This window comes from Gluconacetobacter azotocaptans (assembly GCF_014174355.1).
Classification (GTDB): Bacteria; Pseudomonadota; Alphaproteobacteria; order Acetobacterales; family Acetobacteraceae; genus Gluconacetobacter; species Gluconacetobacter azotocaptans.
On the sequence record NZ_JABEQF010000001.1, the window covers coordinates 168260 to 282166 of the forward strand.

Here is a 113907-nt window from a genome sequence, read left to right on the forward strand (position 1 = left end):
CCGCGCGGCCGGACGACGTGCCCGCCATCCTGGCCCGTTTCGCCGCGCGTGGCATCGCGGCGTCGGCCATCGGCGCCTGCCAGGACGGGACGCGCGTGGACGTGATCCGCGACGGGGCGCGCGAAACGGTCTGGGACCTGGCGCGGGCGCCGCTGATGGGATGCGCGCCATGACGCGGCGGATCGGCATCGTGGCGCATTCCACCAATCCGCGCGGCGGCGTCGTGCATGCCCTGCACCTGGCCGAGGCCCTGTGCGCGGCGGGCGACGACGCCGTCCTGATCGCGCCGGACGTCGCGGGGCGCGGGTTCTTTCGCCGGCCGGCCTGCCCGGTGATGTGCATCCCCGCGCGGCCCGAGGCCGATGTCGCGTCGATGGTCGAACGGCGGATCGTCGAAATCCGCGATGCCGTGCGGGGGATGCGGCTGGATATCGTCCACGCGCAGGATCCGATCGGCGCGAACGCGCTGGCCGATCTGGTCGCCGAAGGGGCGCTGCCCGGCTTCGTCCGGACGGTGCATCATCTGGACCGGTTCGACGATGCGCGCCTGGCGCGGCGGCAGGATCGGGGCGTCCAGGCGGCGACGCAACTGTTGTGTGTCAGCGACATGTGGCGGGCCGTGCTGCGCGACCAGTATGGACGTGACGCCCAGTGCGTCGGCAACGGCGTCGATGTGCGGCAGTACTGGCCGCAGGCCGACGCGCGTGACGACAGTATCCGTCAGGCCCTGGGGCTGAAGGACGATGCCGTCATCGTCCTGGCCGTGGGCGGGGTGGAGGCACGCAAGAACACCATCGCTCTTTTCGAAGCCTGCCTGGCGTTGCGGGGGGAATGTCCGCGCCTGCATCTGGTGATCGCCGGCGGGGCGACATTGCTGGATCACGGGGCCTATCGCGCTGCCTTCGACGCCCGGGTACGCGCCGCCGGCGCCGACAACTGGGTCACGCGGGCCGGGGTGATGGCGGATGAAGCCATGCCGGCGCTGTACCGCGCGGCGCATGTCCTGGCCTACCCGTCGGTGTCCGAAGGGTTCGGGCTGTGCCCGCTGGAAGCCCTGGCCTGCGGCGTTCCCGTCGTGCTGCCGCGTCAGGCGCCATTCAGCGAACATCTGGGGGCCGACGATGCCGTGTGGTGCGACCCCGGTGACGCCGCCAGCCTGTACCGGGCGATGGGCTGCGCGCTGCGGGACGAAACGCGGCGATCCTTCCGCGTGCGGGGGCCGAAGGCTGCCGGCCGTTTCACCTGGGCGGCGGTCGCCGCCGCCCATCGTCCCGCCTATGACCGCCTGTCCGGAAAGGCCGCCCTCCATGCCTGAAATGCTGTTTCACGTCCGCTGGCCGGACGGCACGGAAAGCCGGTGCTATTCGCCGTCGCTGGTCGTCGCCGATCATCTGGCCTGCGGGCAATCCTATCGCGTGCCGGATTTCCTGGCCCGCAGCCGCGCGGCCCTGACCGAGGCCAGTGCGCGGGTGCAGGCCCGGTACGGTTTCCCCTGCGGCCGCGCACTGGCGCAACGCGACGAGATCGAGCGCCGATGCGCCGCTTTCGCCGATACGCCCGACGCGCAGGTTCATGTCGTGGGCTTCGATCAACACTCATCCTGATATCAGGAGACGCTATCATGACAGAGACGAAATGCCCCGTAGTGATCGTGGGCGGGGGACAGGCGGGCCTGTCGCTGAGCTGGTATCTCTGCCGCCTGGATGTGGCCCATGTGGTGCTGGAGGCCCGCACCGCCTGCCATGCCTGGGAGGACGAACGTTGGGACAGTTTTTCGCTGGTGACGCCCAACTGGCAATGCGACCTGCCGGGCCATCCCTACCGGGGTGACGATCCGCACGGCTTCATGGTCAAGCAGCAGATCGTGGAGTACGTGCAGGGATTCGTGAAATCCTTCGATCCGCCCCTGCGGTGCGGTGTGCGCGTGACCGGCGTCAGCCGTGCGGACGGCGGCTATCGGGTCGAGACGACCGACGGCGTCTATGTGGCCGCGCATGTCGTGATCGCGACCGGCGCCTATAGCGAGGCGGTCATTCCCGGATATGCCAGCGCCATCGATCCGGCGATCGCGCAGATCCATTCCCAGTCCTATCGCAATCCGCACGCCCTGCCCGAGGGCGCGGTGCTGGTCGTCGGCAGCGGGCAGTCGGGCGCGCAGATCGTCGAGGATCTGCATCTGGCGGGACGCAAGGTGCATCTGTGCGTCGGTAACGCTCCGCGCGTCTCGCGCTTCTATCGCGGCCGCGATGTGGTCGACTGGCTTGCCGACATGAAATTCTACGACCTCACTGTCGACCAGCATCCACTGCGCGACGGCGCGCGGGACAAGACGAACCATTACGTCACCGGCCGCAATGGCGGCCACGATCTGGATCTGCGCCAGTTCGCTCTGGAAGGCGTCGCCCTGCATGGCAGCCTGAAGAACATTCGCGACGACATCGCATGTTTTGGAAACGACCTGGCTGCAAACCTGGACGATGCCGATCGGACCAATGCGAACATCAAGGCGTCGATCGACGCCTATATCGCCCGCGAGGACCTCACGGCGCCGACGGAGGCGCCTTATGTGCCGGTCTGGACACCGGACGGGACGGATGCATCGCTGGACCTGAAGGCGGCGGGCATCACCAGCATCATCTGGTGCATCGGCTTTCGGCCGGACTATCGCTGGATCGACGTGCCGGTGTTCAACGGGCGGGGACAGCCGGTCTGGTACCGGGGCGAGACCGAGCAGCCGGGCCTGGCCTTTCTGGGCCTGCCCTGGCAACACACCTGGGGATCGGCGCGGTTTTCCGGCATTTCCCGCGATGCCGCCTATCTGGCGGGCAGGATCGTCGGGCGTGCGGTGCCGGTCGCCGGCGCGTAACGCCCCATGCTTCCCTGGACGACCCACCGCGATATGATGGCGGCGTATCACGCCGATCCTGACGGGTTCTGGCTGTCGGCGGCGCGCCGCGTCTCCTGGGTGCGTCCTCCCGAAGGGGCCGCCACGCGGCGTGCCGACGGATGGCATGACTGGTTCGCCGGCGGGTGGCTGAACAGTTGCTACAACGCTGTCGATCGTCATGTTGATGCCGGCCACGGGGACCGTGACGCCCTGATCTGGCATGGCGAGGCGGCCGGGGCCAGCGAAACCCTGACCTATGCGGCGCTGTGCGCGCGGGTCGCGGGGTTTGCCGGGGGCCTGCGTGACCTGGGCGTCAGGACGGGGGACCGTGTCCTGATTTCCATGCCCAGCCTGCCGGAAACCGTGATCGCCATGCTGGCCTGCGCCCGTCTGGGTGCCATCCATGTCGTCGTCTTCGGGGGCTATGCCGCGCGGGAACTGGCGACGCGAATCGACGACACCACGCCGGTGGTCGTGATTTCGGCCACCTGCGGGTTCCAGGGCCGGACGATGGTCCCCCATATGCCGTTGCTGGAACAGGCCCTGGCGCTGGCCCTCCATCGCCCGTCGGCCTGCGTGGTGGTGCAGCGGCCGGCCTGTCCGGTCAGGCTGCGACCCGGACGCGACTACGATTTCCATGCGCTGGAACGTCACGCCCCGGCCGACCCGGTCGCCGTGCGGGCCGAAGACCCGCTTTATATCCTGCATACGTCGGGCACGACCGGCGCGCCCAAGGGGGTGGTGCGCGACAATGGCGGCCATGCTGTGGCTCTGGCCCTGTCGATGGAGCTGATCTACGGCATGGCGCCGGGGCAGGTCTTCTTCACCACGTCCGACCTGGGATGGGTGGTCGGGCATTCCTACGCGGTCTATGGGCCGCTGCTTGCCGGCTGCACCAGCCTGTTCGCCGAAGGGCCGCTGGATGCGCGGGCGATCCTGCCGCTGTGCGCCCGGCATCGGGTCCGGATTTTGTTCACCACGCCGACCAGCCTGCGGCTGATGCGCCGGCAGGCGGGCGATGGCCCGCTGTCCGGCGGCCCGGATCTGGCGGCGGTGTTCGTGGCGGGGGAACGGTCGGACCCGGAGCTGCTGGCCTGGGCGGAGCGGGGCCTCGGCCGGCCGGTCCTGGATCATTGGTGGCAGACCGAGACGGGATGGAGCATCGTGGGGCCCACTCTGGGCCTGCGGGAGGCGGACCTGACCGCGCGGCCGGGGCCGGGTTTCGACCTTCAGGTGCGCGAAGGGGAATTGATGCTGCGCCTGCCCCTGCCGCCGGGGTGCCTGTCGGGGGTCTGGCGCGGTGTGGATTTTCCGGACCGTTATCTGGACGCGACGGGGCACTATTACCGGACCTTCGATGTCGGCGCGCTGGGGGCGGACGGCACGGTCCGGCTGACGGCGCGGCTGGACGACGTCATCAAGGTCGCCGGCCGGCGGATCGCCAGCGGCCAGCTGGAAGACGTGATCGCGGCCCATCCGATGGTGGGCGAATGCGCGGTGGTGGGGGTGCCCAGCGGGCTGCGGGGTGAGATTCCCGTGGCCTATGTCGTGCCCTCCGCATCGGGCGTTACGCCGGGTCTGGGGGCGGATCTGGTGGATCTGGTAAGGCGGCAGATCGGCCCGTTCACCGGCCTGCGGGACGTCGTCTTTGTGGGCAGCCTGCCACGTACGCGCTCGGGCAAGATCGTGCGCCGGGCGTTGCGCGACAGGCCATCGCGAGAGGCCGCAGCCGAGTCCATCCCCACCGCATAGGAGGAAGACGCATGTCCGAAACCCGTCCCCCCGTGCCGCCGTTCACGGCCGAAACCGCCACCCGCAAGGTGCGGGGCGCCGAAGATGGCTGGAACAGCTGCGACCCGCATCGCGTCTCGCTGGTCTACACGCCCGACAGTTTCTGGCGGAACCGGTCGGAATTCATCCAGGGCCGGCCGGCGATCATCGCCTTCCTGACCCACAAATGGCAGGCCGAGCGGGAGTATCGGCTGATCAAGGAATTGTGGGCCTTTACGGGTGACAGGCTGGCCGTCCGCTTTGCCTACGAATGGCACGATGCGGCCGGAAACTGGTTCCGGTCCTATGGCAATGAAAATTGGGAATTCGATGCGCACGGGCTGATGCGCCGGCGCTTCGCCAGCATCAACGACCTGCCGATCCGCGAGGATGAACGCAAATTCTTCTGGGACCGCGCGGGGCCGCGCCCGGCCGATCATCCGGGCCTGTCGGACCTGGGCTTGTAGGAAGCCGGCAAGGGCCGGGGCCCTTGCCGGGAGCGCGTCATTCGTCGCCGGGGATCAGCCCGCGATGGCGCAGCATCGGAGTGATGTCGGGGTCTTTTCCATAGAAGGCCCGGAACATGGGTCCATAATCCTGCGTATGACCGCGCGACAGGATCATGTCGCGGAATTTCTGCCCGTTTTCGCGGGTCAGGCCACCGTGGGCGCGGAACCAGGCGAAGGCCGCGTCGTCCAGCATTTCGGTCCACAGATAGGCATAATATCCGGCCGCGTAGCCGTTGGCCCAGATATGCAGGAAATAGCTGGACCGATACCGCGTGGGCACGTCCTTGGTATCGAGGCCCATCCGGTCCATCGACGCGGCCTCGAACCGGTCGACGTCCTGCTGCGGCGCGGCGGGCTTGATTGTGTGCCAGTCCATGTCCAGCTTGGCGGCGGTGATGATTTCGCCCAGCGCATAGCCCTGGTTGAAGCGCGCGGCCTTCTTGATCTTGTCCACCAACGCCTGGGGCATCGGCGCGCCGGTCTGGTAATGTTTGGCGTAATGCGCGAAGACGATCGGGTCCAGCGCCCAATGTTCGTTGAACTGCGAGGGAAATTCGACGAAGTCGCGCGCGACCGCGGTGCCGGACAGCGTGGGGTAGGTCTGGTCGGCGAACATGCCGTGCAGCGCGTGGCCGAATTCGTGGAACATCGTGGTGACGTCCTCGAAACTGATCAGCGCGGGCTGACCGGCCGCCGGCTTGGTGAAATTGGCGACGTTATAGACGACCGGCTTCGTGCCCAGCAGGTGCGACTGCCCGACGAAGTTCGACATCCATGCGCCGCCATTCTTGTTGTCGCGCTTGAAATAGTCGAAATAGACCAACGCCAGCGGGGACCCGTCCTTGTCCGAGACCTCGAATACCCGGACGTCGGGATTGTAGACCGGGATATCCTTCCGTTCCTTGAACGAAATGCCGTAAAGCTGGTTGGCGGCGAAGAATACGCCATCCCGCAGGACGGTATCCAGCTCGAAATACGGCTTCACCTGATCCTGGTCGAGGTCGTAGCGCGCCTTGCGCACCTGTTCGGCATAAAGCTGCCAGTCCCAGGGTTCGGGCTGGAAATCCTTGCCGTCCTTTCTGATGGCGGACTGGATGTCCGCGACCTCGCGCTTCTGTTCGGCCAGGGTCGCGGGGACCAACTGGGCGATGAAATGCTGCACGGCGTCGGGTGTCCTGGCCATCTGGTCGTACAGCACATAGGACGCATAGTCGGGATAGCCCAGCAGCGCCGCCTTCTGCGCGCGCAACTGCGCCAGTTCCGCGATGGTGGCGCGGGTATCGCCGGCGTCGCCCCGTTCGGCGCGCAGCCAGCTGTTGGTGAACAAGGCCTTGCGGGTGTCGCGGTTTTCCAGGGTCTGCAACGCCGGCTGCTGCGTCGTATTCTGCAGCGGCAGGACCCATTTGCCGGTCAGCCCGCGACCCTGCGCGGCCGACGCCGCGGCGTCGATGGCGGCCGGGTCCAGCCCCGCCAGCGCCGCCTTGTCCGACACCACCAGCGCGCCGGCCTTGGTCGCGGTCAGCAGTTTCTGCTGGAAGAGGGTCTCCAGCGTCGACAGGCGCGTGTTCAGGTGCCGCAGCGTCACCTTGTCCGCATCGGACAACTGCGCGCCGGCATGGACGAACTGCTGGTGATAGACCTCCAGCAACTGGGCCTGTTCCCCGTCCAGCTTCAGGGTCGCGCGGGCGGCATAGAGGGACTGCACGCGCGCGAACAGTCTGGGGTCGAGGTAGATCGCATCCTGATGCTGCGCCAGCAGGGGGGCGACGGCCGCCTGCACCTTGTCCAGCGTCGGGTTGGTGTTGGCCTGGTAGACGCCGGCGAAGGTCTCCGACACGCGGTCGAGCACCCGCCCGGACCGTTCCATCGCCGCGATCGTGTTGTCGAAGGTCGGCGCGGCGGGATTGCGGGCGATGGCCTGGATTTCGGCGCGCTGCGCCTTCATGCCCAGCAGGAAGGCGGGCTGGTAGTCGCCGTCATGGATCAGGTCGAACCGGGGCGCTTGAAACGGCAGCGTGCTGGCGGCCTGGAAGGGGTTGGCGGCGGCCCGGGCCGGCGCGGGCGCTGCGGACCAGCCGGCCAGGCAGGTGACGATGGCGGCAGTACGAAGCCAGGCGGCGCGGTTCATTCACTTATCCTTCTGCGGTGTCCCGTCCGGAGGCGCCTCCGGACGGTGCAGCATGGCCGAAGGAGGAACAAAAAACCACCCGACCCGGAACGATCGGAAAGCGCCGGGTGGCTGCTGTTTAGCGATTTTTGTCAGGTAATACGCATTAACACCATTGAATGGTGTTTTATATTGACCGGCGCCGATCGGGTCGTATGATCCTGTTCATGCTGCGGGTTTTCGGGATATCGAAGGGCGGTTCGATGACGCGGCCGGCCATATCTTCGGGATGACGGAGGAATCGGGGTTTTGAGCCATATCCAGCCCTGCCAGGACCATGCCGTTCGGGGAGGCGTCGCCTCGGCCGGCTGTGCGCGTGTCGTGCCGTCGGGCGATGGACCGGCCGGCATGAGGATGTGGGACAGGGCCTGCGGCGTCGCGGTGCTGGCCGGCGCGGCTTGGCTGGCCCATGCCGCCTGGGCCGGCGGAATCACGCTCCGCGATTTGTCCGATGCCGCGGGCTGTCTGTTCGCGTTCTAGGGCGGCAGGCGGTCCGGATTTATTCAATCGGCGTTATCAGTGGCTGTGCGGCTGGTATAGGGTCTTGATTGACAGGAATCAGGGCAGGACAGGACCGGCATGGTTGCGCTATCGAAGCGGAATGCAGCCCCGCGGAACGTCGCGGCGGCGACCGTCGGCAACGCGCTCGAATTCTACGATTTCACGGTCTATGCGGCCTATGCGACGACGATCGCGCGGGTGTTCTTTCCGGTCGGCAATTCCTTTGTGGGGCTGCTGCTGTCGGTGGCGACTTTCGGCCTGGGGTTCCTGGCGCGGCCGCTGGGGGCCGTGATCATCGGCATCCATTCCGATCGGCGGGGCCGCAAGGCGGCGATGAGCATGACCATCTGGATGATGGCGCTGGGCAGCCTAATGATCGCCGTCCTGCCCGGCTATGACCGGATCGGGGTCCTGGCACCGCTGCTGCTGGTCGTCGCCCGCCTGGTGCAGGGGTTTTCGACGGGCGGCGAGATGGGACCGGCAACGGCCTTTCTGGTGGAAAGCGCCACCGCGCGCCGCATCGCCCTGGCCGGCAGCTGGCAGATCGCCAGCCAGCAGGGCGGCACATTCCTGTCGGGGCTGGTGGGGCTGATGCTGGGCCTGTCGATGTCGCCGGCGGCGGTCGAATCCTGGGGGTGGCGCGTGCCCTTCCTGCTGGGGGTGCTGATCGCGCCGGTCGGCTACTGGATCCGGCATTCGGTTGACGAGACACTGGAACATTCGGTTGCCCTCGATAGCGCAGGGGCGGTGGCGCGCCGGCTGCTGCACGACATGCCCGGGCGCGTCGGGGCGGCGATACTGATCGTCGCCGGGGCGACCGTCGCGCAATATTTCTTCCTCTACGGCACGACCTACGCCATCCGCACCCTGCATTTCCCGGCGGATTTCGCGCGCACGATGAACCTGGTCCTGGGGGGCGTCGGGCTGGCGTTCGCGCTGGCCGGCGGCTGGCTGGCCGATCGCCACGGTGCGCGCGCCGTCGTGGTCGCGGCGCGGCTGGCGATGGCGGCGGCGCTCTATCCCGGTTTCATGGTGGTGATGCATGATCCGCGGCCGGGCGTGTTCCTGGCGGTCCTGGCGATGCTGATGGTGGCGCACGGAATCGCCAGCGGCGCGGCCATCGTCCTTCTGACCGGGCTGTTTCCCATGGAGGTCCGTACGCTCGGGACCGGCCTGTCCTACGCGTTGGGGGTCACGATTTTCGGCGGCACGGCGCAGCTTGTCTTCACCGCGCTGATCGGCCTGACGGGCAGCCCGATGTCCTGGCTTTTCTATATCGTCGCCGTGTCCGTGGTGTCGGTGGCGCCGCTGCTGTCGGGACGGATGGCGCGGATTTTCGACAGTCGGGGCGATGACGTCGCGGCCGCGCGGATGACGGGCTGAACGGTTTCGCGTGTGAACGGCAGGCCGGCCCGCACGTTCAGCTTCCGCGGGCCGGGGGGCATGTATGCGGGTTTGGCGGATGTCCCTTCGGGCCGTGCGCGCCGGCCCGGCCGCGCTCTGAGGGAAGCTGACCGATGCCGCATGACACCCCCCTGATTTCGACGATCGTGGCGGGGCTGGTTCTGGCGTTCGTGTTCGGTGCCCTCGCCAACCGGCTGCGCATGCCGCCGCTTGTCGGCTATCTCGTCGCGGGGATTCTGGTGGGGCCGCACACGCCCGGTTTCGTCGCCGACCAGTCCCTGGCGCCCGAACTGGCCGAACTCGGCGTAATCCTGCTGATGTTCGGTGTCGGGCTTCATTTCTCGCTCAAGGAACTTCTGGCGGTGCGTTTCATCGCCATTCCGGGGGCGATGGCGCAGATCGGGGTCGCCACGGTGCTGGGCTGGGCGCTGGGGGTCGCCATGGGGTGGTCGTCGGCCGGGGGGCTGGTCTTCGGCCTGGCCGTTTCGGTCGCGTCCACCGTCGTGTTGCTCAAAGCGCTGCAGGAGCGCCGTCTGGTGGAGACGGAACGCGGCAGGATCGCCGTCGGCTGGCTGATCGTCGAGGACCTGGTGACGGTCCTGGCGCTGGTGCTGATCCCCGCCCTTGCGAGCACGACGGGACATGGCGGCGTCGCGCGCGATCCGCTCGTGGGGCTCATGGGGCGCGTTCTGGGCTTCGACCCCGGGCTGGCCGGTGTTCTGGCTGTGACGGCGCTGAAGCTGGGGGCCTTCCTGGCGGTGATGCTGCTGATCGGCCGCCGGGGCATCCCCTGGGTGCTGCATCACATTGCCCATACCGGCTCGCGTGAGCTGTTTCGCCTGGGTGTGCTGGCCATAGCCCTTGGCGTGGCGTACGGGGCGGCGAAGCTGTTCGGGGCCTCGCTGGCGCTGGGCGCCTTTTTCGCCGGGACCATCCTGTCGGAAAGCGAACTCAGCCAGCGCGCGGCGCAGGAAAGCCTGCCGCTGCGCGATGCGTTCGCCGTGCTGTTCTTCGTATCGGTGGGCATGCTGTTCGACCCACGGGCGCTGGTCGAAAACCCGCTGCCCCTGCTGGGAACGCTCGCCATCATTCTGGTCGGAAAATCGATCACCGCGTTCCTGATCGTCATCCTCTTCCGGCGCGGTGCGGCCATCGCACTCACCATTTCGGCCAGTCTGGCGCAGATCGGCGAGTTTTCCTTCATCCTCGCCGATATGGGCGTGACGCTGCATCTACTGCCCGAGCAGGGACGCAGCCTGCTGCTGGCGGGGGCCATCATTTCGATCGTCCTGAATCCGATGATCTTCGCCCTGTGCGAACGGGTCATCAGGCCCGCTCTCGAGGCCCGGGTCATCCGGGCCGCGATCGCCTCGGTCGTTCCCCTCGTCCCCGCGCTTCTTCATGCCGAGACGCCGGCGCCGCCCGAGCCGGCCGGCGAGGGCGCCTATCCGGAGGGCGAGGCCGCGCCGACCGAACTGACGGATCATGTGGTGGTGGTGGGGTACGGACGGGTGGGCGGGATCGTGGTCGCAGCACTTCACGAATCGCGGGTGCCGTTCCTGGTGATCGAGGATGCCGACCAGAGCATCGCGCTGCTCCAGAGCCGGGGGATCGAGGTCATCGTCGGCAATGCCGCGTCGCCCGATGTGCTGGCCCTGGCCAATCTTCCGGCGGCCCGCAGCATCGTCGTCGCCATTCCGGGGGCGTTCGAAGCCGGACAGGTGGTCGAACAGGCCCGGGCGCTCAATCCGGCGATCCTTATTATCGGACGCGCCCATTCCGATGCGGAAACCGAACATCTGAGCCGGCTGGGCGCCGACACCGTCATCATGGGAGAACGTGAGATCGCCCGGGGAATGATCGACCGTCTCCGCCGCTCGGCTCCGGCGATCCTGCCGGCGGATGTCGCCTCCCCGCCGTCCCTTGCGGACGGGTGAGGGGCCTCAGGCGTTAAAGGACGCAAATTCGGGGTCGGTCGCGAAGACGCTGTCGTAATACTCGCGATGTTTCAGGTGCGGGGCGGCGTCCTCGTCGACGATGGCCAGGCTGTCCGGATGGAAGTGCAGGGCGGTCGCGCTGATCATCGGGGTGACCGGGCCTTCGACCGCCTGCGCCAGGATGCCGGCCTTGGCCGCCCCCGTGGCCACCAGCACGACCCGCCGGGCTTCCAGGATGGTGCCGACGCCCATGGTCAGCGCCCGCCGGGGAACGGCGTCGATGTCGCGGTCGAACAGCACGGCGTTCTGCCGCCGTGTGCCGGGGGCGAGCGTGATGTCGCGGGTGCGCGAGGTGAAGGACGACAGCGGTTCGTTGAAGCCGATATGCCCGGTCTCGCCGATGCCGACCAGTTGCAGGTCGATACCGCCCGCCCGGCGGATGGCGTCCTCGTACCGCGCGGCCTCGGCCGCCAGATCGGCGGCCGATCCGTCCGGCAGCATCGTGTTTTCGAGGGGGATAGCGATGCGCGAAAACAGATGGTCGTTCATGTAGGCGCGGTACGAATGGGCGCTGCCGGGCGGCAGGCCGATATATTCGTCGAGATTGAACGTGCGGCAACGCGAGAAATCGAGGGCTTCCGCGTGGCCGATTTCGACCAGCGCGTCGTAGACCCGCTCCATCGTGCGGCCGGTGGCCAGCCCCAGCACGCAGTCCGGCCGGGCCTTGAGCAGATCGGCGACCAGGCGGGCCGTCAGGGCCGCGACGGCCCGATCGTCGTTCCGTACCACCAGTTTCATGCGCGTCTGCCCCCGACCATTTCGCTGTGCCGAACAGATATAGGTCTTTCCATGGACTGGACGCACCACCTGCGGCAGATGAACCTGACCGCAACCGCGACGGAGGAGAACCGACCATGACCGATCTTCAGGGGCGGCTTGTCCTGCCGGACCGGGTGATGGCCGGCACCCTGTCGTTCGACGGGGTGATCCGCTCGATCGACGAAGGGGACGGGGCGTCCGGGCGTTACATCCTGCCCGGCTTTATCGACGTCCATGTGCATGGTGGCGACGGCGCCGATACGATGGATGGCGTGGCGGCGATCCGCCGCCTGTCGCGCTTTCATATGGCGCACGGCACCACCACGATCCTGCCCACTACCATCACGCGCCCCTGGCCGGACGTCATGGACGCGCTGCGGGCGGTGGCGGAGGTGCGGCGGGAAGGGTTCGCCGACGGGGACGGCCCGGCCATTCACGGCGCCCACCTGGAAGGGCCGTTCGTCAGCCCGCATCGCCTGGGCGCGCAGCCGCCCTTCGCCATCGCGCCGGACCCCGCGCATGTGCGCGCGGCGCTGGAGGTCGGGATCGTGCGGGTGGTGACCCTGGCGCCCGAACTGGACCATGCCGACACGGCCATCGAATCGTTCGCCGCGGCGGGTGTGCGCGTCAGCATCGGCCACACCACCGCCGGCTTCGAGCAGACCGAACAGGCGATCTGCCGGATTTGCGCGGCCGGCGGGACGGCTGGCGCGACCCATCTGTTCAACGCCATGGGCGGGATCGAGGGGCGCCGGCCTGGCCCGGCGGCGGCGCTGTTCTGCAGCGACGCAGGCTATGCCGAACTGATCTTCGACACGCATCACGTCCATCCCGGCAGTTTCCGTCTGGCGCACCGGGTGATGGGGGAACGCCTGCTGTTCGTCACCGACGCGATGCGCGGCGCCGGGCTGGGCGACGGGCCCAGCCAGTTGGGCGGGCAGGACGTGATGATCCGCGACGGGGTCGCGCGCCTGCCCGACGGCGTGCTGGCCGGCAGCGTGCTGACCCTGGACGTCGCCCTGCGCAACGCCGTGCGGGCCGGTACGCCTGTCACCGACGCGGCGGCGCTGGTCAGCGGAAATGCCGCCCGCTATCTGGGCCTGGACGATCGCGGGGCCCTGCGGCCCGGCCTGCGGGCCGATTTCGTGGTGATGAACGAGGCGTTCGAAATCGAGGAAGTCTGGGTGGAGGGCGTGCGCCGGCGGTAGTGCGTCGGCGGTAATGCGTTGGGGGGCGCGTTATTGCGGCACCAGCGGGGCCGTGGCCTGCCGCGTGGCGCGGTCCTTCAGGACATGCAGCCCGAACAGCAGGATATAGAGATAGGCCGGGATCATGATCCCGGCGAAGACGGCCTGGAAATCGTGGGCCTGCTTCAGGGCCACGAAGATCTGCGGCAGGACGGCCCCGCCCGAGAACGCCATGACCAGATAGGCCGACGCCCGCCCCGTGGCGTTGCCCATGTCCCGGATGGAAATCGGAAACAGGGTGGGCATGATCATGGCGTTGGCCAGCCCCAGCAACGCCACGCAGGCTACGGACGCATAGCCGGCGCTGAGGAACGCGCAGACCGTCAGCAGGATGCCGGTCGCCGCCGACACGACCAGGCAGCGTTCCTGCGACAGCAGGCGGGGCACGCACAGCAGACCACCGACATAGCCCAGCATCATGGCCGCCAGCGTCAGCGAGGTGAAGAATTTGGTGGTATCCAGCGGCAGGCCGAATCCCCGGCCATAGGTGCCGATGGCGTCGCCCGCCATGACCTCGACCCCCACATACAGGAACATGCCCAGCACGCCCAACAGCAGGCGCCCGCGCGGCGCGGCAGGGGTGGGGGCGGCGCGGGCAGGCGCTTCCAGCGCGATGTCCGGCAGGGACGAGCGCCGCACCCAGGCCGCCGCCAGCAGCAGGATCAGCGCCATGCCCAGATAGGGCAGGTAGACGGCATGGGTGAAGCCGTCCAGGATCCGGTCGCGCGCGACGGGGTCGGTCGTGGCGCGGATCCGGTTCGCGACGCCGCCGATATCGCGCATGACCAGCAGGGCCAGGGCGATGGGCGCAACGATGCCGGCGAACTTGTTGCACACGCCCATGATCGCGATGCGCTGGGCCGCGCTTTCGATCGGGCCGAGGATGCTGACATACGGATTGACCGTGATCTGCAGCAGCGACAACCCCGCGCCCAGCACCACCAGGCCGCCCAGCGCGCCGGGGTACCAGCGCAGGCTGATGAACTGGCCGAACAGGACTGCGCCCGCCGACATGACCACCAGGGCCAGCGCCAGTCCCTTCTTCAGCCCCGTCCGCGCGGTGATGAACGAGGCCGGGACCGGGAACAGGAAATAGGACAGGTAGAACACCAGCGGGATCAGGAAGGCGCTGACGTCGCTGATGTCGAACGCGACCTGCACGAACGAGATCAGCGGCCCGTTCAGCCAGGTGACGAAACCGATCATGAAGAACAGGCCGCCCAGCATGACGATGGGCAGCCAGCCGTAAGGGCCGGCGGGGCTTTGGAAACGGGCGGGCATCGGGGGTCGGTCTTTCGGTTCTGCGTGCGCTGCCAGGGAGTGTGCCTCTCCTGCGGGGAAAAGTCTCTCCACTTCTGGAACAGGCCCGGCTGCGCGGGGCCGGACCGTTTGTGCTTCCGAACAATCCCTATAAAGACAGGGGAGGTAAGGAGAGCCCGATGACAGGAAACGACGTTCGCACGCACTGCCCGAAGCAGGCGACGATGCGGGGCCGCAACCATGCGCGGCCGGGCCGTGCCCTGTGGGGCGCGGGCGTCGCATTGGTGGCCCTGCTCTCGGTCGCCGGGGTGGCCCGGGCGGCGTCGGCCCTGATGCCGTACCCCGCATCCGCCCGGTTCGACGTCGGCAGCCTGTCCATTCCGGGGGGCGTGTCGGTGGTCTGGGAGGGCACGCGGACGCCGATGCTGGAACGGGCGGTCGGGCGGTTCAGGGCGCGCCTGGCAGCACTTGGCGGCATTCCGGCGCCGGCCGCCGACGCGCCGGGGGCGGCGACGACGCCACTGCATATCCATGTCGGTGCCGACCCGGCCTACCTGAGCGTCACGGCGCGCGAGGGATACCGGCTGACGGTCGACGCGCACGGCATCGACCTTGCGGCCGACGGGCCGGCCGGCGTGCTGCACGGGCTTGCCACCCTGCTGCAACTGGCGCAGGCCGGCCCGCAGTCCCCCGCGATCGCCTATGTGCGGATCGACGATGCGCCGCGCTTCGCCTGGCGGGGCGTCATGATCGACGTCGCGCGTCATTTCATGACGATCGAGACCCTGAAACGCCAGATCGACGCCATGGAAATGGTGAAGCTGGATGTGCTGCACCTGCATCTGAGCGACGGGCAGGGATTCCGTGTCGAAAGCCGCGTCTTTCCCCGGCTGGCGACGGTGGCCTCCCACGGCCAGTTCTACACGCAGGGGCAGATCCGCGACCTGGTCGCCTATGCGGCGGACCGGGGGATCCGCATCGTGCCGGAATTCGATACGCCGGGCCATGCGTTCGCGCTGCTGCTGGCCTATCCCGACCTGGCGTCGCAGACGCCGGTTCCCGGCGATCGCCATCAGATCAATGTGGCGGCGATCAACCCGACGCTGGAGGACAGCTATCGTTTCCTGCGACGGCTGTATGGCGAAATGGGGCATCTGTTCCCCGATCGCTATTTCCACGCCGGCGGCGACGAGGTCTCGCCCACGCAATGGACGAAGAACGCCGAGATCGCCGCATTCATGCGGCAGCACGGCTTCGCCACGCCGCAGCAATTGCAGGCGGCATTTACCGCGCGGATCCAGAAGATCCTTCAAGATCAAGGAAAGATCATGATGGGATGGGACGAAATCACCGAGGCGTCGATCCCCGACAATGTCGTCATCGAGGCCTGGCGCGGGTCGAAATTCATCGCGTCCGCCACGCGGGCGGGGCATCCGGTGGTGGTGTCGGCGGGCTATTACCTCGACCTGCTGCAACCCGCGTCGGAACATTATCTGGTCGATCCGCTGGACCCGCACGCCAACGGGCTGACGCCCGACCTGGCGGAAAAGCTGCGCCCGAAGCTGGGCGCCATGGTGGACGCCCTGAAGCTGGACCCGTCGGCGACGATGAGCCCGGCCCAGGACAGGCTGGTGATGGGCGGCGAGGCCCCGCTCTGGGCCGAGGTGGTAACCGACGAGATGCTGGATGCCCGGCTTTGGCCCCGGTCCGCCGCCATTGCCGAGCGGTTCTGGTCGCCGGCGTCGGTGCGTGACGTGCCCGACATGTATCGCCGGCTGGCGGTGGTGCAGGACGAATTGTGCGTGACGGGGCTGCAGGCCCAGGCCAATCGCTATCGCATGGCGGCGCGACTGTCGCCCGGCGATGCGGGGCCGGTGCTGACCCTGGCCGATGCGACCAGCCCGATCCGGCATTACGGCCATAATCATTCGGCCGCGCACGGACAGAAGGGGCCGATCGTACAGCAGATGAACACGCTCGGCGACATCGCTGCGCCCGACAGCGCCGGGGCCGAGCGGTTCAGCGACCTGGCGCGCCGTTACGTGGCGGGCGACCATTCGGTTCGTCCGGTGCTGGAAGCCATGCTGACCCGCTGGCGCGATAATGACGCGGCGTTCCAGGCGGTGTCGGCGGGGCGTCCGATCCTGGAAGATGCCCGCCCGGCCTCGCAGGAGCTGAAGGCCCTGGCGCAGGCCGGGCTGGACGCCCTGGCGGGACGGAAAGGGAAGGACTGGCGGGCCGCGACGGGCGCCCTGCTGGCCCGCCAGGATCAGGCGGTGGCGGCGTCGGCCAACATGGTCGTCAGCCATACGGTGGCCCAGCCGCCGGCGGATCTGTTGCAGGACATCACGCCGGGCGTGCGGACCCTGGCGGGGCTGGACTGAGGCCACGCGACGGCGGCATCGCGTCGCCGTCGCCCAGCGGGCGTTGCAGCAGGACGATATCCAGCCAGCGTCCATGCTTGTAGCCGACGGCGTGCAACGTGCCGGCGTTGCGAAAGCCGTGGCGTTCGTGCAGCCGGACGGACGGCAGGTTGTCGCTGTCGCCCACCACCGCCACCATCTGGCGGAAGCCGCGCGCCGTGCAGGCCGCCAGCAGGGCAGCCAGCAACGCTCCGCCGATGCCGCGCCCGGTCATGTCGGGATGCAGGTAGATCGAATCCTCGACCGTGTCGCGATAGGCGGCGCGCACATGGTATGGCCCCGCGTAAGCATATCCGGCGACGATGCCCGCCTGCTCGGCCACCAGGTAGGGGTAGCCCGCCGACACCAGCGTGTGGTGCCGCCGTGTCATGTCGTCCAGCGCGGGCGCCTCGGTCTCGAACGAGGCGGTGCCGTGCTGGACGTGCCAGCCATAGATCGCGGTGATGGCGGGCAGGTCCGTGATCGTCGCCGGCCGGATGGCGGGGCGGAAGGTCGTGTCCGTCATGGGCTGGTCGCTCAGAATCCGACGACGGGATGCGGGATGTACGGGGCTTCCAGCGCCGCGATCTCGGCATCGTCCAGGGTCAGGGACAAGGCGGCCTGCGCGTCGTCCAGATGGCCGGGCTTCGACGCGCCGACGATCGGCGCGGTGACGCCGGGCTGTTGCAGCAGCCAGGCCATGGCGACCTGCGCGCGCGGCACGCCGCGGGCCTGCGCGATGCGGCCGACCGCGTCGATCGTCGCCCGGTCGGCCTGGACGGTCGCGGTATAGAGGGTGCGCGTGACCTTGTCGGTTTCCTGCCGGACGGTGCTGTCGCGCCAGTCCCGGGCCAGCAGGCCGCGCGCCAGCGGGCTCCAGGGCAGGACGCCGATCCCCTGGTCGCGGCAGAAGGGCAGCATTTCACGCTCTTCCTCGCGGTTCAGCAGATTCAGATGGTCCTGCATGGACACGAATTCGGTCCATCCGTTCAGCCGAGCGGTATAGATGGCCTTGGCGAACTGCCAGGCGTACATCGACGACGCGCCGATATAGCGCGCCTTGCCGGCCTTCACGACATCGTGCAGCGCCTCCATCGTTTCCTCGATGGGCGTGTGGGGGTCCCAGCGGTGGATCTGGTACAAATCCACGTAATCGGTGCCCAGGCGGCGCAGGCTGTTGTCGATCTCGCCCAGAATGGCGCGGCGCGACAGGCCGGAGCCGTTCGGGCCGTTCCGCACGGGGAAAAACACCTTGGTCGCCAGCACGATCTCGTCGCGGCGGGCGAAATCGCGGATGGCCCGGCCGACGATTTCCTCGGACGTACCGTCGGAATAGCTGTTGGCGGTGTCCAGGAACGTGATCCCGGCTTCCAGCGCCTGGCGGATCAGGGGGCGGCTGGCCGCCTCGTCCAGGGTCCAGGAATGGTTGCCGCGATCGGGGAGGCCGTAGGTCATGCAGCCCAGGCAGATACGAGAAACCTGAAGGCCGCTGCGGCCCAGCCTTGTATATTCCATGGCGGCAGGTCCTTGTGGCCGATGGAGGGTTGGCGGAAGGCCAGCAGAACGACCCCACCCCTGTCAATCATGCCGCGTCGGTTCCGCCCGGATCCCGGATGCTGCCGCCGAAATCGATCCTATCGGATTCGGCGGACGTTTCTCTCCTGCCTGGCTCTTGCGGCGTCGCCGCATCCGGCACTGGCTGCCGTCAGGGGCCGAGACGCAAATTCGTGCCGGACGGGGGACGGTATTACGTCCTGGCGACGCCGAAGATGTCCTGAAGCTGACGGGCCATGACGGTGGCGTCCACATCCTGCCCGAACCACAGCCTGACGCTGATCACGCCCTGGTTCACCAGCATGCCCAGCCCGTCGAGCGTGGTGCAGCCCTGCGCCTCGGCCGCGCGCAGCAGCGCCGTGCGCGGCGGGTTGGGGATGACGTCGGCGACGACCATCCCGTGGCGCAGGCTGTCGGGGTCGATGTCGGGCATGGCCTCGGCGTCACCGAGGCCGACGGACGTGGCATTGATCAACACGTCGGCGTCCCGCGGGATCGCGAACCGTTCGGTCCAGGGCTGGAAGGTGGCCTCGGCCGCCGTCTTGTCGTTGATCAGGCCTGCGATGTCCTTGCCGCGCGCGGCGTCGCGGTTGACGATCGTCAGGTGACGCGCGCCTGCCAGGGCCAGTTCCACGGCAATGGCGCGTGCCGCCCCGCCGGCGCCGAGCAGGCAGAAATTCTTGCCCTTCGGGTCGGTCACGCCCGAGAGGGATTCCAGGAAGCCCTTGCCGTCGGTGTTTTCGCCGGTCAGCTTGCCGTCGCGGATGACCACGCAATTGACCGCCCCGATGATGGCGGCGGATTCCGCCAGCCCGTCCAGGTGCGCCAGCACCGCGATCTTGTGCGGGATGGAGCAGTTGAACCCGGCCCACCCCATGGCCACGGCGCCCCGGACGGCGTCGGCCAGCCCGTCGGCCTTCACGTCGCAATTGATGTAGCGGGCGTTCATATCGTGGTGCCGATACGCGGCCTCGATCATCGCGACGGTCGGGTTATCGGCGCAGGGCGTGGAGAAGGACCCGGTCAGCGCGGCGAGGAACGTTTGGGACGACATGGCGAAGGCCTCCTGAAAACGCGGGAGACGGCACGAAAAATCTCGTCTCCGGTCGGCCGGCAGGATTGCATAGCTATGCAGGAATGTCACCCGCCATGCCGGGTGCTGCCGCGTTCGACCAGCCGGGTTGGAATGTTCAGCGTGCGCCCGCCCGCCGGCCCCGGCGGGCCGGCCAGGGCCGTGGCCAGCAGGTCGAGGGCGGCCGCCACCATCCGGTCCACCTGCTGGTCGAACGACGTCAGGTCGTAGCTGTGCCATGCCGCCTGCGGGATATCGTCATACCCCACGACCCGCACGTCGGCCGGGACGGACAGGCCCCCCACCTGCCGCAGGGCGTCGATTGCCCCGCAGGCCATCAGGTCGTTGCTGCAGAACAGTCCGTCGGGCGGCGGGGACGCCGACAGCAGGTGGCGGATGGCGTCATACCCGCCCTGATAGGTATCCGATCCCCGCATCGTGGCGGCGGGCGCCAAGCCCCGGGCCGCCAACTGCTCCGTGAAGCCCCGGCCGCGTTCCCGCGACGCCGCGTTGGCGGGGGGGCCGGCCATCCAGGCGGGACGGCGGACGCCGCGATCGGCCAGCAGGTCGGCGGCATCGCGGCCCGCCGCCCGGTTGTCCGACCGCACGGTGGAAATCCATGGCGACGTCAGGCGGGAATTGAAACAGACGATGGGGATCCGCAGGGCCGACAGCGCGTCGGCGGCCTGCCGCGTGCCGACCGCCAGCGCCGTGACGGCGGCATCGACCCGATAGCCCGCAAGCTGATCCAGCGCCGCGTCCAGCGCCAGGGAATCCGCCACCTGGACCAGCAGCACGTGCAGCCCGATGTCGCGCAGGGCCACGGCGAACCGGTCCAGCACCGTGGCGTAGAACGGGTTGTCCAGCCCGCCGACGATCACCCCGACCATGTGCGACCGGCCCGACAGCATGATGGCGGGAATGCGATTGGGGCGGTAGCCCAGCGTCGCGGCCGCCGCCAGCACCTTTTCGCGCGTGCGCGCCGACACGCTGCCGTCCGGCGCGAAGGTGCGCGACACCGCGGATTGCGAGACGCCGGCCAGCCTGGCCACGTCGATGGACGATACCGGGCGGATGATCGGCCCCCTGCCGGATACATGGTCTTGCACCGGCAAAGCATAGAGGCTCATCTGGAGGCGCGGCAAGCCACGGCCCCGCCGGCGACATGATCCGGGGGGAAGGGGAAACACGGAAGATGAAATTCGCCCTGCTGGCCGCGATGTTTCTGATTCTGCTGGACGCATGCACCCCGGATGCTCCGCGCTGCGCGTCCTGGCCGGCGGGGGCGATACCGGTGTACCTGGTCGACCGGGGGTGGCATACGGAAATAGGCATCCCGGTGCAGGCGCTGGACGGGCCGCTGGGCCTCTATCGCGCGGTGTTTCCGGGGGCCAGGACCATCCTGTTCAGCTATGGCAAGAAGACGTTCTTCACCGCGCCCGCGTCCAGCGTGCGGGAGTATCTGATCGGGCCGTTTCCCGGCCCCGCCGTCATTCAGACGATCGGCCTGTCCACAACACCGCCCGAGGCCTACGGCGCGGACAGGACCATCGTCTTTCCGCTGTCTGGCGAGGGCGCGCGCCGCCTGTCCGCCTTCATCTGGGACGATCTGGCCGTCCGGGAAGACGGGCCCCGGCTGGTCGCCGTCGGCCGTCATCCTGCCAGCCTGTTCTATGCCGCGCGCAGCACCTACACGCTGATGCACACCTGCAACGGCTGGGTGGCCGAGGCGCTGCGGGCAGCGCAGGTGCCGATTTCGTCGCAGGGGGTGGTGTTCGCCGGGCAAGTCATGGCGCGCGGCGCGCGAGCCGAACGCAGGATGTGTGGGGCGTCCGCCGTGCCCGCCCTCCCGTAACCCGGATGCTCAGGGGCAGGGTGGGTGACTGCCGTCGGGACACACGACGTCGGTGCCGCGTGGAACGACGATGACCTTGTGGTTGCGGGGAGCGTCGTCCCCGTCGCCGCTGGCGGAACTGCATGCGGCCAGCGGCACGATGGCGATGCACGCCCCCAGGGTGAGGGGGCGCAGAAACCGTGTCGCGTTGTCGGTCCACATTGCCGTGCGTCTTCCTGATAGCGCCGGAACACAGATGCGTGTCCCGGAGGACGAATCATCGCCCGGCGCCCGCGACAGTTGCTGCGCGCGGGAAGATTTTTGCGATGCAGCGCAGTGTTATTGCGGGTTGACCAGCAGCCGGCATAGGGCCTGGCAGGCCTCCGCGCGGTTGAGCGTATAGAAATGGAAGTGCGACACGCCCCCCGCCCGCAACTGGCGGCACAGTTCGGCCGCCGCCGCCGTGGTGACCAGCGCGCGTGTCGCGGGCTGGTCGTCCAGCCCGTCGAACAGGCGGTGCATCCAGTTGGGGACGTGCGCGCCGCACATGGCGGCGAACTTGTACGCCTGGGCGATGTTGGCCACCGGCAGGATGCCGGGAAGGATTTCGGCGTCGATGCCGGCGGCGGCGGCCTTGTCGCGAAAGCGCAGGAAGGTTTCGGCCTCGAAGAAGAACTGCGTGATGGCCCGGGTGGCGCCCGCGTCGATCTTGGCCTTCAGATTGTCCAGGTCGGCCTGCGGGCTGGCGGCGTCGGGGTGGGTTTCGGGATAGGCCGCGACCGAGATCTCGAACGGCGCGATCCGCCGCAGCCCCGCCACCAGCGCCGCCGCGTTCTCGTACCCGTCCGGATGCGGCACGAAGCGGCTGCCCGGCGTCGTCGGGTCGCCGCGCAGGGCCACGATATGGCGTATGCCCGCCGCCCAGTAGGCCCGCGCCACGTCGTCGACCTGATCCCGGGTCGCATCGACGCAGGTCAGGTGCCCCGCCACCGGCACGGAGGTGTCGCGGACCAGGGCCGCGACGGTCGCCAGCGTGCGGTCGCGCGTCGACCCGCCCGCGCCATAGGTCACCGACAGGAACCGGGGCTTCAGCGACGCCAGCACGCCGACGGTCTGCCGCAGGCCGTCTTCCATCTTGGCGGTCTTGGGCGGGAAGAATTCGAACGAAACCTCGACCGGACCGGGGATGGGGGCATGCGACAGCGGACGCACGGCGGTAAGGGGGAAAGGCATGCAGCCGGCTCCTTGATGAAAAGCTCTAGAGTTTTGCGGGAAGGCGGCGACCCAGCCACAGTTTGACGGTCAGTTCGCCGTCAAGGTGCGTGGGGGGCGCGCAGGACAGGCCGGCGGCCTTGAACCACGCCGCCATCTGGTCGTCGGCGAACCCCAGGCGGACATGGGCGTCGCGGTCGCGCAGATCCTCGCGATCGTGGGCCGCGAAATCGACGATCAGCAGGCGGCCGCCCGCGTCCAGCAGGCGCGCGGCCTCGGCGATCGCGGCGGCGGGATGCTGCGCGTAATGCAGCACCTGGTGCATGATCGCGACGTCCGCCGAGGCGGCGGGCATGGGCAGGGCATAGATGTCGCCCTGCCGCAGTTCGGCGCGGTCCAGGCCGGCCTGGGCCAGCTTGGTGCGCGCCAGGCGCAGCATGGCCGGGCTGCGGTCGAACCCGATCGCGCAGTCCGCCTTGCGGCCCAGCAGTTCCATCATCCGGCCGGTACCGGTGCCGATATCCACCAGCCGGCCGATCGGCTCCGGCGCCAGCACCCGTTCGATCGCCGCCTCGACATCGCCTTCGGCGACGTGGAGCGAGCGAATCGCGTCCCATTCCGCCGCGTGGGTCTCGAAATAATCCTCGGCGGCGCTGGCGCGCACGGCCCGCACCGCCTTCAGCCGGGCGATATCGGCGTCGGCGTCCGGGTCGTCGCCCCGCGTCCACTGGTCGATCGCCGCGAAGACCGGCGCCAGGTCGGGCGCCGGCCCCAGGGTCAGGAACACCCAACTGCCTTCCTTGCGCCGTTCGGCCAGCCCGGCATTGACCAGGATTTTGACATGGCGGGACACGCGCGGCTGGCTCTGCCCCAGCACCTGGGCGATTTCGCCGACCGAGAGTTCCATCGACCGCAGCAGCGCCAGAATGCGCAGGCGGGTGGGGTCGGCCAGGGCCTGGAAGATGAGCAGCGGACGGTACATGGCGGATACATATAACGATATCCTTATATGTGCAAATTATATTGACTCGGTTTCCGCGGACGCTCTTAATCCGGCCCGTCATGGTTCTGCGCGCCGCAGATCCACACCCATATGTGCTATTCCGAATTCAACGACATCATTGCCGCGATCGTGGCGATGGATGCCGACGTCATCTCGATCGAGACAGCGCGGTCGAAGATGGAATTGCTCGATGCCTTCGTCGATCATCGCTATCCGGCGAAAATCGGGCCGGGCGTCTACGACATCCATTCCCCGCGCGAACCTGCCGTCGGGGAAATGGTCGCCCTGCTGTCGGCGGCGGCCGGGCGGCTGGCCGGCGATCAGCTGTGGGTCAACCCCGACTGCGGCCTGAAGACCCGCACATGGCCCGAGGTCCGTCCGGCGATCGCGAACATGGTGGCGGCCGCACGGCTGTTGCGGGGCTGATCCGGGCCGTCCTGCCCCGTCGGGTAGCCAACGGGGGCAGGATCCTATAAGGCGCGTGCTCGCGAAACGGTGTGGGTCCGTTTCGGTTGTCGCGCGCGGGATGGGGTCATGACGTTCCAGTTTGCCAGCCGGATGCAGCACGTCGGGCCGTCGGCCATCCGCGAACTGCTGCGCCTGGGCGCCGACCCGGACGTGATCTCGTTCGGTGGGGGGTATCCCGACGCCTCGCTGTTTCCCACCGATGCGCTGTCCCGCCTGTTCCGCGACGTGCTGGAGGCCCGGGGCGCCACGGCGCTGCAATATACCGTCTCCAACGGCATCGCGCCGCTGCGGGCCCAGATCGCGGCACGGGCGCGGCGCGACGGGATCGCGTGCGATGCCGATCAGGTCCTGATCCTGAACGGGGGCCAGCAGGGTCTGGACCTGGTGGCGAAGATGATGCTCGATCCGGGCGACGTCGTCATCACCGAGGACCCGACCTTCCTGGGCGCGCTGGTGGCCTTCGCCCCCTACGAACCGCGTTATCGCGCCGTCCGGATGGACGACCAGGGCATGGACACCGACGACCTGCTGCGCGTCCTGCAGGCCGGGCCGCGCGCGAAATTCCTCTACACCGTGCCCGATTTCCAGAACCCGACCGGCGTGACCATGAGCCTGCCGCGTCGCCGCCGGCTGCTGGAACTGGCACGGGAATTCGACCTGCTGGTGCTGGAGGACACACCCTACCGCGCCCTGCGCTTCGAGGGCGAGGCGCCGCCCACGCTCAAGAGCCTGGATACCGACGGGCGCGTCATTCACCTGGGCAGTTTTTCCAAGCTGCTGGCGCCCGGATTGCGGCTGGGCTGGGCCATCGCCGGCGACGAACTGATCCAGCGGCTGGGCCTGCTGAAGTTGGCCGGCGATACGCAGTGCGGTACCCTGGCGATGGAGGTCGTGTCGCGCTTTCTGGACGGGTACGACCTCGACGCGCATGTCGAACGCATCCGCCGAACCTATCGGCGCAAGCGCGACGTGATGCTGCGCACGATCGAGGCGTGCTTTCCGCCGCACATCGCCTTCACCCGGCCGCAGGGCGGGATGTTCACGTGGCTGACCTTCCCGGCCGGCTTCGACGCGGCGCGCTTCATGGCCGAAACCATGCTGCCGCGCGCGAAGCTGGCCTATGTGCCCGGCGAAAGTTTCTTCCCGGTCGCCGGGCGCGCCAATCATGCCCGCATCAGCTATTCGACGCAGGACGAGGACACGATCGTGCGCGGCATGACCCTGCTGGGCGGAATGCTGACCGAGGCCCTGGGATGAGCCGTGACCCGTGACGGGACCGGCAGAATATCGTAATGCCGGTCGATCCGGTTTCGGAACGGTGTCATCCTTTGCCGCCGGCCCCTGCCTTCAACTTCGTTCGCCCCGCCTTCATCTTCGTTCGCAAGGAGTCGTCCAGACGTGTCATCCCATCTGAATCGCGCCCTCGGCCCCTGGCAACTGCTGTTCACCGGGCTCAGCGCCATGATCGGGTCGGGCTGGCTGTTCGGTGCCCAGCGCGCGGCGGCGACGGCTGGGCCGGCCGCCAGCCTGGCCTGGCTGCTGGGGGCGTTCATCGCCCTGGTCATCGCCGGCGTCGCCACCGAACTGGGCGCGATGTTCCCGGTGGCGGGCGGGATGGTGCGGTACGCCAACGTCACCCATGGGCCGTTGATCGGCTTCATGGCGGCCAGCGCCAACTGGATCGCGATCGTCAGCGTGGTCCCGATCGAGGCCGAGGCCTCGGTCCAGTACATGAGTTCGTGGTCCTATCCCTGGGCGCGGCAGCTCTATGCGGGCGGCGAGCTGACGTCGCCCGGCCTGGCCGTGGCGGCGGCCCTGATCGTGGTGTATTTCCTGCTCAACCTGTGGGGGATACGGCTGTTCGCCCGCGTCAACGTGCTGGTGACGCTGTTCAAGATCATCGTGCCCACCACCACGGCCGTGGCCCTGATGGTCAGCAGCTTTCATACCGGCAATGTGGTCGGTACCGATGTCGGCGGCTTCATGCCCTACGGCCTGTCGGGTATCCTGACGGCGGTTTCGACCTCGGGCATCGTCTTCGCCTTCAACGGGTTCCAGAGCCCGCTGAACCTGGCGGGCGAGGTCCGCGATCCGGGCCGGACCATCCCCTTCGCGGTCCTGGGTTCGGTCGGGATCGCGACGGTCGTGTACCTGCTGCTGCAGTTCGCCTATCTGGGCGCGGTGCGGCCCGGCGCCGGGGGATGGGCAGGCCTGTCGTTTTCCTCGCCGTTCGCGGAGCTGGCCATTGCCTTCAACCTCAACTGGCTGGCGATGGCGCTGTATTTCGATGCCTTCGTCTCGCCCAGCGGCACGGGGACGACCGACATGGCGACCAGCGCGCGCATGACGCTGGGCATGCAGCGCAACGGGACGATGCCCGCGGTGCTGGGCCGCATCCATCCGCTGTACGGCGTGCCGCGCCCGGCCCTGTGGTTCAACCTGGGCGTGTCGTTCGCGTTTCTCTATTTCTTCCGGGGCTGGGGCATCCTGGCGTCGGTCATTTCGGTCTGCACCATTATTTCCTACCTGATGATCCCCATTTCAGCGGTGTCGCTACGCTACAGCATGCCGGAGCATGCGCGTCCGGTCCGGGTGCCGGCAATGCGCGTCACCGGCGCGCTGGCGTTCGCGTTCTCGTCGCTGCTGCTGTACTGGGCGCGCTGGCCGCTCAGCGGCGACATCATCCTCCTGCTGCTGATGTTCCTGCCGGTCTATGCCTGGTTCCGCAGGCGTGACGGCTGGGAACGCCATCGCGTCGCCTGCCGCCATGCGGTCTGGTTCATGGCCTACCTGCCGACGATCGCCGCCCTGTCCTATGTCGGCAGCCGGCCGTTCGGCGGGCTGGGCTGGATCCCTTATGGCTGGGACCTGGCGGTGGTGGCCGCGGTGTCGGTGCTGTTCTGCGAGTGGGGCGTGCGCAGCGCGATGGACACGCCCGACCTGTCCGCGATCGCGGAAGATGACGACCTGCCGGCGTTCGGCGGGCACTGACGGCCCGCCAGGCGTCAGAAATACCGTTCGTAGACAGTGATGACGTCGCCGGGCTGCAGCAGGGAATCGCGCCGCACCCGGCCTTCGATCGTCCGGCCGGACCCGCCCGCGTCGCTGCGGACGTCGCCGGCATGGTCGGTCACGGCGCGGTAGGTATAGCCGCCGGCCAGCGCGACGGCGCTGAGCATGGTCATGCCGGGCATGTAGGGATACTGGCCGGGGTGGGCGACCTCGCCCAGCACGAAGATCGGCCGGTACTGCGTCACCTCGACCGAGACGCTGGGGCGGTTGAGGATGCCCTTGCTGGTCAACTGGTCCACGATCAGCGCCTGCAACTCGTGGGTTGTCAGGCCCGATGCCTGCAGCGAACCGATCAGGGGAAAGGCGATCTGGCCGTTGTCGCCGACGGTGAAGCTGTTGCTCAGCTGCAGGTCGTTATAGGTCAGCACCCGCAACTGGTCGCCGGCGCCCAGACGGTAGGGGCCGGGGGCGGGCGGGGGCAGGGGCGGAAGCTGGCCGGCGCATCCCGACAGCAGAATCGCCAGCACGCCGACACCGAGCCAACGGGTGCGGCGCGGCGATGGGGCCGTGTGGGGACGATCTTTCTGCGCGGTCATCTTCAACCTCCGGTCATGATGGCTATTCGGCAAAATTGAGCCCGATGGCGACATAGTTGCTGGCAAAGGTCGACCTCCGGTCGTTGAACAGCGGGTCGGGCGCCTGGCCGCCGTGGGAATAGTTGTTGACATGGCTGAAGGACAGGCTGGCGGTCAGGTAGCGATTCACCGTCCAGTTAACCGACGCCCCGAATTTGAACAGCGTCTGGGTGCGTGACCGGGTGCCGGCCACGGTCTGCCCGGTGACGCTCATGCCGCCCTCGGTGAACCCGCGCAGCACGATGTTGCGGCGCAGTTCGTGGTCGATCTGGATGCGTCCGTCGGTCACCGTCTGGTTGCGCGCGAAGGGCGAGGTCGGATCGATGATGCGGCGATAGAAGAACACGGTGACCGTATCCAGCAGGGTCGGAGTCCAGATCGTGTCGATCTCGAATGTCGGCGTGGTGACGGATGGGGCCGGGCTGCGGGTGAAATGGCGGGTCTCGCCCCCCGCCAGCAGGCGGTAGCGGACCACCGAATCCGTATTCAGGTCCAGCCCGGCGAAGGCCGCCCCATCGACATAGTCATTCGGTGTTCCCCCCTGGGTCGGCACGAACTGCGCCGCCGAGGCACGCAGGATCAGCACGGCGGCGTTGCCGGTCGACAGTTCGAAGCGCGATGTCAGCATGCCGGTTTCCAGATGGTGGCTCAGGCTGCCGTAATCGGTGTCGATGCCGCCCCCTGTTGCCTTGCCGAACGAGAAATCCTGGTAGATCGCCGACGGAATCAGGCTGAAGCGCCCGAACAACTTGGTATAGGTCAGGCGGTAATCGTCGGCCATGTAGGGCACCGGGCGCGACACGCCGAAATTCCCCAGATCCATGGAATTCAGGTGCAGCCCGTAATGTGTATAGCCCGCCGACAGCGCGTCGTGGCCCAGGGACAACGAACCGCCGGCGCCGGTCGTCCAGTTGGTGTAGTTCGCCGCCGGGATTTCGGGAAAGCGCCGGTCGCTCACGCTGGCGAACACGCCCAGCGCATGGCGGCTCCAGTCCGAATTGATCCGCAGGCCGCCGTTGGTGTCCAGCTCGGCGCTCTGGGTGTTGGGGGTGGCCAGGGTGTTGGTGTTGTATCCAGCGCTGAACGCGGCCGAGGGTCGGACGACGAAGCTGCCGACATGGATGCCGGCGGCCTGGTGTTGCAGCAACTGGCGCATGGTGACGGTATCCGCCAGGTCCGGGGCGGTATAGCCCGGCAGATCGACCGGAAAATATTGCGAGATCAACTGCGCCCGCGCCGACGGCGCCGCAAGCAGGCAGGGCAGGGCCGCAACCCCCAGGACGGCCAGGCGGAATCGGCCTCTCGCCGACGGTCGCCCGAGCATCAGGACAGGGTGCCCCGCTGCGCCGCATCGGGCATCGCCCGGATCGGCGCCGGATCCTGCCCGGCACGGGTCAGGACGTCGCGGTACACGTCGGCATAGCGCCGCGCGACATCGTTCCAGTCATAGGCCGCCGCCGCCGCAACGGCCTGGTCGCGCACCGCGCGCACATGGTCGTCGCCATGGGCGGCCAAAACGTCCCGGGCGATGCCGTCCGTGTCTTCGGCGGAACCGATGATGCCGATGCCGGTCTGCGTGACCAGGCGGCGAAACGGCACGATGTCGCTGACGATCGGGATCAGCCCGGCCGACAGGGCCTCGACGGCGGCCAGTCCGAATCCCTCGTGCCGCGACAGGCAGCCGTAATAGCTGGCCTGGCCCAGCAGGGCCCGCAATTCCGTATCCGTCGGCCCGATGATGAAGCGCACGGCGTCACCCACGCCGGCTGCCTGGGCCGCCGCCGCCAGGTCCTGTTCGGTCTGGTCGGCGGGGCGGCCGGCCACGATCAGGCGCCAGTCGGCCCCTTCGGCCCGGAGGTGGGCCAGCAGGGGAAACAGCCGGTCGATCTGCTTGTGGCGGGAAAACCGGCCGAAGCTGATGATGGTCCGCGTCGGGTTGCGCGAGGCTGCGTTGCGGAATTTATCCTGGTTGATGCCGTTCTCGATGGTCGTCAGCCTGTCGCGCGCCACCTTGTCGAACATCAGGGCGTCGCTGTGGCTGCATGCCACGATGCGGTCATAGGCACGGACCGAGGCACGGGTGACCGAGCCGAACCACAGCGCCTTGATGGCATGCAGCGCCTGCGTGTGGAAGAAGCCGCCATGCGTCGAGGCCACCAGCGGCCGGCGGTGCAGCCACCGCGTCAGCGCCAGGGCGTCGAAGAAGAAATCGATGGCGTGGACATGCACCAGGTCGGCGTCGGCCAGATGGCGGAAGACGCCCGGTGCGATCGGATAGCGGGTGGACCCTCGCCAGGCGATGCGCCGGACCGGCACGCCCTGCGCGATGTCGGTCGGCGACAGGCGGTCCGGTTGGCCGAAGACCCGGTCCAGCGTCAGCACCCGCGCGTCGATGCCCAGGCTTTCCCGCTGGATCCGCGCCAGGCTCAGGACCGAATCCTCCAGCCCGCCGACCGACGGGCTGAACTGGCGGACGATATGCAGAATTTTCAATATCAACCCCTCACGAATCGTAATGCAGGGCAATGCGCTGCGTATCCTGGCGGCCGTATCGCGCGCCGGGATTCGCCGTCGCGTGCTCCTCGGCCATCGAAACGACGACGCCCGAGACATGAGCGCCGTAGGAGCGCAGGCGCTCGATGGATGACAGGACGGCGCTGCGCGAGGTGCTGAGCCAGCGGCAGACGAAGACCGTCTGGTCAGCCAGCGCGCCGTAGACCAGCCCGTCCGGCATCGCCAGCAGCGGCGGGCTGTCGATGACGATCAGGCTGTAGGACCGACCCAGTTCCTTCAGCATGTCGCGCAGGCGCGCGATTTCCGTGGTGTCGAAGGGAAACAGCTTGGGCGCGCCGGCGGGCAGGAAATCGACGCCGGTTTCGAGGTCCGGGCGCACCACGTCCGCGACCGACGCCTCGCCCGCCAGCAGTTCGGTCAGACCGGGACGAAGGGGGGCGCGGCCGGGCGTGCCCTCGCGATGGTCGCCGTCGATGACCAACACCGGCTGGCCGCCTGTGCGCGCCAGGCCCGCCAGCCACGCTGCCAGCGAACTCTTGCCTTCGCCGGTCGAGGCCGAGGCGACGACGATGACCCGTCCCCGGCCGGTGGTCTTCGGCGCGGACAGCGACAATTGCGCCAGCAGGCTGCGCACGGCCTCGCTGGCCGGGGAAAACGGGTTGTCCAGCACATGGCGCCGCACCGACCGGCGGTCGCGCCCGGCGATGCGGGGGATGGCGGTCAGCAGCGGCAGGCCGACCAGCGCGCGCAGTTGTTCGACCTCGCCGAAGCCCGACGAAAACAGGTCGCGCAGGAACACCGCCCCGGCGGCCGCCACCAGCGACAGCACGATGACGCCCATCAGCAGCTTCTTGCGGTTGGGGAAGGTCGCGCTGTCGGGGGTCGCGGCGTGCGAGACGAAGGTGACCGGCGGTTGCAGCAGGGCCACCCGGTCGACCAGTTCCTTCGACCGTTCCAGGAAGGCTTCGTACACCTCCCGCGCGCTCTGGGCCTCCTGTGTCAGCATGCGATATTCCGCCTGGGGCGAGCCCTGGCTGCTGGCCTCCTGGCGTAACCGGTCCAGGTCGTGGGCCAGTTGGGCGACCTCGGCGCGGGCGGACATCGCGTCCTCGTTGATCGAGGCCAGGGCCGCGTGCGTTTCGGCGGCCAGGCTGGCCCGCGTGGTGGCGATCTGCCGGTCCAGTCCGGCCAGGTCGGGGTGATGCGGCCCCAGGGCGGCGGCCTTTTGCATCCGCGCGCTGTCCAGTTGCTGCAGCGTGTTCGCGGTCGCCACCAGGATCGGCTGCTGGGTCAGCGTGACCAGCGCCCGGGCCTCGCCGCGCGTGCTGGCGCGGGCCAGGGCGTCGGCCCGGGCCTCGGCCGCCGCCAGGCGGCCCTGGGCCTGCGTCAGGCTGACGGCGGTTTCCGACATTTCCCGTTCGATCAGCGGGCCGTTGCCGGCACCGTCGCCGGTGTTCGACAGCTTGTGCGTGGCGTTGAATGTGCTGGCTTTGGTCGCGGCCTCCAGCCACCGTTCGCGCAATTGCGCCGTGCGGCTGTCCACCCATGCCGCCGTGCGGTTCAGGTCCGCCCGCTGCCGGTCCAGGGCCAGTTGCTGGTACTGGACGACGAACGCATTCGCCAGATCGGCGGCGCGTTGGCCGTCATCGGCGTTCACGGTGATGCTGATGATGCGCGACCGCGGCATCGGCGCGATCGTGACGGCGCCCAGAAGCCTGTCCACCTGCGCCTGGGCCTCGGCGGCGGGATCGGCCTTGGCCGCCTTCGGGCAGGCCAGGTGCAGGCCGTGTGCGCAGAGCATGCCTTTCAGGCTGAATCCGGCCCGGCCGGCCGATGGCGGCAGGCTGCGCAGTACGGCGGCGGCCACATCGCGCGATTGCAGCAGCCCCGCCTGGGTGGCCAGTTCGTCATCGCTCAGGCTTTCGGCCTGCTGCCCGCCGCGATTGCCAACCGGATCGTTGCCGGTCGGCGAAACGACGACCGTGGCGGTGGCCACGAACGACCGCCTGAGCGACAGCGTTGCCCCGCATCCCACGATGACGGTGCCGATCCCGACCGCCAGGAACAGGCGGTGATAGCGGCGCAGCAGGCGCAGGCCATGCAGGATGATGGTCCTGCCGTCGCGCTGGCTCAGGGTGATCGTCGACAGGCGTTCGTTCATGCGGGTCTCGATTTCAGGAAAAAGGGGCTCGCGTGGCCAGGTCGGCGGGGGGGCGTCAGGCTTGCGGCCGTTCGGGCCGGATTTTCCAGCGCAGGACATGCAGGCCGAAGACCGGCAGCCCCAGCAGGTAACGACGCCACAGCCGCCTGGGTTCGCGCACCAGCCTGACCAGCCATTCCAGGCCCAGGTTGGCGACCCATCGCGGGGGCCTGCGGACGCGGCCGGCCGCGTGATCGACCAGGGCCCCGGCCGTAATCGCGATGGTTGGCGGCAGCCGGTCCCAGTGATCGTAAAGCCACCGTTCCTGCCGGGGCATTCCCATATTTACCAGCAGCAGGGTCGGGCGCGAGGCGGCGATCTGCCGGATGATGTCCTCGGAGTCCGCGGATCCGGGCCGGGCATCGAAAAATCCGTTCCGCACGCCCGCCGTGCGGACGCCGTAGCGCTGTTCGTAGGTGCGGGCGGCGTGCTCCGCGGTGTCCTGCGTCCCGCCCAGCCAGAACAGCGATGCGTCGCGCCCCAACTGTTGCAGGACGGGACCGATCCATTCCGGCGGGGTCGTACGATGGGGGCGCCGGCCGATCAGGAACGCCGCGGCAAGCTGGACGCCCGCGCCGTCGCAGAATGCGATATCCGCCCGGTCGAACAGGTCGCGCAGCCAGCGTTCGCGTTGCGACAGGACGACGCAATGCGCGTTGGCATTCACGATCAGCATCCGGCCGCCCCGTCGCGCGGCCTGTACAACCGTGTCGGCCAGCGCGTCGCGCGGAATGTCCAGCAGACGCAGCCCCATGATGCGCAGCGCATCGAACTGCGGGAACGCATCGCGGGGCATGAGCGCGTCGCGCGCCGGGGGGGAGATCACGTCAGAAGGCATGTTTGCTGAAAATCTCGCGCAGGACGGTCAGAGCCAGGATCTTCAGGTCGAAACGCAGGGACCATTTCTGCATGTATTCCAGGTCGTACTCCACGCGCCGGCGCAGGTCGTCCAATGTCACCAGTTCGCCGCGCGCGCCGTTGACCTGCGCCCAGCCGGTGATGCCCGGCTTGACCTGATGGCGGATGACATATTCGGCCAATGCGTCGTCCAGCAGCATGCCGTCGGCACGGGTATGCGGGGCATGGGGGCGGGGGCCGACCAGGGACATCTCCCCGCGCAGGACGTTCAGAAGCTGCGGCAGCTCGTCCAGGCTCAGCCGCCGCAGCCATTTGCCGATCCGGGTCACGCGCGGATCGTCGCGCGATGTCTGCTTCGCGGCCATCACGTCGGACATGTCGGTGTACATGCTGCGGAACTTGAACACCATGAAGTTGCGATTGTTGTAGCCCAGACGGGGCTGCCGGAAGAATACCGGCCCCGGCGAGGTCATCTTGATGGCGATCGCGATCATGCCCATCAGCGGGGCCAGAAGTGCCAGGGCGATGGCGCCCAGAACCACGTCCAGCATCGTCTTGCGCACGATCTGCCAGTCGGACAGCGGCCGGCGCTGCAACACCAGCAGGGCGAAGGGGCCCAGGCGTTCGATGGGCAGCAGCACGTCGATGCCGTGCACCACATTGGGCATCACATAGACGTCCGACAGAACGCTGCGCAGCCGCCAGCTGATTTCGGCGACATGGTCGACGGGGTCGGAACTGGGCGGAATGGCAAGGATGATCGCATGCAGGCGGGATTCCCGGCTGCGCGCGATCAGGTCGTCCAGCGTGCCGTCGGTGACGGTGGAATCCAGCGCCGTATCGTGGTCGTCGAACACACCGATCATCCGGTAGGTCGGGCCGGCTTCCTCGGCGACGCGGGCCGCGACCTTGGTTGCGACCTCGTCGCTGCCGATGACGGCAATATTCCGGGCCAGATGGCGCGTGACGGAAGGATGTTGCAGGATCAGAATTTCGCCGCCGCGCAACACGAACAAGGTCGCGGTACAGATCCCGAGCCAGATCAGGGACAGCGCGATGATCTGGGCCGTGGGCCGGTGCAGCATGTACAGAACGACGAAATGCAGCAGCGCGCCGATCACGAGCGGGGGGGCCAGATATCGAATCTGCGCTGAAATATGAAGGATGTTCGGAATATAGAGCAGGGAGCGCTTCTTGGGGATCATCAGGAACCCAAGGACCGACATCAGATCGGCCAGGGGCAGGGCCAGATGCCCGTTCCCCATCAGGATGGCCGGTTCGACATGCGTGCACAGGATGGTCGCGCCAAGAACGCCGAAGACGTCGAGGCTGGTGGTCACGCCGGCCATGACCGGGTGATGGTACGGGTAGGATCCGGCGCCGGTCGTCCTCGACGGCTGGGGTTCATCCACAAGGCCGTCGTTCGACAGGCTGATCGCGTCCTGCAACCGGCCGAATGATTCGCTCATGCGAAGACCTCCTGGGGCGCGCCGCCGCCGATGACGACCGTTCCGATCGCTCCGGAATTAAGGGCCAAAAAACGTCTTTTTTAAGACGAAGATTTCAAACGTTTCATGAATCATCATGTATTGTTCTTGGGAACGGCGCGCTGAACGCGCACCCCTCCGAATCCGATTTCCGCGTATCGCGGTCGGTCATGCGCATCTGGTGTTATAAAACGCAATAATATGCAATGGGTTTATGAAAAAGACTCGAATCTTCGGAATTATGTTCCGGACTGGAGACTTACTATCTTCAAGACCATCGCGACATGTTCGCCTCCCAAAACCGGAGGCCTTATTTGAAACATGTCAGAATAAGGCGACAATAGGGACCGAATTGCAGCTCTGTCCACCTTTTTGTGACGGGAAATTCAGAATCCGCGTCGGGCACGGGATGAAACGCAACCGCCCGCACCCGCGCCCGATGCGGTCTTACGGGCGGCCCACGGAACTGTAGCTCAGGCCATGCGCCCGCATGGCCTGCGGGTCCCAGATGTTGCGCAGGTCGACGATGACGTTGCCTTTCATCACGTCGCGCAGCTTGGATGGCGACAGGGCCCTGAATTCGTTCCATTCCGTCAGCACGACAAGCGCATCCACGCCGGCCGCCGCATCCAGAGGGTCGGTGCAGTACTCCGTCGCCTCGGGCAGCAGGGGGCGGGCCGGGACCATGCCGGCGGGGTCGAAGGCGCGGAGGCTGGCTCCAGCGGCAGCCAGCCGGTGCAGGATGGGAATGGAAGAAGCCTCGCGCATGTCATCGGTTTCCGGTTTGAAGGTCAGGCCCAGCACGCCGATCGTCAGGCCCGATACGCTGCCGCCGCAGGCTGCGATGATGCGGTCGGCCATGCGTGTCTTGCGCGCGTCGTTGATGTCCACCGTCGTTTCGATCAGGCGCATCGGCGATCCCGCGTCCTGTGCGATATGGACCAGGGCCAGCGTGTCCTTGGGAAAGCACGAACCGCCGAACCCCGGGCCCGGATGCAGGAACTTCCGGCCGATACGATTGTCCAGGCCGATGCCGCGCGCGATGTCGTGGACCTCGGCCCCGACTTTCTCGCACAGGTCCGCGATCTCGTTGATGAAGGTCACCTTCATCGCCAGGAAGGAATTGGCCGCGTATTTCGCCAGTTCGGCGGTTTCCAGGCCGGTGAACAGAATGGGGGCCTCGATCAGGTAGAGCGGCCGGTACAGCCGGCGCAGGATTTCGCGCGCGCGCTCGCCCCCGCCGGGCCGGGTGGTGTCGGTGCCGATGATGACGCGGTCCGGGCGCATGAAATCGCCGATGGCGTTGCCTTCGCGCAGGAATTCCGGGTTGGACGCGACGTCGAAATCCAGGTCGGGCCGGACGCGGCGGATCAGGTCGGACACCTGCCGCCCGGTTCCGACTGGGACGGTCGATTTCGTGACCACCACGGCGTAGTCGTTCATGCATTTGGCGATCTGTTCGGCCGCCGCATAGACATAGCGCAGGTCGGCATGGCCGTCGCCACGCCGGGTGGGCGTGCCCACGGCGATGAAGATGGCCTCGGCCCCCTGCACGGCCTTTTCGATGTCGTCGCCGAAGGTCAGGCGCCCGGCGGCCACATTGTCGGCGACCAGCTTGTCCAACCCGGGTTCGTAGATGGGAATCCGACCCTCGCGCAACGCCGCCAGCCGGCCGGGATCGGTCTCGACGATGGCCACGTCGGTGCCGAATTCGGCGAAGCAGGCCCCCGACACCAGCCCGACATAGCCACCACCAATCATCGCGATCTGCATGATCCACTCCTGTCAAAGATGTTGTTCGTCCCGCCGGGCCGCGCCGGCCCGGTCATGCCGACCGCCAGATGGCAATGCGGCGGTGGAGTGCGCGGCCGACCTGTCGCCCGATGCGCGGGACGAAGGACGGCCGTCGTAGCGCCCGCGCCGCCAGGGCGCCGACGGCCCCGCGACGGATCGCCTGTGAAAAGAAATGCGCGTCGTCCAGCCTGGACAGGCCCTCGGCCCGGCGCAGCAGCAGGGCCGCCAGGCCCGGGGTCGCCCGGATGGCCGGGTGACCGGTCAGGTCGATGGCGGCCCGCGCCAGCGCGCCATAGGCGATGGTGGTGCGCGTCATGTCCGACGCCTTGCGGCTGACGGCCCCTTCGCGCTGGGTGTAGAGATAATGCGCGGCGTCGAGCATCCGGAAGCGCGCGCCATGCAGCAGCAGGGTCACCATGAAGGTGAAGTCCTCGCCATGGCGTTGCGCGGTGACGTAGCGGACACCTGACGAAAGCAGGAAGGCGCACCGGATCATCGGCTTCAGCAATCCCCAGTCGGGGCCGCGACCGTCGGCCAGATTGTGGGCCAGATAGGTCTCGACGCCGACGGGGCCATCGGGCACGGCGCGGGGGCCGAGGGCGCGGCCGGTCGTCCGAGCGGCGGCCGCGTCGTAGTACAGCAGGTCGTCGGCCACGATGTCGGCCGCCGGGTCGCGGGCGACGAGGCCCGCCAGCGCCGCCAGCCGGTCGGGGCCATAGGCGTCGTCGGCATCGAGGATCGCGATCCAGTCGCCCGTCGCCTGTGCGATGCCCGTGTTGCGCGCTGCCGATGGGCCGCCGTTCGCCGCCATGCACAGCAGGCGCACATTGGGGTGGCGCAGCGCCAGCGTCGCCACGATGTCGCGCGTCGCATCGGTCGAGCAATCGTCCACGACCAGGATCTCGGCGGCGGGCAGGCTCTGCGCCAACACCGAGCCGATTGCCCGTTCGACGAAGGGCGCTGCGTTGAAGACCGGTATGATGACGGTGATGGCGAGGGCATCCGTCATGCGCGTACCCCCGCCAGACGGTCGTACAGGTCTTCCAGCGCGTCGGTGCAATGCCGGATATCGTGCTGCTGGCGCACGAAGCCGCTGCCGGCGGCGCCCAGCCGGTCGGCCAGGGCGTCGTCGGTCAGCACCGCCAGCAGCCGGTCGGCCAGGGCATCGACATCGCCCTCGGCAAAGGCGTAGCCGGTCTGGCCGTCGACAATCCCCTCGGTCACGCCGCCCCGGGCCGAGGTGACGACCGGCACGCCGCTGGCCTGGGCCTCCAGCAGCACCAGCGGCAGGCCCTCGGCGTCGCCGCTGGTGGCCGTGATGCTGGGCAGGCAGAAGACGCGCGCCTGACCCATCAGCGCCTGCACCCTGTCGCGCGACACCGCGCCGGTGAAGACCACGTTGCCCATCGTCCCGGCCTGTGCCTCCAGCGCCGGGCGTTCGGGGCCGTCGCCCGCGACGATCAGCTGCGCGGCCGGCAGCGTGCGGCCGATCCGGCTGAAGGCCTCGATCAGGAACCGGCATCCCTTCTTCTCGACCAGTCGCCCCAGGAACAGGATCACCGGCGGCCGGCGGCCGGGCGACGGGTCCTGGGGGGTGAAGCGGCCGGGATTGATGCCGATATGGCGGATATGGACCCGGTCCGCCGGCAGGCCCACCGCGATCGCGGCGTCACGGATATGATCGGACACGGCCACGAAACTGACCTCGGGCCGCGACGCCAGCCGTTCCAGCCGGCGAGGATAGCCCTTCCAGCGCCGACCGGACCGTCCGGCGGCGAACCAGTCCATATGGGTGGTGATGTCGGCCCCGTGCAGCGTCACCAGTAGCGGGACCGACAGCGAGCGGGCCAGATGCCATGCCTCGACCCCGTCGAACCCGAAATGGGCGTGGATCAGCGACGGCCGCACATGGCGCGCGATCCGGGTCAGGCCCGGGGGCGCCATGTCCAGCGTGCGGGCCAGCAGGCTGCGGGCGCGCTGGGGCAGCGTCGCCGGGCCGCTATAGCGGGTCCGGGCCGCCAGCCCGTCCAACGGCAGGCGGTCGACCAGGCGTTCGCCGATCATGACCGGCTTCCACCGTTGCAGGGCCAGGGACTGGTCCCGTACAAAGGTTTCGGACAGCGGCAGGATCTCGGTCCGGTAGATACCCACTGTCGGACAATCCGTCACGGCGCCGGTCCTCTGGAGCATCCTTCATTCCTTCCTGTCGTGGTCGGACCGATGGGTCGGGCCGCCGGGCGGGATCAGATCCTGGTGTCGGAATAGGCGTGGGGGGTCATGATGCGGTCCACGACCTCGTCCCAGCCCAGCATGGGTGTGTCGATCGGGGTGTCGTGCGCCAGGGCGGCGTCCACCGCGCGTGCGATCGATGCCGGGTCGCCGGGCACATATCCATAGCGCCCGGGCTGGTCGCCCCGGGCGAATTCCGGACAGACCGCCGGTATGCCGAACAGTCCGAACTGACGTAATTTCAGCGAGGTATCGAGCAGATAGCGGGGCGTCTGCCGGTCCAGATAGGGCGCCACGCCGAAGGCGGCGTGCTGGACGAAGGGCAGTGTCTGTTCGAACGGCATTTCGTCATGGACGATAATGTTCGGGGCCGAGAGGCCCGCCGCTGCCTTGCCTGCCCCGATGATGTGGAAGTCGATATCCGGAAACGCCGCCGCCGCGGTTGAAAAGAAGGTCGCGTCGAACAGCATGGACCCGACCGAGACGCACCCGCGGCGCGTGCCGTAGGGGTCGACGTAGCGCCGTTGAGCGAGGGACCGGTCGATGCCCTGCGGCACGAAGACCGAGGACCGTTCGTGGGGCATGCCGTCGCGCAGCAGTCGCGACGGCAGCCGAACGGTGTCGATGCTGTCGAAATTGGCCCGGAACCGTCGCTTGATGGTTTCGGCACAATCGACGACGTCCAGATCGTCGGACGCCAGATAGATGATCCTGGCGGTCGGGTTCAGGCGCCGCGCGTCCTCGATGAACACCGGCGCCATGCCGGATTCAATGAAGATGGTGTCGGCCTCGCGCAGCCATTGGCGTGGGATGCGCGGAATGAGCCTGCGATAGAGCCAGAACATTGATTCTTCGACCCGTGCCAGGGCAGGGCGGCGCAGGTTGAACGGATGCCAGCTTGTTCGCCACAGGAAACATTCGACATGGTCGAAGACCTCGACCCGATTGGCCCGGGGGGCCAGATCGGTGCGCGTGTCGCCCCGATGTTCCGATAACCGGCTGAGACCGATGGAAAAGAACCGTGTCCGCCCACGCTTCGCCAGTTCGGACGTAATGAAATGGACGCTCGCCTTCCGGCGGGACCGATAATCATGCACGGATATGACAAGTGAATTCGTCATGCGCTCGGTCTGCCTCTTCTTCTTTACGGGCCGCGCCGAAAAGGACGCAGTATCTGCTCAGATAGAAAACGGGGCGTCCGGCATCGGAAGCGCGTAATGCCGAAACGTTTAAGGGATAAACGAGAAAAACGCAAGAAAATCGAATCCTGCAAACCAAAAAGGGTCACCCGCTATCCGGACGGGAAATGAGGCTTTTTTTTGACGAATTGATGGGCCTGATGGGGCGCACCTTACGGATTCTGCATTTTCCGGAAATTTTTCCAGGGACGCGAGGTTGTGCTTGCTAGGCGCCGCAGGATGAGGATAAGGCTGATTTCGGCCGGATGAAGGGCCGCGCCCGGCAAGGTGCTGGTCGGGTTGCATTCCGGTCCGTATTTTTCAGCAAGATCCATATTTCAGGTCTCTTTTCCGGCGGGCGGGACCCGTTGCGTGATGTGGCGCGCTGCCGTGCTCGGGCAGCGGCCGGCCAACGGATTTGCTCTGGCGGAAGGATGGGCGGATGTCGGATCATCTGTTTGAGGCGCGGTCGGAAAAAACGTATCTTCAACAGCTTACTTCCATCCGTGGCGTGGCGTGCCTGGTCGTTCTGGTCGGACATGTGATCCAGACCATCCGCTATGATCCGCTGCCGCCATCGCCGCATCGGCACTGGGTGCGCGACCTGGTCACCTATGCCTTCAATGCCCAGGGCGCGGTGTTGCTGTTCTTCGTCCTCAGCGGCTGCGTCCTGTCGCTGTCGCTGCGCCGGGTCGTCACCTTCGACTGGCAGACCGTCGCGGGCTTCTATGTCAGGCGGGCCTTGCGCATCTATCCGTTGCTTTGGGTATCGGTCCTTTTCTCGATTGTTGTTACAACATACGTTCGTGCCTCGATGGATATCGGGGTCTATGTCGACTGGCTGGCGCGTAATCTGGCCTCCACACTCTCGCCCGCGCATGTCGGGCTGGCGCTGGTAGGGGCCTATACCCGTTATAACGGCCCGATGTGGTCGTTGCGGGTCGAGCTGATCTTCTCGATCCTCTTTCCCGGCATTCTGCTGTTGATGCGTGCCCGGCGCCTGCGGGGCTGGGCGCTGGCCGGACTGTTCGCCATGGCGCTGGTGCCCATGCCGTCGGAGATCGGGCTGAATTTCGGCCTGGCGTTCGCGCTGGGGGCACTGATCCCGCTGATGCCGCGGATCGGCTGGGCGTCTTCGGCGCTGATTCCCGTGGCGGCGACGCTGGTGCTGATGTACGACCGTCTGGCCCTGGGCGGTCATGCCGTGCCGGAACAGATCTATGACGTGATCGAGACCCTGGCCGCATTCGTCATCGTGCGCGACCTCTACGCCTCGGGCCGGTCCTTCGGCGTGCTGACCAGCCGGACGGCCGTCCGGGTCGGCGAATGGTCCTACAGCATCTATCTGCTGCACCTGCCCATTCTGCTGCTGGTCTTCGACCTGATGCAGCAGTGGATGGGCCTGCCCCCCCTGCTGGCTCATCCGGGATGGAGCCAAGGCCTGCTGGCGGTGCTGACCATCGGGGTGACGGTGGCGGTGTCCAGCCTGACCTATCGATGGGTGGAACTGCCGCTGCATAATATCGGACGGGGACTGGCGCGCCGCATCGAACATCCCGTGACACCGGCGACCGGTTGGCGAAACGATGCCGCGCCACGGCCGATGCCGTCCGCCCGCATGGAATACGAGCGCGAATCATGACGATCGCATATGCAACCCCAGGCCGTGTGCTGGCGACGGCGGGCGACCCGCGGGGCGGAAAATATCTGGTGATCGCGGGTGGCTCATTCAACCTTTGGTTGTGCTTCGTCGCCACCCGGGGCTGGCTGCATGTCGGCAACGCCCAGATCGCGGCGATGGAACTCACGATCATGGCTGTCGGATTCTACATGATCCGAAACCGGATCGACAGGAATGCGATCTGGATCATGGCGGTGACCTTCGCCTTCCTGGCCGGTGCGAAGCTGGTCAATCCCGCGATCAGCTTCAAGATCCTGCATGACTTCGGGATCATGTACATTTTCTATCAGTTGGGCCGCATGGCGTCCGAACGCACGGCGCGTTCGACGATCTGGGTCCTGATGGTCATGGTCCTGGTCGTCGGCTTCGTCGAGCTGGTCTTTACCCAGGCTTTTGCACAGGCTTTCAATATCTGGGACTATTACGTCCAGAAGGGCGTCATTTCCAGCGACACGGTAAATTACAGCAATACCAATCTGTTTCTCAGCGGCAACCGGGGGGCGGGCGCCGGCCGTACTTTCTTCGAATCCGTCTTCGGGCCGCATCGTGTCTCGTCCATCTTTCTGGAACCTGATTCGCTGGGAAATTTTTCCGCCGTCGTGTTCGCATGGTGTCTCAGTGTCTCGAGAAACCAGCCTGGCCGGCGCTGTGTGGTGTTGTACATCCTGGCGGCCCTGTGTTTCGTTCTGGCCGATTCCCGTTTCGCATCGGGGTGCTGCGCGCTGATGCTGATGCTGCGGCTGACGCCGCTGTGCCGGGTGGCGCTGGTGACGTTCCTGCTGCCGCTGCTGGTGGCGACGGCGCTGACGCTTGTCGGTTCGTTTCACGAACTGCCGGGCGTGCTGCCGGCCATCCTGAAGGACGATCTGTCCGGCCGGCTGATCTTTTCCGGCCGCCTGCTGGACTACTGGCATGTCGGGCAATGGTTCGGCATGGCGCCGTCGCAGGTCTACACGTCGGATACCGGCTATGCCTATGTCCTGAACAACCTTGGGGCGATCCTGACGCTGTTCTATCTGGGCCTGTTCGCGTTTCGGCCCCCACGCTCGCGCGAGGGCGAGATCATGAAGGCGATGATGTCGGTCTATTTCGCGACGTCGCTGTGCATCGGGGCATCGGTTTTCACGATCAAGACGGCGGCCCTGCTGTGGTTCCTCTACGGAACGACCGAGGCCGGGCACGCTGCGTCGGATGGCGCGTCCGCGCGCCCGCGTTTTGCGGCCCGTCGTCCGATCATGTCCGCCATGACCGAAATCGCGGCCTGATCCTGATATATGGGAAATGCCATGCGTATCCTGACATATTTGCGCTGTGCCGCTACCCTGTCGTTGATGGTGGGCCTGTCCGCGCCGAGCCTGGCGCAGGAGTACAAGGGGGTAAACCTGGCGGGTGCGGCTTATTCCTCGAACAAGATTCCCGGCCGCTATGGCTACGACTATCTGTTTCCCAAACCCGGCGAGGTCGAATATTTCCGGGGGAAGGGGATGAACATCTTCCGGATCTCGGTGCTGTGGGAACGCTTGCAGCCCGTGCGCCAAGGCGCGCTGGACCCCGCTTACCTGGGCCGGCTGCGCGATTTCATCGCCGAGGCGGACCGGTCCGGCGCGAAAGTCGTGATCGACGTGCATGATTACGGCCGCTATCGCGGCGTGCCGATCGGCACGGACCCGGTGACGTCAGCCGATTTCAGGGATTTCTGGACCCGCATGGCCGTAGCGTTCGGCGAAAGCCCGGGCGTCATGTTCGGCCTGATGAACGAGCCGCAACTGCATTCGGCCGACGCCTGGCGCGACATCCAGCAGCAGGCCATCCTGGGCATCCGGGGGGCAGGGGCGAAAACCCCCATTCTGGTGTCGGGTATTTCGTGGGATGCCGCGCATAATTTCGCCACGGTGAACGGACCGGCCTTGCAGTCCCTGCAGGACCCCGCGCATGCCCTGCTGTACGAGGTTCACGAATATTTCGATGCCGACAGTTCCGGGCGCAGTCCCGACTGCATTCCCCAAAGCCAGGTCGTCGGCCGTCTGGCGCCGTTCACCGCCTGGCTGCGCCAGACCGGACACAAGGGGTTCCTGGGAGAATTCGGGGTCGGCCGCAACGATATATGCCTGCAGGACCTGGACCAGGTCGGCGCCTATCTGGCGGCGAATACCGACGTGTGGACCGGCTGGACCTACTGGGCAGCGGGGCCGCTATGGGGTGAATATATGTATACGCTGGAACCGAAGAACGGAACCGACCGGCCGCAAATGGCGGTATTGCAGAAATATCTTTCCCGGTGACAGGCGCGATGGAAGGCATGGTGCAATGACGGACCCGATTATCGACGTTCTGGTTCCCGCCTATGAAGCGGAGCGGACGATCCGCTCGTCGATCGACAGCCTGCGCCGCCAAACCGTCCGGAATATCCGGATCGTGGTCGTCAATGACGGCTCTACCGACCAGACGGGCCGGATATTGGCCGAACTGGCCCGGGACGATGCGCGGATCAAGGTGGTGACACAGGCCAACCAGGGGATCGTGGCGGCATTGTCCCACGGGCTGGAGGCATGCCGCGCGCCGTTCCTCGCGCGACACGATGCCGACGATCTGGCGGCCCCCGATCGCCTGGAGCGGCAGATGCGCTATCTGGAGGACCATCCGGACTGCGTCGCCGTATCGGGTGGAGGGATGCATATCGACGCCGACGGCCGGCCGACCGGCGGGCGGGTACGCCTGGCGTCGGTAGAGGCTGCCGATCCGGCCGGGGCGCCCGCGCGCGAGCCTTATCTGCCGCAGCCCTTCCTGCTGATGCGGCGGGCGGCGTTCGACGGGGTGGGCGGCTATCGCAGCCTGGCGGTCGCCGAGGACAGCGACCTGTACTGGCGCCTGTCCGAAATCGGCACATTGCGGAACATCGACGAGAGCTTCGGATCGTACCGCGTGCATGCCGGAAGTATTTCAAGCCGGTCCATCCGCAACGGCCGGTCGCTGGCGTTCTGGTCCCAGATGGCGGCCCTGTCGGCGCGGCGGCGGCGGGCCGGCCAGCCGGATCTGGTCTTCACGCCCGACGCGCTGCGCCAGCGCGAGGCGTCGGTCACGCTGGACGACTTCCTGCGGGCCGGATGCGCGGGCCTGACGGCCGAGGAACGGTCATGGCTGGCGCTGGCGTCGGGCCTGAAGCTGGCGGCGCTTGCCCTCTATCGGCCTTATGAACTGGATGGCACCGATTGCGATTTCATTCGCCGCGCATTGCGGGATCGGCCCCTGCCCATGACGGCTGACAATCGGGCGGAAATGGCCGACCTGCTGATGGCGACCGCGACGCGCCTGGCGGTCCATGGCCGCCTGGGCGACGCGGCGAAGCTGGTCTCGCCGGTCCGCTATCCCGTGTTGCTGGGGCGTATCTCGTTCCGCCTGGTGTTGCCGGCGGGATTGCGACAACTGGTCAAACGGGCGGCCGGGCGCGTGCAGCCGGCCTGAGGCCGGCCATCGCGCGGACCATGACGGATCATTTGGGGGATTCATGACGGCACAGGCGGAACGATCGGGCGGACGGCAGGGCGGCCTGGGCAAGGCGGCCACCAGCGGCTTCCTCTGGCTGCTGGTGCAAAGCGTCGCGGCACGGGGGATCGGCTTCGTGTCGCAACTGGCGCTGGCGTGGCTGCTGACGCCCGCCGATTTCGGCGTCATCGGCCTGGCCTATACCGTGTTCGGCATCGCCAACGCCCTGGTCAGTTTCGGCGTGGATGACGTACTGCTGCAACGCCAGAAGGCGATCATGTTCTGGACCGCGCCCGCCTTCTGGATCTGCCTGTCGCTGGGCGTGCTGGGCATGGTGGGCATGCTGGTCGCGGCGCCGTTCGCCGCGCGCTGGTATCATTCCCCCGAACTGGTGGGGCTGATCGCGGCCCTGGCCGTGGCGACGCCGATCAAGACGCTGGCCACCGTTCCGTCGGTCAGGATCCGCGCCGACATGAATTTCCGATTCCTGGCCGCATACAACACATTCGAAATCTTCGCGCTGCAGCTTGGCACGATCCTGCTGGCGTGGCTGGGCTGCGGGGCCTACAGCTTTGCCATCCCGATTCCGGCCCTTGCGGTCATCAAGGCGGCGCTGTTCTGGTGGAAGGCGCCGCCGCGCATCGGGCGGCTGTTCCGGAAGGTGCAATTGCAATACATACTGGGCAGCAGCACGACCGTCTTTGCGACCCGGACGATCATCGAGATCGTCAATCAGGGGGATTATATCGTGCTGGGGCTTATTGCCTCGCATTCCGTGGTGGGCCTGTATTTCTTCGCCTTCCGGTTTTCGGCGCAACCGGTGCGCATGCTGGCCGGAAATTTCATCAATGTTCTGCTGCCGGCATTCGCCCAGTTGCGGGCCGACCCGTTGCGCCAGACCGAGGCGGCGCTGAAGGCGTGCCGCCTGCTGGCCTATATGGTGGTGCCGTTCTGCTTCATGCAGGCCGCCCTGGCGGGGCCGGGGCTGCATGTCCTGTTCGGCGAACGCTGGATCAAGGCGGTGCCTTACGTGCAGATCCTGAGCATGGGCCTGCCCTTCGACGCGGTGTCGTGGATCACCGGGTCGCTGTTGAGCGCGCGGCGCGAATTTCGCGCCGGGTTGATCTTCGCCCTGATCTCGGCGCCAATCTTCTTCGGCATGGCGATCGCGGGGGGGGGGCTGGGCAGCGCATTCGGCGTGGCGATGGCGGTGGCGCTCTATTATTTCACCTATCCGCCGCTTTGCTCGCTGCTGATCCTGCATCGGTGCGGTGTCGGGGTCGGCCGGGTCCTCGAACTCTATGTCATGCCGTTCCTGGTGTCCGCGCTGTCGATCGGCGGCGGTTATCTGATCTCGCTGTTGCCGCTGGTCCGCACGTACGACCTGGCCAGGATCGTCGTGATCGGTGTCGTCGGCACGGGATTGTATCCCGTCATTCTTTATGTGGTGCGGCGGGATGTCTTCGATCAGCTTTGCGACCGTTTCGGGGGGATCATCGGAAAATTCCGCCGGGTCAGGATCGCCGCCCCGCAGGCGGTGGCGTCCGGCGGCTGATAAGGGTGCCTTTAACGCCCGGGCAGGCGCTGCGTCATCCGGGCCTTTAGCATATGCCGGGTCTTCTGCAACAACCGCACCATCGGGGTCGGCAGGGTGTTATGCAGCGCGCTTTGCAGGCGTGCGCTCGCCGACTGGCCTGGGCGTGAAACATAGACGGTCGTCGATTTCATTTCGGACGTTGCGTCATTGGTATAGAAATAGGCGATCAGCGCCTTGCGCTCGAGGCCCGGCCTGACAGGGCTCGGATGTCCATGAGCAGCTATTTTCGACTGCTCCATCAGCACGGTCCGCCCGAAAAGGGGCGGGATCTCTACCGCGCGCGCCGATGGCCGTACGGTCCAGAGTTCCAGATTGCCCCCATTTCGGCTGTCCCAGTCCGCATTGAGGTATGTCAGCAGTGCCAGGCGGTTGGTCAGCTTGGTTTGGGGATGTTTCTGGAAATCGATGTGCAGGTCGAAATGTCCGCCGCCCGACACGACATGCATGCCCCCGCCGTAAAGGGATGGATCGGGAAGAAGGTTTTCGATGCCCGTCAGGCTGGTCAGGAGACGCAGAAACGGACCTGAGTAAACGAAATCGAAATACCTCTGTATATTATCGGGAAGGTCGGCATTTGGAGCCGTCCCGATCTTCTTCTGCAAGGCCGTGTCGTAGGATTTCCATTGCCAGTCGCTCCGGTGGCGATAGTCGTTCAGTATCGGCAATAGCCACTGCGCCGGGAATAGATCGTCGATGATCAGGTGAGGAAAAGGGTGCGCCGACTGATAGCTGTTGCGTAACCGTTCGACCGGCTCTTTCAGGCCCAGCGCGCGGACCGTGAAAGGGGGCGACGACCCCTTGTCGGACTGTGTATCGTCGGAAATGGTCGGACCCATATTAAATCGCTCATCGCAGGTGGGGGGCGAGGGGAATAAATGACAGGCCGATGTTGGAAGCCCCGGTGGCGCGCGGGTTTTCCGTTTCCGATCTTGCAAGATGTCTTCGGCTTGAAAATGGAGCCGCGATCATGGACTGAACAGCTCGGAAGCTATCTCACATTACAAAATAATGCAAAGCATTCGGTCGCATATCAAGCGCGTATTATGTCGTGGCTCTACAGCCTGCCGGCGGTATTGCTTTCGACCATTCGTTGCGATGCCCCACGCGGTTTCAGGTTCAGGAAAATCCTTGTCTGCTCCGTCAGGGGTTTTTCCAGGTACCTGTGCATCACCAGCCCCAGAACGATCGCGGCCAGCACGTTGGCCGGGTGCAGCAGGGTTGTTGTCAGGACGGGCAATCCCGCCAGGCCGGCGGCCTGGCCGACCATCCTGCCGGTTATGTCGAATGCAATCTGCTGGAAAAGATATATCGCATAGGATGCCGCGCCCAGTTCCAGCAGGGTACGGCTTTGCGGCATATATCCCGCGCGTTCGAGGGCCAGGACCGCCGACACGATGAATACCGCCCCCGCTCCGAACAGCAGATCACGGTTGAACGGGATGAGAAGAAGGAAGGCGGCCGTCAGGGCGACTGTCGCGCCGGCAATCCACCAGCCCGGCATGCGGTTCAGCCTGATGCCGTAAAGGCGTCCCAGCAGCATGCCGGCGAGAAATTCCAGAAGCAGAGGGGAGGTATAGATCGTCAGGGCCGGCGTGTGGGGGGGCCAGGCGGCGGCCAGTATGACAAGCATGCCGAACAGGATGCTTGCCACGCCCAGGCGCCGCACGCTGTCCAGCATCAGGAGTGCGCCGAAAATCAGATAGAAAAAAACCTCGTACTGCAACGTCCAGCCCAGATAGAGCGTCGGCCAGATATGGCCGCCCGGCCCCCAACTGGGAATGAACAGCAGCGAGGCCAGCAGGTGCCCGGGACTTCGATCGGTGACCGAAGGTGTGAAGATGCCTGCGGCCGCCAGCAGAATCGTCAGGGCGGTGGCGGCCCAGTACGGCGGAACGATGCGCGCGATGCGGTCCAGATAGAAATGTCGCGGCCCGATATCGCGCCCATCGGTCAGCGCGATCATGATGAATCCGCTGATGACGAAGAACAGGTCGACACCGTGCTGGAAAAATCGAATGGCGGGGAAGATATTTTGGAACTGATGAAACAGCACGACGCCGATCGCCGCCACGGCCCGGAGATATTGAAGCGAGACGATCGTATTGCGGCCGCGCAGATGGTCTGGCGAAGGGGCGGCAATACCATCGGCCCTCCGGTCCGGCGGGCCTTGATCGGCGCGAGCGGGGTGGGGCATCCGCATGGTGGGGCTCCGTCCTACGTCATGCTGCAAGGACGTCAGGATATCGTATTCCGCCGGGTCTGACAGGTCATAATGATCGGATTGGGGAATCGTTCCGATATTTCTTTCGTACGCCCCCCCCCCCCCCGGGCCTACGCCACCGCCGGCAAGGTGGCCATGTCGATGACGAAGCGGTATTTCACGTCGGACCGCAGCATCCGTTCGTAGGCGGCCTCGATCTGGTCCATGCGGATCATTTCGGTATCGGCGGTGATGCCGTGTTCGCCACAGAAATTCAGCATCTCCTGTGTTTCAGGGATGCCGCCGATCAGCGAGCCGGCGAAGCTGCGGCGCTTCATCAGCAGGCCGAACACCGAAACCGGCAGGGGGTCTTCGGGTGCGCCGACCTGCACCAGGGTGCCGTCGCGCTTCAGCAGGTTCAGATAGGCGTTGATATCGTGATTGGCGGCGACCGCGTCCAGGATGAAGTCGAACCGTCCGGTCTCGCGCGCCATGGCGTCCGGGTCGCGCGACAGTACGACCTGGTGGGCACCGAGGCGAAGCCCGTCCTCGATCTTGCTGGCCGAGGTGGTGAACAGCACGACCTCGGCCCCGAAGGCGCGGGCGAACTTCACCCCCATATGGCCCAGCCCGCCCAGGCCCACGATGCCGACGCGCTGGCCCGGCCCGACCTTCCAGTGGCGCAGCGGCGAATAGGTGGTGATGCCGGCGCACAGCAACGGCGCCACCGCGGCGGGGTCCAGATTGTCCGGCACCTTCAGCACGAAGGCCTGGTCGACCACGATGGCGCGGGAATAGCCCCCGAAGGTGATGCCGCGCCCATGGCGGTCCTGGCCGTTATAGGTGCCGACGAACCCGTTCTCGCAATATTGCTCGAACCCGTCGCGGCAGCTTTGGCAGGTGCGGCAGGAATCGACCAGGCAGCCGACGCCCACCAGGTCGCCGGTTCTGAAGCGGGTGACCGACGAACCGGTTTCCGCCACGCGGCCGACAATTTCGTGGCCCGGGACGCAGGGGTAGATCGTGTTGCGCCATTCGTTGCGCGCCTGGTGCAGGTCGGAGTGACAGACGCCGCAAAACAGGATGTCGATGCGGACGTCCTCGGGCCCGGTATCACGCCGTTCGAACCCGAAAGGGGCGAGGGGCGCGTCGGCAGCGGTGGCGGCGTAACCTGTGCATGCGAACATGGGTGGAGATTCCTTCCGGATTGTCAGGGACGGTTCCGGTCCTGCTGCGTGGCAGCGTCCGGCCTGGATATCCTGCGGGCAGGACGCCGGTTCTGTCCAGCCTGCGCGGCCATGGGTCGCGATGACCCCCTGACCTGCGCCAGTCAGCGGGGTGTCAGAAGGTGAAGTCGAGGTTGGACTGGATGTAGGCCCCCGACGTCGCGCCGCCGCGCGTGAAGGCGTGCGAGGCGAACAGATATTCGCCGTCGAGGCTGAGGGTGATGTGCCGCGTGGCGCGCCAGGTGAAGCTGCCCTGCGGGATGGTCGCGACGTAGGCCCCGCCGCGCGGTCGGTAGGCATAGAAGGTGTTGCTGGACGTGTAGACCGCGTCATTGACGCTGTTGCGCCAGACGACGGGCGCTTTCAGCATCAGGCTGGTATTGGTGCTGGTGGTCAGGGTGACCAGCGGTCCGACATCGATGATGTTCGAGAGGCCCAGGTCGGTGCTGAGGTCGAAGTAATAGGCGCTGGGCACCCAGGGGGACAGGAAATTGCCCCAGCTTCCCGTCGCGCTCTTGCGGGTGTCGCCGCCCGACATGTCGTCGGCCTGCACGCCGATGGACGGCTTGCCCCACCATCTGGCGAAGCGCCAGGACAGGGTGGCGTTGAACCCGTAGGCCGAAACCGGCCGGCTGGGTCCATTCTGCGCGGCGTTGAAATACCCGCCCTGCCACATGCCGCCGGCCGAGAATTCGATTGGTCCCGCATTGCCCCAGATCCGCATGCCCGGCGCGTCGCGCCGGGTCGAACCCGCCTGCGAGCCGAAGATCGAACCGCCCTGCTTCGGGATCGGGCTGCTGGCCAACAGGTATCCCAGGTAGAACGCGTCCACGAAAACCTGGCTTTTCTTGCCGAATGTGGTGAATTGCGGCACCGCATAGGACGTATAGGCGCCGAACAGGCGCGAGCGGTATCCTACCTGATCGTGGAAGGGCAGATACGGATTGGCGTTGGTCAGTGTCAGGTCGAACAGATCGACCCGGAACCGCTTCCAGAACGCATATCCGCGGATGCCATTCCAGGAATAGGGGACGGTGGGATAGACGCTGCCGGCCGATACATAGGGTGGGACATCCAGGAAGTTCATGCGTCCGACCATGATGCCTGTCATCGCCCCGAGCAGCTTGCCGCGCACCTCGACGAACGCCTGCTGTACGTCCAGCTTGGACCGCCAGCGGCCAGTATAGCCGTAATAATTCATGCCGCCCGCCTGGCCGCTCATCAGTTCGCCATAGAGGCGGACATGTTCGCCCAGATGCAGGTCGGCGCCCAGATTGAAGCGCAGGGTCGACCGGTAGGACGGCGACCGCTTGACCGCGCCGAACTGCGCGAACTGGTCGTAGAATCCGTGATGGCGGAAATTGCCGCTCAGCGTCAGGTAGACCGATCCGGATTCGTTGAACGGGATGTATTTCAGGGAGTCGGCCCAGTCGATGTGATTGCGGGCCGCTCTCAGGCTCGACCAGTCTTCCGCCCAGCGCGACACGGCGTAATACCCCACCGTGCCGAAGCCGGCGGCCGCGGCGGTGGCGGTGTTGAAGATGCCCCATGGCCCCTGGTGCAGCAGCGCCGGGGGCAGCGGGTGCAGATTCAGCAACTGCGGTTGCCCGTACAGTTCTGGCCGGCTGGTCAGTGGGGGCAGCAGGCTGCCGCCCCCCGGCACCTGCGGCGGCGTGGTTCCGGACGCCGTGGGCGTTGCGGCGGATGATTCGGGGGGCTCGCCCGGTGCAAGCTGGATGCGGGTTGCGACGATGTCGGCGCTGGTCGGAACTGCATGGGCCGGCAGGGTGAATGCAATGCCGGCGGTCATGGGCAGGACGCCCCGTCTGAAATTGCGCAGGGCAGGAAAGGATAAGAACGTTGGGAAGACATGCATGATCGAGTCTTTTTCTTTTTTGATCTTGGGACCGGTCACAGTCATGCGATGACTACAACCCTGTCCTGCATGTGTTGTGGAGCATTAGTCGCGGATCGTCACTTCGAATTTGCGTGTTCTCTCGCTTTCCTTGCCGGCGGCCGTTTTTTTCCAGTAAAGCCGGATTGACAGGCCGCGAATGCGGCGGTCAGCCGATCAGTGTCATCCGATCAACATCGACCAGCCCGTGATCGGTGATCTTCAGGCGCGGGACCACCGGCAGCGGCAGGAAGGCCAGTTGCAGGAACGGCTCGTCCAGCGTCACGCCCATCGCGCGGGTCGCCGCGCGCAGGGCCTCCAGCCGGTCGCGCACGTCCTCGAACGGCGCGTCGCTCATCAGGCCCGCGATCGGCAGCGGCAGTTCCTCGCGCACCTGCCCGTCCTCGACGATCACGAAGCCACCGCCGATCCGGGCCAGACGGTTCACGGCGGCCGCCATGTCATCGTCATCGACGCCGACGACGCAGATATTGTGGGCATCGTGCCCGACCGAGGACGCCAGCGCCCCGCGCCGCAGCCCGAACCCTCGCACGAAACCCCGGGCCATGTTGTCGTTCAGCCCGTGCCGCGCCACGACCGCGACCTTGGCCACGTCCAGGTCGGCGCGCGCGCCCACCGCGCCCGCCTGGCTCCCGAGGTCGATCGTCAGGTAGTCGGTGATGATCTGTCCGGGGATGATGCCGATCACCGGCATGTCCCGGCCGTCGCCCGCCACCGCGAAATCGGCCGCTGCAAGCGGACGGCGCAGATGCACGCTGTCCCGCCCGGGGACGTCGATGACCGGCCGCGCCGCCAGCGCGGGGCCGATGGGCCGGCCGCCGGCCAGCACGTCCGACACCAGGCAGTCTTCCAGATCGTCGAGGAAGACGATATCGGCCCGCTTGCCCGGCGCCAGCATTCCGCGATCGGTCAGCCCGAAGGCGCGCGCCGCCGACAGGCTGGCCGCGCGATAGGCGGCAATCGGCGGCACGCCGCGGGCGATGGCGCTGCGGATCAGGAAGTCGATATGGCCTTCGTGCGCGATTTCCAGCGGATTGCGGTCGTCGGTGCAGAAGGCCATGAACGGCGAGGTCGCGACCGTCAGCAGCGGTGCCAACGCCGCCAGATCCTTGCAGACCGACCCCTCGCGGATCAGCACGGTCATGCCCTTGCGGATCTTTTCCAGCGCCTCGTCCGCGCGGGTAGCCTCGTGGTCGGTCGAGATGCCGGCGGACAGGTAGCCGTTCAGCCGTTGGCCGGTCATCAGCGGGGCGTGCCCGTCGATATGCCGGCCCGCGAAGGCCACCAGCTTGTCCATGCAGTCGTCCGCGCAGGACAGGACGCCGGGCATGTTCATGAACTCGGCCAGCCCGATCACCTTGGGGTGGTCCATGAACGGGGTCAGCGCATCGGCCCGCAGCACGGCGCCCGAGGTTTCCAGCGCGGTCGAGGGCACGCAACTCGACAGGTTGACGCGCAGGTCCATGACCATCCGCGTCGCCGCATCCAGGAAATAGCGCAGCGCGATAACGCCCAGCACGTTCGCCATCTCGTGCGGGTCGCAGATCGCGGTGGTGACCCCGTGCGGCAGCACGCAGCGTTCGAATTCGAACGGCGTGACCAGCGACGATTCGATATGCAGATGCGTGTCGATGAAGCCCGGAACGACGATCCGGCCCTGCCCCTCGATGATCGTGGCCCCGTCAAAGCGGCCCAGCGTGCCGACGATGGTGTCGCCGCAGACTGCGATGTCGGTCGGGATCAACTCCCCGGTCACCAGGTCGAACAGCCGGACGTTGCGGACGACCAGATCGGGGGTCTGCTGTCCGCTTCCCTGGCGGATCCGGCGGGCGAGGACGTCGTGCGATATCGTGCTCATGACATTCCTAAGCACGATCGGGGGCGTCGCGTCCACCGTATCCGCGCTGCGGGGAATGCCCTGGGGGACGCGCCCTCAACGGCTGGGAACGGGGGCCTCGTCCAGGGCGATGACGGTCTGGCTGATCGACACGTTGCCGGACATCGGGTTGTCGGCGGTGCGGGTATCGATGCCGTGCGTGATCTGGCGCAGGTCGGCCAGTTCGGTGCGGACGTCGTCCAGAATCTCGACCAGGGCGGCATGGTCGGCGGCCGCCCTCTCGTCCGAACTGCGCGACAGGATGGCGCTGCCGACCATCAGCGCCGGCAGCGCCACAAGCTGGATGCAGTTGCTGACATAAAGCAGCGTATTCTGCCAGGCCGGGGCAACCAGCGGCAGCAGCGAGAAGAACAGGAACGCGTAAACGCACCAGATACTGCCGAAGATCACCGTCAGCCGGATCGCGACCCGGTCGTTGACCGTATTGATGAACGTCCTGCCTGTGGTCATTGCCTGTTTCGCCCTGCTGCCGCGGCCTGTCCCGCCCGATGGGCGTATCAGGTGCGCTGCGGCTTCGCCATATCCCGGGCCGAAGGGCAGATATTCACCCTGGCCGGCCGTCACGCCCCGGACAAATGCCCCTTGCCCGCGTCCGGGGCGGCCGCGTTGCCGGCCAGGCCGCCGGGGATGGCGCCGGCCTGGCCCGGCATGGCCCACAGGGCGATCGCGCCGGCCAGCGCCGTCGCCGTGACGTACAATGCCGGGGCATAGGGGCTGTGGGTCACCAGGGCCGAGACGAAGGCCGGCGTCAGGCCGCCGAAGATAGCGTAGGACAGGTTGTAGGAAAACGACAGGCCGGAAAAACGGACCGGGGCCGGAAACGCGCCGACCATCGCGATCGGCACCAGGCTGACATAACTGCCGCCTAGGCCTGCCAGTGCGGCCAGCGGCAGGAACCAGCCGGGATGGGCCGGGGCCACGTCATACAGGCCCCACGCGCCCAGGATCAGCAGGCCCGTCACCGGCACGATCATGGCGCGCAATCCCCACCGGTCGGTGGCCGCGCCGACCAGCACCGCGGCCACGGTGATGACCAGGGTGGCGACAAGGCTGGCGTACAGCGTCGCGGACGGGGGAAACCCGTGCAGCGTCTGCAGCAGCGCCGGCATCATCAGCAGCAGGACCACGATCGCCGCCGTCAGCGTCCAGGTGGCCATGATCGACAGCACGACCGCCACCCGGTGTTCGGCCAGGATGGTGGCCAGCGGCAGCCGCCGGGCCAGTTCGGCGCGCGCATGCATTTCGGCGAAGACCGGCGTTTCCTCCAGCCAGCGCCGCAGGACCATCGCGATCAGTCCGAAAATCCCGCCCAGAAGGAAGGGAATCCGCCAGCCCCAGTCGGCCACGGTGGCGGGCGGCAATGCCGTGTTCAGCGCCAGCGCCACCAGCGACCCGATCAGCATGCCCGCCGTCAGCCCGCCGGTCAGCAGGCCGCAGGCCAGCCCGATGCGGCCCGCGCCGGCATGTTCGGCCACGAAGACCCATCCGCCCGGGGCCTCGCCGCCGATCGCGGCCCCCTGCAGCATGCGCAGCACCAGCAGCGCCAGCGGCGCGCCCACCCCCAGCAGGCCGAAACCGGGCAGCAGGCCCATCAGCAGGGTCGGCACCGCCATCAACAGCACGCTGAAGGCGAACATTTTCTTGCGGCCCAGCGTGTCGCCGAAATGCGCCATGATGACGCCGCCAAGCGGCCGTGCCAGGTAGCCGGCCCCGAACAGGCCGAACGTCTCGGTCTGGCGCAGCCAGTCGGGCTGGGCGGCGGGGAAGAAATGCTGGGCGATGATCTTCGCGAAATAGGCGAAGATCACGAAATCGTAGAATTCCAGCGCCCCGCCGAGGGCGGCGAGGGCCAGGGTGCGCAACTCCCCGCCGCTCAGGCCGGCGGGGCGCTGCGCGACGACGGTCGAGGACATCGGGCGGGGTCCATGTTCGTTACGCGGGATGTGCATCCACCACGAAGCCGTGCGGAATTGCAAGCTTTCGCCCCGTCCGTCGCCGTCGGGCGCTCAGGGGGCAGGGTCGCACCCGACCATCCACGCCACGCCGAACTTGTCGACCAGCATGCCGAATTGCGGCGCCCAGAAGGTCTGCTGCAAGGGCATGGTGATGCTGCCGCCGTTCGACAGGGCGGTGAAGATCCGGCCGGCATCCCCGGCCGTGTCGGCGGTGACCGAAATGGAGAATCCGGCCGGCGTCACCGCCTTGTCCGGCATGCCGTCCGACCCCATCACGACCTGTCCGTCCACCGTCAGCGCCGCATGGCAGATGCGGTCGCGCTGGTCGAGGGGCACGCTGTCGGCCATCGGGGTGTCGGCGAAGGTCATCATGGCCGTGATTTCGCCGCCCAGCGCGGCCTGGTAGAAGGCGAACGCCTCGCGGCATCTGCCGTCGAAGGCGTAGACATATGCACTGATCCTCATGTCGGCGGTCTTTCCTGCTGGAACGTGTCCTGTTGGAACCTGTCTGGGATCGCGCCCTGCGGCGCGGACGGATCCTGATCCAGCCGCCGGGATATCCGCAAGATTTTCGTCTCAGGCCCATGCCTTTGCCGCGCGGCCCGGGCGCGGTAGGATTGGCGTCGGACAGAGAAAGGGGGCGGATGACCCGCATTTTCATCGACGCGGACGCCTGTCCGGTCAAGGACGAGGTCTATCGCGTCGCGCTGCGCTACGGGGTTGGGGTGTGCGTCGTGTCCAATCGCATGATGGCGGTGCCGGACACGCCCCTGATCGAACGGGTGGTGGTGGACCACGGCCCCGACGTCGCGGATGACTGGATCGTGGAGCGGGCCGGGCCGGCCGATATCGTGATCACCGCCGATATTCCGCTGGCTGCCCGCTGCGTGGCCGGACAGGTGGCCACGATGGACCCGAAGGGGCGCCTGTTCGACGCGGATTCGATCGGCATGACCCTGGCCATGCGCAATCTGATGGACGATCTGCGTTCGACAGGAACAGTGACGACGCACAACCGGCCGTTCGGCAAGGCCGACCGGTCGGCCTTCCTGTCGGCGCTGGATACGCTCATCGTCCGCCTGCGGCGGCGGCCCGTCACTGTCCGGCGGCCGCCGGAAGCGTAGGCCGGAGATTATCCGCCCGTGACCCGGCGCAGGAACGGCGCGGTGCGGCTGTCGGAGACCAGGGCGATGTCGGCCGGACGTCCGGCGGCAACGACCCGCCCGCCGGCGTCGCCCGCCCCGGGGCCGAGATCGACGATCCAGTCGCTGGCGGCGGCCACGCGCATGTCGTGCTCGGCCACGATGACGGTGTGGCCGGCGGCCACCAGGCTGTCCAGATGGGTCATCAGCCGGTCCACGTCCGACGGGTGCAGCCCGGTCGTCGGTTCGTCCAGCACATACAGCGTGTGGCCGCGCCGCTGCTTCTGCAGTTCGGTGGCCAGCTTGATGCGCTGGGCCTCGCCGCCCGACAGCTCCGTTGCCGGCTGGCCCAGCCGCAGATAGCCCAGCCCGCCCCGGCGCAGCGTGTCCAGGCTGACCTCCAGCGCCGGATGGTCGGCGAACAGGGCGTAGGCGTCGTCCACGTTCAGGCCCAGGATGTCGGCGATCGAATGGCCGCGATAGGTGACTTCCAGCACCTCGGGACGGTAGCGCGCGCCATGGCAGGTGGGGCAGGGGGCATAGACGCTGGGCAGGAACAGCAACTCCACCATCACCGCGCCCTCGCCCTCGCAGGTGGGGCAGCGTCCCTTGGGCAGGTTGAAGGAAAACCGCCCGGCATCGTAGCGGCGGCTGCGCGCCAGGTCGGTGTTGGCGAACAGCTTGCGCACCGTGTCGAACAGCCCGGTATAGGTGGCCAGGTTCGACCGCGGCGTGCGGCCGATCGGCTTCTGGTCGATCATTACCAGCCGCCGCACCCCCGCCAGCCCATCGGCCACATGACCCTGCGGTTCGCGGGCGGCGGGGGCGGGGCCGTCCTGCGCGCCGTCATGCGTTTCGACGGGCAGGGCCTGTCCCAGCGCGCGGGCGACGATGCCGACCAGGGCCTGGCCCACCAGGCTGGACTTGCCCGATCCGGATATGCCGGTGACGGTCGTGAACGCGCCCAGCGGGAAGGCGACTTCCAGCCCTGCCAGATTGTTCCATGTCACGTCCGTCAGCCGCAGCCATCCGGCAGGTTCGCGCGGCGTGCGGCTGACCGGGGCGGGGGGCGCGAACAGGTAGGGCCGCGTCCGCGACCGGGCGACGTCGCGCAGGCCCTCCGGCGGGCCGCTGTACAGGATCTCGCCCCCGCGCTCGCCGGCGTCGGGGCCGACATCGACGATCCAGTCCGCGCGGCGGATGACATCCAGATTATGCTCGACGACGAACAGCGAATTGCCGGCCGCGCGCAACCCGTCCAGCGCCGCCAGCAGCGCCTGGGTGTCGGCGGGATGCAGGCCCGACGACGGTTCGTCCAGCACATAGACGACGCCGAACAGGCTGGACCGGATCTGCGTGCCCAGCCGCAGGCGCTGATATTCGCCGGGCGACAGGGTCTGCACCCCGCGGTCGAGTTGAAGATAGCCCAGCCCCAGGTCCAGCAGCACGCCGATGCGCCCGATCAGATCGGCGGCGATGCGCCGGGCCACGATGTCGGTCGCCTCGGTGCCCGTCGTACCGGCCGCGGGCCGCAGCAGGTCCGCGATCCGCGCCAGGGACAGGGCGGCAAGCTGTGCGATGTTCAGCCCGGCAAAGGTGACGCGCAGCGCGTCGGGGTTCAGGCGCTGGCCATGGCAGGAGGGGCAGTCGGTCGCGACCATGAAGGATTCGGCGCGCTTACGCATCGCGGCGCTCTGCGATTTCGCGAAGGTCTGCGTAACATAGCGGCGCGCACCGGTGAAAGTGCCGTTGTAGGAGGGCTCGATATCATGGGCGATCGCGCGCCGCACCGCGTCGCGGTCCAGGCCGGGATAGACCGGGACGGTCGGCGTCTCGTCGGTGAACAGGATCCAGTCGCGGGTGTCGCGGGGCAGATCGCGCCAGGGGCAGTCCACGTCGATGCCCATGGTGATCAGGATATCGCGCAGATTCTGGCCCTGCCATGCGGTCGGCCAGGCGGCGACCGCGCGATCGCGGATCGACAGGCTGTCGTCGGGCACCAGCGTGCGTTCGGTGACGTCATGGACGCGCCCCAGCCCGTGGCAGCGCGGGCAGGCCCCCATCGGCGTGTTGGGCGAGAAGGACTCGGCCTCCAGCATCGCCAGGCCGGGCGGGTAGGTGCCGGCGCGGGAATAGAGCATCCGCAGCAGGTTCGACAGCGTGGTGACGCTGCCCACCGACGACCGGCTGGTGCTGCCGCCGCGCTGCTGCTGCAACGCCACGGCGGGCGGCAGGCCGTCGACGGAATCGACGTCGGGAACGGGCATCTGCTGGAACAGCCGCCGCGCGTAGGGCGAGACCGATTCCAGATAGCGGCGCTGGGCCTCGGCATATAAGGTGCCGAAGGCCAGCGACGATTTGCCCGAACCCGACACTCCGGTGAACACCACCAGCCGGTCGCGCGGCAGGTCCAGGCTGACGTCGCGCAGGTTATGTTCCCGCGCACCGCGTACGCGCACGGCGTCCGTCGATGTGGTGGTGTCGCGTATCGGCTCAGGGGTCATGTCGGCGCAGTCTTCCGGTCGTCGGGTCCAGGCGGTGGTTTAGACCATAACCGCCCCCCGGCAATGATCGGAACCGACATCGACCCACCATGCATGACGCGGCGAGAATATATTTTTTTGATTGGGGCGGGGTCCGCCGCCGCTTCGGTCTGGTGAAGAATGTTAGTCCGGCAACCGCCCGATATCCATCTAACATTTTGTCATGAAATCATATTTTTCGTCGCAAAACTGGCACTTGGTGTCGTTTTTCACAAGGATGTGACTGTCCGGATCCTTGCTTTCGCAAATCCCTCTATATATCGCTCAACATAGACAACAAAGACCGCGTTGGCCCTGTTTTCAATCCGGGTCTGCGTCGCAAGGCCAATGGCCAGCCATGAAACAATGGAGAGGGATCGTGTCGCACAATCAGGAACCACCTTTCAAAGGCCGTTACGAGAACTATATCGGCGGCGAATGGAAGGTGCCCGTGAAGGGCCAGTACATGAAAAACCCGTCGCCCGTCGATGGCAGGACGCTGTGCGAAGTTCCGCAATCCACGGCCGAGGATATCGAACTGGCCCTCGACGCGGCCCATAAGGCGTTCAAATCCTGGTCCCATACTTCACCGGCCGAGCGTTCGCTGATCCTGCTGAGGGCGGCGGATCGCATGGAGGCCAATCTCGACCTGCTTGCGCGTGCCGAGACCTGGGATAACGGCAAGCCCATCCGCGAGACCCTGGCCGCGGATATTCCCCTCGCCATAGACCATTTCCGCTATTTTGCCGGATGCATCCGCGCCCAGGAGGGGGCTCTCAGCGAAATCACGGATACGACGATCGCCTATCATTTCCACGAACCCCTCGGTGTCGTCGGCCAGATCATCCCCTGGAACTTTCCTCTGCTGATGGGATCGTGGAAGCTGGCGCCGGCCCTGGCGGCAGGCAACTGCATCGTCATGAAACCGGCCGAGACGACCCCGGCCAGCATTCTGCTGCTGATGGAACTGATCGGTGATCTTTTCCCGCCCGGCACCCTCAATATCGTCAACGGCCTTGGACGCGACGTGGGGGCGGCGTTGTCGAACAGTCCGCGCATCGCCAAGATCGCCTTCACCGGCTCCACGCCCACCGGCAAGATGATCGCCCATGCCGCGGCCGAGAACCTGATCCCCGCCACGCTGGAACTGGGCGGCAAGTCGCCGAACATCTTCTTTGCGGACGTCATGGATCGTGACGACGATTATTTCGACAAGGCGCTTGAGGGGTTCACGATGTTCGCCCTCAACCAGGGGCAGATCTGTTCCTGCCCCAGCCGCGCGCTGATTCATGAATCGATCTACGACCGCTTCATCGAGCGGGCCCTGCCCCGGGTGAAGGCCATCCGCCAGGGTAATCCGCTGGACCCCGAGACCATGATGGGCGCCCAGAACTCGCCGATGCAGCAGCGCAAGATCCTTGACTATATCGGGATCGGCAAGGAAGAAGGCGCCCAGCTTCTTGCGGGCGGCGGCACGCCCGACCTCGGCGCGGCCTTCAGCGAAGGATGCTACGTCCAGCCGACGATCTTTCGCGGCAATAACAAGATGCGCATCTTTCAGGAGGAAATTTTCGGTCCGGTTCTGGCCGTGACGACGTTCAAGACCGAAGAGGAAGCCCTGGCGATCGCCAACGATACGCCGTTCGGCCTGGGTTCGGGTGTCTGGTCGCGCGATGCCAACACATGCTACCGCATGGGGCGCGGGCTTGAGGCCGGTCGTGTGTGGGTCAATTGCTACCATGTCTACCCGGCCCATGCCGCCTTCGGGGGCTACAAGAAGTCGGGCATCGGGCGCGAGACGCACAAGATGGTCCTGGAACATTACCAGCAGACCAAGAACCTTCTTGTCAGCTACAGCGAAAAGAAGCTCGGCTTCTTCTGACCCGAAGGGGGCGGGGTGATGCGCACCCCGTCCCGATCTCTTCCATTCGGCGCGACGGACCCTGAGGCGTAATGGCAGCAAAATCTGAAATCCTGATCGTGGGGGGCGGCGTCGCCGGGCTTGCCCTGGCTACCCGGCTGGGGGACGCACTGGGGAAAACCGGCGAAGCCCGGATCACGTTGATCGACAAAAGTTTTTCCCATGTCTGGAAGCCCATGCTGCATTGTTTCGCGGCGGGGACGGCCCAGAATGAAAATGACCGCATCAGCTTCATGGCCCAGGCCAGCGGCCACCATTTCGAATTCTGGCCCGGAGAGGTAAATTCGATCGACCGGGACAAGAAGGAAATTGTCCTTAGTCCTTTCCGTTCCTCTGACGGTACCATGGTCCTGGACGGCCGCACGGTCGAATACGACGCCCTGATTCTGTCGATCGGAAGCTGTGCCAATGATTTCCGCACCCCCGGTGTTGCGGAACATTGCCTGTTTATCGACGACCTCGTCGAAGCCAACGGCTTCAATGAAAAATTCCGCATGGAACTTCTTCGTGCGTTCGCCACGAACGAAGAACTGGATATCGCCATCGTCGGCGGGGGCGCCACGGGCACGCAGCTTGCCGCCGAGCTTCACAAGGCGCTCGATATCGTGGGGCTTCATTCCTTCGGGAAGGCGCCGCCGAAGCTCAGGATTGCCCTGCTGGAAGCCGGCCCCCGCATTCTTCCGGCTTTTCCGGAAAGCGTATCGGACGCGGCGCAGCGTGAGCTTGCCCGGATTGGCGTCGAGGTCCGGACGTCCGCCATGGTCTCCGCGGCGGACGGGACGGGTTTTTCCCTGAGGGATGGCGCGCATATTCCCGCACGACTGCGTGTCTGGGCGGCGGGCGTGAAAGCCCCCGATGTCACCAGGGGATTTGGAGGCCTTTCCCTCAGCCGGTCGGGTCAGATCCTGGTCAAACCCAGCCTGCAGTCCGTCGATGACGAACGGATTTTCGCCATGGGGGATTGTTCGTTCATCGCCAACGATCCGCTCCCTCCGACCGCGCAGGTCGCGCGCCAGCAGGCGCATCATCTGGCGCGGACCCTTCCCGCCTGGCTGCGGGACAAACGCGCCATCCCGCCCTGCGTGTTCCGCAACAAGGGCGCCATTATCGCGCTGGGCAACTATAACGGTTGGGGCACCCTGCCGGGCGGTACGGTCTTCGGCGGGGGAAGCCTTCGCGGGCTGTCCGCGCGGCTGGGCCACCTGATGCTCTATCGTCAGCATCAGGTGGAACTCTACGGCCTTCTGCGTGGCGTAATGTCCTGTCTTGCCGACTGGATCGATACCAAGGTGCGGCCTTCCGTGCGTCTGGACTGAACGGCCCGGACGTCTTTCAGGACAGGGTCTCGCTTTGCAGGCGCATGACCTTTCGCAGGAGCGTTGCCAGGTCGCGGCGTCCGTTCAGCCGGATCCATTCGTCGACCGCCGTGCGGAACGCTGCGATGCCTGAACGCGCGGCGACACGCGCCGCGAGTTTCCTGTCAGGCGATGCGGGAAGGCGAAGCATGAGAGCTTCCGCGAGGCTGTCCTCCCACTGAGCGTATTTGCGCAGGCTGACAGGCAGGAGGGAGGGCGTGCGTTCGATGAGGTAGACGAAGGAAAACGTTTCCTCACGGGTTGCCGCGATTCTCGGGATCACGGCTTCCAGGGCGCTGCGGATGATGTCCTGCGGCGTGAAGTTGGCCGGACATTGATGCACGCTGGTCGTCAGCACGTCCGTCATATGTTGTGCCCATGCCGTGACGATGTCGGCCTTGGTTGGGAAATATCGAAACAGCGTGCGGCGCGAGATCCCGGCGACCTCGGCGATCTCGTCGACCGTCGTCTCGTCGAAGCCCTTGTCCGACAGAAGATTCATCGCCGCGGCGATCAGCGCCTCATGCGTTTCATGGCGCCGCTGTTCACGTCGTGAAGGCGAACGGGATTTCCGCTGGTCTGTGGAATACGTTACGCCTTGGCGTCGGGAAGGGGAGGGAGAAGACGGCAAAATGAGATCGCTTTCAAAACGGGGAGCAACCACTGGAAAGAGGAAAAGCCGGTTCGTGAGGGGTGCCCTGGTCCGGGTATCAGAATAACGCAAAATGCCCCAGCCCGACACCCCGCTGAACACCCACCAGCCGGTCGCGCCGCATGCGATGCCTGGGATGGGAAAGAGGCCGTTATGGCGGATCGCGGCCTTTGCCGTCCTCGCCTTGTCGGCGGCAGGCTTTGTGGGCCGAACCGCTCTGGCCGAAGAGTGTCCCATGGGTCATCGCCATGCGCATGCCGGGACGGGCATGATGGCGAAGGCGCATTTTGGTGCGTCGGGCATGTCATTCGATCTGTCGCGCACGCTTCATATTTTCACGCCATTGCAGGACGGCGGCGAACAGGATGTGGTGTCGACGGACTACGATGCGGCGCAGATCGCGCTTATCCGCCAACATCTTTCCGTTCAGGCCGGCCTGCGCGCCAAGGGGGACTACAGCGGCCCTGCCGCCATGCATGGCCCGACCATGCCCGGGTTGCAGGCATTGGCCGCCGGAGCCGCCCGCATGCACGTCCTGTTCGTTGCGCTGCCGGCTGGCGGACGCATTCTGTACCAGAGCAGGGATCCGGCGCTGGTCAGGGCCGTTCATGAATGGCTCTACGCGCAGGCATGCGACCACGGGGCGGACGCGATGTTGTCTCACCAGTAAACGGAGTTGGCGGCCGAGGCTCACCGCCGCCCACATTCGCAGAATAGGGCCGAAAATCACCCGGAAGCGGACTTTGAACGCGTTCCACGTCAGGCAGTGACAGCCGCTATATTTGTCTATATATAGACGAATATAGCGGAAGAGCAAGACTGTGGTTGGCGCGGTAGGATGGCGATGGGGCCGCGATCGAAAGCCGGCACGAAGAAACGGCATCTGCAGCCGGGCGGGGTGACACACCGGCCGGCCCTGGCGGTGCGATGTTGGTTGATGGCGGCCCTCTTCGGGACGGTGCTGGCGGTGGCGCACGGGGCGGCCCATGCGCAGAGCGATCCGGCGCTTGGCGGGCGCAAGCCCGATGTCTGTGCGGACACGGCCGGCGAGCGGTCCAGCATCACACATGTCGATGTGTGTGGTACGCCGCCGCGCCGTTCGTGGCTACGGCAGATTCTCGATCACAAGAGCAGCGAGACCTTCGGCGACAGCGCCGTCGTGCGCGGCGACGTCATCCATCGCGGGCTGGGGCGCGTCGCCGCCCCGGCGGCGTTGCCCGGGGCCAGGATGATGGCGAGCGGGCATGTTTCCCTGATGTTCATGCCCGCCTTCATGGGCATGCAAGGGAATATGATCGGCGATCATAATCTTTCCTCGGGCGCGATTGCGACCACGTACAACGCGGTGGCCGGTTCGAAAATTCGCGTCGTTCCCGATGGGATGAACGCGCAGATGTACATGTTCGGCGCGATGTATGCCGTTTCCGACTGGCTGAATGTCAGCGTCATGTCCAGCTGGACGCGTAAATACATGCGGATGACGACGTACAAGGGCATGATGGGCAGTACCGTTCTGGGTTCCAACAGCGGAAGCACCAGTGGTTTCGGAGATACCAGCGTCAGCGCGATCGTCCGATTTTATCAGGACCAGCATACGCATCTGCATCTCAATTTCGGTCTGGGCCTGCCCAGCGGCTCCACGACGGACACCATTACGATGCTGGCGCCCACGGGGATGCATATGCAGATGCGCGCGCCCTACGGGATGGAGATAGGAACCGGCTCGGTCGAGGCGCTGCCTGGGCTGACCTACCTGGGAACCGTGGGCCGCTGGTCGTGGGGCGGCGCGTTTCGCGCCCGCATTCCCTTCGCCCGCAACAGTCACGATTACAACTGGGGCGCAATGTACGAGGAGGATGTGTGGGCGGCTATCTTCTGCCTGGCGACATGGTTCTTTCGTTCCGCGTCGATTATACGCGTCAGGACCGGATCAGCGGACGCGATCTGATGATAAATGGGCCGGGTCAACCGATGAATCCGGTCTATTACGGCGGCGAGCGCCTTCAGCTTCTGGGGGGCCTGGAGATAGACGGCCACAGCCTGGGGCTGCCCGGCTACAGCCATTTCGCGATCGAGGGCGGCAAGCCGGTCTATCAGAAGCTGAACGGTCCGCAGCTCAGCGCGGAATGGCAGATCGGCGCCCGCATCAGCGAGCGGTTCTGACGTTTTCGAAAGCCGGATTCAGGTCTTGCGCGCCATATACATCGGCGTCACGAAATGTCTTTCGACCCGGCCACCAAATTCGTCTTCAACCAGTCTGGTCAGGTCGTCGATTGCGTCCGTGATGTCGTAGCGCAGGGCATCGCGTTCGCCGGGCGCCAGCGGGGGCGGCCCGTCCGCGAGGCGCCGCGGCATGTCCCGTTGCAGTGCCCGCGCACGGTCGGTATCTCCGATGATTGTGCCTTCGGCTATCATGTTGAGGATGCTGGGGCGACCACGCGCCACATCCGCGTCCACGAACAACGCAAGCGTTTCCGGATCGTGGACGAATGCTTCGATCGGGAAGCCATCGGCGGTGAAAGATTCGCGCCGCGCGGTTTCCAGACGATCGTAGATCACCACCAGATCGATGTCGGACAGGTATGTGCCGTCACCCCGCATGATCGAACCCGCCGCAAACGCGAAAGCAGCGTCTGCATAGCGCGTGGCGACGACCGCCTTGGCCACAGTCAAGGCTGCGATCGGGCTCGGGATCGTCATGTCTCTCGCCGGCCTTTCCGTTGTCCGATTCATATGCGCCGGTTCAGGCATCCGGGGCGGCGTCCAGGGCGCGCACCATCGCCGCCGCGTCCTCGTCGCCGGCCGGGCGGTTCATGTCGAACATTGCGTCCTCGGTGATCCCGGCATAGCGGCCCAGGCCGCCGGCACGCAGGATGGGATGGGCGCGGGCGGTATCGTACACCCCGTTGACCAGCATGGCCCGGTCGATATGCACCGCGACGACCTCGCCCAGGATCATCCAGCTTTCGAGTTCGGCGCCTTCCTTGTCGCGAAGGGGGAACAATTGGGTCAGCCGGCATTCGAAATTGACCGGGCTGGCGCGGACGCGCGGCGCGCCCACCAGCCGCGCGGGCGCCTGCGCCAGCCCGGCCAGCGCGAATTCGTCCTGCGTCACGGCGGCGGAGGTCAGATTCATCCGGGCGGCCATGGGGCGGGTGGCGAGGTTCCATACAAATTCGCCGGTGTCCCGGATGTTGGCCACCGTGTCCTTCCAGCCCACGCTGGCGAAGCCGATGATGGGCGGGCGATAGTTGAAGGCGTTGAAAAAACTGTAGGGCGCCAGATTGGCGCGGCCCTCGGCCGACCGGCTGGAAATCCACCCGATCGGGCGCGGCCCGACGATGGCGGAAAACGGGTCGTGGCGCAGCCCATGCCCGTTGCGCGGCTCGTAGTAATGGACATCGTCGCCTGCCATGAGTTCGTCCCTGTCTGCCAGGTCGTTTCCCGGGCAGACAGGATATGGGCAAGGAACGATCCGCCGTCGAGGGGGCAGCCGCTATAGCGTCGCGATCACCTTCAGGCCCACCAGCGCGGCGTCGGGAATGCGCGCCGTTTCGCCGGGGCGGATCATGTACTGGAATTCGGGTTGCAGCGTGATGCCCTGCATCGGGGCGAAGCCGTAATAGGCCTCGATCACCGACGAATTGGTCTGCGGCGCCAGCACCATCGCGCCCAGCGGCAGGCCGGCCTGCTCGCGGATCGCCTGGCCGTCATACAGCCGGTCGCTGACATGATACCAGGAATACAGCACGCCGATCCGATCCTTGGGCCGCGACGGGATGAAGCCGGGGAAGGACCCGCCGACATAGACCTCGTCGGCGATGGTCGAGACGTGGGGCGTGTTGTGCAGATAGCCTGCCATCAGGTACCCGCCATCCATCTGGCCGTGTCCGCCGGCGCGGTAGATCATCTGGTCGGTCATGATCCAGACCGAATCCCGTGGCGCCGAGCTTTTCTGTTCGGCCAGCGCGGCCGGGACGGCGCCCAGCGAGTCCGCATAGCGGGTGGTGTCATGGGCGAAGCCCAGCACGTAGTGACCCGGTAGCCGGTCCCGGCCCAGGAAGGGCTGCCAGGTGAATTCGACCGGCAGCATCAGGCCGGTGCTGGGTTCGCTGCCCCAGGCCCAGCCGCTGGGATTGCTGGCCAGCGGGGCCACGTTATAGGCGCCGACCTGCAGCATGGTGTCGCGGGTCGGGCGCAGGCGGAATCGCGCGCCCCAGGTGGCCTTCGGATACACGGCAAACCCGGCATCGAGCTTCAGCGCCACCGGGGCCGAGCAGGTGACCATGAACGAGCAGATCAGCGGCGACGTCGCGAACACGTGCGTCAGCGACATGCGTCCGAAGGTGATGTCCGCGCGGTTGTTCAGGAATTTCTTCTCGGCGTAGAAATCCACCAGATGGGCGACCGAATGGCCGGACAGGCCGTATACTTCCATCAGGTTGATATAGGGTTCGCCCACCCGGTCGCGCGAGACCTCGCGGCCCACACGCTCCATGACCAGGGTATGGATCGTCCAGCCCTTCAGCCCGGCCATCCGTTCCAGGTCGAAATTGACCTGCAGTGTCAGTTCATGGACGTAGTCCATGCCGCGCTGCTGGCCGCCGTTGATGTTGGCCATGGCTTCACCCTTGTAGGTGAAGTTGAACGCCACGCCGTATTGCGCCAGGCGGGAACGGAAAGGCTGCAATTGCGGGATCAGATGTCCCGATGCCTGTGCGGGAATGAAATACGGATCGGTCATGTCCGAATCGCGCAGGGCGTCCCACCGATCGGGCAGCAGGGACGACACGGCCTCGCCCCGGAACAGCGGATTCAGTTCATTCTTCAGCGGGGCGGGGGGCGATATCGCCGCCTGCGCGGTTGCAGGTGCCGGGGCGGCGGGATGGACCTTTGCGACCCGGGCCACGGCCCCGCCGGACGTGGGGGCCGAGAGCATAACGGAAAGAAAGACGCCCATCATTTTTAGAGACTGTGGTATGCGGCGAAAGCATAGCGTCGCCATCACGCTGTATTTCATGTTAATTCTTCTTTTTTTTAGGCGAGTGACGGCCGGTTTTTGCGAATTTATAACATTTATGTGATAATGGCGAGCAAGGAAAGCATAGGGACGGCATGCTGAATCGGCGGTCGAACGCCTTGTTCTTTTAGGGAAAAGGGCTGTCCTGATGCCGAATCAGACAGGATTTTCTCACGATCTGCCATGATTTGAAATAGGGGTTAAGGTATATCTGTCCAAAACGGCGTGGATATACCGTGTCAATCCTGCTTTGTTGGATCAACAATACTTGTTGACTTTTATGTGAACGAAAAGGGTGTGGCCCTTTTCATGTGTCGCGGATATTTCTTTTTTGAAGAAGCTGGGTTGATCGCAGGCCGTGGTGCCTGGACGGACAGAAAGCATCGCAACTTTTTTTGTTATAACAAAAAAATACCGCAAGGAAAAAAAGGCGGGTCAGCGCTGGGCGCATGTAACGTGCATGTAAAAATACGGGCCATCATATGCGGCGCTCATCGCAGTCGCCCGGTGCCGACAAATATATAACGATTAAGTAACGAATGTGGTTGCGCACGGGTTTTCAGGCGACTTGGGCAAGGGGCGGAACAATCGGTTGTCCTGCCATTCAGAAATGGTGGCGCCGGCATATCCCGTTCGGCCTCGCCAGATGTCGGGGCCGCGCATCAGGCGATATGCGAAAGGAACAGAATGTGAGCATTACCCAACCGGACCGGAGAGGTTTTCTCCGCACCCTCGTGTCGGCCGGGCCAGCCGCCGCCCTGGCCGTGGGCGCGGCCCCGGCGGTGGGAGATGCCGTGGAAACGCCCGAAGCGCCCGGCCCGGCCTACGCGCCGCGCTATTTCACCGCCGCGGAATGGCGGTTCCTGCAGGCTGCCGCGGATATCCTGATCCCCGCCGACGACAACGGGCCAGGCGGCGCCACCGTCGGCATCCCGGAATTCATCGACGGTCAGATGGAGATGCCTTACGGCCACGGCAAGCTGTGGTTCATGGGCGGGCCGTTCCATCCCGAGGTGGAGCCCGAACTCGGCTATCAGCTCAACCTTGTGCCGCGCGATATCTACAGGCTGGGTATCGGGAATTTCGATGCCTGGTGCGCGAAGACGCATGGCAAGCCCTTCGCCGACCTGGCGGCCGCCGAGCAGATCGCGGCGATGCATGAACTGGAATCCGGCCGGATCGTCTTCGCGGATGTACCCTCGGCCACGTTCTTCGGCTTTCTGCTGACGAACACGAAGGAAGGGTTCTTCGCCGATCCGATCTATGGCGGGAACAAGGGCATGGCCAGTTGGAAGATGATCGGCTTCCCCGGTGTGCGAGCCGACTACATGGACTGGATCGACCGTCCCAACGCGGCATACCCCTATGGGCCGGTTTCGATTTCCGGCGAGAGAGCGTAAATTCGATGACTGTCACCATGAAAAAGAAGGACGTGGTCCTGATCGGGTTCGGCTGGACCGGGGCGATCCTGGGCCAGGAACTGACCGAGGCCGGGCTGGACGTCCTGGCGCTGGAACGCGGCGAGATGCGCGACACGCCGACCGATGCGCGCTACCCGCAGGTGATCGACGAACTGGCCTATTCGATCCGAGGCAAGCTGTATCAGGACCTGTCGCGCGAGACGGTGACGGTTCGCCATGGGGTGGACGATCTGGCGGTGCCGTACCGCCAGCACGGCTCGTTCCTGCTGGGCAATGGCGTTGGCGGGGCGGGCCTGCACTGGAACGGCATGCATTACCGCGTCCTGCCCGAGGAGTTGCAGCTTCGTACCCGTTACGAGCAGCGCTACGGCAGGAATTTCATTCCCGAAGGCATGACCATCCGCGATTTCCCCGTCACCTATGACGAACTGGAGCCGTTCTTCACCAGGTTCGAGTACGTGTGCGGAACGTCGGGCAAGGCCGGCAATCTGGACGGCCGGAAGATCGAGGGCGGCAATCCGTTCGAAGGGCCGCGCAGCAAGGACTATCCCACGCCGCCGCTGCATAACGGCTATGGCGCCGACCTGGTCTGGAAGGGCGCGGTCGAGGCCGGGTTCCATCCGTATTACGCGCCGGCGGCCAACTGCTCCACGCCGTATACCAATCCGTATGGCGTTCGTCTGGGGCCATGCAATTTCTGCGGGTTCTGCGAAAACTACGCCTGCTACATGTATTCCAAGGCGTCGCCGCAGACCACGATCCTGCCGGTGTTGTTGCGCAAGCCGAATTTCGAGCTTCGGCCCCGCTCGCAGGTGCTGAAGATTAACCTCGATTCGACGGGCAAGAAGGCCACCGGCGTCACCTATGTCGATGCCAAGGGGCGCGAGATCTTCCAGCCGGCCGACCTGGTCATCGTCACGGCCTATCAGATGCACAATGTGCGTCTGCTGCTGCTGTCGGGTATCGGCAAGCCCTACAACCCGAAGACCGGCGAGGGCGTGGTCGGCATGAACTATGCCTACCAGGCGATGGGCGGGGTGGAAGTGCTGCTGCCCTCGGGCACGCGGCTCAACCCGTTCATCGGCACCGGGGCGGGCGGCGTCTCGGTCGACGACGTGAACGGCGACCAGTTCGATCATGGTCCGCTGGGCTTTGTGGGCGGGGCCAGCGTGCGTCATGTGCGCCTGGGCGGTCGCCCGATCCAGATGACCCCCACCGTGCCCGGCACGCCGAAATGGGGCAGCGCCTGGAAGTCGGCGGTCAAGGACACCTACCAACGCGAACTGCATATCGATCTGTCGGGATCGGTGGCGGCGTACCAGGATGTCTATCTCGACCTCGACCCGACCTATCGTGATGCGTATGGCCAGCCGCTGCTGCGCCTGACCTATAACTGGCACGATAACGAGGCCCGGCTGATGCATCACGTCGGCGACCGGATCAGCGAGATCGCCAAGGCGATGAACGCGGAAAAGTACTGGGTGACCAACCGCGTGACCCCGGGCGCGAAATACGATGTCCGCTTCTACCAGAGCACCCATACCACCGGCGGGGCGATCATGGGCGCCGATCCGCGCACCAGCGTGGTCAACCGCTACCTGCAAAGCTGGGACGTGCCCAACGTGTTCGTGATGGGGGCCAGCGCCTTCCCGCAGAACATGGGCTACAACCCGACCGGCCTGGTCGGCGCGCTGGCCTACTGGTCGGCCAAGGCCATCCGGGAACAATACCTGAAAAATCCCGGCCCCCTGGTGCAGGCGTAGGAGGGACATGATGATGACCCGACATCTCTCCGCCGCCGCCCTGCTTGTCGGCCTGGCGTCCGCATCGGGTGGCGCGCGCGCGGCCGACGATGCCCAGGTGGCCCGTGGCGCCTATATCGCCCGTGCCGGCGACTGCGTGGCCTGCCATACCGCGACGGGCGGGGCGCCCTTCGCCGGGGGACTGGCCATCGAGACCCCGATGGGGCGGATCTATTCCACCAACATCACGCCCGATCCGGAGACGGGGATCGGGACCTATGACTTCGCAGCGTTCGACCGCGCGGTGCGTGGCGGGGTCAACCAGGCGGGCCACCGCCTGTATCCGGCCATGCCCTATCCGTCCTACGCCCGTGTCACTCCCGACGACATGCAGGCGCTGTATGCCTATTTCATGCATGGGGTGAAGCCGCAGCACCAGCCTGACCGGGCCGCCGACATTCCGTGGCCGCTGTCGATGCGCTGGCCCCTGATGTTCTGGGACGCGATGTTCGCCCCGTCACCCGCGACCGTACCGGCGGCGGCGTCCGGCTCCGCCGATCAACTGGCGCGCGGGCGCTATCTGGTGGTGGGGCTGGAACATTGCGGGTCGTGCCATACGCCGCGTGGCTTCGCCCTGCAGGAAAAGGCGCTGACCGACGCCGACGGGGCGGCCTACCTGTCGGGTGCGCCGATCGACGGCTGGCTGGCCAAGAGCCTGCGGTCGGACGGGCCTGACGGGCTGTCGGCGTGGTCGGTGCAGGATATCGTCACGTTCCTCAAGACCGGCCGCAACAACCAAGTCGCCGCATTCGGCGGCATGAAGGACGTCGTCGCCCATAGCACCCAGTATCTGAACGATGACGATCTGACGGCCATTGCGCTCTATCTCAAGAGCCTGGGCGGGAAGGGCGGCGCGGCACCCGCGCTGCGCCCCGATGCCGCGGCCGCGACGGCGTTGCGGACCGGGCACGGCCTGCCGCGGGGCGGTCGCGTCTTCCTCGATAATTGCGCGGCATGCCACCGGACCGGCGGCCAGGGCTATGACGGCGTCTTCCCGCGCCTGGCGCTCAGTTCCGTCGTCAACAGCGCCGATCCGATGTCGCTGGTACGGATCGTGCTGGAGGGGTCGCGGATGGCGCCCACGGCGGGCGCCCCGGCGGCCTTCGGGATGCCGGGCCTGGGGTGGCGGCTGGATGACCGGGACGTGGCGGATGTCGTGACGTTCATCCGGACAAGCTGGGGCAATCATGGCGCGCCGGTCAGCGCCCAGGATGTCGCGCGGATCCGCAGGACGATCAACAGCGGGCCGACGCCGGAAAGCAGGAACACCGTCGATCCGTCACCGTCGTGACGGCGGCGGCCGGGCGAAAATCGGACGAAACAAGGGGGAACAGGACCATGATCGACAAGACGGCACGCTATATGTCGACATTCTTCCTGGGGCTTGCACTGGTCGCGTGCCCCATGGCGACACGGGCGGCCCCGGCGCTGGCCTCGCGGCCGGTCCTGACCCTGGCGCTGGCCGAACGTCTGCTGCAGGCCGCGCTGCAGGAGGCCACGCGCAACGGGTGGCCCGGCGTCGTCGCCGTCGTCGACGATGCCGGACAGGTGATGGCATTGGCGCGGATGGACAATGCCTATATGCGGGCCAGCGTCGATCTGGCGCCGGGAAAGGCCCGGACGGCAGTGATGTTCCGCCGTCCGACCGCGGTCCTGGAAGGCGCGATCGACGGGCCGCGCCCGGCGCTGGTGACGGCGCAGGGCTATGTCATGATGAAAGGGGGCGAGCCCATCGTCATGGATGGCCAGGTCGTCGGCGGAATCGGCGTGTCGGTCGATACGCCCGACCATGACGAACAGATTGCGCAGGCCGCCCTGACAATATTGAAATAGACCCGGCCCTTCGGGGCCGGACCGCGCGTAGAAACATAAAAACAAGAACGCGAGCGAATCACATGGGAGAGACCAGCCTGACCCGGGCCGAGGAGCGCTTCATACGATGGGCCTTCGGCACTTATTCCGGGCATAATCCATCCCTGTCGGACGGGATCATCCTGCCGACGTGGAAAAGCGGGCCGCGCACCGGCCAGCCGCGCATCCCGGCATCCATCCGCGACCTGCTGGCACGCGGGCTGTTGCGGGTCGAGGTCGAAGACGGGGCGCCGCGCGCTTATTTTACCCATAACGGCATGACGGCGGTGCGCCGGATGTTCGTCAAGCCCCGCTTCGATGCCGGGCGCTATATCCATTTGTTGCGCGAAGTGGAGAGCGGGGTCGATCCCGGCTGATCCCGCCCCGTCACAGCGGCTCTGGTCAAAGTCCGCGCGGGTTGATTCATATCAACGCGCCATCCTTGCCGGGCCTCTATGGAAAGCGGGATCACGAGAGAATCCGGATACTGCCCCGCAGGGGGTATCCGGTTCTTTCGGGGGAAGCGGCGCGTGCAGGCCCCGGCAGGTTCCGGACGGCCCATGCTTGGGGGTGGGAAATCCGCTTGTAATAACGGAAAAGGAAGAAGTCCCATGCGACGATTGGCCTTGTGGCCGGGGCCGGTCCGGATCCACGATCCCGTCGCGGGACGCCACAGGGATGTGACCGCACTTATGAACGCATTGTCGTCGTTATATTCGGATTGTTCCAGGCTTCGGTCCGGACTCGGATCGGAAAACGTGCATGCCGCATGTTGCCATGTCCCGCGGGGCCGGCGAGAAGGCCCGGTGGGCGGATAGCGGTCGTCAACAGGACAGGGAAGCACAAGAATGACATATACCGTAGGGATGTATCTGGGCGACCGGCTGAAGCAGATCGGCCTCGACCATCATTTCGCCGTCGCCGGGGACTACAACCTCGTCCTGCTCGACCAGTTGCTGAAAATCGACGGGATGGATCAAGTCTATTGCTGCAACGAACTGAATTGCGGTTATAGCGCCGAAGGGTATGCGCGGGCGAAGGGGGCAGGCGCCGCGATCGTCACGTTCAGCGTCGGCGCGATTTCCGCGTTCAACGCGGTCGGCGGCGCGTACGCGGAAAACCTGCCGCTGATCCTGATTTCGGGCGCGCCGAACTCGAACGATCACGGCAGCGGGCACATCCTGCACCATACGATCGGCACGCCCGACTATACTTACCAGATCGAGATGGCGCGGCGCATCACCTGCGCCGCGGTCTCGATCATTTCGGCCGACGAAGCGCCGGCGAAGATCGATCACGCGATCCGCACGGCCCTGCGCGAGCGCAAGCCCGCCTATATCGAGATTGCTTGCAACGTCGCCGGCGCGGCCTGCGCGCGCCCCGGCCCGGTCAGCGCCGTGCTGTCGCAGGTACCCAGCGACGCCGCGACGCTGGAGGCGGCGGTCGAGGCGATCGCCGCCTTCCTGGCAAAGCGCGAGAAGGTGGCGATCCTGGTCGGCAGCAAGCTGCGCGCGGCAAATGGCGGGGAGGGCGCGGTGGCGCTGGCCGACGCGCTGGGATGCGCCGTGGCGACGATGGCCGCCGCCAAGAGCTTCTTCCCCGAAAACTATCCGAACTATATCGGCACCTACTGGGGCGAGGCCAGCAGCCCCGGCGCGCGCGAGATCTTCGACTGGGCCGACGGCATCCTGTGCCTGGGCTGCGTGTTCAACGATTATTCCACCGTGGGCTGGACCGCATGGCCGCGCGGCGCCAACGTCGTGCAGGCCGATATCGGCACGGTGACGCTGGACGGGCAGGTCTTTGACGGACTGCACCTGAAGGACCTGCTGACGGCCCTGGCAGCCCGCCTGGCGGGGCAGCCGAAGAAGGGCGCCACGATGACGGAATACCGTCGTATCGTCGGTGCACCGGCGTCGGTGGACAGCGCGGCCCCGACCGCCAAGCTGACGCGTGCGGAAATGGCGCGGCAGATCGGCGCGCTGCTGACGCCGGAGACGACCCTGCTGGCTGAAACCGGCGATTCTTGGTTCAACGCCATGCGCATGAAGCTGCCGGAAGGTGCGCGCGTCGAATTCGAAATGCAGTGGGGGCATATCGGATGGTCGGTGCCCGCGACGTTCGGCTACGCCGTGGCGGAACCCAAGCGCCGTATCATCACCATGGTGGGCGACGGGTCGTTCCAGCTGACCGCGCAGGAAGTCGCCCAGATGGTGCGACGCGGACTGCCGGTGATCGTATTCCTGGTGAATAACCATGGCTACACGATCGAGGTCGAGATCCATGACGGGCCGTACAACAACATCAAGAACTGGGACTACGCAGGCCTGATCGAGGTCTTCAATGCCGGCGAAGGGAAGGGGCGCGGCTTCCGCGCGACCACCGGCGCCGAAATGGCCGAGGCGGTGCGGGCGGCGCTGGATAATCACGGCGGCCCGACGCTGATCGAATGCGTCATCGACCGGGACGACTGTACCAGCGAACTGATTTCCTGGGGACGCCGGGTGGCGAGCGCGAATGCCCGCCCGCCGGCGAAATAACAGCAGGCAGGCTCTGGCTCCGCGCCATTCCGGCGCGGAGCGTTTTCACGGGACGATGTGATACATGTCCGTAATATCCGCCAATTTTTCGGCCGCGCCCGCACGGCAGGCCGACACGGCGAACCCATCCGCGCTGCGGCCGCTCTATGTGCTGGCCTGGTTCCTGTGCGCGGCCTTCTATTTCTACCAGTATGCCGTGCGCTCGGCGCCCGGCGTGATGCAGGAAGAACTGACCCAGGCCTGGGGCGGCAACCATATCGGGTCGATGATCGCGGCCTATTATGTCGCGTACGCCCTGATGGCTCTGGTGGCGGGCATCCTGCTGGATCGCTATGGCGCGCACGCCACCATTCCGTCGGGCATCGCCGTGGTGGCGGTGGGGTGTCTGGTCTTCGCCCAGGGCGGCGAGGCCGCGGGCATGGGCGGCTTCGTTTTGCAGGCGATGGGCGCGATCTTCGCCTTCATCGGCTCGTCCTATGTCGCGGCGCGTTACCTGCCGCCACGCATGCTGGCGCTGTTCGTCGGGCTGACGCAATGCCTGGGCATGGCGGGCGCCGCCTTCGGGTCCAAACCGGTGCATCTTCTGATCGATCCGGCGGGCAGCGTTCATATGGCCTGGCAGCAGGTCTGGCTGGGTTTCGCCGCCCTCGGCGCCGTGCTGGCGGTCGCGACCTGGCTGGTGATGCCGCGCGAGGGTGGCGACAGCCACACCCATCACGGCCCGCTGTCGGCCGGCAGCCTGATGGTGCCCTTCCGCACGATCTTCGCCAATCGGCAAAGCTGGATCGCCGGCGCCATCGGCGGCTTGCTGTTCGTTCCGACCACGATCGGGGCGCTGGTCTGGGGCACGCTGATGCTGCATGTGGGCGAAGGCACGTCGATGGCCTTCGCGGCGTCGGATGTCTCGATGGTGCCGATCGGCTGGGTCATCGGCTGCCCGCTGCTGGGCTACATTTCGGACCGGATCGGGCGGCGGCGGCCGGTGCTGATCGGGGGGGCGGCGGTGCTGTTGGCGGCCTGCCTGGTGGCCGTCTATGTCCCCGTCGGAATCATGCCGCGCTATTCGGTGGCGCTGGTCATGGGAATCGCGTCCGGGGCGGCGATGATTCCGTTTTCCAGCATGAAGGAAATCAATCCGCCGCAACTGAAGGGCACGGCGGCGGGGGTCATGAACTTCATGGTGTTCCTGACGACCGGCATCATGTCGCCCGTCGTCTCGGCATTGATGGGCAATGGCGAACAGGTGTCCATGCCCACGATCCAGCATGCGTTCCTGCCGCTGATCGCCGGCGTCGTTGTGGCGATCGGCCTGGCGTTCTGCCTGCGCGAGACGGGATGGAAGGTGAATTCGCAGGGCTGAAACACGCCCGCGCCCGGTCAGTCCAGGGGGCCTTTGCCGGGGGGACGCTGGGCGTGGCAACCTTGGCACAGGCGGACGGGCCCGCCGGGGCGGCCCTGTTCGCGCCGGCGGACATGGCAGGATTCGCAGAACTGATGGAACGTCGCCTCGACCCGGGTGGCCTGTCCGGGTTCGGTCTTGTGGCAGGCGATGCAGTCCTGCCGCGGCAGGCGCGCCATCCGCGATTGCGCATAGTTATGGTGGCACGCGACGCAGTTGATCGCCGTATGGTCGACGTGCGCGAAACGCAGCGGCAATGCCGGATGGGCCATCACGGAATGCACATGCAGTCTGTCGATCGCCCATCCTGCCGCCGCCAGAAGAGCCACCCCCAACATCGCGGCGCATATCCGGCCCGGGCCGCCCCTCATCCGGGACCGCCATGCGGCGTGACCATGGCATAGCACACGGCCGACAGGACGCTGGCCGCCAGCATCAGGGCCACGATGGTCCGGGCGTGGGGGGACATGTTCCGCCAGCGTTTCCGGCTGGGGGATGCGTGGTTCCGCTCCGGCCGCAGCAGCCACCGCACCGGTGTCCATGCGGCAGCCCCGGCGGTCAGCACCGCGCACAGCGCCGTCTTCCATTCGGTGTTCACATGCAGTCCGGCCTCGGCCACATGGAAGGCGGACAGCGGCAGCGTGGAATACGCGATGACGGAATGACCGATCCGGAACCGCCGCGCCGTGCGCCACAGCGCATGGCGTACGCCACGCAGACCGGACAGCGCCCCCGCCAGAATCAGGCACGCGGCCGCCAGCCCCGCCAGCATCGGCCAGGGCCCCGACGGCAGCAGGTCGTCGAGCAGTAACGGCGCGGCCCAGAACGGCGGCAGGATATGCAGGCCCAGCAGGGCCAGCGCCCCGGTGCCCAGCCCCCGATGCAGCACCACGAAGAACTTGCCGTCGCAGTTCGGCCAGGCCGTGGGCCGTCCGTTCAGCACGAATAGCCCCAGCAGCACGACAAAGGCGGCAAAGCCTGCCGCGTCCGCTATATCCCACGACAGGCCCACGCCCGGGGGCGGTGACGCCAGCAGGAAGATGGCCGGCATGATCAGGACCAGGCCCACAAGCGAGGCGGCCAAGACGGCGATCTCGGCCTTCATGGCCGCCCGTCGCCGCCCATCGGCGGAGCCACCGTTAAAACGATTCCTCAGGCCCCGGCCAGCGAGCGGCGGCGCAGCGGCATGGTCATGCAATGGATGCTTCCGCCCCCCTGCGAGAACTGGTCCAGTTCCGGGTCCAGTACCGTCAGCCCCTCGGCCCGCAGCATCTCGTTGACGCGGGTGGAATGGCGGGGGCTGATGACGCGCCCGTCACCCAGGGCCAGCACGTTGCACGCCATGTCCCGCATCGCTTCCTTGTAGGTCACCGGCAGCAGGCGGATGCCCTGCGCGCGGAACCAGTCCAGATCGGCGTCCGCCAGGGCGTCGGGCGCGACCAGGGCCAGTTTTTCCGCCACCATCGAGAAGACGACGTCCAGATGCAGGAAATGATCCGAAAAGCGGATCATGCGCGTCTGCCATCCGGCTTCGTCGAACCAGCCGGTGAATTCCTCGGCCCCCGCGGTGTCGGTCCGGGTGCCGGTGACGCCCACCGCCAGCAGTCCGGGGCTGATGACGTGGATGTCGCCGCCTTCGACATGGCCGCGGTTCGCGGTCTTCCAGACCTCGCCCTCGCCATAGAACGATTCGATCAGCGCCTTCTCCCCCTTGCGTTCCTGGCGGAACAGGCTGGTGACGACGGTGCCGAACGGCGTCGTCTGCGAACTGTCGCGGGTATAGACCTGATAGGGCAGGCCCGGCTGGGGGGTAAGGAAATGGCAGGCGACGTCCGCGCCGCGCAGCGCGTCCACCATCTCGTCGAACTGTTTGCGGACGGCGTGCGTTTCGGGCTTGCGGCCGTTCTCCAGGCTCAGGATCGCGATGTCGTTGCTGGGGATCCAGTCATAATAGGTCGGCGGGCAGAGCAGGACGTCGTCCAGATGTCCGGTCTCGCTGTCGATGAACCACTGATTGCTGCTCATATCCCTTGGAATCCTTGCCGGAAAATCCTGATGTCTCGATCGGTATCATAGGGAAGGACGTTACGGTATCCGATAGCAGGGGATGCAAGTGAACTTTGCCATCCCCTCAATCTTCCGCCGCCAATCGACAGATCCGGTATCAAGACATTGAGAGTAAATTCGTTTTTGGGTCTCTTTTTCTGGTGGACCGCCCGGATGCGGGGCGGCGTCATCCGACCCGGACTCTTCTCATTGTCCAGGCTGATCTGTATGGGCTGGTGCCGGATGACTGCCGCCGGCGGTCCTGGAGGTTTTCTTGCGTATTCTCATGACCGGGACGGCGGGGTTCATCGGCTTCCATCTGGCGCTGCGGCTGCTGGCCGAGGGGCACGACGTCACGGGCATCGACGGCATGACCTCCTATTACGATATCGCGCTGAAACAGGCACGGCATGCCCGCCTGCGCGAATGTCCGGGCTTCACCTGTCATGAATTCATGCTGGAAGATTCCGGCGCGCTGGCCAGGGCCTGCCGCGCGGCCCGGCCCGACATCGTCATTCATCTGGCAGCGCAGGCTGGGGTGCGGTACAGCCTGGAAAATCCCGGCGCCTATGTCAGCGCGAATGTGGTGGGCACCCATAACCTGCTGGAACAGGTGAAGGATCTGCCGGTCCGGCATTTCATCCTGGCCTCGACCTCGTCGGTCTACGGTGCCAGCCTCGAGATTCCGTTCGCCGAGGATCTGCCGTGCAACCAGCCGTTGAGCCTGTATGCCGCGACCAAGAAGGCGTGCGAGGGCATCGGCCATTCCTACGCCCATCTGCATGGCCTGCCGATTACCGCCTGCCGATTCTTCACCGTCTACGGGCCGTGGGGGCGGCCGGACATGGCGCTGTTCCGCTTTACCCGCAACATCTTCGCCGGCCTGCCGATCGACGTCTATAACGGCGGGGACATGCAGCGCGACTTTACCTATGTCGACGATCTGGTCGAGGCCGTCTGCCGCCTGCTGCCCCTTCCGCCGGCGACCCAGGCCGGGCATGGCGCCAGTCCGGTCGCGCCCTATCGCGTGGTGAATGTCGGCGGGGGGCAGCCGGTCGGCCTGCGGGATTTCATCACCGCCATCGAACGCGCGACGGGTCGGGAGGCAATCTGCAACATGCTGCCCATGCAGCGGGGTGACGTGCCGCGCTCGTGGGCGGACTGCACGGTTCTGGAACAGTTGACCGGCTTTCATCCCGCGACGCCCTTGCAGGCCGGAGTGGACGCCTTCGTCGCGTGGTATCGCCAATGGTATCGGGCCGCCGACGGGGCGTGATCCGGCTGGATCTTATCCACAGAATTGGGGACAATCCTGTGGGCGGTACTGGGGGGCATGGGCGGACAATGATCTTCTTCCTTGGTGGAATCGCGAGTCACCGCGAATCGCCCTGTCTCGCGACAGGGCAGGGCCGGCGATGGGCCAGGTAGAGGACGGGTCGGTCCCGATCGTCTTCGCCCCGACGATCCCGGCGGACTGCCACGCCCGGGTCCGCGCGGCCCCGCATTTCCGGCGCTGGCTGGCGGCCGCGGCGGCGGGTTTCGACCTGCGGCGGGTCACGGTAGAGAGTGTGACGTTCTTCGGTCCGCGGGTCGGGTTCATCCTGCTCCAGGCCGATGCCTGGCATGACGGCCGGCAGGTGCCGGGCACGGTCCTGCTGCGCGGCGATTCGGTGTCCATCCTGCTGGTCCTGCGTCATGCCGGCCATCCTGACCGGACCATCCTGACCTGCGAGGCCCGGCTGCCGGCGGCATGCCCCGACCTGCTGTCGTTGCCGGCGGGGATGCTGGACGGCGAGACCTTCGCCAGCACCGCCCTGCGCGAATTGTCCGAGGAGATCGGGGCCGACCTGGCGGTGCGCCAGGACATGCTGGTGGACCTTGCGACCGTGTGGCTGTCGCCGGGCGGCTGCGATGAGGCGATCGCCCTGTACTATGCCGTCCTGGACCTTGATGACGCGGCGATTCGCGCCCTGGATGGTCGCCGGACGGGTAATGCGGACGAACGTGAATCGATCCGGGTGCGGGTGGTCGATCTGGACGATATTCCGCGCATCGGCAGGACCGACGCCAAGACGCTGCTGTCGTTCTACATGTATCGCGACCGGGCGGCCCGCGTCGGCGCGTGATGTATTGCCCGATCGGTGGAAACCGTGGACATTCGGGCTTTCATGTCGTGATCGGAATATTCCAGTGGAACCAGACGATTGCCAGCCGGTCGATGCCGCGCTCGTGCCCCGTTTTGCCGGCCTTGCGACCTTCATGCGCCTGCCGTACCGGCAGTCGACCATGGGCCTGGATGTGGCGCTGTACGGGATTCCATGGGATGGCGGCACCACCAATCGCGCCGGCGCCCGTCATGGCCCGCGCGAAGTGCGCAGCCAGTCCAGCATGATGCGCAGCGTCCATCACGTGACCGGCCTGCAGCCGTTCCGCGCCGCCCGCGTGGCGGATGTCGGCGATCTATCGGTCAACCCGACCGATATCGAGGACACGCTGGAACGGATCACGGCGGGGGTGGCGGCCATCGTGCAGGCGGGGGCGATCCCGCTGGGCGTCGGGGGCGATCATCTGACAACCTTGCCGGTGCTGCGCGCCGTTGCACGGTCGGGGCCGGTGGGCCTGATCCAGTTCGACGCCCATTCGGACACCAACGACACCTATTTTGGCAACAGCCCCTATACCCATGGCACGCCGTTCCGCCGCGCGATCGAGGAAGGGATCCTGGACCCGAAGCGCATGATCCAGATCGGCCTGCGCGGGTCGCTCTATGACCCCGGCGACCATGACTGGGCCAAGGCGCAGGGCATACGGACGATGTATATGGAGGAATGCGTGCACCTGGGCCCCGAGCGGGTCATGGAGGAAGCGCGGCGCGTCGTGGGTGACGGCCCGACTTATGTGACCTTCGACATCGACTGCCTGGACCCGTCGATGGCGCCGGGGACCGGTACGCCGGAAATCGGCGGCTTCACCACGCGCGAGGCCCAGCAGATGCTGCGCCTGCTGGAAGGCGTCCGGATCGTCGGCGCCGACGTGGTGGAGGTCGCGCCGCCCTTCGACCTGTCCGGCATCACCGCGCTGGCGGGGGCGACTGTCCTGTTCGAACTGCTGTGCGTCGTCGCGTCGGGTCGCCGGCAGGCCGGTGTCTGAAACGGTTTCTCAGGCGATGACGCCGTAGGTGATGCCCAGGTCACGCAGCCAGCGGCGGTAGGCGACGCCCATCCGGTCTGACCGGTGGTGCATTTCGGCGCGCAGGTCGACGGGAATGCGCTCCGGCCGCTGGGTTTCCACGATGTCGCGGTCCTGATTGTAGACGATGTCCTGGCGCGGCAGCATGTCGGCTTCTGTCAGGTCGGGGGCGAAATTGATCGCGAAGACCACGCGGGCGACCGACGTGACCTCATCCACCGGCTGGACGGTAAACATGGTCACGAACCGGTCGTCGGGCGAGCCAAGATGCGCCTGCGCGGGGTCGACGATGCGCACGCGCTTGGAAAAGGCGGCCACCAACGGGCGCAGGCAATAATAGGTGTACCCCGCCTGGACCGGAATTTTGCGGAAATCGCCGACGGGCTGGAACACGCTGATTTCGGAGGACACCAGGCCGTCGGCGCTGCGGGTCACGTCGTAATCGGGGATGATGTCGGGCGCGTCGGGCACGCCGTTCAGGCCGGAATGGACGAAGGGAAAATGCGTGGCGTCGACGAAATTCTCGACGGCGCGGAACCCGTTGGCGCGATAGACATACGGCCCGGCATGGAAAATCCTGAAGCCCGGCAGGTCGCGGGCAGGGAAGGCCGGAATGGGGTGGGCGGGCTTGCCCAGCGTCGCCCAGACCAGCCCGTCCTGCTCCTGCGCGCGGACCGGGAAGGCCCGGGCCTTGGGCGGGATCGGCTGGTCGGGCGCCACGGGAATGTGGACGCAGCGCGCCTGCCCGTCGAAACGCCAGCCATGATACGGGCAGACCACCGTGTCGTCCTTGATCCAGCCTTTGGACAGGCGCGCGCCGCGATGGATGCATAAATCGTCCCAGACATGGACCGCCCCCGCCGCGTCGCGCCAGACGATCAGGTCGCGGCCCAGCAGGGTGGCGGGGGTGATCGTGCCGGCGACGATCTCGCGGCTGCGGGCCACGGGGTACCAGTCATCCAGCATGACCGGATCGTCGCACAGGCGCGACACGGCCGTGGTATCGAGGGCGGGGGCATCGGACATGACGGGCTCCTCAGGCGGCCGAGGCCGTGGGTTCGGGCGGGAGGGTCGCATCGTGTTCGTAGATCCAGTTGGCCTTGATCCCGGACCGGTGCGGATTGATCAGGCTGCGCAGCCGGTACGCCATGTCGCGTCGCCAGAGCGCCAGCGGCGAGGACAGATGGTAGGTCCGTCCCCGTTCGCGCGATTCCAACTGCACGCGCCGGGTGCGCGGCAGGCGTCGGGCCTCGTACGCCGACAATGCGCCCGCTACATCGGGCCCGGCGGCCAGGCAGGACGCCAGGACGAACGCATCCTCGATCGCCATGCCCGCGCCCTGCGACAGGAAGGGCAGCATCGGGTGGGCGGCGTCGCCCAGCAGGGTGATCGCGCCGTCCGACCAGCGCGGCATGGGGTCGCGGTCGAACAGTCCCCATTTGAAAACGTTGTCCGCCTGCCCGAACAGGCGCTGCAGGTTGGGATGCCACCCCGTGAACGCGTCCAGCAATTCCTCGCGGGAGCTTGGCACGTTCCACGATTCCTCGACCCAGGAGGCGGTTTCGGTCACGGCGACGATGTTCACGGCGCGCCCGCCACGGACGTAATAGGTCACGACATGCGCCTGCGGCCCCAGCCAGAACGATGAATCGGGGGATACGTACTCCAGCGGCTGCTTGTCGTACGGGACGACGGCGCGATAGCACATGTTGCCGGTGAAGCGGGCCGGCGCGGTGCCGAACAGCGACGCGCGCACGACGGAATGGATGCCGTCGGCGCCGACGATCAGATCGGCCTCGAACGTGCCGCCATCCGCGAAGGAGGCGACGGCCCCGGACGGGGTGCGCGCGACGCTGCTGCACGCGCGCGCGAACGTAACCCGTTCGGCGGGGATGCGCCGGGCGAACAGCGCGTGCAGGTCCGCCCGATGGACATGAAAGAACGGCGCGCCGTACAGGCGGGGGCAATCCTCGGCCAGCGGCGTGCGCCACATTTCCCGTGCCGTCTTCCAGTTGCGCCCGACCAGGGCCTGCGGCGTGAAGCTGATGGTCCGCAGCGCCTCCATCAGCCCCATCGCCCGGATGATTTTCACGGCGTTGGGCGTCACCTGAATGCCGGCGCCGACTTCGCCGAAGGCGGGCGCGCGCTCGAACAGATGGACGTCGATCCCCTGTTGCAGCAGCGCCAGCGCCAGGGCCGCGCCGCCGATTCCGCCTCCGATGATACCGACGCGCATGCACCACCTCCACAATATCGTATACGAAATAAAGGGCTCGACGTTGCGTCAGGGATCGAAGCATGCGCGGGGCGAGGCGGTCAACAATATTCCTTTTCCGGAATGAACAGTCTTGCATCGCGGCTGTCCCGCCCCCTAGATTGCAACGAAATGTGAACCACGGGGCGGCATGCGCGACAGACAGGACAGGCCGGGTGTTGCGGCACGGCGGCCGCTGCTGGAACTGGTGCTGCCGGTTCTGCGCGACGCCATCATCAATCGCACCTTGCCCCCCGGCGAGCGGTTGTCGGAAGGCGACATCTGCGCCCGGCTGGGAATTTCGCGTACCCCATTGCGCGAGGCCCTGCGGATACTGGAGATCGAAGGACTGGTGACGATGGCCGCCGGGGTCGGCGCGATGGTGACGCCGATCAGCCCGCCGGACCTGCATGATCGTTTCGAGCTGCTGGCGGGGCTGGAGGCGATCGCCGCCGCGCGCGTCGCCGGGCGGCGCGACCCCGCCACCATCCGGCAGATCCTGGCGATCCAGCGCGACATGGAATCCGCGTCGCGGCAGGGATCGCAGGAGGACTATTATCGGGCGAACGACCGGTTCCACCAGACGATCGTCGAGGCCGCGGGCAACGAGGTGGTACTGAACGCCCACCGTACGGCGATGTGGCATGTGTATCGTATCCGTCATGCCACCAATGCCGCCACACCCCTGAAGCCCGACGCCGCCCGGCATCATGAGCACATCATCGCCGCCGTGATCGCAGGCGATGTCGATGGGGCGTTCGTCGCGATGCGCCGGCATCTGGAGGACGTGTCCGACCTTATCCTGGGCCGGCTCGCCGCCGGGTGGTTCGACGCGATCGACCGCGATGCGCCGCCCCCCTGACGGGTTGACCGGCGCCGGACGACGGGGGAACATGATGCGATGACGGAAAGACCGCACCAGAGTACCGCGCGGCGAGGGCGGGATATCCATGCTCCGATCTGGAGAATTCTGGTCGGGGTGGGCATTCCCTTCGTCGCGGTCGATCTGGCGTTGCCGGTGCTGGACCGCGTGGGGGGGACGGTGCTGGGGTTTCCCACGGTGGTGTTCTGGCTGTTCGCGTGGTTCATCCTGACCAGCGTCTGCCTGTCCGCCGTCTGGTTCCTGCATGACCGTCGCCGGACGGACGAAGCCGGCTGACGCCCCCGCCCCGCCCGGTTGCGGCGGTGGATACGCATTCGACAGACGAACGGAAAGAAAGTCCCCTCATGGCGACAGTGACGTTTTGCCTCGTGATCCTGTTGTCGCTGGCGATCGCGCTGTATTCCCGGCGAGGACATCATCATCAGGGCTCTCGGGATTTTTTCGTGGCCTCGGGGCAGTTCGGCGGGGTGCTGCTGTTCTTCCTGGCGGTGGGCGAGACCTACAGCATCGGCAGCGTCCTGGGGTTTCCGGCCGGGACGTTCAGCCACGGCACGGCATTCATCATCTGGTTCCTGAGCTATATCGTCCTGGCCTATCCCGTCGGCTATTTTCTCAATCCCTGGATCTGGCAGGCCGGACGGGACCATAATGCCATCACCATGGCCGATCTGTTCCGGCACCATTTCGGCAGCCGCGCGGTCGAGATCGCGATGGCGCTGAATGCCATCCTGTTCCTGATCCCGTTCGGCGATTTGCAATTCACCGGCCTGCTGGCCGTGCTTCAGGGGTTCGGCTGGCCGGTTCCGACATTCGTCATCACGACGGTGGCGGCGGTGACGGCATTCTTCTGGGTGGCGCTGTCGGGGATCCGGGCGCCGGCCTATGTGTCGATCCTGAAGGATGTCATGATGATCGTCGCCGTCGTGGCGGCCGGTCTCGCGGCGCTGCTGGCCTCGGGCCATCTGCCCGATGTCCGGCAGGCCGGGCAGGATATCGCGCGGATCCGCCCGACAGGGCGCGAGGAGGCGTTCGCCATGTCCACGGTGGTGCTGCAGGCCATCGGTTTCTGCGTGGCGCCCCAGACGATCGCCTTCCTGTTCACCGGCCGGTCGCGACGGATCGTCCGGCGCAACCAGGTCCTGATGCCGCTTTACATGCTGATGTTCCCGTTCCTGTACTGGGTCGCGGATTATGCGCGGCGGTCGGGTATGCCGCTGCATGCGCCCAACGATGCCTTCATGGCGGTGTCGCTGACCCTGCTGCCCGGGTGGGTGGACGGGCTGGTGGCGGCGGCCTGCGCGCTTTCGGCATTGGTCGTGCTGGCGGGGATCTGCCTGGCCATCGGCCCGCTGGTGTCGCACAATCTGCTGCATGGCCTGTCGGATCGCCAGCAGCGGTACGGGGCGCAGATCGTGATTGCGGTCTATCTGCTGTTTTCGATCGTCAGCGCGGCGCATGCGTCCGGACTGATGATCAAGTTCAACACCATGTACTATTTCGGCGTCACGCAGGCGGCGCCCGGCATATTCGCCATCCTGGCGGCGCGGGCCGTCAGCCCCGCGGCTGTGGTCGCAGGGCTGGTGGCGGGCGATCTGCTGTCGATGGGGCTGTATCTGGGCGACATCGACCTGGGCGGGGTCAATCCCGGCCTGGTCGGCCTGGTGGCGAATGCCCTTGTCCTGTGGGGCGGAAGCCGCCTGTTGCCCAGCCGGGCGCTGGTGCCGATCCTGCACCGGGCCGGGGCGCAGGCGATTGAGGCGAAGGCAACCAAAGGGCGCAGCCCTTTGGAACCCTGGACTTTATGAAATTACCGATCCTGCCCCATCAGTGATCGCGTCCGGCAATTCTGACGTTCGGCGCGGTGGCGCGTATGTCGGCCATGGCCTGCAGGATCTGCCTGCGCAGGAGGATCTGCATCTGTCCGCTCTGGTGGATGCCGTCCGGCAGGTGTTGGCCGGCGCCCAGTTCGGCGGCCAGGGCATCGACGTCGATGATGGTCAGTTCGCGCGTCTCGGCGATGTCGTGGAGCATCAGGTTCTGCTCCTTGGCCGCTATGTTCGACAGCGTGGCGCTCATCGGCGCGTCGAAGGCCACATAGCTGGATATATCCTCGTAGCCGGATGTCGACATGCGGTTCAGGACAAGGATCCGGCCGCCGGTGGTCCGCGCGAGCGTATCGATCAGCTTCTCGTAATCGCGGCGAACGGTGTCGATGGACCGCTTGATCGGTTCGAAGGCACTGGCCAGCCAGGCCTGGATGGCCGGCCCGGCGGCGGCCTGGTGGTGACGCATGATGTGGAGATGATAGCCGAGCACACGGTGGCGCAGGATGGATTGCGGCTCGGCACTGAGCGACAGCAGGACGCCATCGGCCGGCCCCAGGCGCCGTGTCCCGGTGGACGAGATGATGTTGTAATTGTCCTTCAGCGGCGTGTTGCGCAGCACCGACAGCAGGGCGCCGGCGAACATCCAGTCGTCGGCCGTCGGCAGGACGGTGGACGTGCCGAGAAAACGGCGCAGATCTTCGGCAAGCGCGTCGAACTGGGCCGGCGTCCGGGTCAGCTGATCCAGCAGAACGGGCGCGCAGGGCGCCACCGGATGGTCGGGAATGAAGACGAACTGCATGGCGTCCGAGGCGGCTTCGAACATTTCCAGGAAAGCGCATTGTTCGCCCAGAATGACGCCCGTCGTGTCGCACAGGCCCAGGCTGAGAAGCGTGACGGGGGTTTCGCCTTCCTCGCACCACCAGCCGCGACTGCGGCCGTTCCAGCCCGGCAGCAGGCCCGAATGCACGTCGGCCAGCGCGGTCATGCGCCGTCCCGCGACCACCAGAAGGCGCAGCCGCCCTTGGTCGCTTTCGTCGGCCGGCTGGTCGGGTTCGATATGCCCCAGGACCGTATCGGCCTTCCAGGCATCGACCCCACGGATGCTCAGGTAGCCGCCGCGGGTCATTTCCGGATGGATGGTCAACCGGCCGCTGACGCGGGGGGCGAAGACCACCTGCAACTCCAGCTCGTCGGCGACGGCGTGATGGCGGCCGACGCGGACGCTGGCCGGTTCCAGGCTGACGTTGCAATAGGCGATGGGTTGACCGGCACGGCAGAACTGGCCGCTCTCGCGCAGCCAGCGTAACCCGGAACGCACGATGGTATAGCCGTCCGACGCCAGCGGGCCGAACCGCAAGGGGATTCCGCTCATGAATGACTTCCCGTCCACATGCCGTCGTGATGGATGATACCCGCAATGGTGCAGCGCACCTGGCGCGTCGTCTCCTGATCGATCGGTTCGGAAGGATCGGTGCTGAACAGCGCGATCCGGTCCCCAAGGGCGCAGTGCTGTCCGGGCACGACGTCGATTTTCCGAAGATAGACGGTCTCGCGCAACACCAGCCGATAGAACGACACGGGCGGGCATTCCTGGGCGAAGGCGCTGCTGAGATCCACGCTCAGATCCATCAGCTTGCTTCCCAGACGAAGCGAATCGTCCCTTGCTCCGTAAAGACATTCTATGGTGGCGCCGGACATCTGCGGAACGATGACGGGAAGCTTGAATTCGTAAAGCATTATCGGTCCCATTATATGAAAGAGACGATTGATTCGGAGCATGCAACGAATACGAACAAACAGGACGATACTCTGGACGACGGTTCCTACAACGATCCTGATATCAGCGGGTTTTCCGCAGTGTCCTAAAAAAGCCTTATTTCAATGGACGGCAACATAGTCGCTGTAGATGGGGGCGCTGTCCGCGCCGATCAGGCTGATATCGACGCCATCGCCCCTGGAGGTCTGCAGGATGCGCCAGGTCGGCGGGATCGCCACGCCCACCGAGCCGGTAAAAAGCCGGGGCAGGCATTGGGTGACCATGCGGGCATCCACCCGCCCAAAAAAATGGTCGCGCCACGCAGGGTCCCGGCCGCCTTTCGACAGGTCCCAACTCATGAAATCGAACGATGCCCATCCCTGGTCGTCGAGCCAGACCTCCGACCAGTAATGCAGTGTCGGCGAGCGCTGAAAGAGAAAATATCCGCTCACCAGCCGGGCCGGAATGCCCCGCGCGCGGCACAGCGCGACAAAAAATGCCGATCCCAGCTGGCAATCGCAGCACCTGGCTTCGAGAACCCAGTCGAGGGGGGCGTCTAGCCGGAGCTGGTCATAATGCACAGGGCCGGACAGGAACTCGTCGATCATGAAATCCCAGAAGGCGCGTACCGCGACCTTCGGGGCCGCCGATCCGCCCAGCCGCCGGGCCAGCGCGGCGATCGGTGGAGTCAGCTTGATCAGCCCTTCGTCCGGCCGCAGGTACAGATCGACATCCGGCGGGTCGGGGGCGTCCAGGCCCGATCGGGGGCGGAAGCAGATATCGGCGCCGATGCTGATCTCCTCCGCCGCCGAGGGCGACACCTGCACGTCCAGGCGCCCGTCGCTCAGGACGCAGGTTGCGCCCTGATCGGGGATCTGGGCGCGGATATCCAGGAAATCGCAGCGATGACGCAACGGCAGGCCCAGTCTCAGGCGTCTTGCCTTGCCCGGGGCGGCATTCCGGAAATTGTAGGTCCGCCGAAGGGTTACCGTGACCGGTTCATCCGCCCTCGCGGCCAGGTCGCCGATCAGCCGGCGGCTGGTGGTTACATAATGATTCTGCCAGAAATCATCGTCGCCGATGGTTCCGGCATGTTTAAGGGAGTGTACCACTTCGACGGGATCGAAAAATCGCCGTCCCGCCGGGTCCAGACGAACGCCGAGGCCACTCGCGATCCAACGGTCCAGCGCCTCTCGCGCGATGATTCGGGCACCATCGATATCGTTGCAGAATGCCCAGCCCAGCAGAAGCAGACTGTCCAGCATGCGCTCTTCATCGACGGTTCTGTATCGGTCGTCAAACTTCAGGATCGTCGTCATCGACGCTCTCCGGGAAACGTATGTCAGCTCCGAAAACGCCCCGGGCCGGGGTAACGCCCTTACGACGCGCGCGCCATCAGCACGACGCCGGAGACGATCACGACCAGCCCTACGACCCGCATCGGATGGATGTCCTCGCCCAGAAAGACGATACCGGCGAGGACGGTCAGCACGATGCCGAACGCGACGCAGGGATAGGCCTGGGATACGTCGATACGCGCCAGCACCAGCAGCCACACGACAGCGCTGAGGCCGAAGGCCAGCAGGCCCAGCACGACGGGCACATTCAGCGCGATCACCGACACCGCGTCCCAGACGCCGGCCCGGCTGGCGATCGCAGCCTGGACCGCTCGGTCGGACATTCCCGTCTTCAGCAGGATCTGGGCGGACGAGGACAGCAGCACGCTGACGAGGACAAGGCCGATCGTTCCGAAAGTCATGGTGTGGATACCCCTGGCACGGCGAAGACGCAAAGACGGTCAAATCGGGCTGCCGGCGGCAGTGAATAGGGCTGCGTGCAACCATCGACCACGTAGGCAATGCCGTGATCCGCGGCATAGGACAGGCGTTGGGGAAGCGTCTTCAATGTTCTTACCTCCGTTATCCGGGTTTGCCATGTCTGGTAATAGGCGGGCGCCCACATCACGGCGGCCCCGGCCTGGGAAAATACCCAGGCCTGCCGGTGCGAGAAATAGGGAAATACGACGCCGCCTTCGAACAGCTGTTCCTGATCCGCACTTGTCTTGGGAAACACGCCCGAATCCCGCAAGGCCCCGGGGGGGGCGAGAAATACGGCATCCGGCTTCGTCTGCGTCCTGGCCCATGTACCCACGGCCTGCCACTCGTCTCGTTGCGCGACATAGGCACGGTCGGACGTGACGGCGTGGTAGATCCGCGCCGCGTTGTACAGCACCACCGGCAGAAGCAGGGCCGCCGGCGCGTAAACGCGCCACGAACTGGAGAGGGCGGGCGATGTCCGATGCCACAGCAAGAGCGGAATGGCCAGGGGCAGCAGAAGTTTGATCGAGCAGGACAGCAGGACGAGTACCGGCGCCCACACCAGGCGCTCCGTCTCGTCGCGGGAAAATATCCATCTGGTGGACAGGGTCGCGATGGCGGTCGCCGCCAGCAGATGCACGCTGCTTCCCGATCGCAGCAGGTGCAGGTTCAACAGCATGCGCGCATGGGTCGCGAAGGGCAGAAAGGCGCCGAAGATCCAGACGGTTGCGGCCCCGCACAATGCGGCTGTCAGATACGAATTGGGCGCGCGCAGCATCTGCGCGGCGATCACGCCGCAGCAGAAAATGCTCGCCAGAAGGCATGCCTCCCGGAACGAGATGGTCCATATCAGGAAATGATCTGGAAAGAATGACGTCAGATAAGTGATGTAATCGAAATCTGTTGCCGGCCTGACATACGGATTGACCAGGATGTTGTAGACGACGGGCGCGGCCAGCAGACCGAAGAGCGCAAGCCCGGCGCACCCTTGCAGCAGAAGCGCCGTCCAGGTCCATTTGTGCCGTCGCCATTGGGACAACAGGATGAAGGCGAGGGGAACCGCGGTCCAGACCGCGATGAACGCGTTGATGAAGAACGTCACGCCGTTCATGGCGAAGGCGGCGGTGACCCGCCCCCGCGCCGCCCAGGCCAGGGCCAGCAGCGTCGTTCCGTTGGCCAGTTCGGATTGCGTGAAGTTGTTGATCAGCAGGCCCCCGCCGCCCGCATTGGAAAAGGCATGCAACGTCGAGGACACGGCGAGAAGGGCCGTGAATACCAGACGTTCCTTCGGGCTTTCGAGCCCCAGGAGGCTCGCCCATGACAGGAAGCCGAGAAACAGAAGGGTTCGCGACAGGATCTGGAATACGAACAGAATCGCGTAAACGTCCTGGCCATGTACGCGGTCGGACAACAATTGCCAGAAGCCGGACGAATAGAAGCGCAGGCTCTGGATAAACAGGTCATTCGCGAATTGAGGTTCGTTATACAGCCCGGCCAGGATGGAGAGATGATAGAAATTGTTGAGCTGCCCACCGATCTGTCCCGACAGCACGATCGACAGGAACGCGCCGAACGAGGCGATGGCGAACGTGGCGCACCAGTCCGGCACGCGTCGTACGCGCAGGGTCGTAGCACTCGGCAGGGTGGTGGAGCCCGTCATGTTATACCATCCGCGTTATGAATGATTTTCTGGCGGTACGCCTCATGCCCGACCTGTCCTGTCGTATGTGTCACCGCTTTCGCCGCCTGGCATCAGATCGAGACCAGCACGACCAGAAGCGAGACTGCGACCGCGTAGCGGCAGGTGCGATCGCGCAACGCCCAGATGACGGGGTCGTCGTGCATCTGGCGCCGATGCGCGACCAGCAGCGCGCGTGCAAGGATGAACAGCAGAATGGGCGACAGGATCCAAAGAATGTACGGGTGGGTATACATCTCTCTGACCGAATCGGACGTAATATACAGGGTGAACACCGTGACGGCATTTGTCCCGCAGGCCGCCGCCAGCGCCGCCAGGATCATCAGGTCGTCCTTCCGGTAGGCCCGGCTGCTCGATTCCGGAAGATTGCCGTCCAGCCGGACGAGAAGTTCGGTGTATCGCTTGATCAAGGCCAGGGAAGTGAAGACGAACAGCGAGAACGCCAGGATCCATTCCGACAGAAGGATGCCTGTCGCCGCCGCCCCCCCGATCAGCCTGGCCGTGTAGAGCAGCGCAAGTCCCACGACGTCGCCGAGCATCTTGCGCTTGAGCCAGAAGGAATAGCAGGTGGTCAGGGCGACATAGCCGGCCAGCGTGACCGAGAACATCCATGGCAACACAAGACAGGCGGCAACGGCGCCCAGAGCCAGTATCGGGATGGCCCTCAGGGCAGAATGGACCGACAGGGCGCCACTGGCCAACGGACGCCGTCTTTTTGAGGGATGCAGACGGTCATCGCTCAGATCGACCATATCATTCAGCAGATATATGGCTGAGGCGGTGACGCAGAAGGCCAGGAACGCGACGCAGCTTGCGGCCAGCGTTGCGATATGAAAGGCATGCGCGGCCAGAGCGGGCAGAAACACCAGAACGTTTTTCGCGTATTGGTGGACCCGAAGCGCCCGCGCCCAGATCTTAAGGGTGTGACGTGGCTTTTCGATGACGTCGACGTTCTCGAACGCATTCAGCTTCCTGAGTGAGCGGGCATCCAGTCCGATGGCATGGCAGCGATGGGCGTGACGCCAGATTGCCAGGTCATGGCGGTGGTTGCCGACATAATCGAACCCCTTGTCGCCGAAAGCGTCGACCAGTACGCGCGCCTTGTTGGCGCCTGCCAGATTGTGGCGCTTGTCGCTGGCGAACAGCCCGTCGAAACTGCCGAGATGGTCGGCCACCGCATGGGCAAATCGTTCGTTCGAAGCCGTGGCCAGATAGACCGGTCGTCCCTCCATCCGGGCGTCGTCGATCAGCTGCAGAATGGCTTGATGATAGGGCAGCGTCGAGGCGTCGATCTCGGCATGCGAAGCCACGGCCTGCTTCAGATGAGCCCGCCCGCGCAACAGCGAGAAGAGCAGGGCCGGCAGGGCCGCGGGATTTCGCCCGACGCAGTTGAAAAAGGATTCTATGAGAAGATCCGACGCTATCAGCGTGCCGTCCAGATCGACAACCAACGGATGCGAGTGGGTTTGACCCAGGGACACTGCTATGTTCATGTGCGCCTCAAGGTATATTAAATATGAAATGAAAATATTCTATATAATATAAAATATAGATGATTTTTATATTAAAAATACTCTGCGCTAAATTGCAGCTTGTTTCTAACGGCGATCTGTCGAGTTGGTTCCTGCCCGATGTTACGAAATCTTATATTTCCGGTTAATCGGTCGTGCGTGATGCCGCTGTCTTCAACTGCATGTTTCATCAGACCCCGTTCCATGGCCGGGCGCCTGCATTGTGTCATCTGAGAGTTCCCGGGGCGACGGTCTGAAAATGAAGGCGAAATGGCCGGGAAACATGACATCAGACGAAGATGCAGGCGCGCGGTGTCGTTCATATAGCTGACGGGTGCCCCAGGGGGCGGACCGGTCAGGTCACCTCGAAATCGACCAGGATGTCGGTTGCCGCCGCGTCGCCTTCGGGCAATGGCTCATCCGCGCTGTCCGAGAAGAGCGCCAGGCGCAGGCCGACAGCGCACCAGTCTCCGGGCTCGGCCTTTATTTCGCGCAGGATTCCAGCCTGGCCGGCACGGACCTCGACCACCGCCTTGTGGGTTTCCAGTTCGACAATCAGGTCACCCGCTGCAAATGTCGATCCCGCGCCGCCATGCCATTCCAGGATCCGGATTTCCTCGACGCCCGGTACCGCGGCGGGAACTGACAATTGATAGATCATTACTGTCCTCCTTGTTGTCTGGGTGGTGTCAGCGCGTGAGCAGCGTGCGGATGGCGTCCGCCACGCGGGGCGCGTCGGGGATGCAGGCGGCCTCCAGTACCGGATTCGACGAGACCGGGGCGGGAAGGGCGCCGATGCGCATCCATGGTTTCGGACCGGTCCGCTCGAAGGTCCGGGTCGCCACTTCGGTGCCGACGCCGCAGACGGTCTGGCCTTCCTCCAGGGTCAGCAGGCGGCCGGTCCGTTCGACGGAGCCCGCCACGGTGTCGATGTCCAGCGGCGCCAGACTGCGCAGGTCGATGACCTCGCAGGATATGCCGTCCTGGGCCACGATCTGTGCGGCGTCGCATGCCACGCGCATCATGTAGCCGTGGCTGACCAGGGTCAGGTCGGTTCCCTCGCGCCGTATGCAGGCCTGCCCGAAGGGAATGGAGGTTTCCGTGACCGGTACGTCGCCGGGTGTCGGAAAAAGCCGCTTGTGGTCGATATAGACCACCGGCCCGTCGCTGCGCAAAGCCGTCTTCATCAGGCCGTAGGCGTCGGCGGGCGTCGAGGGGGCAACGACCCGCAGGCCCGGGACGCTCATCAGCCAGGCTTCGATGCATTGGGAATGGGCCACACCCTGTCCCTGGGCGCCCGCCGTGGTCTTGACCACCATAGGCGCCGAAAGGCCGCCCGCCGTCTTGTAGCGCAGCTTGGCCGCGTAATTGATCAGGGCGTCGAAGCCCAGCATCAGGAAATCCATGTAGGTGATGCTGACCAGCGGCCGATAGCCCGCCGCCGCCACGCCGGCGGCGATGCCGACGGTGGCAGCCTCGGCGACCGGGGTGTCGCGTATGCGCTCCGGCCCGAATATCTTGTACAGCCCGTCGAATTCCCGATACGAGCCACCGAAGGAGCCGACGTCCTGGCCCAGGATCAGGACATGGGGGTCCCGCGTCATTTCCTCGCGCACCGCGCGTGTCACCGCTTCGCGGAAAAACATCCGGGCCATGACCGGCTTTTGTTCATACAACATGTCGCAGAACCTCCTGTGCCGCCGGGTAGGGCGATGCCTCGGCGTAGGCCATGGCCTGTGCGATTTCCGTCGCCGCGTCCTGGCGCATCTGCTCCAACTGCGCGTCGTCCAGCATGCCGTCCGCCTGCAGGGCGTCGGCATGGCGCCGGATCGGGCAATGGGTCTGCAGTTCGGCCAGTTCGGCGCGGCTGCGGGTTTCCCGGGCCGTCGTGGAATGCGACCGCAGGCGAATGGATTTGCATTCCAGGAAGGCCGGCCCCAGACCGTCGCGGACGTAACGCACCGCATCGCGTGCCGCCGCCGCGACGCCCTGCACATCCAGCCCGTCGATGGTGCGGGTCCACATGCCGAACGTGGCACCCAGGTCCGACAGATTGGCCACCGCCAGCGCCGCATCGCGCGTGGTCGAGACCGAAAGCTGGTTATTGTTGCAGACGAACAGGATCGGCAGTTTCCACTGTGCCGCCATGTTCATGGTCTCGTGCAGGGCACCCGCGCCGCAGGCCCCGTCGCCGAACAGGATGACGACGATGCCGCCGTCGCCGTCCAGCTGCCGGGCCATGGCCACCCCGGCGGCGATGCTGATATTGCCGCCCACGACGGCGTGCGCGCCGAAAAAGCCCACCTCCGGGTCGGACATATGGCCGCGTCCCGCGCGGCCCTGGTTCATGCCGCCGGACTTTCCCAGCAATTCCGCCATGACCCGTTCCGGCGCGACGCCACGGGCCAGTGCCGGACCGATCGAGCGCCCACCGGTCAGCAACTGGTCCCCGGCGCCCAGTGCCGAGGCCAGGCCGACGGCGACGGCTTCTTCGCCAGATGACAGCAGCTGGAAACCATGCTCCTTCCGGCGGGCCAGCGTGTCCTCGAAGGTGCGGATCATCAGCATGGCGCGCAGGGCGCCCACGGGATCGATATGGGTCATTGCGGTTTCAGTCCCATCAGTCTGACCATGCCGGACGTCAGCAGGCCGAGGCTTTCCTGCACGCCCCGTCGCCGGACCGCGTGAATGAGTTTGTCTGCCGCCTGGCGTGGCGGGATCTGTCCCTTCAGCACCTGCCGGATCAGCCAGCCGACATGGTTGTCCTGGACTGAGTCGGTAATGGTGGAGACGACCTGCCGTCGCCGGCCCTTGCCCATGGTCATCAGATTGCCCGGAACAAGATCGGGCGGGGGCTGGATGGCGGGCCGGCTGGCGGTAATCGCCCGCTTGACGCGCTCCTGCGCTTCGAAGGGCAGGGCGGCGTCCAGGGCGTTGTCCACGATTCCCAGCGCCAGCGCATGGCCCGCAAGCTCGGCGGCGTCATGGCCGTCCATGCCGTAATCGGTCATTACCCGCACGGCGCCGACATCGCTGAATATCCTGTCCAGATCAATGACGAAGAGGCCATAGGCGCGTGACAGCTCCGTCGCCAGCAGATTCAACCGGCGCAGGCGCACCAGGATGGCCTCGGCGCGATCAGGGTCGCGCTGCGCGCCGATATGACGAAAGATGGTGGTGACAAGGACCGGGTCGCCGCTGTCGCACAGGGCGGCGTAGTCCTGGCGAAGCCGCTGTTCGACCTCGCTCCAGGGGGTATCCAGCCGCTCCAGCCCCAGCTCCGGCGTCAGCGAGGCGATGCGGATCGTGCCGGCCGCCGCCGTCCGCAAGCCGTCGAAATCCGCGACCGTGGCACAGGCCAGCTTCGCCCCTTCATCGGCAAGGCCGGCCTGCAGGATCTGGGCAGCCCTGGCCACGGTGGCCTGTTCGCCGGGGGGGACGAAGGCCGCGACGGATATCTGCGTCATTGGAATATCCCCTGGTCGGCAGGGCAGGAGGCGGACGGCGCGGCGCAGGCTGCCAGATAGGCCGCGCGTACCGCGTCGCGCCCCTCCAGGCCGTCATAGGCCGCGGCGACGCGCGCCAGTTGCGGCAAGGATAGGATTCGCGATGTTTCGAGTACGGTCTTCTCGTCGCTCAGGCTTTGCCAGAGCAGCGGCAGCAGGGCCACGTCGGCGCGGGGATGGGCGGTATAGAAGATGTCTTCCCAGTTCTTGTCCTGCAGGGGGTCGCGCCAGCCGCTGCGATGGATCATGTGATAGCTGCGCGCGGTGGTGGCCGTCATTTTTCCGCCGGCGTGGCAAAGCCGCAAAGCCAGCTCGCGATGTTCGTTGATCGAGAGATCAGGGTGGAAACCGCCGGAGTCCAGAAAGGCGTCGCGGACGACCGACTGGTTGGCGCCGGCGGCCGCGGCCCACAGGATACCGCAATCCTCGTCGTCCCTCAGGGCTTCCATTTCCAGTTCATAGAGCTTGCGCGGGCCATATCCCGGATAGACGCCGGGCTGCGCACGGCCGTCGATTTCGTCGAACCGGCTTCTGATCTGTTGGCGGGTGACCCGGGCGCGGTCCATCTCGGCGGGGGACATGCGGGTCACCCGTTCTTCATGGCCGGGCTGGGGTGTGCCGGCCTCGGGGTCGCGGAACGGGCGCGTGCATCTCAGGTGAAAATTCTCGCCGCGAACGATCAGGTCCGGCCGCAGGCGGTGGCGTTGCATGTGCTGGGCGACCAGGTCGGGCGCTGCCAGCGTATCGCCGTCCAGGAAGATCAGGATGTCCCCGCTGGCATGCGCGGCCCCGGCATTGGCGGCGGCGGACCGGCCGGCCGGCTTCGCATGATGCACGGCCACAAGGTCAAGATCGCGCGGGGCCTCGGCGATGACCGACGCCGTGTGGTCGGTCGAACCGTCGTTGACGACCACGACCTCCGCCGCTTCGGTTTGACAGGCCAGGGAGGTCAGGGTCAGGCGCAGGCGGTCTGCTTCGTTCATGGAACGGATGACGACAGTCGCGTGCATGGTCATTTCTCCTCCGCACTATCGAGCACGCCCAGGTCGGCAAGCACGCGTACGGCTTCTTCCGCAACGCGCCTGTACCCTTCGGGTGTTAGATGGAACGTATCGAGTTTCAGCCTGTCCGCGCCATGGCGGGCGATGACGGCATCCACGTCCACAATGGATATGCCGATCGTCGCCGAAAGTTCCACGAGGGCCAGGTTGAAACGTCGTATACGTGTCGAAAATGTTTCATCCAGGCCCAGATAGCAGTGGACCCCGTCGCCCGGGACGACCGACGACAGATTATGGACCAGAATCGGGACATCCCGTTCCTGGTGCAGTCTTTCGACAATCTGCGTCAGATTGTCCATCGACTGCTCGACCGTCAGAAAACCGGTCGTCTTGAATTCCGATCGCAACCATCGCCTGTCCGCGTCCGTCCAGGTGGCGGTGTCGGCGGGATACAGAAGATATTCCTCCGTCCGGTGGCGCACCAGTTCGGTGGCCACGTCCGGAAGGATCGACAGGAAAATGGCGTCGGCAGGCGTTGTGAAAAGCGCCTTGCTGAACTGGCTGGTCGTCGGATAGTTGCCAAGCGGCATGGTGCGCTCGGCCAGGGAGGCCGGAACGGTGCCGGTCGCGGCAAGAACGGCGTCCGAACGTGTCAGGGTTTCATGGCGCAGGCGCGTCGACAGGCCCGGATAGGAGCCGCGCAGGATCTCGTTGATGCCGTTCCACTGCACCGTGCCGCCGATCCGGCAGGAATGCAGGGCATCATGGACATCGACATTGCCTTTGGCGAAGAGGGTCAGCCGCTTCATGCGCTTTTCGTTTCCTGTCGGTTTTATTTGAATTATTTGATATTATGGAAGTATTGTTTATATTGGGATCATGTCGCGGTTGCCGGCGAAGGCGACCGGTATCCGGCAAGCCGGCCGAAAAAGGTCATGACGTAATATCGGCCAATCAGAAAATCGAACTTTGCGAAATTGACCAGGGCGCCACCGATCGGGCGAAGCAGGAAACGGGCGACTGTTGCCCCGTCGCAGCGATTCTTGCGCATGACCCGCCCCATGCCGAGCCCGTACGGGAAGGCCCGCGACACATTCAGGGCCACCGGTTTGTCGGGATGAATGATCCGCAGCCGGTGGATGTAGCGTCCGGACGCGCCGCCCGACAGCATGCGCAGGGCGAGATCCTGTCCTTCCCCCGACCCGAAGCGTGTGCCCGGCCCAAGTGTTTCGTCAAATCCGCCGACGATTTCGAAAAGGGGCCGGCGGATGAACAGGTTGAACTCGATCAGGCACGTCCACACGGTCTGGCTGTCGATGGCGCTGTCATGTCTCAGCCATCGGCCCGACCGCCCTGACGTGCCGCCGGGCAGGATGACCGACCCCGTAAGGAAGCCGGTTCCCGGATCGTTACGGAAAAACTGATCGACCTGCATCAGGACATCCTGCGTGTATTCGCAATCGTCGTCGGGGAATGTGATGATGTCGCCGGTCGCATGCCGCGCGCCCAGGTTCCGGGCATGGTTGCACAGGCGCACCGCGCTGCGCAGGTGAAGGATGCGCAGGTGGTCGGTGAATTCGGCAATGACGGGATCGAGGCGGTTGTCGTCATTCTGGTCCACGACGATGATCTCGAACGATCGGACGGCCTGCATGGTCAGGGACCGCAGAAGGCAGCGCACTTCGTCGGTGCGCCCCAGGGTCGGCACGATAAGGGAAAAGCGCATGGCGTATCGTCCGATGAGGAGGTGTCTACAGCGTCAGTATGCGTTCGGGCGCAATACGGCCCCGCAGCATATCGACAAGGGCCAGTCCGTTGCCGATGAGACGGCCCCGACGATCGACATAGGGTTCGGGCCGCAGGCTGAAGATCAGATTCATCGCGATATTGCGGCCGACGCTGCGCAACGTGTGGTCCCAGGGAAAGGTGCCCTTGCGCGACAGGTAGACCGGATTGGCGACCTGCGAATATCCCAGGCGCCGGCCGGGGGTGCGGCCCGTCTTGGTGCCCATGTGAATGCCCTTGGCGCTGTTGACCTTGACGATGCGGCCGTGGCGGCCCAGGCGCCGGGAAAAATCGATATCCTCGTACCAGGCATAAAGCGGCAGGCGTTCGTCGAAACGAACCCCATGTCGCCTGATTTCGGACATGCGGAAGGCCATGTTGCAGCCATAGCTGCTCCATACCGTCTCGACCGGCGGCAGGTTCGGGTTGTCGTTGACCGTCGGATCGGCCAGCATCGCCAGCGCGGCTTCGGACGAAATGCCCGGCCCCTTTGCGCCATCGGCAAGGACCCGGCCGGTTGCGGCGGAAATGGTCGGGTCGGCCTGAAACGCCTGCACGCACTGAAACAGGTAATCCCGGTCCGGGATGAAATCGTCGTCGAAGAAGACAATAAGATCGGTGTCCTGGGCATGAGACAGCACGACGTTGCGCTGATGCGGCGCGCCCATCGGCCCCTGAAGCAGAACGAGGTCATGGGCTTCGACCAGTCCCGCCGCGTCGGACGGGCGGGGGGTGCAGACGACGATGCGTTGCACGGGGTAGCTCTGGTTTCGTAGTTCGTCGATGGTCTCGCGCAGAATGGCGGGACGTCCGCAACTGACGATGGCGATGGTGACGGTCAAGGGTGTCTTCATCACATGGTTCCGGCTTGCGAGTACACGGGCGGGTGCCTGTGCGGCATCGGGGTTGGGGCTGTCGGCGAGCGGATGCGGGCTTCCGACAGCAGATCGCGCGACAGTTCGACATGTCGCGCGACGTAGGCACGGGAATTCAGGCAGTCGCGCATCCGCTGTTGGGCATGGGCGACCATCGCGGCCTGGCCTGCCGGATCCGCCGCCAGTTCGACGATGGCGCGCGCCAGGGCCGGCGCATCCCCGACCGGCACGTACCGGATGGCGTCGTCGCCGAAATAATGGCGCAGGCCGCCCACGTCGCTGGCGATGACCGGTACCCCGCGCGCTATCGCCTCCTGGATGGCCGTGATACCCGATGCATGCTGGTTGGGACCGACCGGCACCACGACCAGATCCGCCTGGTCGTACAGGCCGAACAGTTCCGTATTGTTCGTCAGCGTCGCCAGCGTCACATGCGCCACCGTGGAAAGCATCCGGCGTGCCGCGCGATCGGTGGTGGCAATGGTCACCTTGCAGGGAAGGTCGGACGTCGCCTTCAGCAGGGTGTTCCAGTCGCGGTGCCGGTCATTGCCCAGGGACAGTACGCGGATCGGCGCGCCCGGAGGCATGCCGCGCGGGGGGCGAACGATCATTTCGTCGATCCGGATGCCGAATTCCATCAGCGCCATGCGCCGGTCGGGAAAAATCCCGGCGGCCTGGTTCATGTTGCAAGGGGACAGGAAGGTCAGGATATCCGCACGGGAGAGAAGGTTGCGGAAGACGAGACGATTTTTCCACGATTCCTTTGGCCAGCGATCCATCAGCCAGACGCTCTGCGCGATCGTCCGGGGATGCCGGCGCCGGGGAAACAGGCGCAGGACCATCTGGACCGCCAGGGACTGGGATTCGGTATGGGTCCAGACGACGTCGCTGCCCAGGATGGCGGCACGGTTCCGCCACGCATGAACGAAATCGAAGCCCAGGAGCAGGCGCGCGCCATAGCGGAGCAGACGCCCGGGAAGCCCTTCCGGGGCATCCTCGGATTGGGTGATGGTAAAACCTGGTTCGGATGCGCGCAGATAGCCGTAGGCATATTCCTCATTCAGGCCCAGGATGCGCCCTTCCTGCCACCGCCGATGCCACGTCGTGGCCCCGTAGCCGTAACTGAGCTGCACGAAGGCGCGTATGGGCTGCCCAGCTTCGTTCTTTGGCATATACATGTCCTTTCCCGGGGTCAGAAAACCCCGACGCTGACGATCGCGACGTTTCGTGCGGCCATGCGGCCGATCTGGGTGGCGCGGGCGGTGGCGGCGGTCGACTGCTTCGCGGACTGATGGCAATAATTGCCTTCCAGGCCCAGATGCAGGCCGTAGCGCGCATTGACGGTTCTGCCGAACCGTCCGCTGTACGCCCTGGCCGCCATGAAGGACCCCGTGCCCAGCCGGGTCACGCCGCTGACATACAGGACGCCGCCACTCGGGACGCTGCACCATATGACCGTGGGCGGGCGCACCGGCTGGGCTGCCATGTCCGGGTCGTCCTGTGCGCTGGCCGGGCGGCACGTCGCGACGGCAAGGAGGACAAGACCGCACAGTGCCGTCACGCGGCGGCCGATGGGGAAAGCGGACTGCATCAATGCCTCCGGCCTGGGGGTATCGGGTGCCTGTCTATTGCTCATCGCCGCCCGATGCCCTCTGTCCTACGATGTCAGCAGGCCGTACTGGCTGTAGATGCCCAACTGCCGCCGTTCGGACTGTTCGAGCCCGCGTGACGGCACCTGCGTCAGCACGCCGCCCAGAACGCGGGCGTCGTAGGCGTGCAGGATGCGCATGCCCTCGGCCAGCGCCGACGGCGCCGTCAGCCCCCATTTGACGACCATCACGACGCCGTCGGTCTGCTGCGCCAGGACGGCGGCGTCGGGGAAGGCCAGGACCGGCGGCGTATCCAGGATGATCATGTCGTAGTGGGGCGAAAACTGCGCCAGGATCCGGCTGAGTTCCAGCGGCGAGACCATCGCGCAATTGCGTTCGTTCCGGGGGCGGAGGGTCAGGATATCCACCCCGGGCAGCACGTCGCGCGTCAGCCCGCCCGCCCCGGGGTTGAGGGGAAGGGTATTGTCACCCGGCCGGTCCGACTTGCCCACGACCGCCAGGGCCGAGGGATTGCGTGTGTCGCAGTCGATGACCAGCGCGCGCTGCAGGTCCCGGCCCGTATTGGCGGCCAGGGACACCGCGAAGGTCGTCTTGCCTTCTCCGGGGCTGGCCGACGTGACGAGGACCACCTTGGCCCGGAAGCGGCTGTGGCCGAAGCACAGGATGCTGCGAATGGCTTCGATCGTCTCGACATAGGCCGAGGACGTCCCGCCCGAGCGGTAATGTCGCGCCAGGCCGCCGCTCAACGCCGGGACCAGGCCCAGGGTGAACAGCCCGGGCACCGAGTCCAGCTGGGACGTGCTGCGGATGCCGTTGCGGATCCGGTCGATCACCAGGGCGGCGCCGGTACTGAGCATCAGCGAAAACAGGACGGCGATGGCCATGTATTGCATGCGCGGCGGCCCGGAGATACCCAGGGGCGTCTCGGCGTGGGAAATCAGTTCGGCCTCCGGCTCCTGCAACTGCGCCTGCGTCGATGTCTGTGCGAAGCGGCCCAGATAGTCCTGATAGACGGCGCGCGCGGCGTTGGCCTCGCTGACCAGCTGGCGCAGGCCGACATTCGCCTGGTTTTCGCTGGTGACCTGGTGCTGCAAGGCATCCACGGCGCGGCTCAACGCGGTGACGCGCGCCTGGGCGGCACTGACGTCCTTGGCGACGCTGTCGGCGATGCGGGCGGTTTCGGTGCCGATCTGGCGCTGGACCTGAGCCTCGGCCGCCTGCGCGGCCTTCAGCTCGGGATTGCCGTCCAGATAGGTCTGGCTGAGGGTAGCGACGTGGCTGCTGAGCTGGGCGCGCTGCGTCTGGAGTTGTTGGACCAGCGGGGCCGCCACGACTTCGGGCAGGCTGCCCAGCGTGCCGTTGCGCGCCGCGTCGCGGACCTCCATGTAGCGCGAGCGCTTTTCCTCGAGAATGCCCTGCGCGACCATCAGCTCCTGGTTCATCTGCGTAAGCTGCTGATCGGCGACGGTCGACATGTCCACGCCGCCGCCGCCGGGGCCGGGCTGCTGCTCCATGCGGGCGGAAATCAGCCCGTTCTGTTCGCGGAATGCCTCGACCGCCTGCTCCGCCTTGCGCAGCCGTTCGCGCAGCGGCACGATCTGGTCGTCCAGAAGGGAGTTGGCCCGCCAGGTCGCCGCGACCTTCATCTGGCGCCGGAAGTTCAAATAGACGTCGGCATAGGCATTGGCGATGCGTGCGCTGGAGGCCGCATCGGCGGTCTTGGCCGTGATCGTGATGATGTAGGATCGGCCGTCATTGAGGATGTTGACCTTGTTGGTCAGCATCATGGCCGTGATCTGAAGGCGTTGGGCCGGCGTCAGGGGCGTTGTCGGCGCGGGCGGATGGCCCGTGATCGTGAACACGGTGTTCATGATCTTCGCCTTGAGGGGAACGTGCTCAAGCGCCTCGCGGAATTCGGGATCGTCGACCAGATGCAACTGCTTCACCACGGCGGTCGCGATCGCGGGGCTGCGCAGGATGCTGACCTGGGTGTTGATGACCACCATGTCGATGTCGGCGCCCGAGGTCGTGGCCTGCAGGTCCCGGAACGGTGTCTGTCGTGTTCCCATCAGCAATGCGGACGATGCGGTGTAGTACGGCTTCATCTGCTGGATCGCGAACACGGCCGGAAGGCTGAGCCCAAGGGTGATCAGCGCGACCGTAAGACGGTGGCGACCCAAGGCGCCGAACACCTGTGTCGGGGACGCCTGCTGAACCCCGGAGTGGTCTGCCGGCAAGCCACTCAGTGACGCTAGCTGGAGCTGGTTCATGGCATGGTCTCTCGCATCGGGGCAAAAGGGAATGTCAACGGCGGCTAGCGCGCGCCGCTTTGGAACAGGACGGCGGGCACGGTCTTGGCCAGGATGACGACGTCGTTCCACAGGCTCCAGTTCCGGACATACCAGTTGTCCAGCTGCACCCGTCGGGGATAGGACGTGTCGCTGCGGCCGCTGACCTGCCACAGGCCGGTGATGCCGGGGCGGATCGCCTGATAGTATTCTATGTCGTCACCGTAATGGTCCTGCTCGGCTTCGACGATGGGCCGGGGGCCGACCAGACTCATTTCCAGGCGCAGAACGTTCAGAAGCTGCGGCAGTTCGTCCAGGCTGGTCTTGCGCAGGAAATGACCGATCGCCGTGATCCGTGGATCGTTCGTCAGCTTGCGCGACGCCGCCCATTCCGCCGCCGCCTGGGGGTCCCGCGCCAGAAGGTCCGCCAGGATATGGTCGGCATTCTGCGCCATCGAGCGGAATTTGAGACACCGGAAGGTGTGCCCGTTCCGGCCCACGCGAAGATGCCCGAACGTCGCCGATCCTCCGTCGAGCCGGACCAGCACGTAGAGTATGACGAAAAGCGGCAGCGTCAGCAGCAGGAGGATGGATGCCACGGTGACGTCGAAGGCGATTTTCGTCGCCCGATGGAAGGGCTGGTCCAGGCTGCTGCGGAACGTCAGCATCATGGTGTCGTAGCTGAAATAGCACAGACGTTCATGATCGAGGGGAACGCCGTCCATCTGCGGCACCAGCGAGAACGGAACCCGTCCGCGCGTGACGCGGGAAATGACCGCGCGCCCCATGTCGTCGTTGGCGTCGACCGCCAGAACCAGCCGCGCCGCGCCGTAACGGGTCAGCAGGACACGCGCCAGATGGGCCGGCGCCACGCGCAGCAGCGTATCGGACGACACGCAGCCGACCGAGCGCAGACCGGGCAGGCGCTCGCTGGAAAAGGCTTCGACGGTGCGGGCGCATGTGTCGGGATTTCCGACCAGCAGAACGGGCAATTGCCAGATCCCGAAGAAATGCAGGATATTTTTGGCGGCCTGCCGGAATGAAATGGCCAGGATGGAAAACAGCGTCCACTGTTCGATCAGCGGCAGGGCCGGAGCCGTCGGCCACAGCAGGAACCAGATCCCCGACGTCGCCACCAGCACGGCGCCGGCCCCCGCGATGACCTGCGGTACCTCGCTGAGGAAGGGAAGGCGGTCGCGGTAATGGCCCTTCTTTGAAAAATAAGCGATCAAGCCCACGAACATGAAGATGGACAGCCAGAGTCCCCGGGACTCGATCAGAGGGTCGTGCGGCACCACATGCCATGCGGATATCAGGTGGCTGGTGGCGGCCGCGATGGAAAACGCCATCACGTCGCCAAGCATTAGCGCGTATACCGACAAATAACGAAAAGACGGGGCATGCGATGGAAGCAGCGGTTGAGGGGCGTCGGTGGCAGGAATAGTGCTGCCTTCTGTCCGGGCGGCCGCATTCGGCATTCCAATGACTATGCTGGAAGTCTGCATGGACATAATACATCCCCGTATTGAAATATGAAAATAGTATAGAAATTTCCAAAAAAAACGGAGAAAAAACAGAAAATTACACAATATAATAGAACTGAAGCGTATTTATTGGCGTTGTTTAAAATGTCCGCCGTGGTCAATATAGGCCGGGTGATCCGAACGGGCTATACGCAGGGTATTCGTTAAAGTTTCACGGCAATTCGTAATAAAATTTAAAGACTTGGCCGACGAGAAAACACGATAATGTGATGACAGCAGGGGGCGGGGGGATTGCAAATAAAGCTGGCAAAACGGGGTGCAGTTTCTCTACATAGAAACGGCGTTTCCAATAAAAAACGACAATTCTGGAAATCAATAAACCGACACATTGCAAGGCCTCCGGTGCGAACAACCTTACCTGTCAGTCTGGGTCTGATCGTCATTGCCCCTTTGTTTCTGCCGGATGTCGCATCCGCCCAGATAATTGATGCTTATTTCCCTCCCCTGGGGTCGGGTTTCGGCGACCTGGCGACCGAGGCGCAGCAGGTGCAGACGCTTGAACATTATGCCCCGCAGGGCCTGCGCTACGGGCCTGTCCGTTTCGATGCCAGCGGCGGCGAAAACGTTGGCTATGACAACAATGTCAATCGCCTGGCGAACGGGCGCGGCAGCGCCACCCTTATCACCAGCGGCGCGGCGTCGGCCGTGGCCCAATGGCAGCGCGACCAGGTTCACGTCAACCTGAATGTCGACGATTATCGTTTTATCTCCCAGTCGATCCAGAACCGCACCAACTGGACGGTCGCGGCGGGGGGTATTCACGATTTCGGCCACGACAGGCTGGGCCTGGCATACACCCATCTGTCGCTTGTCCAGACGCCGGTGGACCTTGGCGCCCTCGGGCTGAGCCAGCCGGTGCCGTACCAGTTTGATAACGTCAGGCTCAGCTATACCGCCACGACCCATGGCCGTTTCAGCTTCATCCCCGAAGCCCAGCTCAGCCGGTATCATTTCAACCGGATCGTTCCGACCGAGATGGAAATCGACCAGAGCTACCGCAATCGGGCAGTAATTACCGAGGGCGTTACGGGGCGGTATGACCTGGCCGCGGGCCAGCAGATCCTGGTTGTGCTGCTGGGAACCGAGATCCGGTATCTGGACAGCAGTCCGGGGCTTCCGACACGCGATTCGAACGGTGCGTCGGGAATGGTGGGCGTGGATCTGGGCCTGTCCGGTCCGATCCGTTTCCGCGCGCTGATTGGATATCAGACCCGGCGGTACCGTTCGGCCCTGTTCGGCAACCTTTCGGCCCCGATGGCCGAGGCAGAGCTGGGATGGAACCCGACGCGGTTGACGATGGCGACGCTGACGGTTCGCCATGGGATCGAGGACAGCGCTTTCGAGAATATTGTGGGCTTTACCTATACGTCCGCCCAGATCGGGGTGCGCCATGCCTATAGCCGCAATATCGTGCTGGTCGCGCAGGCCGGCTATCAGCAAGCGAGCTATTCCCAGACGCCCCAGGCCCTGAACAATACCATCCTGACCCAGGTGGGGGCCAGCCAGGCTGTCTATTCGATCGGCGCCGGGGCGCAATGGCTGATGAACCGCCATATCAGTTGGACGTTCAATTACAACTTCTCCAGCCAGAGCACGGTGGGGACGGGACACGTCCCCGACCATACCTTCATGCTTGGTTTGCGCTTCTCGCTCTAGCCCTCATAACGGGAGCATACGAAGAATGCCGACGACCTGTTTCATGCGCCCCCGCTTCGCCGCCCAGACTGCCCTTTTCGGCATGGCGGCGATCCTGGCCGGGTGCTCGGCTGGCGCCGATCTTCAGCCGCTGACGCCCTACGATCCCAATCAGTACAAACTGGGCGTCGATGACGAGATCAGGGTCATCACCTATGGACAGGATCAGCTGACCTCGGACTTCCGGGTCGACAGCAACGGCAAAATCGCCTTTCCCCTGACCGGCGGCCTGCAGGCCGAAGGGCTGACGACGGCCCAGTTCGCGGCCGAAATCGTGTCGGCGCTGCAAAAAGCGCGCATGGTGCGCGAACCCCATGTGTCGGTCGAGGTAACGTCGTACAGGCTGGTTTCGCTTCTGGGTGAGGTGGCGCGTCCCGGCCAGTATCCCTACCAGCCCTTCATGACGATGCTGACCGCGGTCGCCGCAGCGGGCGGATTTACCTATCGCGCGCTGGAACAACGGGCCTATGTCGTGCGTCAGGAAGGCAACCATACAGTCGTGGGGCGCCTGGCGCCGCAGGAGTATGTCAAGCCGGGCGACGTCATCAAGATTTACGAACGCCATTTCTGACCGCTACCGCAAAGCCACCTGATCGGACGTGACATGGGGGTATATCGTGACGCTCATGCAGCCTGACCCAAGCGTCGCGCCTGTCATAAAGGTGGCGATCGTTCATGAATGGCTCGAACATTTTGCCGGATCCGAACGGGTGGTCGAGCAGCTTCTGCTTGTTTTTCCGCAAGCGGAACTGTTTGCCATCGTCGATTTCATGCCGGCGTCCGAACGGGGCATGCTCGCGGGGCGCAGGGTCACGACCACCTTCATCCAGCGGTTGCCGTTCGCGCGGAAGCTGTTCCGAAACTACATCGGCCTGATGCCCATCGCGGTGGAACAGCTCGACCTTTCGGGCTTCGACCTGATCATTTCCAGCAACCACGCCGTGGCCAAGGGGGTTATTACCGGCCCGGACCAGATCCATGTCAGCTATGTCCACTCGCCCATGCGCTATGCCTGGGACATGCAGGCCGCCTATCTGCGGCAGGGGGGAATGGAGCGCGGCCTGAAGGGCCTGTTCGCGCGCTGGCTGTTGCATCGGCTGCGGAACTGGGACGTGCGATCGGCCAGCGGCGTCGACATGTTCGTCGCCAATTCCCACTACATTCGCCGCCGTATCAGCAAGGTGTACCGGCGCGAGGCCGCCGTCGTCTATCCTCCGGTCGACATCACGCGCTTTCAGGTGACGCAGGGCCCGCGTGAAGCCTATGTGGTGGTGTCCCGTCTTGTACCGTACAAGCGCGTCGATCTGGTGGTCGAGGCCTTCCGGCGGATGCCGCACCGCACGTTGATCGTGGTGGGCGACGGCCCCGAGCGCGATCGCATCGCGGCCCTGGCGTCGGGTGCGCCGAACATCACGATGCGCGGCAAGGTGCCGCATGACGCGTTGCTGGCGCTGATGCAGGGCGCGCGCGCGTTCGTCTTCGCGGCGGAAGAGGATTTCGGGATCGCGATGGTCGAAGCCCAGGCCTGCGGCACGCCGCTGATCGCGTTCGGGCGCGGAGGCGCGCTGGACATCGTGCGCGGCGTGGGGGACGCCGGCGGCCCGACGGGCCTTTTGTTCGACTGCCAGACGTCGGACGCCATTGTCGATGCGGTGGAACGGTTCACGGTGCTGGCGCCCCTGATGACGCCGGAATTGTGCCGGGCGAACGCGTTGCGCTTTTCGGAGGAGGCATTTCGCGATTCGATGCGCGGGCTGGTGGAGCAGGTCCTGTCGGATAACTCCCGTTCCGCCCGGACGCAACCGGCGGCCCGGGACGGCGATTGACCATGGTGTAACCCTGTCCCTTTTTCCTGGGGCCTTTTTCTTGATCGGAGGCCACCACCATGGCTGTTCCTTTCGCCGGTCTGATTCTTTTCCCGCTGTGCCTGTTATTGTGGATGCGGCCCTATATCCTGCTGCAGGTCCTGATGGTGGCCGGCGTCTTTCCTGCGGCCGCGGCGCTTGTCCTGGGCGGGCTGGGGGTGCAGCCGTCTCTGGTGCCGGCATTCGCCTTTATCTCGTACGTGCTGCTGCAGCGCATGCTGGGGGTACGCTATCCCGGTGACCAGATCGCATGGTGGCTCTGCCTGCCGTTCGTGCTGACGGCCGCCTGGACGGTCATGGGATCGATCGTGATGCCTCGGCTGTTCATGAACAGCGTCCTGGTCTGGCCGCAGAGAAACGATGCCGTGGGCCATCAGGTGCTGCTGGCGCCCAGTTTCGGCAATGTGTCCCAGGATATGTACCTGCTGGTCAATGTCGTGCTGATGGTGACGGCGGCAGGGTTCCTGACCCGTGGGGATATCCGCATCGACAAGCTGTATCGCGCCTATCTTTTCAGCGGCTGGGTGGTCTGCGTGATCTGCTTCTGGCAGCTGGCGCATCGCCTGGCGGGCGTGCCGTTCCCGGAAACGCTGCTGTATTCCAATCCCGGATGGGCCATCCTGGCCGAGCAGATGGCGGGCTCGGTTCCCCGCATCAATGGCTCGTTCACCGAACCTTCGGCCTGTTCGACCTATCTGGCGGGGATCGTGTATTCGACCCTGTGGATCGTGCTGCAGGGATATCGCGTGCCGATGGCGCGCCTGCTGATCCCGTCCGCATTCATCGCGCTTCTGTGCACGACGTCCACCACGGGCTTCGTCACGATGGCAGTGGGCGTGCTGCTGCTTCCCGCGGCGGCCATGGCCACCGGATCCATCCGGCTGGCGGGACGTTTCGTTCGCTTTGCCGTGATCGGCGCGGCGGCGGCGGGGTGCGGGCTGCTGGTCCTTGTGACCGTTGCCCCGCAGTTCGCGCCGGCCGCCAAGTTCGTGCTGGAATCGACCGAGAGCAAGCGCGATTCCCAATCCTATCAGGAGCGGTCGCAGGCCGATGCCGATGCCCTGGCCGTGGTGCCGCAGACCTATGGGCTGGGGGCGGGGTGGGGCAGCACCCGTGCGTCCAGCCTGATCCCCGGCCTGCTGTCGGCGATCGGCGTCGTGGGAGTGATCGGGTTGCTGATCTTCGACTGGCGCCTGGTGCGCGAATCCATGACCGCGCGGCGTCTGGTCCCGCCGTGTCCCGAAAGCCTGGTCATTGACGGCGGCCTGGCGGCGCTGGCCGGGCGGCTGGTCTCGGCCTGTGTGTCCGGCCCCACCATCGGGGCTCCGGATTTCTACCTGATGATGGCGCTGGTGATCGCCGCGATCGCCCGCATACGGGTATGGGTCCGCGTAAATGGCGGGGTGCGTGACCAGCGGACCTTCGCCACGTCAGCGACGGTGCCCTTCCCGGCGGAAGATGAAGGGGGGCTGATACGCGGGCGTATCGCCCCGGAACTGGCGCCGGAGCGATAGAAATCATATTTTAATGTCTAAATTGCCGTCCGTCCGGAACGCGCCGCCCCGGCGGTGCGTTTGTCTGGTTGATGTCAGAATATGACAAACCCGAGGATGATCAGGATCCACAGGCCCACTCCGATCACGACGGCGCGCACCAGCCCCCGTGCCGGCCGCAGGCCGTCCACCTGGGTCGTGGGCGAACAGATGGGTGCGGCAACGTCCTGCTTGCTGGGTTCTGACATGGTCCCGGTCTCGTTCCTGTCGTTCCACACGCTCAGACCGCGGTGGATAACGCAGTATTACGCTTTATAGGCGGAATGATAATATTCCTCTTACAGCGCCTGAACACCCCTATTTGGCAAGGGGCGCGGGTTATGCAAGCCCCCGCCGCATGCCCCGATTGCGGGGGCCGATCGGGCGGCGGTTACAGGGCGACGACGATCCGTCCGCGTATCCGGCCTTCCAGAAGGTCGCGGGCGGCGGGGATGACGTCCGACAGGGCGATCTCCTGCGTCATCGTCTCCAGTTCGGTGGGATTGAGGTCCTGGGCCAGGCGCCGCCACGCTTCCACCCGCTCGGCGCGCGGGCACATCACGCTGTCCACGCCCACCAGGGTCACGCCGCGCAGGATGAAGGGTGCGACGGTGGCGGGAAACGCCATGCCGCCCGCCAGACCGCAGGCGGTGACGACGCCCCGGTACTGCATCGCCGCGCAGACGCTGGCCAGGATCTGCCCCCCCACGACGTCCACCGCCCCGGCCCAGCGCGCCCGTTCCAGCGGGCGGCCGGGATGCGACAGGCTGTCGCGGTCCACGATCTCGGCGGCGCCCAGCGACCGCAGGTAGCTCTCTTCCTCCGGCCGGCCGGTGACCGCCACGACGCGATAGCCCAGGCGCGACAGCAGCGAGACGGCGACGCCACCGACGCCGCCCGAGGCTCCGGTCACGACGACGTCCCCCGACGCGGGGCTGATGCCATGGCGTTCCAGCGCCATGACGCACAACATGGCCGTATAGCCGGCTGTTCCGATGGCCATGGCCTGCCGCGTCGTGAATGCAGCGGGAAGCGGCACCAGCCAGTCGCCCCGCACGGCCGCCATCTGGGCCAGGCCGCCCCAATGGCTTTCGCCCACGCCCCAGCCGTTCAGCACCACGCGATCGCCGGCGCGATAGTCGGGGTGGCCGGATTCGGTGACGACCCCCGCCAGGTCGATGCCCGGCACCATCGGGAAGCTGCGGACGACCGGCCCGCGGCCGGTGATCGCCAGAGCGTCCTTGTAGTTGAGCGAGGAATATTCGACCCGCACCCTGACGTCGCAATCGGGCAGGCGCGCGGGTTCGAGCGAGCGCAGCGCCGCGTGATAGCCGTCGGCGTTCTTCTCGATCAGGATCGCCCTGAACATGGTCATTCTCCTGAAGCAGATCGTGTTCGGGCCACGCCCGCCGGCACGTGCAGGCCCGCGATGAAAACCCTCTGGAACAGACGCAGCGGGACGGGGCTGCGTTCCAGCTTCGCGCGCAGCACCGCGCCTTCCCACCCGATCCAGAAAAAGGCGGCGAGGTCGGCGCAGGACGATCGGGGGGCGATGTCCCCGGCGTCGCGGGCCAGGTGCAGGCAGTGCGCCGTGCGGTCCTGCCAGCCCAGCAGGATGTCGTGCAGGCGCTGTCGGAACGATTCCGGCAACGCCCCCATTTCCTGGCCCAGATTGCCGACCAGGCAGCCCCGC

The 113907-nt window shown here is 66.0% G+C and carries 101 protein-coding genes and 1 pseudogene (2 of these 102 only partly in view); 43 read left to right on the forward strand and 59 right to left on the reverse strand.

What is annotated here, in order from left to right; all coding sequences use genetic code 11:
• The 6 genes in view from HLH34_RS00805 to HLH34_RS00830 are tightly spaced (at most 17 nt apart) and all read left to right on the forward strand, a layout consistent with a single transcriptional unit that may run on beyond the window.
• A protein-coding gene (locus HLH34_RS00805) for a sll0787 family AIR synthase-like protein (protein WP_183117685.1) crosses the window boundary here: on the forward strand, positions 1-173 show its 3' portion. Its footprint begins 802 nt before the window's first position; 173 of the gene's 975 nt are visible here — the last part of the coding sequence; its start codon lies off the left edge, out of view; it ends in the stop codon at positions 171-173.
• Positions 170-1315: an MSMEG_0565 family glycosyltransferase gene (locus tag HLH34_RS00810; protein WP_183117686.1), complete on the forward strand. Its 1146-nt coding sequence runs from the start codon at positions 170-172 to the stop codon at positions 1313-1315. Before HLH34_RS00805 ends, HLH34_RS00810 begins: the two co-directional genes overlap by 4 nt.
• Positions 1308-1604 carry an MSMEG_0570 family nitrogen starvation response protein gene (locus HLH34_RS00815; RefSeq protein ID WP_183117687.1) on the forward strand — a complete coding sequence of 99 codons (297 nt, stop codon included), beginning with the start codon at positions 1308-1310 and terminating at the stop codon, positions 1602-1604. Before HLH34_RS00810 ends, HLH34_RS00815 begins: the two co-directional genes overlap by 8 nt.
• A 17-nt stretch (positions 1605-1621) precedes the next feature.
• Entirely contained in the window at positions 1622-2866 is a 1245-nt protein-coding gene (locus HLH34_RS00820) for an MSMEG_0569 family flavin-dependent oxidoreductase (protein ID WP_183117688.1), read from the forward strand.
• A gap of 6 nt (positions 2867-2872) precedes the next feature.
• A complete protein-coding gene (locus HLH34_RS00825) occupies positions 2873-4639 on the forward strand; it encodes an AMP-binding protein (protein WP_183117689.1) in 1767 nt (588 codons plus the stop codon).
• Positions 4640-4650: 11 nt separating this feature from the next.
• Positions 4651-5124, forward strand: coding sequence for a nuclear transport factor 2 family protein (locus tag HLH34_RS00830; protein ID WP_183117690.1), 474 nt, complete (start codon positions 4651-4653; stop codon positions 5122-5124).
• Positions 5125-5161: 37 nt separating this feature from the next.
• On the opposite strand, the gene HLH34_RS00835 is transcribed toward HLH34_RS00830, so the two are convergent.
• Positions 5162-7294 (reverse strand): M3 family metallopeptidase, encoded by a 2133-nt coding sequence (locus tag HLH34_RS00835; RefSeq protein WP_183117691.1) that lies wholly within the window; start codon positions 7292-7294, stop codon positions 5162-5164.
• A 288-nt stretch (positions 7295-7582) separates the two neighbouring features.
• Between HLH34_RS00835 and HLH34_RS00840 the strand changes: the two genes are divergently transcribed.
• The 3 genes from HLH34_RS00840 to HLH34_RS00850 all read left to right on the forward strand — a co-directional run bounded on the left by HLH34_RS00840 (position 7583) and on the right by HLH34_RS00850 (position 11175).
• Positions 7583-7813, forward strand: a complete 231-nt coding sequence (locus HLH34_RS00840; RefSeq protein ID WP_183117692.1) for a hypothetical protein — start codon at positions 7583-7585, stop codon at positions 7811-7813.
• 99 nt (positions 7814-7912) lie between these two features.
• Positions 7913-9217 (forward strand): MFS transporter, encoded by a 1305-nt coding sequence (locus HLH34_RS00845; protein WP_183117693.1) that lies wholly within the window; start codon positions 7913-7915, stop codon positions 9215-9217.
• A 134-nt stretch (positions 9218-9351) separates the two neighbouring features.
• The gene (locus tag HLH34_RS00850; protein ID WP_183117694.1) at positions 9352-11175 is read left to right on the forward strand and encodes a cation:proton antiporter domain-containing protein; all 1824 of its coding nucleotides are present in this window, start codon (positions 9352-9354) and stop codon (positions 11173-11175) included.
• 6 nt (positions 11176-11181) lie between these two features.
• Here the strand turns inward: HLH34_RS00850 and nagB are convergent, their stop codons facing one another.
• On the reverse strand, positions 11182-11973 hold the full coding sequence (nagB, locus tag HLH34_RS00855; protein WP_183117695.1) for a glucosamine-6-phosphate deaminase: 792 nt from the start codon (positions 11971-11973) through the stop codon (positions 11182-11184).
• A 116-nt stretch (positions 11974-12089) separates the two neighbouring features.
• On the opposite strand from nagB, the gene HLH34_RS00860 reads away from it, so the two are divergent.
• Positions 12090-13202: an N-acetylglucosamine-6-phosphate deacetylase gene (locus HLH34_RS00860; protein WP_183117696.1), complete on the forward strand. Its 1113-nt coding sequence runs from the start codon at positions 12090-12092 to the stop codon at positions 13200-13202.
• Between the two features lie 30 nt (positions 13203-13232).
• Here the strand turns inward: HLH34_RS00860 and gluP are convergent, their stop codons facing one another.
• Complete coding sequence (gene gluP, locus HLH34_RS00865) at positions 13233-14522, reverse strand: glucose/galactose MFS transporter (protein WP_183117697.1); 1290 nt, start codon at positions 14520-14522, stop codon at positions 13233-13235.
• Positions 14523-14680: 158 nt separating this feature from the next.
• On the opposite strand from gluP, the gene HLH34_RS00870 reads away from it, so the two are divergent.
• Positions 14681-16885: a beta-N-acetylhexosaminidase gene (locus tag HLH34_RS00870; protein ID WP_244959533.1), complete on the forward strand. Its 2205-nt coding sequence runs from the start codon at positions 14681-14683 to the stop codon at positions 16883-16885.
• On the opposite strand, the gene HLH34_RS00875 is transcribed toward HLH34_RS00870, so the two are convergent.
• The 4 genes from HLH34_RS00875 to HLH34_RS00890 all read right to left on the reverse strand — a co-directional run bounded on the left by HLH34_RS00875 (position 16848) and on the right by HLH34_RS00890 (position 20674).
• Complete coding sequence (locus tag HLH34_RS00875; RefSeq protein WP_183117698.1) at positions 16848-17429, reverse strand: GNAT family N-acetyltransferase; 582 nt, start codon at positions 17427-17429, stop codon at positions 16848-16850. The genes HLH34_RS00870 and HLH34_RS00875 overlap by 38 nt on opposite strands.
• Before the next feature lie 11 nt (positions 17430-17440).
• Positions 17441-18418 carry an aldo/keto reductase gene (locus tag HLH34_RS00880; protein ID WP_183117699.1) on the reverse strand — a complete coding sequence of 326 codons (978 nt, stop codon included), beginning with the start codon at positions 18416-18418 and terminating at the stop codon, positions 17441-17443.
• Positions 18419-18650: 232 nt separating this feature from the next.
• Entirely contained in the window at positions 18651-19511 is an 861-nt protein-coding gene (gene aroE / locus HLH34_RS00885) for a shikimate dehydrogenase (protein WP_183117700.1), read from the reverse strand.
• Between the two features lie 86 nt (positions 19512-19597).
• Positions 19598-20674 (reverse strand): LacI family DNA-binding transcriptional regulator, encoded by a 1077-nt coding sequence (locus HLH34_RS00890; RefSeq protein ID WP_244959534.1) that lies wholly within the window; start codon positions 20672-20674, stop codon positions 19598-19600.
• A 50-nt stretch (positions 20675-20724) separates the two neighbouring features.
• Here HLH34_RS00890 and HLH34_RS00895 point away from each other — a divergent pair, with 50 nt between their 5' ends.
• Positions 20725-21384, forward strand: coding sequence for a DUF2459 domain-containing protein (locus HLH34_RS00895; protein WP_183117702.1), 660 nt, complete (start codon positions 20725-20727; stop codon positions 21382-21384).
• Positions 21385-21393: 9 nt separating this feature from the next.
• On the opposite strand, the gene HLH34_RS00900 is transcribed toward HLH34_RS00895, so the two are convergent.
• The 3 genes from HLH34_RS00900 to HLH34_RS00910 form a co-directional block, all read right to left on the reverse strand.
• Positions 21394-21585, reverse strand: a complete 192-nt coding sequence (locus HLH34_RS00900; protein WP_183117977.1) for a hypothetical protein — start codon at positions 21583-21585, stop codon at positions 21394-21396.
• A gap of 117 nt (positions 21586-21702) precedes the next feature.
• Positions 21703-22596 (reverse strand): methylenetetrahydrofolate reductase [NAD(P)H], encoded by an 894-nt coding sequence (metF, locus tag HLH34_RS00905; protein WP_183117703.1) that lies wholly within the window; start codon positions 22594-22596, stop codon positions 21703-21705.
• Positions 22597-22621: 25 nt separating this feature from the next.
• Positions 22622-23557 (reverse strand): ArsR/SmtB family transcription factor, encoded by a 936-nt coding sequence (locus HLH34_RS00910; RefSeq protein ID WP_183117704.1) that lies wholly within the window; start codon positions 23555-23557, stop codon positions 22622-22624.
• Positions 23558-23656: 99 nt separating this feature from the next.
• Here HLH34_RS00910 and HLH34_RS00915 point away from each other — a divergent pair.
• The 3 genes and pseudogenes from HLH34_RS00915 to HLH34_RS00925 form a co-directional block, all read left to right on the forward strand.
• Positions 23657-24004 (forward strand): annotated as a pseudogene (locus HLH34_RS00915) (5-methyltetrahydropteroyltriglutamate--homocysteine S-methyltransferase); the annotation flags it as partial.
• A 108-nt stretch (positions 24005-24112) separates the two neighbouring features.
• Complete coding sequence (locus tag HLH34_RS00920; protein ID WP_183117705.1) at positions 24113-25303, forward strand: aminotransferase-like domain-containing protein; 1191 nt, start codon at positions 24113-24115, stop codon at positions 25301-25303.
• A 141-nt stretch (positions 25304-25444) separates the two neighbouring features.
• The gene (locus HLH34_RS00925) at positions 25445-27037 is read left to right on the forward strand and encodes an APC family permease (protein WP_183117706.1); all 1593 of its coding nucleotides are present in this window, start codon (positions 25445-25447) and stop codon (positions 27035-27037) included.
• A 14-nt stretch (positions 27038-27051) separates the two neighbouring features.
• Here the strand turns inward: HLH34_RS00925 and HLH34_RS00930 are convergent, their stop codons facing one another.
• The 10 genes from HLH34_RS00930 to HLH34_RS00975 all read right to left on the reverse strand — a co-directional run bounded on the left by HLH34_RS00930 (position 27052) and on the right by HLH34_RS00975 (position 39896).
• A complete protein-coding gene (locus tag HLH34_RS00930) occupies positions 27052-27654 on the reverse strand; it encodes a polysaccharide biosynthesis/export family protein (RefSeq protein ID WP_183117707.1) in 603 nt (200 codons plus the stop codon).
• 22 nt (positions 27655-27676) lie between these two features.
• Positions 27677-29017 carry an outer membrane beta-barrel protein gene (locus HLH34_RS00935; RefSeq protein ID WP_183117708.1) on the reverse strand — a complete coding sequence of 447 codons (1341 nt, stop codon included), beginning with the start codon at positions 29015-29017 and terminating at the stop codon, positions 27677-27679.
• Complete coding sequence (locus HLH34_RS00940) at positions 29017-30186, reverse strand: glycosyltransferase family 4 protein (RefSeq protein ID WP_183117709.1); 1170 nt, start codon at positions 30184-30186, stop codon at positions 29017-29019. Before HLH34_RS00940 ends, HLH34_RS00935 begins: the two co-directional genes overlap by 1 nt.
• Before the next feature lie 10 nt (positions 30187-30196).
• Complete coding sequence (locus HLH34_RS00945) at positions 30197-32368, reverse strand: GumC family protein (protein ID WP_183117710.1); 2172 nt, start codon at positions 32366-32368, stop codon at positions 30197-30199.
• Positions 32369-32423: 55 nt separating this feature from the next.
• Positions 32424-33233, reverse strand: coding sequence for a WecB/TagA/CpsF family glycosyltransferase (locus tag HLH34_RS00950; protein ID WP_264784208.1), 810 nt, complete (start codon positions 33231-33233; stop codon positions 32424-32426).
• Between the two features lies 1 nt (position 33234).
• Positions 33235-34734 (reverse strand): exopolysaccharide biosynthesis polyprenyl glycosylphosphotransferase, encoded by a 1500-nt coding sequence (locus HLH34_RS00955; RefSeq protein ID WP_183117712.1) that lies wholly within the window; start codon positions 34732-34734, stop codon positions 33235-33237.
• A 465-nt stretch (positions 34735-35199) separates the two neighbouring features.
• The gene (locus HLH34_RS00960) at positions 35200-36525 is read right to left on the reverse strand and encodes a UDP-glucose dehydrogenase family protein (protein WP_183117713.1); all 1326 of its coding nucleotides are present in this window, start codon (positions 36523-36525) and stop codon (positions 35200-35202) included.
• Positions 36526-36577: 52 nt separating this feature from the next.
• A complete protein-coding gene (locus tag HLH34_RS00965; RefSeq protein WP_183117714.1) occupies positions 36578-37555 on the reverse strand; it encodes a glycosyltransferase family 2 protein in 978 nt (325 codons plus the stop codon).
• Entirely contained in the window at positions 37552-38736 is a 1185-nt protein-coding gene (locus tag HLH34_RS00970; protein ID WP_183117715.1) for a glycosyltransferase, read from the reverse strand. The genes HLH34_RS00965 and HLH34_RS00970 overlap by 4 nt, the downstream gene beginning before the upstream one ends.
• Before the next feature lie 53 nt (positions 38737-38789).
• Positions 38790-39896, reverse strand: a complete 1107-nt coding sequence (locus HLH34_RS00975) for a GumK N-terminal domain-containing glycosyltransferase (RefSeq protein WP_183117716.1) — start codon at positions 39894-39896, stop codon at positions 38790-38792.
• Between the two features lie 499 nt (positions 39897-40395).
• Here HLH34_RS00975 and HLH34_RS00980 point away from each other — a divergent pair, with 499 nt between their 5' ends.
• Genes HLH34_RS00980 through HLH34_RS01000 form a run of 5 tightly spaced genes read left to right on the forward strand, consistent with a single transcriptional unit; the run spans position 40396 to position 46672 of the window.
• A complete protein-coding gene (locus HLH34_RS00980) occupies positions 40396-41595 on the forward strand; it encodes an acyltransferase family protein (RefSeq protein WP_183117717.1) in 1200 nt (399 codons plus the stop codon).
• Entirely contained in the window at positions 41592-42899 is a 1308-nt protein-coding gene (locus tag HLH34_RS00985; protein ID WP_244959535.1) for a polysaccharide polymerase, read from the forward strand. Before HLH34_RS00980 ends, HLH34_RS00985 begins: the two co-directional genes overlap by 4 nt.
• 21 nt (positions 42900-42920) lie before the next feature.
• The gene (locus HLH34_RS00990) at positions 42921-43916 is read left to right on the forward strand and encodes a glycoside hydrolase family 5 protein (RefSeq protein ID WP_183117718.1); all 996 of its coding nucleotides are present in this window, start codon (positions 42921-42923) and stop codon (positions 43914-43916) included.
• A 25-nt stretch (positions 43917-43941) separates the two neighbouring features.
• Positions 43942-45096, forward strand: a complete 1155-nt coding sequence (locus HLH34_RS00995) for a glycosyltransferase family 2 protein (RefSeq protein ID WP_183117719.1) — start codon at positions 43942-43944, stop codon at positions 45094-45096.
• 43 nt (positions 45097-45139) lie between these two features.
• On the forward strand, positions 45140-46672 hold the full coding sequence (locus HLH34_RS01000) for a lipopolysaccharide biosynthesis protein (protein ID WP_183117720.1): 1533 nt from the start codon (positions 45140-45142) through the stop codon (positions 46670-46672).
• A gap of 11 nt (positions 46673-46683) precedes the next feature.
• On the opposite strand, the gene HLH34_RS01005 is transcribed toward HLH34_RS01000, so the two are convergent.
• The 8 genes from HLH34_RS01005 to HLH34_RS01040 all read right to left on the reverse strand — a co-directional run bounded on the left by HLH34_RS01005 (position 46684) and on the right by HLH34_RS01040 (position 56372).
• Entirely contained in the window at positions 46684-47550 is an 867-nt protein-coding gene (locus HLH34_RS01005) for a 2OG-Fe(II) oxygenase (RefSeq protein ID WP_183117949.1), read from the reverse strand.
• Positions 47551-47768: 218 nt separating this feature from the next.
• Positions 47769-48914 (reverse strand): acyltransferase family protein, encoded by a 1146-nt coding sequence (locus HLH34_RS01010; RefSeq protein WP_342354491.1) that lies wholly within the window; start codon positions 48912-48914, stop codon positions 47769-47771.
• A gap of 131 nt (positions 48915-49045) precedes the next feature.
• Entirely contained in the window at positions 49046-50101 is a 1056-nt protein-coding gene (locus HLH34_RS01015; RefSeq protein ID WP_183117722.1) for an NAD(P)-dependent alcohol dehydrogenase, read from the reverse strand.
• 154 nt (positions 50102-50255) lie between these two features.
• Entirely contained in the window at positions 50256-51950 is a 1695-nt protein-coding gene (locus HLH34_RS01020; protein ID WP_306417743.1) for an alginate export family protein, read from the reverse strand.
• A 253-nt stretch (positions 51951-52203) separates the two neighbouring features.
• Positions 52204-53913, reverse strand: coding sequence for an adenine deaminase (ade, locus tag HLH34_RS01025; protein ID WP_183117724.1), 1710 nt, complete (start codon positions 53911-53913; stop codon positions 52204-52206).
• A 75-nt stretch (positions 53914-53988) separates the two neighbouring features.
• Positions 53989-54402, reverse strand: coding sequence for a hypothetical protein (locus tag HLH34_RS01030; RefSeq protein WP_183117725.1), 414 nt, complete (start codon positions 54400-54402; stop codon positions 53989-53991).
• 110 nt (positions 54403-54512) lie between these two features.
• Positions 54513-55865 carry an MFS transporter gene (locus HLH34_RS01035; RefSeq protein WP_183117726.1) on the reverse strand — a complete coding sequence of 451 codons (1353 nt, stop codon included), beginning with the start codon at positions 55863-55865 and terminating at the stop codon, positions 54513-54515.
• 93 nt (positions 55866-55958) lie between these two features.
• Positions 55959-56372 carry a VOC family protein gene (locus HLH34_RS01040; RefSeq protein ID WP_183117727.1) on the reverse strand — a complete coding sequence of 138 codons (414 nt, stop codon included), beginning with the start codon at positions 56370-56372 and terminating at the stop codon, positions 55959-55961.
• A 179-nt stretch (positions 56373-56551) separates the two neighbouring features.
• Between HLH34_RS01040 and HLH34_RS01045 the strand changes: the two genes are divergently transcribed.
• Complete coding sequence (locus HLH34_RS01045; protein ID WP_183117728.1) at positions 56552-57031, forward strand: YaiI/YqxD family protein; 480 nt, start codon at positions 56552-56554, stop codon at positions 57029-57031.
• 8 nt (positions 57032-57039) lie between these two features.
• On the opposite strand, the gene HLH34_RS01050 is transcribed toward HLH34_RS01045, so the two are convergent.
• Positions 57040-59553: an excinuclease ABC subunit UvrA gene (locus HLH34_RS01050; RefSeq protein ID WP_183117729.1), complete on the reverse strand. Its 2514-nt coding sequence runs from the start codon at positions 59551-59553 to the stop codon at positions 57040-57042.
• Positions 59554-59929: 376 nt separating this feature from the next.
• Here HLH34_RS01050 and HLH34_RS01055 point away from each other — a divergent pair, with 376 nt between their 5' ends.
• Entirely contained in the window at positions 59930-61453 is a 1524-nt protein-coding gene (locus tag HLH34_RS01055) for an aldehyde dehydrogenase family protein (protein ID WP_183117730.1), read from the forward strand.
• 71 nt (positions 61454-61524) lie between these two features.
• Positions 61525-62808, forward strand: coding sequence for an NAD(P)/FAD-dependent oxidoreductase (locus HLH34_RS01060; RefSeq protein ID WP_183117731.1), 1284 nt, complete (start codon positions 61525-61527; stop codon positions 62806-62808).
• A gap of 16 nt (positions 62809-62824) precedes the next feature.
• Here HLH34_RS01060 and HLH34_RS19270 read toward each other — a convergent pair whose 3' ends face one another.
• Positions 62825-63736, reverse strand: coding sequence for a TetR family transcriptional regulator (locus HLH34_RS19270; protein WP_240161314.1), 912 nt, complete (start codon positions 63734-63736; stop codon positions 62825-62827).
• 31 nt (positions 63737-63767) lie between these two features.
• Between HLH34_RS19270 and HLH34_RS01070 the strand changes: the two genes are divergently transcribed.
• The 3 genes from HLH34_RS01070 to HLH34_RS01080 all read left to right on the forward strand — a co-directional run bounded on the left by HLH34_RS01070 (position 63768) and on the right by HLH34_RS01080 (position 65662).
• Positions 63768-64169, forward strand: coding sequence for a hypothetical protein (locus tag HLH34_RS01070; protein WP_183117732.1), 402 nt, complete (start codon positions 63768-63770; stop codon positions 64167-64169).
• Positions 64170-64436: 267 nt separating this feature from the next.
• The gene (locus HLH34_RS01075; protein WP_183117733.1) at positions 64437-65447 is read left to right on the forward strand and encodes a hypothetical protein; all 1011 of its coding nucleotides are present in this window, start codon (positions 64437-64439) and stop codon (positions 65445-65447) included.
• Positions 65447-65662 (forward strand): hypothetical protein, encoded by a 216-nt coding sequence (locus HLH34_RS01080; protein WP_183117734.1) that lies wholly within the window; start codon positions 65447-65449, stop codon positions 65660-65662. The genes HLH34_RS01075 and HLH34_RS01080 overlap by 1 nt, the downstream gene beginning before the upstream one ends.
• Before the next feature lie 18 nt (positions 65663-65680).
• On the opposite strand, the gene HLH34_RS01085 is transcribed toward HLH34_RS01080, so the two are convergent.
• The 3 genes from HLH34_RS01085 to HLH34_RS01095 form a co-directional block, all read right to left on the reverse strand.
• A complete protein-coding gene (locus tag HLH34_RS01085) occupies positions 65681-66199 on the reverse strand; it encodes a nucleotidyltransferase domain-containing protein (protein WP_183117735.1) in 519 nt (172 codons plus the stop codon).
• 43 nt (positions 66200-66242) lie between these two features.
• A complete protein-coding gene (locus HLH34_RS01090; RefSeq protein WP_183117736.1) occupies positions 66243-66914 on the reverse strand; it encodes a flavin reductase family protein in 672 nt (223 codons plus the stop codon).
• 81 nt (positions 66915-66995) lie between these two features.
• Entirely contained in the window at positions 66996-68438 is a 1443-nt protein-coding gene (locus HLH34_RS01095; protein ID WP_373318574.1) for a carbohydrate porin, read from the reverse strand.
• 770 nt (positions 68439-69208) lie between these two features.
• On the opposite strand from HLH34_RS01095, the gene HLH34_RS01100 reads away from it, so the two are divergent.
• The 7 genes from HLH34_RS01100 to HLH34_RS01130 all read left to right on the forward strand — a co-directional run bounded on the left by HLH34_RS01100 (position 69209) and on the right by HLH34_RS01130 (position 77493).
• The gene (locus tag HLH34_RS01100; protein WP_264784214.1) at positions 69209-69919 is read left to right on the forward strand and encodes a gluconate 2-dehydrogenase subunit 3 family protein; all 711 of its coding nucleotides are present in this window, start codon (positions 69209-69211) and stop codon (positions 69917-69919) included.
• Between the two features lie 17 nt (positions 69920-69936).
• A complete protein-coding gene (locus HLH34_RS01105; RefSeq protein WP_244959537.1) occupies positions 69937-71703 on the forward strand; it encodes a GMC family oxidoreductase in 1767 nt (588 codons plus the stop codon).
• A gap of 7 nt (positions 71704-71710) precedes the next feature.
• Entirely contained in the window at positions 71711-73033 is a 1323-nt protein-coding gene (locus HLH34_RS01110; protein WP_240161316.1) for a cytochrome c, read from the forward strand.
• 47 nt (positions 73034-73080) lie between these two features.
• On the forward strand, positions 73081-73575 hold the full coding sequence (locus HLH34_RS01115) for a GlcG/HbpS family heme-binding protein (protein ID WP_204736593.1): 495 nt from the start codon (positions 73081-73083) through the stop codon (positions 73573-73575).
• 62 nt (positions 73576-73637) lie between these two features.
• Positions 73638-73970: a hypothetical protein gene (locus tag HLH34_RS01120; protein WP_183117740.1), complete on the forward strand. Its 333-nt coding sequence runs from the start codon at positions 73638-73640 to the stop codon at positions 73968-73970.
• A gap of 471 nt (positions 73971-74441) precedes the next feature.
• A complete protein-coding gene (locus HLH34_RS01125) occupies positions 74442-76133 on the forward strand; it encodes an alpha-keto acid decarboxylase family protein (RefSeq protein WP_183117741.1) in 1692 nt (563 codons plus the stop codon).
• A gap of 64 nt (positions 76134-76197) precedes the next feature.
• The gene (locus tag HLH34_RS01130; protein WP_183117742.1) at positions 76198-77493 is read left to right on the forward strand and encodes an MFS transporter; all 1296 of its coding nucleotides are present in this window, start codon (positions 76198-76200) and stop codon (positions 77491-77493) included.
• 17 nt (positions 77494-77510) lie between these two features.
• Here HLH34_RS01130 and HLH34_RS01135 read toward each other — a convergent pair whose 3' ends face one another.
• The 3 genes from HLH34_RS01135 to HLH34_RS01145 are packed head-to-tail and all read right to left on the reverse strand — an operon-like array spanning position 77511 to position 79557.
• Positions 77511-77870 carry a cytochrome c3 family protein gene (locus HLH34_RS01135; protein ID WP_183117743.1) on the reverse strand — a complete coding sequence of 120 codons (360 nt, stop codon included), beginning with the start codon at positions 77868-77870 and terminating at the stop codon, positions 77511-77513.
• Positions 77871-77899: 29 nt separating this feature from the next.
• On the reverse strand, positions 77900-78637 hold the full coding sequence (locus tag HLH34_RS01140) for a hypothetical protein (RefSeq protein WP_183117744.1): 738 nt from the start codon (positions 78635-78637) through the stop codon (positions 77900-77902).
• Between the two features lie 47 nt (positions 78638-78684).
• Positions 78685-79557 carry a dimethylarginine dimethylaminohydrolase family protein gene (locus HLH34_RS01145; RefSeq protein WP_183117745.1) on the reverse strand — a complete coding sequence of 291 codons (873 nt, stop codon included), beginning with the start codon at positions 79555-79557 and terminating at the stop codon, positions 78685-78687.
• 295 nt (positions 79558-79852) lie between these two features.
• On the opposite strand from HLH34_RS01145, the gene HLH34_RS01150 reads away from it, so the two are divergent.
• The 3 genes from HLH34_RS01150 (at position 79853) to speB (ending at position 82728) form a co-directional block, all read left to right on the forward strand.
• Positions 79853-80854: an NAD-dependent epimerase/dehydratase family protein gene (locus HLH34_RS01150; RefSeq protein ID WP_183117746.1), complete on the forward strand. Its 1002-nt coding sequence runs from the start codon at positions 79853-79855 to the stop codon at positions 80852-80854.
• A gap of 139 nt (positions 80855-80993) precedes the next feature.
• Entirely contained in the window at positions 80994-81704 is a 711-nt protein-coding gene (locus HLH34_RS01155) for an NUDIX domain-containing protein (protein WP_183117747.1), read from the forward strand.
• 64 nt (positions 81705-81768) lie between these two features.
• Positions 81769-82728: an agmatinase gene (gene speB, locus HLH34_RS01160; RefSeq protein WP_264784215.1), complete on the forward strand. Its 960-nt coding sequence runs from the start codon at positions 81769-81771 to the stop codon at positions 82726-82728.
• A gap of 9 nt (positions 82729-82737) precedes the next feature.
• Here speB and HLH34_RS01165 read toward each other — a convergent pair whose 3' ends face one another.
• Entirely contained in the window at positions 82738-83793 is a 1056-nt protein-coding gene (locus HLH34_RS01165; RefSeq protein ID WP_183117748.1) for an aromatic ring-hydroxylating oxygenase subunit alpha, read from the reverse strand.
• Between the two features lie 10 nt (positions 83794-83803).
• On the reverse strand, positions 83804-85003 hold the full coding sequence (locus HLH34_RS01170; protein WP_183117749.1) for an FAD-dependent monooxygenase: 1200 nt from the start codon (positions 85001-85003) through the stop codon (positions 83804-83806).
• 169 nt (positions 85004-85172) lie between these two features.
• Here HLH34_RS01170 and HLH34_RS01175 point away from each other — a divergent pair, with 169 nt between their 5' ends.
• The 3 genes from HLH34_RS01175 to HLH34_RS01185 all read left to right on the forward strand — a co-directional run bounded on the left by HLH34_RS01175 (position 85173) and on the right by HLH34_RS01185 (position 87709).
• Complete coding sequence (locus HLH34_RS01175) at positions 85173-85883, forward strand: GntR family transcriptional regulator (protein WP_183117750.1); 711 nt, start codon at positions 85173-85175, stop codon at positions 85881-85883.
• A gap of 39 nt (positions 85884-85922) precedes the next feature.
• Positions 85923-86180, forward strand: a complete 258-nt coding sequence (locus HLH34_RS01180; protein ID WP_183117751.1) for a DUF3311 domain-containing protein — start codon at positions 85923-85925, stop codon at positions 86178-86180.
• A gap of 68 nt (positions 86181-86248) precedes the next feature.
• Positions 86249-87709, forward strand: a complete 1461-nt coding sequence (locus tag HLH34_RS01185; RefSeq protein WP_183117752.1) for a sodium:solute symporter family protein — start codon at positions 86249-86251, stop codon at positions 87707-87709.
• Between the two features lie 19 nt (positions 87710-87728).
• Here the strand turns inward: HLH34_RS01185 and HLH34_RS01190 are convergent, their stop codons facing one another.
• The 18 genes from HLH34_RS01190 to wbaP form a co-directional block, all read right to left on the reverse strand.
• The gene (locus tag HLH34_RS01190; protein WP_183117753.1) at positions 87729-89102 is read right to left on the reverse strand and encodes a hypothetical protein; all 1374 of its coding nucleotides are present in this window, start codon (positions 89100-89102) and stop codon (positions 87729-87731) included.
• Positions 89099-89467 carry a hypothetical protein gene (locus HLH34_RS01195; RefSeq protein WP_183117754.1) on the reverse strand — a complete coding sequence of 123 codons (369 nt, stop codon included), beginning with the start codon at positions 89465-89467 and terminating at the stop codon, positions 89099-89101. The genes HLH34_RS01190 and HLH34_RS01195 overlap by 4 nt, the downstream gene beginning before the upstream one ends.
• 141 nt (positions 89468-89608) lie before the next feature.
• Positions 89609-90751 carry a transglutaminase-like domain-containing protein gene (locus HLH34_RS01200; protein ID WP_244959538.1) on the reverse strand — a complete coding sequence of 381 codons (1143 nt, stop codon included), beginning with the start codon at positions 90749-90751 and terminating at the stop codon, positions 89609-89611.
• A gap of 113 nt (positions 90752-90864) precedes the next feature.
• Positions 90865-91245 (reverse strand): DMT family transporter, encoded by a 381-nt coding sequence (locus HLH34_RS01205; RefSeq protein ID WP_183117756.1) that lies wholly within the window; start codon positions 91243-91245, stop codon positions 90865-90867.
• Complete coding sequence (locus HLH34_RS01210) at positions 91242-92963, reverse strand: hypothetical protein (protein WP_183117757.1); 1722 nt, start codon at positions 92961-92963, stop codon at positions 91242-91244. The genes HLH34_RS01205 and HLH34_RS01210 overlap by 4 nt, the downstream gene beginning before the upstream one ends.
• A 92-nt stretch (positions 92964-93055) precedes the next feature.
• Positions 93056-94495 (reverse strand): UbiA family prenyltransferase, encoded by a 1440-nt coding sequence (locus tag HLH34_RS01215; protein WP_183117758.1) that lies wholly within the window; start codon positions 94493-94495, stop codon positions 93056-93058.
• A gap of 373 nt (positions 94496-94868) precedes the next feature.
• A complete protein-coding gene (locus HLH34_RS01220; RefSeq protein WP_183117759.1) occupies positions 94869-95174 on the reverse strand; it encodes a lipoyl domain-containing protein in 306 nt (101 codons plus the stop codon).
• Positions 95175-95202: 28 nt separating this feature from the next.
• Positions 95203-96192: an alpha-ketoacid dehydrogenase subunit beta gene (locus tag HLH34_RS01225; RefSeq protein ID WP_183117760.1), complete on the reverse strand. Its 990-nt coding sequence runs from the start codon at positions 96190-96192 to the stop codon at positions 95203-95205.
• Positions 96182-97117, reverse strand: a complete 936-nt coding sequence (locus HLH34_RS01230) for a thiamine pyrophosphate-dependent dehydrogenase E1 component subunit alpha (protein ID WP_183117761.1) — start codon at positions 97115-97117, stop codon at positions 96182-96184. The genes HLH34_RS01225 and HLH34_RS01230 overlap by 11 nt, the downstream gene beginning before the upstream one ends.
• The gene (locus tag HLH34_RS01235; protein ID WP_183117762.1) at positions 97114-97980 is read right to left on the reverse strand and encodes an SGNH/GDSL hydrolase family protein; all 867 of its coding nucleotides are present in this window, start codon (positions 97978-97980) and stop codon (positions 97114-97116) included. The genes HLH34_RS01230 and HLH34_RS01235 overlap by 4 nt, the downstream gene beginning before the upstream one ends.
• Entirely contained in the window at positions 97977-99029 is a 1053-nt protein-coding gene (locus HLH34_RS01240) for a glycosyltransferase family 2 protein (protein WP_183117763.1), read from the reverse strand. The genes HLH34_RS01235 and HLH34_RS01240 overlap by 4 nt, the downstream gene beginning before the upstream one ends.
• Positions 99030-99031: 2 nt before the next feature.
• Complete coding sequence (locus HLH34_RS01245; RefSeq protein ID WP_183117764.1) at positions 99032-99829, reverse strand: SGNH/GDSL hydrolase family protein; 798 nt, start codon at positions 99827-99829, stop codon at positions 99032-99034.
• A 68-nt stretch (positions 99830-99897) separates the two neighbouring features.
• On the reverse strand, positions 99898-100746 hold the full coding sequence (locus HLH34_RS01250; RefSeq protein ID WP_183117765.1) for a glycosyltransferase family 2 protein: 849 nt from the start codon (positions 100744-100746) through the stop codon (positions 99898-99900).
• Positions 100747-100771: 25 nt separating this feature from the next.
• Positions 100772-101659 carry a glycosyltransferase family 2 protein gene (locus HLH34_RS01255; protein WP_183117766.1) on the reverse strand — a complete coding sequence of 296 codons (888 nt, stop codon included), beginning with the start codon at positions 101657-101659 and terminating at the stop codon, positions 100772-100774.
• Positions 101659-102852 (reverse strand): glycosyltransferase family 4 protein, encoded by a 1194-nt coding sequence (locus HLH34_RS01260; protein WP_183117767.1) that lies wholly within the window; start codon positions 102850-102852, stop codon positions 101659-101661. Before HLH34_RS01260 ends, HLH34_RS01255 begins: the two co-directional genes overlap by 1 nt.
• A gap of 20 nt (positions 102853-102872) precedes the next feature.
• On the reverse strand, positions 102873-103271 hold the full coding sequence (locus HLH34_RS01265; protein ID WP_183117768.1) for a hypothetical protein: 399 nt from the start codon (positions 103269-103271) through the stop codon (positions 102873-102875).
• A 66-nt stretch (positions 103272-103337) separates the two neighbouring features.
• Positions 103338-105470: a GumC family protein gene (locus tag HLH34_RS01270; RefSeq protein ID WP_244959539.1), complete on the reverse strand. Its 2133-nt coding sequence runs from the start codon at positions 105468-105470 to the stop codon at positions 103338-103340.
• A 134-nt stretch (positions 105471-105604) separates the two neighbouring features.
• The gene (wbaP, locus tag HLH34_RS19275) at positions 105605-106942 is read right to left on the reverse strand and encodes an undecaprenyl-phosphate galactose phosphotransferase WbaP (RefSeq protein ID WP_244959540.1); all 1338 of its coding nucleotides are present in this window, start codon (positions 106940-106942) and stop codon (positions 105605-105607) included.
• 570 nt (positions 106943-107512) lie between these two features.
• On the opposite strand from wbaP, the gene HLH34_RS01280 reads away from it, so the two are divergent.
• The 4 genes from HLH34_RS01280 (at position 107513) to HLH34_RS01295 (ending at position 112196) form a co-directional block, all read left to right on the forward strand.
• The gene (locus HLH34_RS01280) at positions 107513-108778 is read left to right on the forward strand and encodes an outer membrane beta-barrel protein (RefSeq protein WP_240161348.1); all 1266 of its coding nucleotides are present in this window, start codon (positions 107513-107515) and stop codon (positions 108776-108778) included.
• A 25-nt stretch (positions 108779-108803) separates the two neighbouring features.
• Complete coding sequence (locus tag HLH34_RS01285) at positions 108804-109388, forward strand: polysaccharide biosynthesis/export family protein (protein WP_183117771.1); 585 nt, start codon at positions 108804-108806, stop codon at positions 109386-109388.
• Positions 109389-109479: 91 nt separating this feature from the next.
• Positions 109480-110643, forward strand: coding sequence for a glycosyltransferase (locus HLH34_RS01290; RefSeq protein ID WP_264784515.1), 1164 nt, complete (start codon positions 109480-109482; stop codon positions 110641-110643).
• A 59-nt stretch (positions 110644-110702) separates the two neighbouring features.
• On the forward strand, positions 110703-112196 hold the full coding sequence (locus HLH34_RS01295) for a hypothetical protein (RefSeq protein ID WP_240161318.1): 1494 nt from the start codon (positions 110703-110705) through the stop codon (positions 112194-112196).
• 74 nt (positions 112197-112270) lie between these two features.
• Here HLH34_RS01295 and HLH34_RS01300 read toward each other — a convergent pair whose 3' ends face one another.
• The 3 genes from HLH34_RS01300 to acuR all read right to left on the reverse strand — a co-directional run.
• Positions 112271-112423, reverse strand: coding sequence for a hypothetical protein (locus tag HLH34_RS01300; protein ID WP_183117773.1), 153 nt, complete (start codon positions 112421-112423; stop codon positions 112271-112273).
• 182 nt (positions 112424-112605) lie between these two features.
• Positions 112606-113583: an acrylyl-CoA reductase (NADPH) gene (acuI, locus tag HLH34_RS01305; protein ID WP_183117954.1), complete on the reverse strand. Its 978-nt coding sequence runs from the start codon at positions 113581-113583 to the stop codon at positions 112606-112608.
• A gap of 2 nt (positions 113584-113585) precedes the next feature.
• Positions 113586-113907, reverse strand: the 3' end of a protein-coding gene (gene acuR, locus HLH34_RS01310; RefSeq protein WP_183117774.1) for an acrylate utilization transcriptional regulator AcuR. The gene runs 371 nt beyond the window's last position; 322 of the gene's 693 nt are visible here — the last part of the coding sequence; its start codon lies off the right edge, out of view; it ends in the stop codon at positions 113586-113588.

What these genes read in the sequence shown, in the direction of transcription:
- nagB (WP_183117695.1), bottom strand. Translation starts at nt 11,973, where the DNA reads ATGAAACTGGTGGTACGGAACGACGATCGGGCCGTCGCGGCCCTGACG.
- HLH34_RS00900 (WP_183117977.1), bottom strand. Translation starts at nt 21,585, where the DNA reads ATGTGGACCGACAACGCGACACGGTTTCTGCGCCCCCTCACCCTGGGG.
- HLH34_RS00955 (WP_183117712.1), bottom strand. Translation starts at nt 34,734, where the DNA reads ATGAGCGAATCATTCGGCCGGTTGCAGGACGCGATCAGCCTGTCGAAC.
- HLH34_RS00990 (WP_183117718.1), top strand. Translation starts at nt 42,921, where the DNA reads ATGCGTATCCTGACATATTTGCGCTGTGCCGCTACCCTGTCGTTGATG.
- HLH34_RS01110 (WP_240161316.1), top strand. Translation starts at nt 71,711, where the DNA reads ATGATGATGACCCGACATCTCTCCGCCGCCGCCCTGCTTGTCGGCCTG.
- HLH34_RS01245 (WP_183117764.1), bottom strand. Translation starts at nt 99,829, where the DNA reads ATGAAGCGGCTGACCCTCTTCGCCAAAGGCAATGTCGATGTCCATGAT.
- HLH34_RS00985 (WP_244959535.1), top strand. Translation starts at nt 41,592, where the DNA reads ATGACGATCGCATATGCAACCCCAGGCCGTGTGCTGGCGACGGCGGGC.
- HLH34_RS00825 (WP_183117689.1), top strand. Translation starts at nt 2,873, where the DNA reads ATGCTTCCCTGGACGACCCACCGCGATATGATGGCGGCGTATCACGCC.
- HLH34_RS01295 (WP_240161318.1), top strand. Translation starts at nt 110,703, where the DNA reads ATGGCTGTTCCTTTCGCCGGTCTGATTCTTTTCCCGCTGTGCCTGTTA.
- HLH34_RS01040 (WP_183117727.1), bottom strand. Translation starts at nt 56,372, where the DNA reads ATGAGGATCAGTGCATATGTCTACGCCTTCGACGGCAGATGCCGCGAG.
- HLH34_RS01255 (WP_183117766.1), bottom strand. Translation starts at nt 101,659, where the DNA reads ATGAAGACACCCTTGACCGTCACCATCGCCATCGTCAGTTGCGGACGT.
- HLH34_RS01055 (WP_183117730.1), top strand. Translation starts at nt 59,930, where the DNA reads ATGAAACAATGGAGAGGGATCGTGTCGCACAATCAGGAACCACCTTTC.
- HLH34_RS00970 (WP_183117715.1), bottom strand. Translation starts at nt 38,736, where the DNA reads ATGCTCCAGAGGACCGGCGCCGTGACGGATTGTCCGACAGTGGGTATC.
- HLH34_RS01030 (WP_183117725.1), bottom strand. Translation starts at nt 54,402, where the DNA reads ATGACCACAGGCAGGACGTTCATCAATACGGTCAACGACCGGGTCGCG.
- HLH34_RS01300 (WP_183117773.1), bottom strand. Translation starts at nt 112,423, where the DNA reads ATGTCAGAACCCAGCAAGCAGGACGTTGCCGCACCCATCTGTTCGCCC.
- HLH34_RS01220 (WP_183117759.1), bottom strand. Translation starts at nt 95,174, where the DNA reads ATGATCTATCAATTGTCAGTTCCCGCCGCGGTACCGGGCGTCGAGGAA.
- HLH34_RS00880 (WP_183117699.1), bottom strand. Translation starts at nt 18,418, where the DNA reads ATGGAATATACAAGGCTGGGCCGCAGCGGCCTTCAGGTTTCTCGTATC.
- HLH34_RS00995 (WP_183117719.1), top strand. Translation starts at nt 43,942, where the DNA reads ATGACGGACCCGATTATCGACGTTCTGGTTCCCGCCTATGAAGCGGAG.
- HLH34_RS01105 (WP_244959537.1), top strand. Translation starts at nt 69,937, where the DNA reads ATGAAAAAGAAGGACGTGGTCCTGATCGGGTTCGGCTGGACCGGGGCG.
- HLH34_RS00820 (WP_183117688.1), top strand. Translation starts at nt 1,622, where the DNA reads ATGACAGAGACGAAATGCCCCGTAGTGATCGTGGGCGGGGGACAGGCG.
- HLH34_RS01115 (WP_204736593.1), top strand. Translation starts at nt 73,081, where the DNA reads ATGATCGACAAGACGGCACGCTATATGTCGACATTCTTCCTGGGGCTT.
- HLH34_RS01135 (WP_183117743.1), bottom strand. Translation starts at nt 77,870, where the DNA reads ATGTTGGGGGTGGCTCTTCTGGCGGCGGCAGGATGGGCGATCGACAGA.
- HLH34_RS00960 (WP_183117713.1), bottom strand. Translation starts at nt 36,525, where the DNA reads ATGCAGATCGCGATGATTGGTGGTGGCTATGTCGGGCTGGTGTCGGGG.
- metF (WP_183117703.1), bottom strand. Translation starts at nt 22,596, where the DNA reads ATGCCTTTCCCCCTTACCGCCGTGCGTCCGCTGTCGCATGCCCCCATC.
- HLH34_RS01170 (WP_183117749.1), bottom strand. Translation starts at nt 85,003, where the DNA reads ATGCGCGTCGGTATCATCGGAGGCGGAATCGGCGGCGCGGCCCTGGCG.
- HLH34_RS00835 (WP_183117691.1), bottom strand. Translation starts at nt 7,294, where the DNA reads ATGAACCGCGCCGCCTGGCTTCGTACTGCCGCCATCGTCACCTGCCTG.
- HLH34_RS00920 (WP_183117705.1), top strand. Translation starts at nt 24,113, where the DNA reads ATGACGTTCCAGTTTGCCAGCCGGATGCAGCACGTCGGGCCGTCGGCC.
- HLH34_RS00965 (WP_183117714.1), bottom strand. Translation starts at nt 37,555, where the DNA reads ATGACGGATGCCCTCGCCATCACCGTCATCATACCGGTCTTCAACGCA.
- HLH34_RS01015 (WP_183117722.1), bottom strand. Translation starts at nt 50,101, where the DNA reads ATGTTCGCATGCACAGGTTACGCCGCCACCGCTGCCGACGCGCCCCTC.
- HLH34_RS01175 (WP_183117750.1), top strand. Translation starts at nt 85,173, where the DNA reads ATGCGCGACAGACAGGACAGGCCGGGTGTTGCGGCACGGCGGCCGCTG.
- HLH34_RS01235 (WP_183117762.1), bottom strand. Translation starts at nt 97,980, where the DNA reads ATGACGCAGATATCCGTCGCGGCCTTCGTCCCCCCCGGCGAACAGGCC.
- HLH34_RS00935 (WP_183117708.1), bottom strand. Translation starts at nt 29,017, where the DNA reads ATGCTCGGGCGACCGTCGGCGAGAGGCCGATTCCGCCTGGCCGTCCTG.
- HLH34_RS01130 (WP_183117742.1), top strand. Translation starts at nt 76,198, where the DNA reads ATGTCCGTAATATCCGCCAATTTTTCGGCCGCGCCCGCACGGCAGGCC.
- HLH34_RS01195 (WP_183117754.1), bottom strand. Translation starts at nt 89,467, where the DNA reads ATGCTTTACGAATTCAAGCTTCCCGTCATCGTTCCGCAGATGTCCGGC.
- HLH34_RS01050 (WP_183117729.1), bottom strand. Translation starts at nt 59,553, where the DNA reads ATGACCCCTGAGCCGATACGCGACACCACCACATCGACGGACGCCGTG.
- HLH34_RS01190 (WP_183117753.1), bottom strand. Translation starts at nt 89,102, where the DNA reads ATGAGCGGAATCCCCTTGCGGTTCGGCCCGCTGGCGTCGGACGGCTAT.
- HLH34_RS00845 (WP_183117693.1), top strand. Translation starts at nt 7,913, where the DNA reads ATGGTTGCGCTATCGAAGCGGAATGCAGCCCCGCGGAACGTCGCGGCG.
- HLH34_RS01165 (WP_183117748.1), bottom strand. Translation starts at nt 83,793, where the DNA reads ATGTCCGATGCCCCCGCCCTCGATACCACGGCCGTGTCGCGCCTGTGC.
- HLH34_RS01250 (WP_183117765.1), bottom strand. Translation starts at nt 100,746, where the DNA reads ATGCGCTTTTCCCTTATCGTGCCGACCCTGGGGCGCACCGACGAAGTG.
- HLH34_RS01035 (WP_183117726.1), bottom strand. Translation starts at nt 55,865, where the DNA reads ATGTCCTCGACCGTCGTCGCGCAGCGCCCCGCCGGCCTGAGCGGCGGG.
- HLH34_RS01265 (WP_183117768.1), bottom strand. Translation starts at nt 103,271, where the DNA reads ATGCAGTCCGCTTTCCCCATCGGCCGCCGCGTGACGGCACTGTGCGGT.
- HLH34_RS01075 (WP_183117733.1), top strand. Translation starts at nt 64,437, where the DNA reads ATGGCGGCCCTCTTCGGGACGGTGCTGGCGGTGGCGCACGGGGCGGCC.
- HLH34_RS01090 (WP_183117736.1), bottom strand. Translation starts at nt 66,914, where the DNA reads ATGGCAGGCGACGATGTCCATTACTACGAGCCGCGCAACGGGCATGGG.
- HLH34_RS01070 (WP_183117732.1), top strand. Translation starts at nt 63,768, where the DNA reads ATGATGGCGAAGGCGCATTTTGGTGCGTCGGGCATGTCATTCGATCTG.
- HLH34_RS01185 (WP_183117752.1), top strand. Translation starts at nt 86,249, where the DNA reads ATGGCGACAGTGACGTTTTGCCTCGTGATCCTGTTGTCGCTGGCGATC.
- HLH34_RS01210 (WP_183117757.1), bottom strand. Translation starts at nt 92,963, where the DNA reads ATGACGGGCTCCACCACCCTGCCGAGTGCTACGACCCTGCGCGTACGA.
- HLH34_RS00810 (WP_183117686.1), top strand. Translation starts at nt 170, where the DNA reads ATGACGCGGCGGATCGGCATCGTGGCGCATTCCACCAATCCGCGCGGC.
- HLH34_RS01010 (WP_342354491.1), bottom strand. Translation starts at nt 48,914, where the DNA reads ATGCGGATGCCCCACCCCGCTCGCGCCGATCAAGGCCCGCCGGACCGG.
- HLH34_RS01085 (WP_183117735.1), bottom strand. Translation starts at nt 66,199, where the DNA reads ATGACGATCCCGAGCCCGATCGCAGCCTTGACTGTGGCCAAGGCGGTC.
- ade (WP_183117724.1), bottom strand. Translation starts at nt 53,913, where the DNA reads ATGAGCACGATATCGCACGACGTCCTCGCCCGCCGGATCCGCCAGGGA.
- HLH34_RS01020 (WP_306417743.1), bottom strand. Translation starts at nt 51,950, where the DNA reads ATGACCGCCGGCATTGCATTCACCCTGCCGGCCCATGCAGTTCCGACC.
- HLH34_RS01060 (WP_183117731.1), top strand. Translation starts at nt 61,525, where the DNA reads ATGGCAGCAAAATCTGAAATCCTGATCGTGGGGGGCGGCGTCGCCGGG.
- HLH34_RS19270 (WP_240161314.1), bottom strand. Translation starts at nt 63,736, where the DNA reads ATGGGACACTCTTCGGCCAGAGCGGTTCGGCCCACAAAGCCTGCCGCC.
- HLH34_RS00910 (WP_183117704.1), bottom strand. Translation starts at nt 23,557, where the DNA reads ATGTACCGTCCGCTGCTCATCTTCCAGGCCCTGGCCGACCCCACCCGC.
- HLH34_RS01200 (WP_244959538.1), bottom strand. Translation starts at nt 90,751, where the DNA reads ATGCTGGACAGTCTGCTTCTGCTGGGCTGGGCATTCTGCAACGATATC.
- HLH34_RS00830 (WP_183117690.1), top strand. Translation starts at nt 4,651, where the DNA reads ATGTCCGAAACCCGTCCCCCCGTGCCGCCGTTCACGGCCGAAACCGCC.
- HLH34_RS01285 (WP_183117771.1), top strand. Translation starts at nt 108,804, where the DNA reads ATGCCGACGACCTGTTTCATGCGCCCCCGCTTCGCCGCCCAGACTGCC.
- HLH34_RS00945 (WP_183117710.1), bottom strand. Translation starts at nt 32,368, where the DNA reads ATGAACGAACGCCTGTCGACGATCACCCTGAGCCAGCGCGACGGCAGG.
- HLH34_RS01045 (WP_183117728.1), top strand. Translation starts at nt 56,552, where the DNA reads ATGACCCGCATTTTCATCGACGCGGACGCCTGTCCGGTCAAGGACGAG.
- HLH34_RS01180 (WP_183117751.1), top strand. Translation starts at nt 85,923, where the DNA reads ATGACGGAAAGACCGCACCAGAGTACCGCGCGGCGAGGGCGGGATATC.
- HLH34_RS01205 (WP_183117756.1), bottom strand. Translation starts at nt 91,245, where the DNA reads ATGACTTTCGGAACGATCGGCCTTGTCCTCGTCAGCGTGCTGCTGTCC.
- HLH34_RS01140 (WP_183117744.1), bottom strand. Translation starts at nt 78,637, where the DNA reads ATGAAGGCCGAGATCGCCGTCTTGGCCGCCTCGCTTGTGGGCCTGGTC.
- HLH34_RS00875 (WP_183117698.1), bottom strand. Translation starts at nt 17,429, where the DNA reads ATGACGGACACGACCTTCCGCCCCGCCATCCGGCCGGCGACGATCACG.
- gluP (WP_183117697.1), bottom strand. Translation starts at nt 14,522, where the DNA reads ATGCCCGCCCGTTTCCAAAGCCCCGCCGGCCCTTACGGCTGGCTGCCC.
- HLH34_RS01000 (WP_183117720.1), top strand. Translation starts at nt 45,140, where the DNA reads ATGACGGCACAGGCGGAACGATCGGGCGGACGGCAGGGCGGCCTGGGC.
- HLH34_RS00850 (WP_183117694.1), top strand. Translation starts at nt 9,352, where the DNA reads ATGCCGCATGACACCCCCCTGATTTCGACGATCGTGGCGGGGCTGGTT.
- HLH34_RS00860 (WP_183117696.1), top strand. Translation starts at nt 12,090, where the DNA reads ATGACCGATCTTCAGGGGCGGCTTGTCCTGCCGGACCGGGTGATGGCC.
- HLH34_RS01080 (WP_183117734.1), top strand. Translation starts at nt 65,447, where the DNA reads ATGATAAATGGGCCGGGTCAACCGATGAATCCGGTCTATTACGGCGGC.
- HLH34_RS01260 (WP_183117767.1), bottom strand. Translation starts at nt 102,852, where the DNA reads ATGCCAAAGAACGAAGCTGGGCAGCCCATACGCGCCTTCGTGCAGCTC.
- HLH34_RS00895 (WP_183117702.1), top strand. Translation starts at nt 20,725, where the DNA reads ATGAAATTCGCCCTGCTGGCCGCGATGTTTCTGATTCTGCTGGACGCA.
- HLH34_RS01155 (WP_183117747.1), top strand. Translation starts at nt 80,994, where the DNA reads ATGGGCCAGGTAGAGGACGGGTCGGTCCCGATCGTCTTCGCCCCGACG.
- acuI (WP_183117954.1), bottom strand. Translation starts at nt 113,583, where the DNA reads ATGTTCAGGGCGATCCTGATCGAGAAGAACGCCGACGGCTATCACGCG.
- HLH34_RS00975 (WP_183117716.1), bottom strand. Translation starts at nt 39,896, where the DNA reads ATGACGAATTCACTTGTCATATCCGTGCATGATTATCGGTCCCGCCGG.
- HLH34_RS00815 (WP_183117687.1), top strand. Translation starts at nt 1,308, where the DNA reads ATGCCTGAAATGCTGTTTCACGTCCGCTGGCCGGACGGCACGGAAAGC.
- wbaP (WP_244959540.1), bottom strand. Translation starts at nt 106,942, where the DNA reads ATGCTTGGCGACGTGATGGCGTTTTCCATCGCGGCCGCCACCAGCCAC.
- HLH34_RS01225 (WP_183117760.1), bottom strand. Translation starts at nt 96,192, where the DNA reads ATGTTGTATGAACAAAAGCCGGTCATGGCCCGGATGTTTTTCCGCGAA.
- HLH34_RS01240 (WP_183117763.1), bottom strand. Translation starts at nt 99,029, where the DNA reads ATGCACGCGACTGTCGTCATCCGTTCCATGAACGAAGCAGACCGCCTG.
- HLH34_RS01215 (WP_183117758.1), bottom strand. Translation starts at nt 94,495, where the DNA reads ATGAACATAGCAGTGTCCCTGGGTCAAACCCACTCGCATCCGTTGGTT.
- aroE (WP_183117700.1), bottom strand. Translation starts at nt 19,511, where the DNA reads ATGTCGTCCCAAACGTTCCTCGCCGCGCTGACCGGGTCCTTCTCCACG.
- HLH34_RS01125 (WP_183117741.1), top strand. Translation starts at nt 74,442, where the DNA reads ATGACATATACCGTAGGGATGTATCTGGGCGACCGGCTGAAGCAGATC.
- HLH34_RS01230 (WP_183117761.1), bottom strand. Translation starts at nt 97,117, where the DNA reads ATGACCCATATCGATCCCGTGGGCGCCCTGCGCGCCATGCTGATGATC.
- HLH34_RS01005 (WP_183117949.1), bottom strand. Translation starts at nt 47,550, where the DNA reads ATGGGTCCGACCATTTCCGACGATACACAGTCCGACAAGGGGTCGTCG.
- HLH34_RS01145 (WP_183117745.1), bottom strand. Translation starts at nt 79,557, where the DNA reads ATGAGCAGCAATCAGTGGTTCATCGACAGCGAGACCGGACATCTGGAC.
- HLH34_RS01120 (WP_183117740.1), top strand. Translation starts at nt 73,638, where the DNA reads ATGGGAGAGACCAGCCTGACCCGGGCCGAGGAGCGCTTCATACGATGG.
- HLH34_RS00980 (WP_183117717.1), top strand. Translation starts at nt 40,396, where the DNA reads ATGTCGGATCATCTGTTTGAGGCGCGGTCGGAAAAAACGTATCTTCAA.
- HLH34_RS01095 (WP_373318574.1), bottom strand. Translation starts at nt 68,438, where the DNA reads ATGCTCTCGGCCCCCACGTCCGGCGGGGCCGTGGCCCGGGTCGCAAAG.
- HLH34_RS00930 (WP_183117707.1), bottom strand. Translation starts at nt 27,654, where the DNA reads ATGACCGCGCAGAAAGATCGTCCCCACACGGCCCCATCGCCGCGCCGC.
- HLH34_RS00870 (WP_244959533.1), top strand. Translation starts at nt 14,681, where the DNA reads ATGACAGGAAACGACGTTCGCACGCACTGCCCGAAGCAGGCGACGATG.